Below are 115,343 nucleotides of genomic sequence, written 5' to 3' on the forward strand. Positions count from 1 at the left end.
TTTGCTGATAAATCTTACGACATCCCCTATAGAATACGCCCATAAACCGGAATTGGTGGTAAGAATCAATGCGTAATCTTTATGAAGTTCAATTTCTTTTAACGTTAATCTTCTCGCTCCAGGTTTGCCATACTCTTCCAAAGGAATAAATTCATAGAAAATTCCATGATTGGTCAATAGCAGTAATCCTTCTCTGGTATAATCATCCTGGAAGGCAAAAAAACCTTCAGAAGCAGGAAAAGTCTGAACAATATCTACCTTTCCACCCAATAACTCTTCCATTTTGTCACGATAAGGCTCATAGTTGACGCCTCCGGTAACAATAAGCTGAAGATTCGGGAAAAGCTGTTTGATCTTTTTACCATGTTTTTCTGTCAGCTTCTCAAAATACATAATAAGCCATGGTGGGATTCCAGAGATGAGCGTCATATTCTCATGTTCAGTTTCCTCAATAATTTTATCTACTTTGGCTTCCCAGTCTTCCATAATATTGGTTTCCCAACTTGGAAGGCGATTTTTCTGAAGATAATTTGGAATATGGTGTGCCACAATGCCGGAAAGTCTTCCTGTTTTTATTCCAAATACCTCTTCCAGTTCCGGGCTGCCCTGAAGGAAAATCATTTTTCCATTCACGAAATCAGCGTTATTCTTTTTGCTGATATAATGAAACAGTGCACTTTGAGCTCCCGCAATCTGAAATGGCATTCCTTCTTTGGAAATCGGAATGTATTTAGATCCGGAAGTGGTTCCCGATGTTTTGGCAAAATATTCGGGAGTATCCGTCCATAGAATATTGGCCTGTCCTTTTTTTACCCTTTCAATATAAGGTTTCAGATCTTCATAATCGGCCACAGGAACTCTGTCCTGAAATTCCTTTACAGTATGAATGTTTTCAAAATCATGTTCCCGCCCAAAAAGTGTTTTTTGAGCTGTGTTTACAAGAGAAAGAAGTAAGTCCTCTTGGTTCTTTTCAGCATTTTTTTTGAAATCCTCCGCTTTTTGAACATGTTTCTTTGCCCAGATCAGCGCTGCATTTTTCTTGAAGAAGTTTAACATGGGTCAAATTTATAAATAAGTAAAGAATCTGGAATCATTTTTTACAAAGCTTCACATAAAAAAAACCAATGGAACACGTTCCACCGGCTTTTCGAAATTTGATTATGAAAATAACAACTATATGTTGATGTTATGCTTATTTATTTGCTTTGTACCTTTTGTCTGGAGTACCGTCTTTTTTCAGGTGTTTGTTTTCTTTATATCTCTTATCCGGAGTGCCGTCTTTTTTCATTTTGGCAGCCGGTTGTGCAGGCTTCGCTGCTTTTGCATCCACTGCCGGTTTTGCAGCTTTCACTTCAGCTGGTTTCACAGCTTTTGCTGTAGTTGCTTTTACAGGTGGATGTGCAGGAGCACCTGTAGCGGGAGCAGTCTGCTGAGCAGTAGCAAGTCCTAATCCCAGGATCAAAGACATTGCAGATAAGAATTTTTTCATAAGAATTATTGTTTGTTTTTTGTTGAATAAAGATATACAAGAAGCAGGCTAAAAAATTGAGATTTTGAAACTTAACTAAAGTTTATTAGAGCTTAAAAAAAAATTAAAACCTCTTCTATGATCATGAAAAAGCCTGTCTCCGGATAGGGAAACAGGCTTGAATAATATATAAATAGACATGGCTAGCGCGTACAGTTCGCTGTCCACGTTTTGCCATCTTTAACATACAGGATTTTTAGAACATTGTTATCAATTCTGATATAAGAGGTTGCTGTAGAACCAATCATAACCAGCGTATGATCTCCTTCCTGATTAAATTCTATCCCGTTAAGATCCGGAATGCTGTTGGAGAACGCAAAATTATATTTGGTGCCGCTGGCAATCTTCGTTACAAATACACTTCCGTTGTCCGTGCTGATATTGGTAGAGCCTCCATCATTATAAGAAACCTTTCCTTTGTAGGTTCCCGCAAAAAATTCATTGTTTACAGGGTCGTCATCTTTGCTGCACGACGAAAAAGATAATGCTGTGAATAATAACAGCATCATAACTCCTAAGATTTTAATTGCTTTTTTCATAATATAATTCTTAAATGTTTGGTTACAGATAAAAGGCCAAACACTATGCCATGAGGGAAAAGTTGAAATTTTTTTAACAAGTTATTAGATAAAATTGTAAAAAATTAAGATTTATAATGCTAAGTGCTTCATTTTAAACCCTCAGTCTTTCCGTTTTTCTGAGGAAGAGAAAAAATATCCGTACCTTTGTATATCATAAACGATTTCGGAAATGTCCCGAAATCGCTTTTGTCGTTTATACCATTACTATTTATGCAGTTAAAATCCATTAATGAAAAGTTCCTTCCAGACCTTATGCAGAAAGAGTTTGGGAAAGAAATTTTTACCCAGTTAGAAAACAGTCAGCATCTTGCTGTAAAAGGAAGTGCCGGATCCTCAGTTTCTATTTTTGTGGCTGAGCTTTTTTTGGCTCAGAAGAAGAATATTCTTTATCTGGTAGATGATAAGGAAGACGCATTGTATGCCAATACTGAGATGGAAGATCTATTGGGTAAGGATAAGGTGCTGTATTTCCCGGCCACCCATCTTGAACCTTATCAGGTAGAAAAGACTCAGAATGCCAATCTGGTTTTAAGGACTGAAGTTCTTAATAAAATCAATTCCGGAAGATCACCGAAAGTTATTGTGGCTTATGCGGGAGCTTTATCGGAAAAGGTTTTGAAGAAAGAAGATTTTAAAGCCATTTCCCATCATATTAAAGTGGGAGATCAGCTGGATTTTGATTTTGTAGATGAACTGCTTAATCATTATCATTTCCAGCAGGCTGATTTCGTTTCCGAACCGGGAGAGTTTTCTGTGAGAGGAGGAATTGTAGATGTATTTTCCTATTCACATGAAAAACCGTACAGGATTACATTTTTTGGTAATGAAGTGGAACGTATTAAAACCTTTGATATCGAAACACAGCTTTCGGTAGATAAAGTAAAGGATTTTCAGCTGGTTTCCAATATGAACTTTTCAGTAACGGGAACAAGGGTTTCTTTGTTGCAGCTCTTGCCTGTAGAAAGTTTTGTGGTTTCTAAAAACGGAATGGTCGGGATGCAGAAGATCAGAACGTTCTACGAAAAATCTTTAGAAAAATATGATACATTAAGTAAAGACATTGCCCACAGGACTCCGCAGGAACTTTTTATTTCTGATCAGGAGTTTCTGTTCGATTATAAAAAATTCAAAACAGTTGATTTTGGAGGAATAATTATTGAAGGACTGAAAGAAGTAACTGAAGTAAAAATGGAGCAGCTTCCACAGCCTTCTTTTCATAAAAACTTCGAATTGCTGATTGAAGATATCGAAGAAAAACAAAATAACGGATTCGATACCTGGATTTCCTTTTCGACAGAAAAACAGAAAGAACGACTGGAGTCTATCTTTGAAGAACTTGAACACGAGCTTCCGTTTAAAAGTTTCAAGTCTGAACTTCATGAAGGATTTGTAGATAATGGACACAAACTGCTGGTGTATACGGATCATCAGATTTTTGACCGTTACCAGAGATACAAAGCCAAAAATACCTTTGCAAAATCTGAACAGCTTACCCTGAAAGACCTGATGTCTCTGAAAATAGGGGACTATATTGCCCATATCGACCATGGAATCGGGAAGTTTATGGGATTGGTAAAAGTAAATAACGACGGGAAGATTCAGGAATGTTTCAAACTGACCTACAAAAATGGAGACTTATTATATGTAAGTATTCACTCTTTGCACAAAATATCGAAATACAACGGACCGGATGGAAGGGAGGTCGTTCTGAGTAAACTGGGATCTCCAACATGGAAATCTTTAAAACAGAAAACAAAAGCGAAGGTTAAGCAGATTGCTTTTGACCTTATTCAATTATATGCCCAGAGAAAAACGGCCAAGGGTTTTGCTTATACTCCGGATTCTTATCTGCAGAACGAACTGGAAGCCAGCTTTATTTATGAAGATACTCCGGATCAGGAGAAGGCTACCGTAGATGTAAAGAGAGATATGGAAGCTGATACGGTGATGGACAGGCTTGTGTGTGGTGACGTAGGTTTCGGTAAAACGGAAGTGGCAATCAGGGCTGCATTTAAAGCAGCTACAGACGGTAAACAGGTTGCTGTATTGGTTCCTACAACCATTCTTGCCTTTCAGCATTACAGAAGTTTTAAAGAAAGACTTAAAGATTTTCCGGTAAATGTTGCCTATGTAAACCGATTCAGGACAGCTAAGCAGAAATCAGAGACTTTGGAAGCTCTCAAGAACGGAAAAGTAGATATCATTATTGGGACACATCAATTGGTAAGCAGTTCTGTGAAATTTAAAGATCTTGGTTTATTGATTATTGATGAAGAACATAAATTCGGGGTTTCAGTGAAAGATAAATTGAAGACACTGAAGAATAACGTTGACACCCTTACCCTTACAGCAACTCCTATTCCTAGGACTTTACAGTTCTCGTTAATGGCTGCCAGGGATTTATCCGTTATCAAAACACCACCGCCAAACAGACAGCCAGTAGATACCCAGTTAATCGGATTTAATGAAGAAACGCTTCGTGATGCCGTTTCTTATGAGCTTCAGAGAGATGGACAGGTATACTTTATTAATAACAGAATCGAAAACCTGAAAGATATTGCAGGACTTATTCAGAGGTTGGTTCCGGATGCAAGAGTGATTACGGGACATGGGCAAATGGAAGGAAAGCAGCTTGAAAAAAATGTGCTGGATTTTATGGAAGGGAAATATGATGTTCTCGTGTCCACTACCATTGTAGAAAGTGGAGTAGATGTTCCGAATGCCAATACTATTTTTATCAATGATGCACAAAGATTTGGAATGGCAGATCTGCATCAGATGAGAGGAAGGGTAGGGCGTAGTAACCGAAAGGCATTCTGTTATCTGATTACTCCTCCATATGATATGATGACTTCGGATGCCAGAAAACGTTTGGAAGCAATTGAGCAGTTTTCTGATCTGGGAAGTGGTTTCCAGATTGCGATGAAAGATCTGGAGATCCGTGGTGCCGGAGATCTTTTGGGTGCTGAACAGAGTGGTTTCATAAATGAAATGGGGTTTGAAACTTATCAGAAGTTAATGCAGGAAGCTTTAGAAGAGCTGAAAGATGATGCGGATTTTGAAAGCCTTTTTGAAAATGAAGAAGACAGACAGAAGCTTTTCAAATCTGTGAAGGATGTCAATATTGATACTGATTTAGAGCTGATGTTGCCGGATTCATATATTTCCAACACAGAAGAAAGATTGCTGCTGTATCAGAAAATTGCTGAAATTACTAACGAAGCGGATCTTCACCAGTTTGAACTGGAGCTGATTGACCGCTTTGGGGCATTGCCGAAAGAAGCTGTCAACCTTTTAAAGAGTGTTTCCCTGAAATGGCTTGCAGCCGACATCGGTTTTGAAAAAATTGTGATGAAGAATGGAGTGTTTTTAGGATACTTTCCGGGGAATCCTCAGGATAAGTTTTATCAGACAGACAGATTCCGACATATTATTAATTATCTGACCCGCAATCCGGCTGAAGCCCAGCTAAAAGAAAAGTCAGGAAAAGAAGGTAATCAGTTGATGATGAGGAAGGAAAGAGTGAAAAATGTAGATGAGGTTAATCTGTTGCTGAAAGCCATTATTGAACATGATTAAATTTTAATTCCTGTTTACTGGAAATAATATCATAAAAAATATCAGAAACATGTAAAAAACTTAATTTTTTGCACGTTTTTTTGTGATTATTATCATGTTTTTATTTTTAAATATTCCTGTTAAAGAGAATTAAGGCTGTTTTTGAGGGGTTAAAATCACTTTCTAATGATAAAAATAATCCTGTAAACCCGCGTACAGTAAGGGTTTGAGACGCTATCTATTTTTTTTGATATATGGAAAGTGGAGTTATGTAGAAATAATTCTACTTTTGTGTGTTATTAATTCTATGCTGTAATGTGTTTATTTCTATAGGTTTATAGATGTATAACTGGAATTTTTTGGACTTCGTTGCGTAACTTTGCAGTCCTTAATTATGAAAACAATAATACATTGCTGCGTGGCTGGATTTCTTTCAATTTATGTCAACGCACAGGTGGGAATCGGTACTGCAAAGCCAAAGTCTGTTCTTGATGTGAACGGAAAAACCACCTTAAGAAAAGAACTTAGAGTAGGCGGCAGTTCAACTCAGGCTGGAGATGCCGGGTTAAATGGCCAGGTTTTGGTTTCTCAGGGCGAGGGTTTGCCTCCTGTGTGGAAATCTTTGAATGTTTCCTTTATGGAAGAGGGACAGTATAAGCTGATTAATTCTTATCTGTCATCGGATCAAACGGGTATTATTTCACTTACAGATGGTGTTGCCGGTGATGGTATCTACACCAGCAAAGTGGGAGATAACATTACGGATATTACAAAAGGAAACTGGAAAAAGATAGATGGGCTCGACAATACTTTTACCATTAAAAATGGAAAGAACAGACTTACCTACCAGTTCCAGACAGGAATTGAAATGAAGGCATCCACATCTACCACCATACAGAATGTCAGATTTGCTTGCGGTGTATTCAGAAACGGAGCATTGGTAGCTGTACGCCCGGATAGAATTGCTTCTAATAATAATAGTGGAAAAGCAGGTCTTCAGGATTATATATTTACTCTTAATTATACGGAACAGAACGTTCCTGTTGGGGTTCACAATATTGAAATTGCATGCAGAAAGATTGATACATCAAGCTCAACTTCACAATTTGCCATCGGACGTAATGTAGCAGCAGCCAATGGCGCTTCCAGTGCATTTACCCTGGAATCTACCGTGAAAGTGGATGTTATTGAATACGTGAGCTATAAAAACAACTAATGATGAAAAAACTATTATCAACACTGCTTTTTAGCATAAGTCTTTTGGTAGCGGCTCAGGTAGGAATAAAAACAGAAGCTCCAAAAGCAACACTTGATGTAAACGGAGATGTAAGTTTCAGAAATAAAATTGCCGTTCTTAATGCCGCTGATAACACAATATTTCAGGGAAATAATGATCAGCTTCTGGTCTCTCAGGGAGTAGGTTTTCCTCCGATCTGGAAATCACTTCGTATTCCTGAATATGAGCCTAATAAATTTTACCTGATCTATAACAACTCTTTTTCAGATAAAGTAGGTGTCTCATTTTCTTCTTCAGAAAACTCTTCAGTAAGCATGGCTTCAAGAGGAGGAACCTTTACGAAGGGAAAGGAGTATAGTACACTTACCAATTTTAAGAAAATAGACGGACTTTCACAAACCATCACCGTTTTCAGTACTCAAAGTAAGGCTTATTTTCAATTTGAAACTGTTGTACAGGCCGATTTTATGGGGGCAGGAAGTACGGACAACTCCATAGATTATGCATGTGGTATCTTTGTAGATAATAAACTGGTGAACCTTAGACAGAGAAATCTAAAGGCAATTACCACTTCATATCCTTTCCTTACCCATACCCAGATCGGAATTGTAGATAATCTTTCCCAGGGAAATCATACGGTTAGCGTTGCCTGTACAAGATTGGGTTCTTATGGTGCCTCAGGTGCAGGGAATACTCTTTCTATCGGAACTAATGTATATACTAATATCAATAGTTTTATTTCACAGTCTTCTCTTAAAGTAGATGTATATGAAGTTCCTGAAGTATTTAACACGATTATAAACTAAGACGGATTATGAAAAAAATATTATTTGTAACATCACTTGTATTAGCTGCTGCAACAAATGCTCAAGTGGGTATTAATACTCCTAATCCGACTAATATGCTGGATGTAAACGGAGATCTCAATATCAGGAAAGAATTAAGAACAGGAGGTACTGATGTACTCAAAGGATCTGCCGGAACAGCGGGTGATATATTTCACAATAACACTGATTTAGGTGCAAATGACTGGAAAGTCATTAAAATTGCAGATGGACAGGGAAGTATGTCTGTGTTTTCCATAAACACTGTTTCAGACAAAACCGGAGTAAGCTTTTCCGGTAACAGTGGTGCTACCAATCCTTATAATGATGGAGAGGCCCTGACAGGAGGCTGGACAGTCATTCCCGGAACTGTTGATACATTCTCTGTAACCAACGGTACAAATAAAGCGACATTCTCATTCCAGACAACTGTTCAGAAAACGGGAACGAATTCTGCAAGTTTTGCCTGTGGTGTTTTTGTGGATAATGCCCTTAGAGCAGTAAGAACCGATGTGTTATTGGGAGATAGTGGTGGTTATAAGATTTTCAATCTTAATGCTACCCTTACCAATCTTACTCCTAAAAATCAATATTCCGTTAAGGTAGCCTGTATAAAAAGAGCTATTGCAGGAACAACCCTGGGAATTGGAAGAGCGGTTGATACTGCTTTCTTAAACAGTGATATGTCACAGTCTGTTTTGACAACATCTATATTGCAACCTTATTAATTTTCATCGCAATACAATAATAGGAAATCTAAAAACGTTATGTTTTTAGATTTTTTTTGTTTATTAACTCTATTTCTTGTGAATTTGTTCAGATAAAGTAAAGTGTATTATTAAAAATTGAATTATATTTGGACAAGCTAAAAAAATTCTATATGGTAAAAAACTATTTTTTAAAAATGTTTGCCGGTATTGCTTTTCTTGGGCTGCTGACAGCATGTAATACTACCTCAGATCCCACAGAATCCATCCCGAATCCGGATGATGGCCCTCCTCCTAAAAAGATTTTAGCGAAGGTTAGCTCCAATAATGTTTCTCAGGAAGATTATGTTACAACTGCTGTAACCGGAGAACTGCAGACTGCAGTATCTAAAGATGAATCTTTTGCAGGAAGTGCTTATTATACGGGAACAGTAACCTATACCGAAAAAAATATCACCAAAATTAAATATGTAAGTTCAGCGTCATCAAGTCTTGCTTATGAATTTAATATTGTTCCTGATGCTACAGGTAAAAAGATTTATAATGCTACTTCTGCAGCTACGGGGGCAACGCCATCCGCTTCTGTGGTAAGTGACTATGCATTTACTTATGATCCGGTTACCAACAAACTTACCAAAATACTTGAGAAAAGAAAAGAAGGAGGAATCAGTGCTTATAACAGATTTATTAATTATTCTTTTGTGTATAACGGAGAAAATGTGATTCAGGTCGTTCGTTCCAAAGGACTGTTGGATATCAACGGGAACCCGAATATGAGTACAGCAGTAATCAGCAAGTTTAGTTTTCAAAACTATGACGCTCAGAAAAGCCCGTATTATACACTGCCATCAGTGTATTTCATCACAAGAAGTCTGATCGATCCTGCTCAATTCTACAAAATATCTCCGAACAATCCTACTTCTACGTTTATAGAATTGCCGTCACCCGCTACTCCTGTTAATACTTCTCAAAGTTATTCTTATGATAATCAAGGATATGTAGTTGTGGAGAAAAATCAGAATTTAACTTTTACCTATAAAAATTTATAGAGGAAATATAGTTACTAATCTTACCGGAATATAAATAATAATATAATTTTTAGGCAAAAAAAAATTATATTTGTCAAAAAAATAATCAATTACAAGGAAATGAAACAAATTTTCTATTTTATTTTACTCATCGCAGGTTTTTCCTCAGTACATTCCTGCAAAGACATGCTGGATGAGGATGGAAATCCATTATTGGATCTTAACAATACAGGGGGATTAAGCGGTCCCAGAGCATTATACAGAGAAATTACAGATAAAGATACTATCGCAGAATATCAGTACAGTGGACTTCTTGTGACTAAAGTAATCACAGACAGTGCTTCCATTACAGATATTATGTACAGTGGTGATAAAATCAGCCAGATTAATTTCAACGGTTTTCTTGATCTTGACGGAAACGGAAAACTGGATAAAGACAGTGTATCCTACACTCAATTGTTCACTTATGCAAATAACAACAAACTGCAGCTGATTTCTGAGAGCCGTTCAACATTCAGAAGGCCTCCGCCAGTACCACCGGCAACGACTCCGGGGCCACAGACATTACTGAAAAAAGAGAAAACAGCTTATCAGATTAAATACAGTACTGCTACAGGAAAACTGGATTCAATAATTATGAGAAACGGACCGGATGTTCCAGGAGTTCCACTTAATTTCACAGATTATTCTAAAACAGGTTATACTTACGTAGGAGACAATGTATCTAAAGTGGTAAGACACTACGGAACAATGACAGGAGGAACATTTGGTGCTGTTACCGGAAAATATAGCTACGAATACTATGCCTATGATGAGCAGGTAAGCCCATTCACATTGTTACCACACGTATATAAAATTTCAAGATTATTATCTACGGTAATCAATGATAAAGAAAGTCTTATCTTATCTCCAAACAACCCTAAGAGATGGTCGGTAACAGATCTTACACCGCCAATTCCAACACCAATTGTTAAGAGTACCAATTACGTCTATGATCCTCAGACTTACATGACAAAAGGATATGGCGTTAATTACATCTATAAACCACAATAGAAGAGTTTTTTTAAACAATATTCAAACTCAATCTTTCCTAAGATTGAGTTTTTTATTTTTTATACCTTAATTTTGCAAAAAATTTCTGATGAAATATTTAATTGTCGGGCTTGGTAACAAAGGCCCTGAATATGAAAATACAAGACATAATATAGGCTTTAAAGTTGCTGAAAAAATAGCAGAAACTCTTGAAGTATCATTCAATACCTCCAATTTTGGCTGGCTGGCAGAAGGAAAGCACAAAGGCAGAAAAGTTTTTGTTCTTAAACCGGATACTTATATGAACCTTTCCGGTAATGCAGTGAAATACTGGATGCAGAAAGAAAATATTCCTTTGGAAAATGTATTAATCGTTACTGATGATCTTGCTTTACCTTTCGGAACTTTAAGATTGAAGGGAAAAGGCTCTGATGCAGGACATAACGGTCTTAAAAATATTAATGAAGTATTGCAGACTCAAAACTATGCAAGACTTCGTTTTGGAATTTCTGCAGATTTTACAGCAGGAAGACAGGTAGATTATGTATTAGGAACATGGAATGAAGAGGAATCTGAAAAGCTTAAAGAAAGAATCGAAACCTTTGCTAAGGCCAGTCTTTCTTTTGTGTTCGCAGGATTAAACAATACAATGTCTGCTTTTAATGGGAAATAATTCATAAAGAAAACAGAATTGCAATTACCATACAGTTTATAAAATTGAATGACTGCCTTACAACAAGGCAGTCATTTATTTTGTGTACTCATGAATATTTTTCTTGTCTGCTTTTTAATATATTTGAGCTTATTGTTTAAATGAATGTAAACATTAACATAACTATAAAACAATAAAATTTAATGAGCTTTCCTTTTTAGTAATAGTGGCTTCGACAGGCTCAGCCTGATAGCGTTTAAAGATTTCGTCTGGTATTCGGGTCGTCATCCTGAGCTAGTCGAAGGGCTAATAAAACAAAAATGCCATCGGATCCCGATGGCATTTTCTGTAAATTATAATTGAAATGTAAGAGTTTAACTTTTTTATAACCAGGTTACTGCACCTGTTTCAACGTCATAGTTTGCTCCAACGATTTTAATTTTACCTTCCGCTTCAAGCTTTTTAAGTGTTGAACTCTGCTTACGGATATCTTCAATCGCACTTTTTACGTTCTGATGATTAAGTCTTTCAAGAAGTGAGCTGTTTTTTGATGAACGTTCTTCATTCTCTTCAATGATCTCATTGATGATTGGGTTGAAATGATTGATAAGGTGGTTCAGGTTATCCATTCCCAGACCTTCAATTTGTGCAGCGTCAAGACCTCCTTTTAAAGCCCCGCACTTGGTGTGTCCTAAAACTACAATAAGCTTAGAACCTGCAACATTACAACCAAATTCCATGGATCCCAGAATATCCTGATTGACGAAGTTACCTGCAATTCTTATACTGAAAACGTCTCCTAATCCCTGATCAAAGATAAGTTCTGCAGAAGTACGGCTGTCTATACAGCTTAAAACTACAGCAAAAGGCCATTGTCCTTCACGTGTTGCATTCACCTGCTCAAGAAGGTCTCTGTTTGCCTTAAGGTTGTTGACAAATCTCTGGTTTCCTTCTTTTAAGAATTCCAATGCTTTTTCAGGAGTAATAGTTGACTGTGTTTCGTATGTATGTGCTTTCATATTTTTATTATTTTCGAATTTAAAGTTAAAAAAATTAATTAATTGTTGAGGTTACATGGCTCTTTTGTGAGTAACCAGAATATGGGAATCTTCACTTCTTTCGTAATCTCTGTATGAAGTTTTAAAGCCTATCAGTTCTACATTGATGTCCTGTTCCTTTGCACGGATATTCGCAAAGTCCTGGATCATTTCCAGTACATCGGTTGCAATATAGGACGTACTTCTTGCATCAATGATCACTGTAGAATTTGGTTTTATATTTTTAAGTGTTTTTTTGATGGCTGCCTTATTTAAAAATGATACTTCTTCTGCAAGCTTGATATTGATTCCATCAGCATCATCCAGTCTTTCTCTGCTTAAATAGTAAGCCCGTTTCATATTTCCCTGCAGAATATAAAAAACGGAGATCGTAAGCCCGATTCCTACTCCTTTTAACAGGTCTGTTGCCACGACAGCTACCACAGTTGCTACGAACGGAATAAACTGGAATTTTCCTAAGTGCCAGAAATGTTTGAATGTTGCCGGCTTTGCCAATTTATATCCTACTAAAATTAATACCGCAGCCAATGTAGCTAAAGGAATTAAATTTAAAACAACAGGAATAGAAAGAACACAGATCAATAAGAATACGCCATGAATGATAGCCGAAATTTTTGAAGTTGCCCCAGCATTGGCATTTGCAGAACTTCTTACCACAACAGAAGTCATTGGAAGTCCGCCAATAAAAGAACTTATAAGATTCCCGATTCCCTGGGCTTTAAGCTCAAGATTGGTATCTGTAATTCTTCTCTGTCTGTCTAGGCGGTCTGAAGCTTCAATACAAAGTAACGTTTCAATAGATGCTACAATGGCAATGGTTGCTCCTACGATCCATACCTTTGGATTGGTAAAACCGTTAAAGTCCGGAGTCGTGATCAGATTTTTAAAATCATCAAAAGACTGTGGAACCGGAAGAGAAACCAAATGCTGGGTCTGGATAGCCAGAGAACTTCCGGACATCTTAAAAAGTTGGTTCAAAAGAATGCTTACAATAACGGCAACTAACGCTCCCGGAAGCATTTTCATCCTTTTCAGTACGTGGATTTTGTCCCATGCGATAAGGATTGCTACAGAAACCAGAGTAATCACAATGGCCCCCGGATGGATCGCTCCAAATAATTCAGTAAAATATCCGAAGTTCAGGCCATTATCAAAAATAGATTCATGACCTTCATAATCTTTGTCGAAGCCCAGAGCATGCGGAATCTGTTTTAAAATAATAATGATTCCTATGGCCGCCAGCATTCCTTCAATAACGTTATTGGGGAAATAGTTGGAAATACTTCCGGCTCTTACAAACCCTAAAACCAATTGAATAAGTCCCGCAATAATCCCTGCGCAAAGGAAAAGTTCAAATGCGCCAAGATCTGTAATTGCTGTTAAAACGATAGCTGTCAGACCTGCTGCAGGTCCGGAAACTGAAATATTTGAATTACTGATTGTTCCTACTACCAGGCCGCCTACGATACCGGCAATAATACCGGATAAGGGTGGAGCACCTGATGCTAAAGCAATTCCTAAACACAACGGAAGTGCTACTAAAAATACCACGAGTCCTGAAGGAAAATTTTCCTTGATTCCTCCTATTAATGATGTCTTTTTCATAATGTGAAGCTGTAAGGTATAGCCGGCTTATTTGTTTTAAATAAGTCAGTTATAAAAAGTTGAGAAAAAATAATTTTTAAAGTACATGAGTATCCGATATCAAAAAATGATATGGAAATGGTATCAAAAAAATCTAACTATAGGAGTTACGCTTCCGGAGGAGGAGAAAATATAGTAAGTAAGGGTGAAAGATGAAAAGAATCATCAATCAGAACAAAAGACACACCCTGAACATCTGGTTCTGAAAACTTCAGATAATCGAATACATCTAAAGGTTTCGGAATGGTCTTTTCGTAAACAATAAATGAGGATGGGTGAGAATGAGGCTCTTCTTCATTGATTATTATATTCGTTCTCGCAATATCCCAGCCCGCAACCGCAGCAATGCCTGGCAGCGCTGTAAAATTCAGAAAGAACGTTAATACAATAATACTCCAGAATTTCATTTTACCTTCTTTTTTAGAAAAACTACTTAGTCTTTCTGCTCATTACCCAATCCGAACCTGTAAGATTATAGATCTTTTGGATGTCTTTTAAGATTTTCTCAAAATCAATCTCCAGATCAATGATTTTACCTGTTCTAAGGTCAAATACCCAGCCGTGAACAATAGGATACTCTTCTAAAATGTATCTTTCCTGCACACAGGCCATTTTGATTACGTTGATGCACTGCTCCTGAACATTAAGTTCTACAAGTCTGTCATAACGCTTGTTTTCGTCCTCAATAGAATCCAGCTCTGCCTGATGTAATCTGTAAACATCACGAATGGTTCTCAGCCATGGATTCAATAATCCCAGATCCTGAGGAGTCATCGCTGCTTTTACACCACCGCAGTTATAATGTCCGCAGACAATAATATGTTTTACTTTCAGATGTTCTACAGCGTATTGAATAACAGCGGTGGAACTCATGTCTAAAGTATTCACAACATTGGCAATGTTTCTGTAAACAAACACTTCTCCAGGTTTTGCTCCCATCAACTCTTCTGCAGTAGCTCTGCTGTCTGAACATCCTATATACAGATAATCCGGATGCTGAGTTTTAGCAAGTTCATGGAAGAAATTTGGATCTTCAGCTACTTTGGACTCTACCCATTTTTTATTGTTTTCGAAAATAACTTCGTACGATTGTGACATAATTTTAAAGTATTATAATTATTTATTTCGTTTAAATTATTTCCAAAATCAATAGACTAAATCAATAATTGTACAAAAATATACTTTTTGTTAAAAAATAAATCACTTTTAACAAAGTTTAATATTAAAATATGCTTAAAATCATATTCATCATTCCAATATTCTTTGTAAGACAGCTACTGACATCTATAAGGAAATCCAAACGTTTAAAAAACCAGGATAAAATTACGAAGTATAAATTAAAATTCAAGATTTGTGAATTAAAATATTCTTAATTCTCAAGACAATCAGAATTGTTTTTGCTGAAATAGTTCATAAAAATACTTTGTATATGTCAAAAAATAGATAATTTAAAGCTCTGATTAATCTCTCAATCTGATGCCTGATTTTGGTCTGCAGTCTTTACCGTGGGTATTTTACCTGGCAGGAGTTTTTATTTCCTGTTTCTCTTCATTTCTGCTTGCGGGGAAACGTAAGAAAGTAATGGCTGATTATATTCTGGCAGCATGGTTTATGATTATAGGAATACATCTTATCTTATTTATTCTATTTTTTTCCGGCAGCTACATAAAGTTTCCTTATTTTCTGGGTTATGAGGTTATCTTTCCCTTTATTCATGGCCCCATGTTGTACCTGTATGTTTTAAGTGTTACAGGAAAAGCGCCGGGCAGAAAAATCTGGCTTCTGCATTTTGTCCCTGTTTTGATTGTCTTTGTGATGCTGTTTAAACTATTGATTTTATCTCCATGGGATAGACTTGCCATTTATCAAAGCGGAGGCAGCGAATACCAACTGATAAGCAGTATTCTCAAATATATGATGATACTATCAGGAATAGTATATATTGTAGTAAGCTTTTTTGCTGTCAGAAAGTATACGAGAGAGATTGCTGAGCAATATTCAAATACAGAGAGAATTAATCTTCGCTGGCTGTATTATCTTATTGCCGGATTAGCTTTGATATGGGTTGCCGTGATGATCAGAAATGATATTCTTATTTTTTTTATCGTTGTTCTGTTTATCATTGTGGCTGCTTATTTTGGGATCAGCCGTGTTGGAATTCTGGACTTACCTGTAATCACAGTAAATATAAATGAAGAAAAGGTGGATGATGAAGTGATAAAATACCAGAAGAATTTTCCCGGAGAGGATGCGATCATAGCTGTTTATGAAAAACTTATTTATCAAATGGAGAAGGACAGTCTTTATAAAGATCCTGAGTTGAGTCTGAATCATACTGCTGCATTACTGGAAGTTCATCCTAATATACTGTCTCAGGCAATTAATTCGATTGAGAATAAAAATTTTTATGATTATATCAACCGTCAGAGGATTGAAGAGTTTAAAAGGCTGGCGGTACTTCCTGAAAATAGAAAATATACCATTCTTTCATTAGCATTTGAAAGTGGGTTTAATTCAAAAACGTCATTCAACCGGAATTTTAAAAAGTACATGAACTGTTCACCCAGGGATTTTTTAAAAAGCCAAAGCATAGAGAATGAAATGTGATTATTTGTAGTGAGTTAAATAGGTTCCACCTTTCATTTTGGAACAATTAAAGCCTTTCTATTCCTCATTTTTACAGAAAAAATAATGGTTACCTATGAGAAAATTACTATTTGTAATAATGGCTGTACTGGCACTATTGATCGGAGCTTATCCTCTTATTTATGCCTTCGTAGAATCTAAATATACTTTTCTGGGCTCAAAATCTCCCGAATTACTCCACAGCTTGATCTGGAGAATGGCATTTTTTGGGCACATTATTTTCGGAGGACTTGCTCTTTTTATAGGCTGGCGTCAGTTTGGAGCTTCATTCCGGAATAGATACATGAAGATTCACAGGAGCATTGGAACTTTGTATGTAATTGCTGTGATGATAAGTTCTGTTACAGCTGTCTATATGGGATTTTATGCCAATGGAGGCCTGGTTTCAGCGATGGGATTTATTTGTTTAGGATTACTCTGGTTTATAACAACTCTTGGAGCCCTGGTAAAAATCAGAAAAGGTAATATAATCAGACATCAGCAGCTGATGATTTATAGCTATGCCTGTACCTTTGCTGCTGTAACATTGAGATTATGGTTCCCTTTGCTGAAAAATATGACGGGAAATCCTATAGATTCCTATATTGGCGTAGCATGGCTGTGCTGGATTCCTAATGTACTGATTGCTTATCTTATTAACAGAAAATTAGCAGCTGTATAGAATAGGCGTAGATACAAATGGATGTTACTCCGGAAGGTCTTTATATTCCATGCTTCTCATATTTAAGTTCAGATATTTATTCCCTTCATTTTTATAATGCTGAGGAGTTTCAAGCCCCATATATTTCATGATCAGAGGATAGATATAAGTGGTTTGGGTTTGTCTTGTTTCGTGCCCTGTAATTCTATAGTTGGCAGGTACTTTATCTCCAAACCAAACAAAAAATGGTACCTGGGTAGATTCTTTAGAGTCTATATGCAATAGTTTGTCACCCTGTATTTTAAGACCATGATCTGAAGCATAAATAACTACGGAATTGGTGTTCTTCAGTGTACTGAAAATATTTTTGAAAACGTAATCTGTGTATTTGATAGAGCTGTCATAGCAATTCAGATCACCAGAATTCCAGTTAGGCGGAAGCCTGTTACACGGATTTGGATGGCTTCCCATTATATGAAGAACTATAAATTTATCTTCCTTCTTCTGAATTACGTTGTTAAGCTCAGGAACAATTACTTCATCATAGCCATTGACCCATTTTTTATTTTTAGACATGGAAGCGATGGCTGTAATTCCTCTGGCACTTGCCTGTGTACTCAGCCAGAAAGAATTGTATCCGCTTTGATTGGCCATGTTGATGATATTATAGGATAGTTTATCATAACGGTAGCGGAATTCATCAGGATGAATGCTGGATAGCATTAGTGGGACACTCAGGTTGGTAATGCCTGCAGGAGAAATGGCATGATCAAAAATCATCATATTTCCCGCCTGTTCATCCGTATAAGGAGTTGTCTTCTTGTTATAACCGTATAATGACATGTTTTGTTTTCTTTCGGATTCTCCAATAATGAGAATTACGTTTTCTATTCCAGGCTGTATTTTTCTGATATTGAAAACCGGAACATTCTTTTTGATTTCATTAATGTCTCTCTGTATATTCAAAGCGGTATTGAAATCGGATAAATGATAATAAACATTCTTAATCATCCTACCTCCTCCTTTATTGCTGACATAGGTATGTTTAAGATGGTATCCGAATGGTAGAATAAGCCACAGTAATGCAATAATGATAAATTTAGCATCAGCTTTTACTATATCTTTTTTTAAATAATTCACAGAGTACAGCAGCATTCCCAGAAAAACAAAAAATAAAATGCCTGGAAGAATAAACATATAAGACATGCTCATCGCCTCATCAGGATTAGACTCTAGAATGCTGATGGCCATTCCCACGTTAAATCCTGAATGATAAATAAGAAAACAGGATACCGAAATCAGAAAGTTAATGCTTAATACTAAACAAAGAATAACAGCAATTACAGAGGTATATTTATTCTTAAAAAGAAGGGCATTAAATACAAGGAATGAACAAAACATAATTCCATACTCAAAAATATTCCGGATACTGTCCAGTTTTTCGGCTCCGAACAGATTATCAAATATATAAGGGAATGATACCAAAAAACCTGTAAGGTATATTATAATGAGAAGAATGGGAACTATTTTTTTTAACATGTTTGTATGTGTGCTTTTGAGATCAATTTTATATCATCTTTAGTGTTTTTGAATAAGTGAGTGTTGAATATCAGAATTGTGTATAGCATGAAAAAGAATTAATACCACATAATAATTCTAAATCTTGCAGATATTGTATCAACTCAAAAAGACACTTTTGAAGATAAGTTGTTACGGTTTATAGCGGTATGTTGTTATTCCGCTTTATAGAGTTGGTTGGGTAGGTAGGAATAGAGACCTGGGGATTTTTGTTTTTTTCATCAAAAATTATTTTTTATTAATAATAGGTTGGAGTTGTGTTTTTAATATTAAGCGATTTTTTCAGAACAAGTTGCATGATTTGATGTCATCAGAACCATACAATTTCCAAATGTACATGAAATTACTGATAAATACAAGTAGAATTATTACGATAACTGTTGGAGTTACTACACTTTACGGTTGATGTAATCCTTTGTTGCATCTGCTGTTGGGATAATTTTTGCGGGATTTCCTATGACGACAGAATGTGAGGGAACATCGAAGTTAACATAAGAATTGGGAACAATCAATACATTATTTCCAATGGTGATCCCTCCTACAATAACTGCATTGGTCCCTATCCAGACTTCGTCACCAATAACAGGATACCCTTCATTTTTTCCACGGTTTTGCTGCCCTATAGTAACTCCATGGGCAATATTGCAATTTTTCCCGATAACTGTTTTTGGATTGATAACAAGGCTTCCAAAATGTCCCAAATAAAAACCTTCACCAATCTGAGTCTCAGGATAAATCTGAAATCCATATTTGATCTGGTAATGTCTTAGCACAATCCTCCAGAAAGTGTTCAGGAAAGGATTTTTCTGATGCTTCTGCGCCATTCTCAGAATGTAAACAAAATGTAGATTAGGATTAATACATTTTTTCCAGATCTGAAATGTTGAAAGCCACTTTCCGCTTTCCCGGTAAAAGTCTTTTTGAATGATTGAATGCTCAGCCATCGTCAATATTTTTATACTTCGTCAATTATTTTCTGAAGATGTTCTACAGATTTTTCCAAAACAAAAGGTAGCTCAGTTTCCGAGATCTGTTTTTTGTATTCCTCAGTGATATTTTTATCCGTAAGAAATTTTTTCATTCCTTCATAAATTCCTTCTTCTGAGTTGGCTGTGATATTTCCCAGTTTTCCATCCTGCAGAAGATCCCTGATCCCAGAAATATCTGTTGCAGAAATAGGTTTATTCAGAATAAGCGCTTCGGCAATAATGGTAGGAAATCCTTCATGTCGTGAAGACATAATATAGAAATCCGCCTTTTTCATATAAGGGTAGGGATTACTGCTGAAACCAAGCATTTTTGCAGTATCCTGAAGACCAAGCTGGTTGAGCTGATCCTGAATAGCATTAAAATCATACCCATCGCCAATAATCAACAGCTGATGTTTCAACCCTTCATCAATAAGCTTTTTGTGGACATTAAGCAATCGGTCGTATCCTTTCTGGGGATATACCGTTCCTACTGTTACAAAAGTAGGAAGATCGCTGTTGAAAGGATAGTCATTCACTTCAATATCAGCCTTTCTTAACGTGTCATTTCTATCAATCGGATTGAAGATCTTAATCACAGATGCTTTTTCAGCTTCATTTTTAGCCAGATTATGCATTCCTTCCTGCAGTTTGTTGGAAATCACAAGAATTCTGTCGAATCTGAAAAACTGTCTGATGACTTCAGGTGTATATTCTTTTAAATTAAAAATATCATTCTGTACCCAAATGATTTTTTTCGAATCTTTTTGAGGGCTGGAGAGAATTTCCTGATGCATCGCATGGATAGCAGCAATCTCTACATCGTATTTTTTATTTTTTAAAATAAATTTATAAAGAAGAGAGGGGAACCAAAGAAACATTTTCTGATAAAGAACCCTGTAGGCTTTCACAGGAATATCCTGCGGCCTGTTGGTTGTTATCATTTCTCCTTTTGTCAAATAGTACAGTGTTACCCATGACGGCACCTCTTTAATGTATAATCCTGAATAAAGATTTACCAGAAGGTCAACTTCATATTTATCGGCAGGGAGATTCTTCAAAAAATTAATTAATACTTTCTCGGCACCACCATGACGTAATGAACCTATACGAATGAGGAGTTTTTTCTTTTTCAATTTGTTTTTTCTATTTTATGATTTTACAAGATAAATTTATTTAATTTTTCTTGCTTTTTTATACTTGTGAGGAAGATTTTCTTTGATATAGGCATCCAGTTTTTTTCGGTCTTTTTCCAGTTCGCGGGGATATTCCGGATTGTTTTTAAGAACAATATCACCATAATCTTCAATGGTGCATAAAAACTGAGCAGGGTTTCCAATAAAGACCGTGTTGTCCGGCATAGACTGGGATAATACAGAGTTAGCCCCTAAAATACAGTTGTTCCCAATCTGAACATCCTGCATAATCACACAATTGAGCCCGATGGTGCAGTTGTTTCCGATTTTTATTCTTCCCAGGATTCTTGCATCTTCATAACCGGGAAGCTTTCTAAGCAACGTGGTTGTTCCACCGTGGTTAACAAACCTTACATCTCCTGCAATGTTCACATTATCGCCAATTTCGATAAGGTAAGGTTCAGTTCCGAAATACACTTTATCAGGCATATTAAAGTTTTTTCCTACTTTCATACCTCTGTATTTAGCCACTTCAAGGCTGCCTCTGTTCAAAAAATTTTGATAAAGAGAGTCTATTTTCAATAGGATTCTGAATATAAAAATCATCACAAGTGTAAATTTGTTTTCGTTACTTTTGCAAAGAAAGAGAATTTATTAATATGATGAAAATTTCAAAAATAGAATATTATCTGCCTCAGCAGGTGTTAACTAACGAGGATCTTGAAAAGCAGTTCCCTGAATGGAGCTCCGAACGTATCCAGGAGAAAGTAGGTATTTCCCAGCGCCATATTTCTTCTGACAGCGAAACCGTACTGGATATGGCTGTGCAATCTTCAGAAAAAATTTTCGAAAATTATGACAGAAACAAAGTAGATTTTATTTTGTTCTGTACCCAAAGTCCGGAGTATTTTCTCCCTACAACGGCCTGTATTTTGCAGGACAGATTGGGGCTTAGAAAAAATATCGGAGCTATAGATTTTAACCTTGGCTGTTCAGGATTTGTGTATGGATTGGCCTTTGCAAAAGGACTGATTGCCGGAGGAATTGCAAAGAGTATTCTGCTGGTAACTTCAGAAACGTACACCAAGCATATTCATCCAGATGATAAAGGCAACCGAAGTATATTTGGAGATGCCTCTGCCTCTGCAATTATTGAAAAAGCTGAAGGTAATGATTATCAGTTCTGTCTGGGAACAGACGGAAGCGGTGCTGAAAACCTTATCGTGAAAAAAGGAGCTTTTAAAAAAGACTTTGAGCTGAATCCTGAACACGAATTCAGCCCTGAAAATATTTATATGAACGGCCCGGAAATTTTTAATTTTACGATTGAAAATATTCCAGGACTGGTAAAAGAAACATTGGAAGTGAATGGTATGACCATAGATGATATCGACCATTTTGTTTTTCACCAGGCCAATTCTTTTATGCTGAATTATTTAAGGAAGAAAACAAAAATACCGGCAGAAAAGTTCTATATTGACATGGAAAAAACCGGGAATACGGTTTCTGCAACTATTCCTATTGCTCTTAAAAATATGATGGATAAGGGGATGCTGAAAGAAGGCGATAAGGTTTTAATGGCAGGATTTGGAGTTGGATATTCGTGGGGCGCCACCATTATGGAAATTTAATACAAAACATTTAAAATTATAAAATATGAAAACATCCGTTTTTTTAGAAAAACTACAGGAAGAATTGGAAGAAGATGAAACATTGACTACTGAAACGAACCTGAAATCTTTAGAAAGCTATGATTCTATCAGCTTACTTTCTGTTATTGCGTTTGTAGACGAAAATTTCAGCAAAAAAATTGATACCAAGCATTTTAAAGATATTGAAACCGTTTCAGATCTGATGAATGTTATAGGAAAAGAAAATTTTGAAGATTAATGGATGCTTTCTCATTAAAAAATAAAATTATTCTCATTACAGGCGCTTCTTCCGGGATCGGGAGAAGCTGTTCTGTAGAATGCAGTAATAGCGGTGCTGATCTGATTCTTGTAGGAAGAAATCAGGAAGAACTTGCGAAAACTGTTTCTATGCTCAATCCTGAAACAAAAGTTGAAACAATTACTGAAGATATTACCCAATCTGAAAACCTGGAAGCAATTATTGCTGAAAAAGTTTCAATAATGGGTAAAATATCAGGATTTATTCACTGTGCAGGTATTGAGAAAACATTACCCTTAAAAAAGCACAACCCTCAGCTGTACCAAGATATATTTGCTGTCAATGTTATTGCAGGACTTGAAATAGCTAAAATTTTATCTTTAAAAAAATACAAAGATGAAAACTCCAGTTTTGTATTTATTTCTTCTGTGGCAGGGATGATAGGAGAAGCCGGGAAAGCAGCTTATTCTGCCAGTAAAGGAGCTGTTATATCCGGAGCCCGTTCTTTGGCTATGGAGCTTTCAAGAAGTAATATCCGGGTCAACAGCATAAGTCCGGCGATGGTAAACACTCCGATTTTAGAGAAAATGTTTAAAAATATCGGAGAAGAAGCGTCATCAGAAATTATAAAAAAGCATCCGCTGGGAATAGGCGAGCCTAAAGATGTAGCGAATGCCTGTATTTTTTTACTGTCTGATGCCTCAAGATGGGTCACAGGCAGCAATCTTGTGATTGACGGAGGATATTCTGCACAGTAACTTATTTTTTGTGCAGGGTTTCTATAATGGTTTCTACGCTGTCAAATATTTTCTTGTTGTCAAACTGACTTTCAATGGTTTTAAGGTTCTCTCTGATGTGCAGAACAAGGTTAGGATCAGTAAGGAATGTTTTCATTGCTGAATACATTTCATCTACCTCATAATTGATGAGGTATCCTGTTTCACGGTCTTTGATCATAAGACCTACATCTCCTACCTCTGTTGCAATAATGGGTTTCTGAAGGATTAAAGCTTCAGCAATTACCAATGGCCATGCTTCAGATTCTGAAGGAAGAACAAAATAATCCGCTTTTTTGATGTAAGGATAAGGATTCATCTGATTTCCAGCCAGAATAAATGTTTTTTCAACATTATTTTTAGCTGCCTGTGCCTTGAGGTTGTTCATTTCATCACCGTCACCGATAACAATAATGCTGTGATGAAATCCTTCATCTATAAGCTTTTTATGAGCGTCAATAAGTTTGTGATATCCTTTTCTTGAATGAAGTCTTCCAATAGATGCGAAAACAGGTCCTTCAGGGAAATTGTCAAGCTTTTCTTCAGCCTTCCGTTTAATTTCTTCGATAGGAATTGGATTAATGATAACGCTTTCAGCCGGATAATTGAGATTCGGATAATGCTGGTGCATCATATCTTTTATCTTGTGGGAGCAGTATACCATATGATCAAATTGCGGAAAGCTCTTTAAAATATTCGGCACTAAAGGCTGAAATTTTGGCACATTAATTTCAGAATGAAACCATCCGATTTTTTTTGAATTCTTATTGGTTGAGTTCAGAATAGCATCATAGTCTCTGTAATCCATCCCGATCTCAATATCAAAAGTATCATTGATAAGACGGTCTGCAATGGCAGGAGAATTTTTCAGTTTTCTCAGCTTTAGTCTTCTTTTAACGAGCTGAAGTTTCTGTAAAAGAGAATTATGGGAAAAATCTTCTTTTCCATCCGTAAGGTATATTTTTCTGATATGTTTCGGAAGTTCATCACGCAGTTTACCCTGATTGAGGGTAAGGCATACCGTCATTTCAAATTTGTCAGGATCAAGGTTGTTGAGAAGTCCCAGTAATACTTTTTCCACGCCTCCCATTTCCATGGAACGGTGCCTGAACAAAATTTTTATTTTTTTTTCTAACATTATCCGAAGATTGATTGTAACGTAATTTTTATTTTTTTCTTAATACGGAATGGCAGCTGGTGCTGGTACTGCAGCAGCCCGAATATTTCATCAGCTCCCGTATACTGTTCCGGAACTTTTTTTCCGTTGATGGTAGTAAGTCCTCTGCGTTTCATGGTATTAAAAATCACCTGAGCAAAATATTCATGGGATTTCTTTTTATTGTCATTCTGGGAAATCCCGCCCTGATGTGTTCGGTAAAGATAGTTCGTTTCATTAATAAACTGAACTTTCCCTTTTTCATATATTTTAAGATATAAATCCTGATCTTCCCCAATTTTTAGATTAGGGTTCATTTTTTCTGTCTGCTCATAAACTGCTTTTCTGAAAGTTACAAAATGAGCAATCTGAATCGGGAAATTAAAAAAACAGGGATCTCCATTCGGTACCTGCATCGCAGATCTGAACGGGGCTATTGGCTTCAGGTTCTGGTCACATGTCATAAACCTTGAATAGGTAAGGACTGTATTCTTTTTAGTCTGGAAAATCTCCATACATTTTTGGATAGCAGTAGGAGAGATGGCATCATCAGGATCCAGAAAACCACAGATTTCTCCTTCAGCCAGCTCAATCAGCTTACTTTTTGTAACACCTACACCGGAATTTTTTTCATTTTCAAAAAATCTGAATCTTTTGTCCTTTGAAATCATTTCCTGTATTATTTTCTTCTCATTTTCAGAAGAACCATCGTCTAGAATTACAGCTTCCCAGTTTGTATAGGTCTGTTGAAGAATACTTTCAAAACAATCCTTAAAAAAAATAGCGTTGTTGTAATGGGCAATAAGGATAGAAAACTTCATGACCGTGCCTTGAATATTAAATCCTGATGATTGATAACAGTTGTATTAGACGGAATATCTTTGTGAATGACACATCCTGCTCCGATGATACAGTTGTCACCAATAGTAACCCCTTTTAAGACGGTCACATTACTTCCAAGCCAGCAGTTACTTCCTATTTTGATGGGAGCGGTGGTGAACTCAGAAGAGAACAGCTTAAATTCCGGCTCAGTCTGGTAAGCGTGGTTGTGGTCATACAGTTTTACCCCTTCTCCGAATAATGTGTTGTCTCCTATAGAAATACTCTCGAGACAGTTGATAGAGCAGAAATTATTCATGAAAAAATGATCTCCGATTTCTAAAGTGGCATTCTGCTGCACAAGGATATGTACATAATTCCTGAAACTCATGGAATTCCCGAGCGTAACATTTTTTAAATTTTCGTGCAGAACAAAATGATTACTGATCCCAAGCTTTATCCCTTTAAAAGAAACATTAGGGTGTTTTTTGAGACGAGAAATCTGGCTTTTCCGTTGAATTTTTGCTAAAATTTCATCAAGCATACCTGAATTTATTTTCACATTTGTAGTGTACAAATATAATTTGTTTTAAATAATTATAATAATAAATCTTATTTTTGTGCCTTAAAAATTAATACTTTATACCAAATAAATGCCACCTTCGGAGTTGAGGTTGCTGAGTTTTGATAAAGTAAAGCATTTTGTGTTCTGTGAAGATAAGTCAGATTACATTTACCAGGTTTGTTGCTGCAATGGCAATTGTTATTTCTCATTTCAATAAGGATCTGTTTTTATACAAGATAGATTATATTTCCAATCTTTTTTTGAGAGCTAATGTCGGCGTAAGCTATTTTTTTATTCTTTCGGGATTTATCATGATCATTGCTTATCACAAGAAAGATAAAATTGATTACCTGGAATTTTATAAAAACAGGTTTGCCAGGATTTATCCACTTTATATGCTCGGACTTTTGCTTTATTTTATGACAAGATATGAGATGTTCGATTGGTATAAACTGCTTTTATATGGATTGGGCATTCAGAGCTGGATTCCGGGCGAAGCTATGATCCTGAATTTTCCGGGATGGTCAATTTCCGTAGAGTTCTTTTTCTATCTGCTTTTTCCGCTTTTGTATAATTATTTTTATGTCAGGAAAAACAAAATGATATGGGTGTTTGCCATTGGTCTCTGGTTGATCACTCAGGTATTTTCTAATCTTTATCCGGTGTATGGAGCTTATGAAGGACCTCATACAAAAAGCCATGAGTTTCTTTACTATTTCCCATTCTGGCATCTTAATGAATTCCTGATCGGAAATCTGGCAGGGATATTTTTTGTAAAAAACTACAGGCAGAAAAATTATGATCTTCAGGTAATTGCAGTCTTTTTTCTGATTCTTCTGTCTCTGATGTTTGTCCCGTTATTCTATCACAATGGTTTGATGGCACTACTTTTTGTCCCCGCTATCCTTTTGATCTCTGCTAATAATGGATGGGTTACCAGGTTCTTTTCACTGAAGCCACTGGAATATCTTGGAGAAATAAGTTATGGTATATACATCACCCATATCCCTGTGCTATATCTTGTAAGAGAGCTTTTAAAATGGCAGGAATACACATTCAGCATTGATATCGTATTTGTGATTTACATAATCGTTATGCTTTTTAGTTCTGCAGCTTTTTACCAGTTTATTGAAAAGCCGATGCGGAATCTTTTAAGAAAGATCCATTTTGCAAAGGGTTAATTTTCAAGTCAATATCTTGTAAACTAAATATTTAGTTTACTTGTTTTATTAGAATAAATCATTTCTGAAATTGATATTATAAAGCCCTGAACGTATGCTTTTATAATCTGTCAGCAAATATTTGGTGATCATTCCCCACTTTTTTAGAAGGGGAGCATTTGCAATCTGAAAACTTCTGTATACCCGTTTGATATGAAGTTTAATATCCTCAGGAATGGTGTTTTCATTTTCTGCCCAGTGGTTCACTTCCTTCCACAATACAACCCGCGTGGAAGCCGGTTTCACTTCTCCGGAATCTACTTTGGTAATTCTGTTGTTCTCATGAACCCCTCTCACCGCTACTGCCTTATCAAGAATCCCCGGATATAAATTCAGATAGTAGGAGAGTCTGAAGAGAAATTCTGTGTCCTGATGAAGCTTTAAATGGGTTTTGAAAAAATATTCCATATGCTGTAGAGAACTTTTACGGATGGTCAGAGCATCAATACTGAAAAGCCCGAAAGTACCTCTCATATTCAGTTGTCCCGGGAATACATCTTTAGGAGGATGCTCTTTATACACTGTGGTCAGGCGATCTCCAAAAACCTTATAATACTGTTCTTTTGCCTTTTCAGAATAATAATGAACCCCTATAGCGCCATACACTCCATCTACCTCATCATTGGTGAAAAGCTTTTTTTCTGCATCAAAACGGTTAGGGAGATAGTAGTCATCAGCATCAAGGAAAGCAATAAAATCTCCTTCAGCCTTTTCCATTCCTAAATTTCTGCTGGCACCCGCCCCATGATTCCCCTTGTCTGGATGCTGAAAGAGCTTTACCCTGGCATATTTTTCAGCGAGTTCCCGGCATACCTGCAAGGCATTGTCAGGTGATTTGTCTTCTACCAATACCACTTCATATACTTCTTCAAACCGGAGTGCAGATTCTACAGCCTGAGCAACATATTTTTCGGCATTGTAGACGGGAATGATTACTGAAATTTTCATTTTTTCGATTATGCGTTTAATTTAATTTTTAAATAATGGGTAACTCTTTTTTCTACAAAATAATACAGAACTGAGGCCAGAATAATAACCAGGGCAATTTTAAGAAGAAAAAAAGGAATGTTGAGATAACCTTCAACTTTAAATCTTTTTAAAACAATTTCTATAAAAGGATGTGACAGGTACAGTGAATACGAAATATCTCCCAGAAATATTAAGAATTTGTTTCCTTCAAAATGGAATATATAATCAAAAGTCAGAAAAGAAAAAACAAACATGGAGATGATGGCCAGTTTTAGCCAGTCATTGCTGATAGGAATGATACTAAGTAAAACGAGTATAAATGATGTTATCCCTGTTACAGATACTATTGCAGCCCACTTCTTTGGAACTGTATATTTGTTCAGTAAGAGCGCGAAGAGAATTCCTACAACAAAATAAAGATTGAGAGAATGGGTTACCATTTTCAGATAAGGACTGTCAAAATGTATACAATATCCCAAAATGGTGGTAAGAATGAAAAATCCCACGATGAAATAATACCTTTTTTCTTTAAAAAATAATGAGAGCCCGAATATGAGATAAAAAAACATCTCAAAATTTAAGGACCAGCCCAGGAAAAGCACGGGAAATTCCTTTTGAGTAGGAAGAAATAACAGGGAATGAATAAGTTCATAAAGACCAGCTCCATGAAAGTAGATCAACAAACCACCTCCCGGTATTATTACAGCAAATGTCAAAAGATAATACAGCGGAACAATTCTGATCAGTCTTCTTTTGTAAAATAAAGTGATCTGCTGAAAAGAATCTTTACTGAAATTTATTTTTTGAGTGGTGAAAGCCATGATAAATCCACTGATAATAAAAAATACGGGAACACCGATACTTCCTTTATTAAAAAGAATATTGCCAAGATTCAGCCCGGGTAAGTTTATCGTTTCACGGAAATGAAAACAACATACCAATAATGCTGCAATCCCTCTTAAAATCTGGATATTATTAAGCTTCATTACGGATGCCGGATCTTATCTTTTAAAAATTTTTTTCAAAATAAGTCCCATCACAAATGGTACTCTTGCAATATTATGCTGAAGGGTCTTGAACCTGTCAATTGTAAATTTTGTATCTTCAGTCATTCCATATTCTGAAAAATCAACCTCAGGAACCGCTTTATGTTTAAAAGTAACATTCATCAGATTGTACTGATGGATGATCTGAATATACATTTCCTTACTGTCTTCCACGGAGAAATCCGGATAATGACGATAGCTGTTATGCGCTCTCTCCTTTAACATGGTTTTGAAGTTGTCTACACTTTCTGCAAGGCTTACAAAAGGATTTACGACAGCATTATATACATTTACAACGGCTTTACGGCCCGGAAGCATTGTCAGCTGATATCCTCTTCTTAAGTCAATCACAAGATCATGAATCGGCTTGAAGTGCTCCTGTACGGTTTTTATATAGTCCTGATGAAGCATATCATCATTATCAAGCTCACTGGTGATGACAAATTTTGTCTCAGAAGTGAAGAACTGAGGAATTACTTCTACTGCTTTGGTTTTCATTGCATCAAAATCCTCTACAAAAACAGCTCTGAAAACAGGATATTCTGCTTCGATTTCTTTGATGATTTTTCTAAACTTATCAGACGTATTGGTGTCAAAGAAAGTGAGCCATATATAGTTTTGGTTAGTCTGATTTTTATAGGAAGGAAGTACATAAGTTCTGAATAACTTGAAGCGGTCATCCAGCCATTCTTCCGTTAGAGGTTTATATCCTGAACGTGTTTCGTTCCAACCTTTTGTAGGAACATTGAATCTTGTCATAATCACGTGTACAAACTGACTCATCTCAATAAATTTTTTAAAAAGTTAAATATTCTGTAAGGTTTACTGTTGTAGATATTCTCCAGTTTTTTTTCATAAAATGTTTTTCTGTTTAAAAGGGCAATATAACTGGGGAAAAACTCATGAAACAGTGCTTTGTGTTTTTCATATACGGCATGGTAGATAAACTCTTTTTTATCATTACTGCCGGTAATATCTTTTATCATGGAAGTGTCCGGATGGGATCTGTAGTTGAAAACAACATAATCAATTTTTGTTATAGGCTGGTTCCTGTGCGAAGATATAAGTTGTATCCAAAACTCCCAGTCTTCAAATCCATGTCTTAATTTTTCGTCATACGTAATTCCTTCATCAAAATACTTTTTGGCAAACATAGAAGTACAGTATAATTTATTTCCCAAAAGCAATTCCCGAAGGGTAAACGTTTCCTGTAAATTTGACTTTTTGCTGGTATGGCCAAAGGTAATGGTATCAGAAAAAACGATTAAGGTATCAGGATTCTGATCAAATACGGCCACCATCTTTTCTAAAGCCAGCGGGTTAAGTGTATCATCTGCATCCAGAGGCAGAATATAGTCTCCTGAAGCATTTCTGATTCCTGTATTCCGGGCACCTGAAAGGCCTTTATTTTCCTGATAAACATAGCGTATTTTATCATTTTCAAGTTTTCCGGATACTACTGCAGTATCATCAGTAGAGCCGTCATCTACAATAATGCATTCCCAGTTTGTATAGGATTGGTTCATTACAGACTGGATGCATTCTTCCAGATATTTTGCATGATTAAAACAGGGAACAATAATGGAAACTTTATTTTTCATTCGATATGTTTTATTTTATAAATAGGCTGAAAATAATTTTCTTAAGTAGTCCTCGGAAGAGATTCCCGTGAAAAAAGATTCTGTGCGGGGATTAAACTCTATATTATAATAAGACCCTTCATCAATATTTTTAAACACTGCTTTTTTTCCTAAATACTGTTCCAGCTGAAACAAAATTTCAGGCAGAGAATACTGGTAAGGATAGGTGAGATTAATAATTTCATTGTTCAGTACATCAATATATTGTTTTGTAAATAAAGCAATATCATCAGTACCAATGAGAATTCTCTTTGCATTGTTGTGTATTGTGAATTGGGTTCCGGACACAATTGAGTTCTTAAGAAAGTTGATTAATGTGTTTGGATTTCCTCCACGGCCTACTGCATTTCCAATTCTGAAAATGACAAAGTTTTTACAGTGTTCTGTAATGAATTTTTCAGCATTAAGCTTATGGTTTACGTATGGACTTTCTTTTTTTGTAGGATCATAAATACTGCAGGTTGAAAAATAAACCAGTTTTTTATCCGGAAATTCTTCTGTCGCTTTTGTTAACAGAGAGATTTCTCTTTCAAATTCTGCAGGATTCTTTTCCAGAGAATTGGAAACCCCAGATGCAAAAAAAAGTATATCTTCTCTGTCATAAGGTCTTACGGCTGCTGCCAAAATTCCATTGCCAATAATCATATATTTTTATCTAAACGGTTTAAAAATCTTACAGGTACCTGAAGATTTTGAATAGTCCAAGTTTATTTCCCAGTTTTGCCCATCGTGAATTCTTCACACGATCCAGCTTATCAAGAGTATATTTGTATTTGTTTTTCGGAATATAGTTCTCAAGGAAAAGATCTTCAATATTTATGTTTCTTCTTTCAGCCATTTTTATAAGAGCTACCCAATGCCAGAACAGTGCTTTTTCCGTGTTCTTTGTAGTAGATATTCCATTTTGGTGAATTCTGTACAGATACAGATCTTCATCTATATATTGTACAGGAGCTACTTCACACATTTTCATGTACCAGTCTTTATCTTCCGCAATTTTTAAAAACGGATCAATACCGGAAGTTTTTTCGTAGATCTTTTTCTTAAAAGTAGCAAAATGAGAAATTTCACCATTAAAATTATAGTAAGAGTGATCCAGCTCAGTAATCTGCTTCGCTTTGTGTACTGATTTGGGATTCAGATGTTCATCACAAAATACCAGATTGGAATAGACCATTCCTGCTTCAGGATATTCAGAATGCGTTTTTAAAACAGATTCCAGGGCGTGGCTAGCCAACGCATCATCCGGATCTAAAAAACCGCATATTTCAGATTCAGCAAGCTGTATTAGTCTCTTTTTGGTATATCCGATTCCTCTGTTTTGATCATTTTGATTGATTTTAACCCGCGGGTCATTACCTATAAGTTTTCTTATAACTTCAAGAGAATCATCAGTAGAGCCGTCGTCTAAAATTACTGCTTCCCAGTCTGTTTCAGTCTGAGCCGTTAAACTTTGGTAACATTTTTCAAAAAAGTGACCATTATTATAATTGGCAATAAGTACACTGAATTTACTCATTTCTACTGTGTTTATTCAAGATTTTTTTTAATGCATTCAAGTACCCGAAGCCATTTTTTCTATCCGGTTCCAAAATGTTTCCTTCTGCCCACTCGTTCCAGGATTTAACAATTAAAAACTGTTCCGGATAGTCTTTTTTATCTTCAAGATATTTTGCCGCTTTTTCTACCTGCTTTTCAAACAGTTCCGGTGAATTGTTGGCCAGTATAATTCCTCTATAACCGCTTCTTGGAGTATTGTCCCAATTAGGCATGATACATGGATAGGTAGGAACATTGCTTTCTTCAAACTTCAGGTCATTGACGACTTGTTGCGCATCCTGAATTCTGACTTTTGGCTGTTCTTTTTTCTTAATTCCAATTAATCCTTTTATCCTGTTTTTATAGTATTGAGAGTGGGAAATGTACTCCTTTTTATTAATATGAGGAACCCAGGCTTTGTGAAAGGCATTGGAAATCTTGCTGTCATATCCCATAGATTGAAAATCAAGGTCATCAGAAAGTTTATTGGAAGCCATTACATACAATCCGTCAAATCCGTTTTCTATGGCAAGAGCTCTGAATTTTGAGATATAGTGCGGATCACCTTCATTGAGATGATTAGGATCGTAGATAATGAAAAGAGGTTTATTATCCACTTTGATATATCTTTCGTCCTTGAAGAAAGGAAGCAGGTATTCGAAATGGGCAATTAAATCCTGCTCATCAGGATAAGTCTGTTCTGCCAGTATTTTTTCTGATAATCCATGCCATATTCCTGACCATGTTTCGTTGGCCCAGCAGAAGCAGAAGGGAAAATCCGGTCTTCCTGATTTCAGTACATCATTAGCCACGCGCTCCAACAATTGTTTGCCGCTGCCAAACCAGTAATGATAAAAGATAAACCCATGTACTCCATAATCTTTTGCCATCTGGGCCTGCTGTTCTCTTACTTCGGGAACGCGCAGGTCATAATATCCCAGATCTGCAGGGAATATAGGCTGCTCGTGTCCTTCGAATAAAGGTTGGGCTTTACTTACATTAGTCCATTCTGTAAATCCTTTTCCCCACCATTCGTCATTTTCCGGAACGGGGTGATATTGAGGGAGGTAAAATGCAAGCGGTTTTATTTTTTTCATAATCAGTTTTCTAATGTTTTTATTAATCTGGCGGGAATTCCAGCTATCACTGAATTTTTTGGGAAACTCTTATTCACCACAGAGTTGGCGCCTATAATAGAATTTTCACCAATAGTAACCCCAGGAAGGACACATACTCCTTCACCAATCCATACATTATCTTCAATAATGATGGGACCTTTGGAATGTAAAGGCCTTGCAGCAGGAATATTTTTCAGATCATTAGCCGTTATATTGCCATGGGAATGATCAGAAATATATATTCTGCTGGCCATAAGGACATTATTTCCTATGACAATTTTATTGATTGCTCCGATATGAACATCGGAATTGCAGACCACATTATCACCAATAATTATTTCAGGGTGAAATACTTCTCCCTGAAAACGATCCCAGGCTTCCAGCCTTAAATGGTATAAAGAACTGAAATTTTCACCTATCGAGATATATTTAGGGTTTTTTATCCAGTGTTCTTCAGGTAATGCAGAATTCGTTCCGAATTTTTTGAAGCTCTTCTGAGCCCAGGCATTCAGTTTGTTTTGCTGATGGGTTTTATAAGCATTCGAATTCAGTATATCAAATAAAAAACCGACAATATATTTTTTTAGAAAATTCATGTTTTGTGATTGAGAAGTGATGGGCAGTTATATTATTTTGTAAAAAAACTGTTGATCAGTTCTATGATTTTATGCTGTTCAGTTTCAGATAATTCATAATAAAATGGCAGTCGCAGCAGGCAATCTGTGAAATGATCAGAGTTTGGAATATCTATTTCAGGATTGTTTGCAAGGAAGAAATCACTTTTATTCAAGCTTAAATAATGGAAAACCGGGTGTATATCCTGCGCCTTTAAATATTGAATAAGATTTGTTCTTTCTTCATAGCTTCTGCAGACAATATAATACATGTGAGCATTGTTTGTTGCATAGGAAGGCATGTCCGGCAAAGTAATGAAGCCTTTTTCCTGCAGTGCAGAAAGTCCGTTCTGATAATTGTTCCAGATCTCTAATCTTTTTTTCTGAATAATTTCCAGATTCTCTAATTGTGCATACAAAAAAGCCGATATAATCTCTGAAGGTAGGAATGATGAACCGAGATCTACCCAGCCATATTTGTTTACTTCACCTCTGAAGAAGGCACTTCTGTTTGTTCCTTTTTCGCGGATTACTTCAGCGCGGTCAAAATATTGTGGATCATTAATGGCTAACATTCCACCTTCTCCGGCAATGATATTTTTGGTTTCATGAAACGAAAAGGCCGCAAAATGGCCTATAGAACCCAGCGCCTTTCTTGTTCCGTCTGAGAAAGTATAATAGCTGTCAATTGCCTGTGCTGCATCTTCCACCACAAACAAATTGTGTTTGTGAGCCAGCTCCATAATTTTTTCCATATCACATGCCACACCAGCGTAATGTACAGGGACAATTACTTTGGTTTTTTCGGTGATATGTTTTTCTATTTCTACCGGATCAATATTGGGATTGTCATGGCAGGAGTCTACAAAAACTATTTTTGCTCCCCTCAGTGCAAAGGCATTAGCAGAGGAAACAAAAGTATAACTGGGAACAATTACTTCGTCTCCTGGCTCCACATTGCACAAAATAGCAGCCATCTCCAGTGCATCCGTGCATGATGTAGTCATCAGTACTTTAGGAAAATGATATTTCTGTTCAAAAAACTGCTGGCACTTTTTCGTAAACATTCCGTCACCGGAAATTTTACCGCTCTTTACAGCTTCTTCTATATATGTGAGTTCTTTGCCAATAATAAATGGCTTGTTAAATGGGATCATAGTGTTTTAAATTTTGAATCTTTGATGTCTATAAATTTTTTTTCAATGTATCTATACGAGCCATAACTGACTAAAATAGTTATACCTGGTATGAACATAAATACACCAATATTAAATACAAATATATTATTATAAAATATTAATAGCTTATAAAATACGGGGAATATTAAAAACATAATCAGGGGATGGTACATGTAAATCCCATAAGAGATCGTTCCTAAGGATGAAAAATATCTGCTCCTTAACACCGCTTTATTGGATGAGTTTATGCTTATTATAATCAATAATAGAAAAACAAACCCTAATATAATATTTTGAATATACAGCTTAAAAACAGGAATAGAAATTAAAATGGCTATTAACAATAGTACACCAGCATATAGGATATTACTCTTTGTATACTGAGTTATTTCTTCAGTGTTTTTATAATAAAAATATCCTCCCAATGCCCCAATGGCCATAAATTCAAACGGAATGATGGTAACAATTATGCCTATCAATGAGTTTGGAAACTGGAGATTAATAACAGCAAAAACAGCCAAAATGGATAAAAAAACCAAAAGCATTGTTTTTCTGTTACAAAAGGAGATAATGATGGGCCAGATGATATAAAACTGTTCTTCTACCCCTACAGACCACGATTGAGAAGCTCCTGCAAGAATTTTTCCTGCCTTCACTGCAAAATTGGGAAGAAACGTAAAGTAGAGAAGGAAAGATTTCAAATCATAGTTTGAAGAATCTTTTATTAAATGGTAGTAAGATGGAGTGATAGAGAATAAAGGAAAAATAAAGGTTAACAGTGGAACGATAATAAAGGATATAAAAAGGATAATATAGTACAAAGGCCAGATTCTGAAAATTCTTCTTAAATAGAACTTTTTAAGATTGATAGTGCTGTTTTTTTCTTTTTCAGACAGCAGAAGGTAAGTGATCAGAAATCCACTCAATACAAAAAACAGATACACCCCATTTTTTCCCAAATGCTCAATCCAATACAGCGTATATTCAGAATCAAATAAACTTTCTATTTTATCACGGTGTTTAAATAATTCAATATGATGCAGGATGACAGATAAAGCAGCTATTGCTCTCAGTTCATTTAATCCTCCAAAAAAAATATTTTTTTTTATTCCCATGGATTATCGTATAAATCTTACCGGATTTCCTACATAGAGACCAGGTTGGGAGATATTTTTAATTACTACTGCACCGCCTCCCAGCTGTACTTTTTCTACAATATTGATGTTGTCAATAATGGTACTGTGTATGCCGAGAATACATTGTTCCGAAATAGAAACAAAACCGGCTACAGCTACAGATGGAGATACAAAACAGTGATTTCCTACCAATGAATCATGTGCGATTGAACACGAAATATTGATCAACACATTATCTCCGATTTTCACATTCTGATCTATCATGCTATACGGATAAATTACTGTGCCTTCTCCTATTGTTGCGGAAGGATCAATATAGCTTGTAGAATGAATAAAGGTATAAAAAGGAATTTTATTTTTAAAAGTTTCAAATATCTGTTTTTTAAATTCTAAGTGTTTATAACCGATAGCAATAATTATTTCATCAAAGATACCTTGCTGAAAAATACTGATCACATCTCCTTTTCCTCCTAATATGGGAAGATCTTTAACGCTGTTTCCTTTTTCCATAAAGTCATCAAAAAAACCAATGACTTTATCATCGGTATCCGTTTGAATATGATGCAGAATCTGCTGTCCAAGGTGGCCTGATCCGATTATAGCAATACGTTTCATAACAAATCAATTTTTTTGTCCGACTGATAAATTAAATACCCGGATCGGTCATTACTGGAATGTGCATTTTGTAACGAAGGATTGGTTATTTCCTTTTTTACAATATAGTCCTCCAATAGGTTTTCTGTAAAATATGGCAACAGTTGTTTGGTGTTTTCGGATAGAAAATATACTCCGGAATATTTCTTTTGTGTTATCTCAAGGGGGAACATGAATTGGTCTAATGCAATATCTAAAACAGCCTGTACATAGTCAAACCCTGTAGAGAGCTGAACCAGATCAGAACCAATAAAATCTCCACCCATACGGCTTCCTATTTCAATCGGATAAACATGACCGTTTTCGGTTATCATAAGCTCAACATGTGCGGCTCCGTTTTCAACCTTTGTTGCATTCAGGATTGCATAAGTGATATCCAGTATTTTATTTTGAATATGCTTAGGGAATGAAGTAGGCTGATGATGTGCCAATTCCACAAAATAAGGTTCCGTGGTGATGACTTTATCTGTAATTGTTATAATTCGATGCTCACCTCCGAAACTGATGGTCTCAACACTTACTTCCTTTCCTTTGATGTATTCTTCCACCACACAGGTTTTAGAGAAAGAATAGTTTATTGCATTTTCAATGGCGTCTTTAGCTTCATCAAAAGATGTTGCTTTTATCACCCCTAAGCTTCCTGATCTGTCAGAAGGCTTGATGATTAAAGGATAATTAAATGTTTTAAAATCATTGGCATTAATTTCAGAAATCGTAATGGATCTGGGTGATCTGATATTATGTTCTTCAAAACATTTTCTCATCAATGACTTGTTGGTTGTCAGTAATGAACATTCAATGCTGTTTCCCGGAAGATTGAGCTCATAGGCTACGTAGGCTATTGTTGGAATACAGATGTCAGTGGCAATGGTAAGAATGCCATCAATACCTATTTCTTTACATTTTTCGAGAATTAAATCCTTTTCCAGAACAGAGATATCATAAAAATAATCTGCATATTCTTTGCATACTGCTCTTCCATCATCCCAGGCGAAACAATGTACTTCATGCCCGTTTTCTTTTGCCTTCTGAACAAGTGGCATCTGTAAATAACTGGCTCCTAATATTGCAATCTTTTTCATCAGGTAATATTTAAGTTTGGTAAGGTGATAATCTGTTTAAAAAATTTATAAAGTTTCAATTTCAGGAATCTGGATTGAACATTTTTTATTACTCCATGCCGCTACTCCTACGTCAGTCCATTGTTTTTCCATCTGTTTTTTCAGGAACCCTTTTTCCCAATGATAAGGAGTTGTATCTATTTTTTTTAGCTTAATAATAAATTTAGCATCATCTAAATTAACATTATTCTGATAGGCCCAGAAAGCTGTGAAATCCTGTATTCCTTTCTTCAGGTTAGATTGATCAATTTCATTATTGTTTACTCTGAAAGTCCATTTTACCCATACAGGACCATAATAGAGAGAGGTTCCGGGAGTTCCGTCTTTGTTTATGATGGGCAGCCATTTTTCATTGCCATTATTGTCAAGGTAAGCAACGGCAACAATATGATTATAGTTACTGAAATGGTAGTCCATAAAAACAGCATGATGGGTAATTCCCAGAAAAGTTTTGGCAGGTCTTTCTACAGCATCTGAAAACTTGTTTATTGCGCGGCTTATAGAAGTTTTTTCAAACCCTCCTTTATAACCTATAGAATTGTATGAGATGATAACCTGTATCAGGATAATAAACCCAAGTCCCCATTTGATCCCGGATATTTTCAGATCTTTTAACGTGTAATTCTGGAGAATTTTAAAGCTGTCCTCATCCTGAGGCAATGTTGGAGGAGTATAGCCGCAGTTTTCTTCGGTACAACGTTCTGTATTTCTGTTTTTTGCAACAAATTGATATACTGATTTTCCTAGATGATAAATTCCGGGTACTCTTAAAAACCAGCTCAGCGGTTTCAGATAGGTAATAGCGTTAAAAACCTGGATATAGGTATCTAATCCTTTATATATTTTCCCATTTTTTATGGAATGGATGTCATTCAACAGATCATCGGTGGGAATATCTTTTAAGAGTTCTTCCTGTTCAGCATAATACTGAACTGTTTTAAAATCTATCCTTCCTGTGATATCAAAATGCTGAATGATAATCTTTGTACGGTTGCACAAAGGACATTCACCATCATAATAAAATACCATTTGAGGTTTTTTCCTGTTTACTGTAAATAGTTTTTCCCAGCATGCAACAGGAACCATTAATAAATAGATGGAGCACATTCCTAATCCAAACCATGGAATAGGATAGCAGATGGAGATCCCGAGATGTAATCCTAAACCAATAATAAGCAAAGGAACACGCCACTTTTTACGGAAAAAGGTAAAGATAAATAGCAATTCGAAGATTAAGGTGAGGTATCCTAAAAATAACATCAGATATTCCTGGTCTAAAACCTCCGGAATAGAAAAGAAGTTAGTGAACGGAAAACTGGTTGGATACCATACCCCTAAGCCTTTAGTCCAGTAAGAAGATGTGGATTTGTAAAATATAGAATCGAAATATACAAATGCAACTCCAATAAAAATAGGAATAAGATAGCTTAGAGCATTCACCTTTTTAGGAGGATCATAGTTGAAGCGGGTATTGGAATATTTTAGTTTATTAATAAGGCGGTCTAATGACAGATTTCTTGATATGGGCAAAAATATCATCAGGAAATTGATTCCCAGATAAGCATAAAACATATGATATTCATAAGTGTTGATGCTGCCAATAAGAATGATGGTCATCAAATAATTAATGATGGTTGCTAATCTTGTAAAAAGACCAAATATAATGAAGATGATGGCAATCATCCAGATTTTAATGGGAATTCCAAAATCAATTTCCGCAGGATGTATAAAGGGAATTTCGTCAAAAATAAGGTGTCTGAAATAGTTAAACTGTGTAACTCCGCATAGCAATACCAATGAATAGAAAATTCTGAATATAGCGAGTCCCAGTCCGGAAATTTTTTTATTATATAGTTTCTTAATCATTCTGTTCCAATATTTTTGAAAAAATTTCGGATGCATACTCATACGAAGAAAATTCTTCTACCTGCTTTACAGCATTTTTAGAAAATATACTGTAAGAATCATGGTCTAATTTAAAAATCTTTTTTATTCCATCGGCTAATTTCCTGCTGTCTTTCATGGGAGCTTTATACCCGTTATAGTCATCGATGACCATATTCATGATTACTCCTGTATCAAATCCTACAACAGGTGTTCCGCAGGCCAAAGCTTCTGAAACCATCATAGGCCCGGAATCTTCAACAGATGAATTGATAAATAGGTCAGCGGCCTGATATAATAATGATAGCAATCTATAATCTTTTATATAATCTATTTTCTGCTTTTTAAAAGTTACCTTGTCAAATTCTTCATTCACCGTATTGGAAACAACAAGAAGTACAATTTTTTCTTTTAATTCCTGAGATAACTCCTGATCTAACAGCTTAAGCGCTTCAATGAGGTAGGCAAAACCTTTTCTGGGATCTTCCATGTTCTGGGCTCCAGTTAAAATATAAAAGCAGTCGTCAGATAATGAAAAAACCTGTTTTGCTATTGATTTGTTCTTATCATTAAGCAGAGTGGTATCAATTAAGCTATTGATATTATGAATTGTCTTTTGATCTTTATAAATCTTTGAGTTTTGAGCTTGTATCAGTGTCAGTCCGGAGCCTGCAATAATTTTAAAATGAGCTTTTTTAGCATTTTCATATTTTCTTTCAAAATTATTTTTAGCAGTTACTTTTTCATCTTCTTTTATAATTGCAGGGCAATTTTCATCGCATCCTCTGATATAACCATCGCATCCCCAGGAAAAATGACATCCTCCTGTGAAATGATTCATATCTACTGTGATGTTATATATTTTTGCCTTTGTTGTATTGTAAATGTTCAGAAGGTCTGTACTATTGAGAAAATCAATAGTCATTCCTGTAAAAATAAAATCCGGTGTGAAGCCTGCCGTTTTTAATAAGCTGTCCACATTAATATTTGCCGTTATTTCATCTTTACTGAAGAAAGAATATTTTCTGTCTGTACTGATTGTTTTTTTTACCTCTTTAGGTTTTACAATATTAAGCCTGGTTTTGACTTTATGAATAACTGAGGTGAGCAAGCTTTGCTTTACTGGAGTAGAAGTAGGATGATTATAGGCTTTAATGAATTCTTCATTCTTTGTTTTATGTTTCACACACATAACAACTTCATGACCCATATTTTTCATAATATGAGCTACTTTGTACATGGCTTCATAAGCACCATTTACATCACCTGTCGAAAGAATTAATATTTTTTTACCCATTGTTTACATCCATATTACAGGTGGAGTGATGATTCCGTTATCCGTATCTCCGGCAAGGAAATTCTCATGTCCTGTTTCAATGATATTAAGTTGGATTCCACCTTTTATAATATCATACAATTCTACTGACGGAGTATCTATAGCAACCGAAAGTACATAAGTATTAGGTATTAATTTACCTCCTTCAATCTTTATTGTAAAGTTATTTTCATTTTTCTCATCAAATACTTTTCTGGTGATGAAGATTACATTTTCGAACTTATCCAAAACGGCAATATTGACTCTAATGCCTGCACTTACACTTCTGTTGATGAAAGTCAGGTCTATGTTGATATCTTCATTATGTCCGAATTCTGTAGTCTCTACAGACTTATCATTATATACTCTTACCTTTTGAATCTGAGCTTTTTTGCTTATATCTTCTATATATTCAAATTCAATATTAGGCGATAATTCATTGATAATGTAGTTTTCCAATACACTGTTGATATCCCCGCGATGAGCTACCTGTCCGTTTTTCATCAATATACCTGATGTACAAAGCTGCTTAACAGCTGCCATATTATGACTTACAAAAAGAATTGTTCTTCCTTCTCCTTTGGTAACATCATTCATTTTTCCCAGACATTTTTTCTGAAATTCTGCATCCCCTACCGCTAAAACTTCATCTACAATAAGAATTTCAGATTCCAGATGAGCTGCAACAGCAAATGCCAGACGAACATACATCCCGGAAGAATATCTTTTAACAGGAGTGTCAATATACCTTTCAACGCCTGAAAAAGCTACAATTTCATCAAATTTGCTTTTGATTTCTTTTCGGGTCATTCCTAAAATGGCACCATTTAAAAACACATTTTCCCTCCCGGTCATTTCCGGATGAAAACCTGTACCAACTTCTAATAAAGAGGCAATTCTACCATTTGTATATATTTTCCCTGTCGTGGGTTTTGTTACTTTACTCAGTAATTTAAGTAACGTAGATTTCCCCGCTCCATTTCTTCCTATGATTCCTACAGCATCTCCTTTTTCTATTTCAAAATTAATATCACGAAGAGACCATACGTATTCGGAATCTCCTTTTGTAGTTCTGTCATTGGTTTCTCCAATTTTCAGATAAGGATCTTCTTTTCCTCTTACTTTATGCCAGAATCTATTTAAATCATGAGAAAGAGTTCCTGTTCCGACTTGTCCCAGACGGTATTGTTTAGATATGTTTTCTGCTTTTAAAGCCAGCATGTTTTTTAATTTAAATTTTTAAACAGGGAATAATTACACCGTATCCATAAAAGTTTTTTCAACTTTATTGAAAATTACAATTCCTATTGCCATGATGACAAGGATGATAACAGAACTTATGCCTAACATGAGAGGGGAAAAGTCACCAACACCTAACCAGGCATACTTGAAACATTCAAAAATACCTGTTAAAGGATTATACAAAGCAAGCTTCTTGAAAAATCCTGGTAATGATGAAACCGGATATATCACTGGTGTGGCATACATATATAAACTCACTCCAAAGCCAAGCAGCATGGCAAGATCTTTATACTTAGTGGTAAGAGCAGAAAAAATCATACCCAGTCCCAATGAGAAAAGAGCCATCAATAAAATAAGCAGAGGAGTTGCCAATACCCAAATATTAGGGTGAACCTTTCCTTCACTCAGGTAATATACCCACACAAGAATAAATAAAAGAAACTGTACCCCAAACCGCATCAGGTTGGAGATAACAATGGATAACGGAGTCACCAGTCTTGGGAAATATACTTTTCCGAAGATTCCTGCATTTCCTGTAAAAGTGGAGGAGGTAGCCAGTAGTGAAGAAGAAAAATAATTCCAGAGAGTAACACCAGCCAGATAAAAGATGAGTGGCGGAGCTCCATCTGTAGGTAATTTGGCAATTCTTCCAAAAATAACCAAATAGACAATGGTTGTTAAAATGGGATTGATAAAAAACCAGATTGGGCCTAAAATAGTCTGCTTAAAGCTGGATACAAAATCTCTTTTTACAAACATATAAACAAGATCTTTGTATCTCCAGACTTCTTTTAGCTTCAAGTCAAATAACGAATGATCTGCATCAATCGTTTCTGTCCACTTCTGTTGTGGTTCATTCATCTGTGTAAGTTTTTGCAAATTTATAATAATTAATTCTTACCGTATCTCTTAGTTTATGAATTTTCATTGTCAATAAAACTAAAAATCAACAACTAATATATTGATATTTGACGGTATGAACAAAAACTATTGGCCATAAAGCCAATAGTCTATGAATTTTATAAATTATATTTGTTATTTTCCGATAAGTTGTTTCAGGTATTCGCCGTATCCGCTTTTACCATATTTGGTGGCCGTTTCAAGCAGTTTTTCTTCATCAATGAACTTATTTCTGAAGGCAATTTCTTCAATACAGCCAATTTTAAACCCTTGTCTTTTTTCGATAACACTTACAAATTCTGAAGCATCATGAAGAGAGTCAAATGTTCCGGTATCCAGCCATGCAGTTCCTCTGTTAAGAACCGCTACTTCAAGTTTTCCATTGTTTAAATAAACATTGTTGATATCTGTGATTTCCAGCTCACCTCTTGCGGAAGGTTTGATATTTTTCGCAATTTCCACGACATTATTATCATAAAAATAAAGGCCGGGGACAGCATAGTTTGATTTAGGATTTAAAGGCTTTTCTTCAATAGAAACCGCTTTCAGGTTTTTGTCAAATTCCACCACTCCATATCTTTCAGGATCTGCTACGTGGTAAGCAAAAACAACTCCTCCTTCAGGATTGGTTTTGTTTTTCAATAAAGTACCCATTTCGGAACCGTAGAAAATATTATCTCCCAATACCAATGCTGCGGGATCATTGCCTATAAAGTCTTCACCCAGGATAAAAGCTTGCGCTAAACCATCCGGGCTTGGCTGTACAACATATTCTATATTACAGCCAATTTGTGAGCCATCGCCCAAAAGTTTGATGAAACCTTCCTGGTCGTGTGGGGTAGTGATGATCAAAATATCTTTTATTCCTGCTAAAAGTAGTGTGGAAAGCGGATAATAGATCATGGGTTTATCGTAAACAGGCATAAGCTGCTTGCTTACGGCAATAGTTAGAGGGTAAAGTCTTGTTCCGGAACCTCCGGCTAATATTATTCCTTTCATGTTTTGATGCGTAATACGCGTATTTCTTTTGTGTTATAAATCGATTTTGTTTTGCTATTCAGGTTACGATAAAAAAGTGAAATAATTATTTCAGATTCTCTATTTGTTCCTTTAATAGCTGAGATTTAGCTGTATTGCTTGCTGTAGTAATCCTGATAATTTCCCGAAGTCACATTTTCAAGCCATTCTTTATTTTCAAGATACCAGTCGATGGTTTTTGCCAGCCCTTCTTCAAAAGTTACTGAAGGTTTCCAGCCTAAATCTTTATTCAGTTTTGTTGCATCAATAGCGTAACGTTTGTCGTGGCCCGGTCTGTCTTTAACAAAAGTAATCAGTTTTTCAGAATAGCCTTCCGGTCTTTCCAGTTTAGCATCCATTTGTTTGATCAGTTCTTTTACAAGATCAATATTCTGCCACTCATTGAATCCTCCGATATTATACGTTTCACCGGTTTTAGCTTCCTTAAAAATCTGATGAATCGCTTTGGCGTGGTCAATTACAAATAACCAGTCTCTGGTGTACTTTCCGTCACCATAAATAGGAAGTGGTTTCTCATTGATAATATTAGAAATACAAAGAGGAATAAGCTTTTCAGGGAAATGGTTCGGACCGTAGTTGTTGGAACAGTTAGATACGATGAAAGGCATTCCGTAAGTATTTCCGTAAGCTCTTACCAAATGGTCGGAAGCAGCTTTTGAAGCTGAATACGGAGATTGTGGGTCGTACGATGTTGTTTCTAAAAAGAATCCTGTTTCGCCTAAACTTCCGTATACTTCGTCCGTGGAAATATGATAGAAAAGATTGTTTCTTTTTTCATCCGGGAATCTGCCATGCGTGTGATCAGGATTTAATGTCCAGAATTCCTTACAAAGGTTCAGAAGGTTAGCGGTACCGTTTACATTCGTATTGATAAACGCCATTGGATCTGTAATACTTCTGTCTACGTGGCTTTCTGCTGCTAAATGTACAACAGCATCAGGACTGTATTTTTCGAAAACCTTTCTAAGTTCTTCAGGTTTTGTGATATCTGCTTTTTCGAAAACGTAATTCGGTTCATTTTCAATGTCCTTTAAGTTTTCCAGATTTCCGGCGTAGGTAAGAGCATCAAGATTGATGATTGTAATATCCGGATTGTTTTTTACAAATTCTCTTACAACGTGGGAGCCAATAAATCCGGCACCTCCTGTAATGATAATATTTTTCATTTGTTTATTTTGTGATGGTCTTTCTTCCTATACTTTTATAATGAAATCCGTTTTGTTCAGGGATTTCCAGTGGGTACATATTTCTGCCGTCAAAAATGACTTTGTTTTTCATTTTTTTAGCCATCAGTTCAAAATTAGGGTTTTTGAATTCCGGCCATTCTGTAGCAATAAATAGCGCGTCTACATCTTCCAGTGCATCATACATTCCTTTGGCGTACTGTATTTTATCACCTAAAAGTTTCTGAACATTATTTTCTGCAACTGAATCATAGGCTATTACCTCTGCTCCTTTCTCCAGCAGTAGGGCAATGTTGTCTAATGATGAAGCTTCCCTGATATCATCTGTATTGGCTTTAAAGGCAAGCCCCCACATAGCAATTTTCTTTCCTTCAATACTTCCCCCGAAATATTTTTCAATTTCAGACACTAAAATGACTTTCTGGGTGGTATTTACATTTTCTGTAGCTTCGAGAATCTGGAAATTAAATTCCTCCTGTTTTCCCGATTTTATAAGCGCTTTTACGTCTTTGGGGAAGCAGCTTCCTCCATATCCGATCCCCGGGAATAAGAATCTGTGCCCGATTCTGTCATCACTACCCATTCCCAGTCTTACCTTATCTACATCTGCACCTACCTTTTCACAATAGTTGGCAATTTCATTCATGAAGGTAATTTTTACTGCCAAAAATGAATTCGCAGCATATTTTGTGAGTTCCGAAGACTTCTCATCCATAAAGATAATGGGAATTCCGATATTGGTGAAGGGCTGGTATATTTTAGACATGATGTCTTTGGCTCTTTGTGAACTTGCGCCCACTACTACTCTTGAGGGATTCATTGAATCTTCAACCGCAAATCCTTCTCTTAAAAATTCCGGATTTGAAACAACATCAAAAGGTATATTTGTTTTCGCTGAGATGGTTTCTCTTACTTTGTCCGCCGTTCCTACAGGAACCGTGCTTTTATTAACAATGACTTTGTACTCAGTCATTAGTTCACCAATATTGTTAGCTACCTGAAGTACATAAGAGAGATCCGCAGATCCATCTTCTCCCGGAGGGGTTGGTAGTGCCAGGTATATAACTTCGCTCTTGTCTAAAGCTTCTTTAAGATTGGTAGTGAAAAATAATCTTTCAGACTGTATGTTTCTCAAAAACATTTCTTCAAGGTTCGGCTCATAGATGGGAACAATGCCGTTTTTCAAACCTTCTACTTTTTTTTCATCAATATCAACACAGTATACTGAATTGCCAAGTTCTGCCAGCGTAGTTCCTGTAACTAAACCTACATAACCTGTTCCTACAATCGTTATATTCAAAATGTCTGTTTTAAAATTCTAGAGACAAAAGTAATAAAAATCCTGTGACATATTCTTTTAATTTATTGTAAATGAATCTGGCGCTATTTACTTGATACTTAAGATAATTTTGCATTTTTAGAAAAAAAGCTTATATTTGCAATGGATTTACGGAAAAAATGGGAAGGCTTCGGAAGAAAGCCTTTTTTCGTACTGTAAATCAAGATAAAAATATATGGAGTTTAGAAAAAGAATTGAAGAATTATTAAATGAATTCCTTGAGACCAGAAAAGATCTGTTTCTTATTGATCTTAAAATTTCTGCAGGGGATGATATTACAGTGATTTTGGATGGTGATAACGGAGTTTCTTTGCAGGATTGTCTTGATGCAAGCCGTGCAATTGAATTTAATATGGATCGTGAAGAGCATGACTTCAGCCTTCAGGTGATGTCCGCAGGATTAAGCGAACCATTGTCCACACCAAGACAGTTCAGTAAAAACATTGGAAGAGAGATTGAAGTGATGCTGGAGGATTCTTCTAAAATTGAAGGAGAATTGTCAAAAGTAGACGATGAGAAGATCACACTTGTTCTACGTTACCGAAAGCCGAAAGATATCGGAAAAGGAAAAGTAGATGTGGAGGAGGAGAAAGAAATTTCTTATCCTGAGATCAAAAAAGCATTAGTAGTAATTAAATTTTAAAAAGAAAAAAGAATAGATGGATAATATAGCGTTGATTGAATCCTTTGGTGATTTTAAAGACGAAAAAGGGATCAGTAAGATTGATCTTATGGCAATTATTGAAGATTCACTGAAGACTCTTTTAAGAAAGAGATTTGATTCAGATGATCATTTTGATGTGATTGTAAACCCGGATAAAGGAGATTTTCAGATATTTTTAAATAAAACAATTGTAGAGGACGAAATGTCTGAAGATGATGATTTGGAAATTGAAATTTCTGAAGCTAAGAAGATTGACCCTACTTTTGAAGTAGGTGAAGACTTTACAATGGAAATTCCTGTTGCACAATTGGGAAGAAGAAATATTCTTACCCTTAAGCAGATTTTGGCTACAAAACTTCAGGAGCACAATAATGCAATGCTGTACGAGCAGTTTAGAGATAAAATTGGGGAAATTGTTGTTGGAGAAATCCACCACATCCGTCATAAGCATGTGATTCTGCTGGATGATGAAGGAAACGAATTTATTTTACCAAAAGAAAACCAGATCCCATCCGATTTCTTTAAAAAGGGTGAGAATATCAGAGCTATTGTTGAGACAGTAGACTTTAAAGGTTCTAAACCACAGATTATTATTTCCAGAACTGCACCTAAATTCCTTGAGAAATTATTAGAGCTGGAAATTCCTGAAATCCAGGACGGAACAATTATCCTGAAAAAGGTAGTGAGAATTCCTGGTGAAAAGGCGAAGATTGCAGTAGATGCTTATGATGACAGAATTGATCCGGTAGGTGCTTGTGTTGGAGTAAAAGGATCCAGAATTCATGGCGTTGTAAGAGAGTTGAGAAATGAAAACATCGATGTTATTCAGTGGTCTAAAAACCCTGAGATTTTGGTGAAGAGAGCTTTAGGAAACGTTACTGTCAATAAAATTGACATCAATGAGGATCAAAACTATGCATTAGTATATACTCCTGTTGAAGAGATTTCTAAAGTAATTGGAAAACAAGGACAGAATATTAGACTGGCTTCTTGGTTGTCAGGATATGAAATTGATGTATACAGAGAGTCCAGCGAGGATGACGATGTTGAATTGAGAGAATTTAATGACGATATCGAGCAGTGGATTTTGGATGAGTTTAAGAAAGTAGGACTTACAACTGCAAAATCAGTATTGGATAAAGAAACTGAAAGTCTTTTAAATATGGTAGACCTTGAAGAAGAAACAATCGAAGAGGTGAAACGTATTCTGAGAGAAGAATTTGAAGATTAAGATTTTAAATAAATTTTAATAAACAGTAAAAAAGAAATACTTTAATTTTAAAAATTAAAAAACAGTAAATAATATAAATGCCAAAAATTAGATTAAATAAAGCGGTTAAGGAATTCAACATTTCGATGTCCAGATTAGTAGAGTTTTTACAATCAAAGGGTTTCGAAGTTGAAAGCAATCCTAACGCTCAATTGGAAGAAGCGGCATATTCTGCATTGGAGGCTGAGTTTGCTAAAGACGGCGAACAAAGAAAGGCTTCCCATGAGGTGGTGATCACTAAAGTTCCGGAAGAAAAACTGGAAATTGAAGAAAAGAAAACCCCTGAAGTGATAAGAGCTAAAGCAAATAAACCAGAAACTAGAATTTTAGGTAAAATAGACTTAGAACCTAAGAAGCCTGAAGTTGAAGAAGCTCCTGCAGCTCCTGTGGCTCCTGTTGCGACACCGGTTGAAGAAAAGAAAGAAGAAATCGTGAAAGAAGAACAACAGCCGGAAGTTAAAGCAGCCCCAGAAAAGCAGGAATTTAAAGTTTTGGATAAAATTGATTTGTCTCAAATAGAATCTAGAAACAGACCTGTGAAAAAAGACAAGCCAAAAATGGAGGAGAAAAAAGAAGAAGTTAAACCTGTAGAACCAGTAAAAGAAACTCCAAAACCAGTTGTTGCAGAGGAGAAAAAAGTGGAAACTCCAAAAGCCGAGGCTGAACCTGAATCTCAGGAACCACAGAAAATTGAGACAGTGTATCAAAAACTTGACGGTCCTAAGATCGTTGGTGAAAAAATAGACTTAACTCAGTTTGCACCAAAGCCAGGAGCCGGAGCAAAAAAGAAAAGAAAGAGAATTGAAAAACCTGGTGGCCAGAATAACCAACAAGGTCAGGGGAATAATCAAAACTCAGGAAATAATAACAACAACCAGGGTGGTCAGGGCCAAGGAAACCGTCAGCACAATAATAACGGTGGACAAGGTGGAAACCGCCAGGGTGGTCCAGGTGGACAAGGAAATCGTCCTCAAGGTCAAGGTGGCCAGGGTGGAAACCGTTTTGGAAACAACCAGGGAGGTGGAAACCGTCAGGGTCAAGGTGGTGGCTTCAAAAAAGGAGGCCAGAACAACAGACCTGGACAGAGAGTTATGCCAGTTGAGCTAACTGATGAGCAGGTTAAAAACCAGATCAAAGAAACATTAGAAAAACTTACTAATAAAGGAGGAAAGTCTAAATCTGCAAAACACAGAAAAGACAAGAGAACTTTCCGTAGAGAACAGGATGAGCGTCAGCAGGAGCTTGAAGCACAGGACAGAACTCTTAAAGTAACAGAATTCATCACAGTAGGTGAATTGGCAAGTTTAATGAATGTTTCTCCAACTGAAGTAATTTCTGCTTGTTTCTCATTAGGTGTAATGGTTACCATGAACCAAAGACTTGAAGCTGATACCTTATTATTAGTAGCAGATGAATTCGGTTATAAAATTGAATTCTCAGATGCTGATCTTGAAGATACAGATTCAGAAGATGAAGTAGATACTGAAGAGAGTCTATTACAAAGAGCTCCTGTAGTTACTGTAATGGGACACGTTGACCACGGTAAGACTTCATTGTTGGACTACATTAGAAAAACAAACGTAATTGCCGGTGAATCCGGAGGAATTACTCAGCACATTGGTGCTTATAACGTGAAACTGGAAAACGGTCAGAGAATTACTTTCTTAGATACACCAGGTCACGAAGCCTTTACTGCGATGAGAGCAAGAGGTGCACAGATTACGGATATTGCAATTATTGTAATTGCTGCCGATGATGATGTGATGCCGCAAACGAAAGAAGCTATTGCCCACGCTCAGGCTGCACAGGTTCCAATGATTATTGCAATCAATAAAGTGGATAAACCTAATGCAAATCCTGATAATATCCGTCAGCAACTTTCAGGCTTGAATCCTCCTGTTTTAGTAGAAGAATGGGGTGGAAATGTTCAGGCACAAGAGATCTCTGCTAAATTCGGTAACAACGTTGATGTATTATTGGAGAAAGTTTTACTACAGGCTGAAATGCTTGAGTTAAAAGCGAATCCTGAACGTGCAGCAAACGGAGTTGTTATTGAAGCATCTTTAGATAAAGGTAGAGGATATGTAGCAACAATGCTGGTGCAAACCGGAACTTTAAGAGTTGGAGATTATGTGGTGGCAGGTAAAAATCATGGTAAAGTAAAAGCTTTGCTTGATGAAAGAGGTAAAAATCTTAATGAAGCTGGTCCATCAATCCCTGCAACAATCTTAGGATTAGACGGAGCGCCTACAGCAGGTGATAAATTCCGAGTATATGCTGATGAAAGTGAAGGTAAGGCAATTGCTAATAAGAGAGAACAGTTACAGAGAGAATTATCAATCAGAACTAAAAAACATACAACGCTTGAAGAATTGGGTAGACGTATTGCTTTAGGAGAATTCAAAGAATTGAATATTATCCTTAAAGGTGACGTGGATGGTTCTGTAGAGGCTCTTTCTGATCAGTTACAGAGATTATCAACAGAAGAAATCAGCGTTAAAATTCTTCACTCAGGTGTTGGACAGATTACAGAATCTGATATCAACTTAGCGGCAGCATCAGATGCAATTATTATTGGATTTAATGTAAGAGCTGGGGCTAATGCAAAAGAACTTGCAGATCGTGAAGAAATTGAGATCAGAACGTATTCTGTAATCTATAAAGCAATTGATGAGGTAAAAGAAGCGATGGAAGGAATGCTTTCGCCTGAGATTCAGGAGCAGGTAATTGGTAATGTTGAAATCCGTGAAGTATTCAAGATTTCTAAAGTGGGAACAATTGCAGGTTGTATGGTTCTTACCGGAAAAGTAACAAGACAGTCTAAAGTGCGTTTGCTAAGAGATGGTATTGTTAAATTTGACGGAGAACTTGAAAGCTTGAAACGTTTCAAAGATGATGTGAAGGAAGTTACGAAAGGTTACGAATGTGGTCTAAACCTTAAAGGTTATAATGACATCGAAATCGGAGATATCCTTGAAGTATACGAAGAAGTAGCAGTCAAGAAGAAACTGAAATAAATATATCCTAAATATGTGAAAACCACTTTTTTATAAAGTGGTTTTTTTATTTTTTAAACTCGTTTAATTTATAATCGTTCTAAATAATTTTTTTTGAATTATTAATAATTTGTTAAAACGAATGGGGTCGGCAAAAAAATTCTTTTTTATTGAATAAAAACTGTCTATTATTATTGAATCTTATTTGTTTTATGTAAATTTTAAATGAAACGGTAAAAAAAATAGTCGTTTAAACGTTAGTTTAATTTGTGGATGTTAATATTTATTAACATATTTGCCCATTAAATATATTAAAATTTGTTAATATGAATGTTAAACTACGTGTATTAAGCGCCGGAGCTCTGTTTTTCCTAGGACAAGTAGCTTATGCGCAAAAAGCAAAGAAGGATACAGCTAGAGCTACTGAGATTGATGAAGTAGTAATGGTCGGGTTCGGACAGAAAAAATCTGTTAAAGAAGTTACAGGTTCTGTAAGTACAGTTAAAGGTGACAAGCTTAATGATCTGCCTGTTGCATCTCCTGATAAAGCCCTGATGGGTAGAGTTACCGGGGTACAGACTGGAGCAGCTTCAGGACAGCCAGGGGGTATTGTAAACATCCGTGTTAGAGGTAATACTTCTGTTAATGGAAATAATAGCCCAATCTTTATTGTTGATGGAGTAAGAATTGCTTCAGGAGATCTTACAAGCTTAAACACAACGTCAAATATCTTGGCGAATTTAAGTTCTGATGATATTGAATCAATGACTGTACTTAAAGATGCAGTTTCAACATCACTATATGGAGCAGATGCTGGTGCTGGGGTAATCATTATTACTACAAAATCTGGTAAATCTGGTAAACCAAGATTCCAGTTCTCAAGTAACTTTGGGGTAAATAAAACTGCTTTTAAATTGCCAAATTCATTGACAAAAGATCAGTGGCATGGCTTAGCAGCTCAGACAATGGCCAATACACCTGCTGCATTTGGTTATGGATCTTATCAGGAGGCTTATGATGCTTTATTTGATCCAGACCAGGATCCACTAGGATATGCTGCGTATGGTAATGTAAATACCAACTGGCAAAAAGAGCTTACTAGAAATAGTGCTAATCAAAGTGAAACAAACTTCTCAGTTAGCGGAGGAAGTGATAAATTCAAATATTACTCTTCTATCGGTATGTTCAATCAGGAGAGTGTCTATAAAGGGAGTGATTTCAAAAGAGTGAATGCTTCCACTAAAATTGAATATAAAGCAACTGATAGATTAACGATTAATACAGATTTTCAGTTTTCAAACAGTAAAATGCGTACTTTGAATGATGGTGGTGATTTTGCTAACCCATTGATCGCTCAGTACTTTAACCTTCCTGTTGATCCGGTAAGAAACCCTGATGGCAGCTGGTATTATGGTGCTAATAACTCATTGCCTTCCGGAAACTTTAACGTAGCAGCATTACAGGATATTAACTCTAGAAAAGCAAACACAAGTAGAGTATTTGCAAACTTGGGAGTAACTTATAAAATTCTTGATGGGCTTGTTTATAGAATGAATTTCGCCCCTGAGTATATCAACGTAGAAGAAGATGTTTACTTATCCCCTCTTCATGGTGATGGATACTCAGCGAAAGGTGATTTAACATCTAATGCAAGAAGATTTTTTAATTTCAACATACAAAATATCTTAGAATATTCTTTCAGAATTGGAGATAAAAATAAATTTGTTGCCAGAGCTATTCAGGAAGCTTACAAATCTGACATGAGAGCTATCAATGCGGAAGGACAGGTTGTTGCCCTTTCATCTCTTCAGACTTTAGATAGTTTTGTTAAACCTGTTGCAGCTGGTGGAACAAAAGCTATTACTTCAAGATCTGGTTATGCAGGACAGGTAAACTATAATTACGACAATATTGTTAACTTAGACTTATCATATAGAAGAGATGCAATGTCAAACTTCTTCCCAGGTCAGAAAGGAGGCAACTTCTATTCTGCAGGAGCAAGTGTTGACTTAGCAAGAATCTTTATCCCTGATAATGATTATTTAACATTATTGAAACTTAGATCTTCTTACGGTAAACTAGGAAATCAGATTTCAGCGTCTCCTTACGCTACATACAGCTACGGTATCAATTATAATAACAATGCTGGAGCAAGCTTCGGAGGTTTTTATAACCCAGGACTTAAATGGGAAACTGTTAAGCCTTTCAACGTAGGAGTTGATATAGGTTTATTAAAAGATCGTATTTCATTAACAGCTGAATACTATAACAAGCAAACTGAAGATCTGATCTTTACTGTTCCATTGTCTCTTGCTCAAGGTATTTCAGGATACACAGACAATATCGGTACATTGGTTAACAAAGGATTTGAATTCAGTATCAATGCGGATATCTTAAAGCCTGAGAATCCAAAAGGTTTTGCTCTTAGCATGGATGCTAACTTATCAACGCTTAATAATGAGTTGACTAAAATCTATGGTGGAAAAGACATTATTTCCGGAGCTACGATCCTAAAGGAAGGAGAATCTATCAACAGCTGGTACATGAGAAAATGGGCAGGTGTTGACCCTAACAATGGAGATCCGTTATGGTATGTGAATGGAGTTGATGGTGAAACAACCAACAATTATAATAAAGCTCAAAGAGCTATTCAAGGTAATCGTTTAGCGAAATATTTTGGAGGTGTTGGTATTAAAATGTCTTATCAGAATTTTACAGTTTCTGCACAAGGAACATATAGCTTTGGAGGTAAAGTATATGATGACTGGGCAATCTATACGATGAGTGATGGTCAATATAGCTTATTCTATCCTGGATATGAGGATCAATTAGATTATTGGACTCCAAACAATACTAATGCATTGAACCCTAAGCCTATTTATGGTGGTAATAAGCTTGCAAACAGAACATCTACAAGATTCTTATATAAAGCGGATTATTTGAGATTAGCTAACTTAAAAATAGCTTATACTTTTGACTCTAGCTTCTTAAAAGGTTCAAACCTTAATAAAGTAACAGTTTACGTTATGGGTAACAACCTTTGGACACATGCATATGATAAAAACTTAAGATATGATCCGGATATTGCACTTGCAGGAACTACTAACCTGAACTTGCCTCCTTTGAAATCTTATTTAGTTGGATTTAATGTTGAATTTTAAAAATTGAAAAAAATGAAAAAATACTTAATAGCATTCTCAGTTATTGCCCTTACTTCTACAGCGTTTACTTCGTGTAGTGAGGACTTTATTGATACACAATTTTTCCAAAGTAAACCCCAGGAAGATATTAAAACAATAGAAGAGCTTCAGTCTTTTGTATTCGGAGCTTATGGTACTATGAGAGGTGCTTCTTATTACGGATGTGATTTTGTAACAATTCCTGAATTGAGAAGTGATGCAATGTATTCTAATAACCGTTCCGGATATTATAGTACAGTTTCAAACTATACAATGCTTTCTGGTGATGCTTACGCATCAGGACCATATACTGCAATGTATACAACAATTGCTAAAGCTAACATCATTCTTGGAACTTCAAATAACTTAACTTGGGGGGAAACGGTTGATCCAGCTAAGATTGCTTCGAAGGTAAAGCAACTTAAAGGGCAGGCTTATGCGGTAAGAGCACAGGCTTTGTTTGATGCTTTAAGATTATTCGGACAGCAGTATTCTGGTGGAACTACGGGAGTGGTTGTTCCTCTTCAGTATAATCCTTCTGCGAATATGGCCCGTTCTACAGTTCAACAGACGCAGGCTCAGATTGAAGCAGACTTTAATAGTGCATTAACTAACCTAGTTGGAAATGCTAATCAGGTTTATAGTGATAAAACGGTATTGAATGAATTCTCAGTTAAGGCCTTAATGTCCAGATATTATTTATATAAAGGAGATTATGCTAAAGTGCGTTCATTGGTAAAAGATGTTGTAGCATCTGGAAAATATAGTGTAATTCCTCGTGATTCATATTTGACAAGCTGGACACTTAATAATGCAGCTTCTAACTCAGTATTTGAACTTGCTGTTGGTCCTATTGCTGCTTTAGGTTCAACTAGTATTCACTACAAAATTGCTCCAGCTGACTCATATGTAAATATGCCGGTTAAAGCTAATGTAGTAGCTTCAATTCCTGAGCATGATATTAGAAGTGCTATATTTTCAGCGAGTGGGAATGCTGCTGGAACTTATATTGCAGCTAAGTATCCTAATCCAAATGGTGAAGATAATATTAGAGTTTCCAGATATGAAGAAGTTCTTCTTAATGGTGTCGAGGCAGAGCTTAACGGAGGAGATCCTGCCGTAGCAAAAGAATATTGGGAACAAATTTTGAGAAATAGATTAACAAGTTATAAAGATGTTGATGGGACTATATTAACTGTTGATCAACAGCTAATTCTAGCGGGACCAGTTACGCTTGACAGGCTGAAGTTAGAAAGAAGAAAAGAACTTCTTGGTGAAGGTTTCAGAATGTGGGATTTACTAAGATGGGGAACAGCTATTCCTAAAAATGCTACTAACGGTAGTGTAACAGCTAATATTCCAGTTGGAGATAACAGATTGGCATTCCCAATTCCTTTGGCAGAAACTAACGTTGCTGGAACTTTGGTAAAATCAAACCCAGGTTACGATAACTAATTATCAAATCAGATAAAATAAAAAAATAAGCCGCCTTGTAAAGGTGGCTTATTTTATTTGTTCAAAATCTTTAAAAAAGTCTGTACCATTTATAAAGGATAAGTGTAGCAATTGTTGGTATTTAAAAGACTGTTTTATTCAGGCTGCTATCATGATAGTAACAGGTATGGATATAGTGCTAATTTAGGAATGTCATCATAGCCTGGGAATAGTTAGTACGCCCCGGATACCAATCAAACAGTTTTTATGTCCTTTTATTTCTTATTTTTGCTGTACAATAATGAATAATGAAGTACATCCTTTTCATACTCTTCTCTTTAGGTTTTGTAGCCAAGGCTCAGGTCGTTAATAAAGCAGAAACAAAGCCTCAGCCTAAAAAAGAAGACACTCTTGTAATAGATTCCGGGAAAAAAGATTCCCTGAAAATTTTCAAACCTACTATAAATGATTATCAGTATCAGACCCAGTTTTCTGAAAAGAAAGTTTTTGATACAGTAATGACTTTTGATAAAACCTATATCTTTTCACAGCAAAATAATAAAGATAACTTCGGAAAAGTACAGCCCGCCAACATTGGTTCAGGATTTAATCCTCTTGTATTTGAAGTTAATGATGAGCAAAATCTCTCTTTATTGCCATCCAACAAATCTTACATGATTATTGGAGCCAATGATGTAAAGTATTATGATGTTAAAACACCTACAGCTACATTTATATATCATAATGCAATGAGAAACGGAGCTGCTCTAAAATCTACCTATACTCAGAATATCGGAAAAAGGTTCAATTTTGCTCTTGAATATATGGGACTCCGTTCGCAGGGACTTTACAGAAATTCCTTATCAGCTAACAACAATACCTTATTTTCCGGACACTATGTTTCAAAAAATGGGAACTATGAGCTTTTTGCGCATTATCTTCACCAGAATGTAAATAATCAGGAAAATGGAGGGATTACTGAAGATAATCTGTTTCAGAGTGGAGACAGTAATTATAGTAACAGACAAAATGCACAGGTAAATCTGGCTTCTTCCAGTTCACAGTTTTCTTACAGAAGATATTATCTGAGTCATCAGTTTACGCCATTCAATTCTGAGAAATTTCCTTTCAGCATAAGACACATTCTTTCTCATCAGGGAAATAAATACTATTATAACCAAACCGCATTAGAGCCGTATTGGTATGATGCTCCTACAGATTTAGTGAATGGCTTTCCATTGACAACCAAAAAATATTCTGAGAATTTCAGCAATACGGTAAGCCTGATTTTTAATAATGAAAAATTTAAGCTGGATGCAGGGGTACGTTATCAGATCATTAAATTTGGGATAAGAGATGTCGTTGCACTGAACAACGTACCTTTTCCTGGTGAACTTAAAGAAAACAGAATCGGAGCTGTAGGAAACCTGCAGGTAAAACTTTGGGACAAAATTCAGTTGAACTCATTCCTTGAATTTTCAAACGGAAGCCAGTTTAAAAGTTATCTGAAGACAACCAATAATCTGAAATTTGAACCTATAAAAGATTATTTTGTTAATGCTAAGGTAAATTTCCAAAGTGCATATCCTTCATTCAACTACTTATTGAATACTTCTGTATATAATAATTTCAATTATTATCTTGAAAATGCAAAGAACCAGTCTGTAATGGAAGTGGGAGGAAGCATCAATCTTAAATGGTTTAAAACAGAAATTTTCGCCAATTACTTCAGAATCGATAACTACACTTATTTTGACAGCAACGGAAGTCCGAAACAAAGTGACAATTCAGTAAATATCTCTCAGATCGGAGGAGACGCTACATTCAGCTTCAACAAATTCCATCTGAATACCAGAGTACATTTCCAGAATACCTTAACGAATAAAGAACTGCTTCCCATGCCAGGCTTCATCGGTAGAGCCAATTTCTTCTACCAGACCCAGGCATTCAAAAAAGCAGCAGAAATTCAGGCAGGTGTTAAAGTATACTACTTCTCTAAATTCGCTTCAAGAGACTATTTTCCTGTTCTTAATGAATATATCCTTCCGAGAGCAGATTCATTTTCAATTGGAGGACAGCCTATCGCCGATGTTTATATTAATATGAAAGTCAAAAAAATGTTCTTTTTCATAGAAGGACAGCAGATAGGAACTGTTATTTCGAATAACAAAGCATATGCATTTCCACATTATCCGGTGTATGATTTCAGATTGAATATCGGAATCGTGTGGTATTTGTTCAACTAAAAACTGTACAGGTTGAAAACAATTAATAAAATATCATTTAACGATATAGAAAGCATTCCTCAGCTGGTAAAAGATTTTTTAAACCAGAATATTGAGGGTTTTGAAAATAATACATTTTCCTTAGATCATTTCAGACAGCAGATTCATCTGAAAAAAGATTCTTTTACCTCTGAAAAAAGAAACATTTTAGCTGACGTATTTGAAGGACAGTTTGGAAATCTTTCTCTTTCTTCAAAGCAGAAAGAAAATATGGAGAATCTTAAACTGCCCAATACGTTTACGATTACAACAGGACATCAGTTGAACCTGTTTTCAGGGCCTGTTTTCTTTGTGTATAAAATTCTTCAGACCATAAAGACATGTACCTATCTGAAAGAAAATTTCCCGGATTTTAATTTCGTTCCGGTCTATTGGATGGCTTCAGAGGATCATGATTTTGCCGAAATTAACCATTTTAAAACCGAGAATAATTACTACGAGACCAATGAGAAATCAGGCGGTCCGGTAGGGAGAATTGAAATCAGTGATACCTATTTTATATCGGAATTTGAAAAAGAGTTCAAAGATTCTATTTTCGGTACAGAGCTGATCTTAATGATGAAGGAGGCTTATAAAGTTGGAAACACTTTAACGGAAGCTATTAAAATTCTTGTGAATCGTCTTTTTTCAGAATTTGGACTTTTAATTTTGGATGGAGATTCTCAGAAACTTAAAAATCAAATGAAAACGATTTTTAAAGATGAACTTCTGAACTTCAGCTTACAAAAAACATCAAAGGAGAAAGTAGATTTTCTAACAGAAAAATACGGAAAGGTTCAGGTAAACCCTCGAGAGATTAACCTTTTCTACCTTTCTGAAACGAGAGACAGAATAGAATTTAACGGACAGAAGTATATTGTTGTAGATAAGCCTATCCAGTTTACAGAACAAGAAATTCTTGCCGAATTGGAAAATTACCCTGAAAAATTCAGTCCAAATGCACTGATGCGTCCGGTATATCAGGAAAATGTACTTCCTAATTTAGCCTATATCGGAGGTAATGCCGAGATCATGTACTGGCTGGAATTGAAAGATTATTTCTCAAAAATTAATATTCCTTTCCCAATTCTGATTCCAAGAAACTCTATGCTTTTCCTGAAAGAAAAAACATTAGGAAAAATTGAAAAACTCGATCTTAAAATTAAAGATTTTTTCCAGAATTTTTCGGTACTTACCAATCGGAAGATTTTAAAAGATAATCCTATTTTACAATTACTTGATGAGAAGGAAGAGTTATTAATCAATAGTTTTTCTGCATTGAAAGCTTCAGCGGAAACAACGGAGAAATCTTTCGGGAATATGGTGAAGGCAGAAGAAGTACGACAATTAAAATCATTTAAAAGAATGAAAAAACGTTTGCTTCATGCTGAAAAAATAAAACAGAATGAATTGCTGGAAAGACTTGAAAATCTGTTTTTAGATGTTCATCCCGCAAAAACATGGCAGGAGAGAGTATATAACTTTAGTGTATTCTTTTCAGATTACGGCTATTCGTGGCTTGAAAATTGTTTGGAAGAAATGGTGGTTCAAGATTCAAAATTAATAATTGTTGCCATTTAATTTTAAAGAAGTATTTTTGTAAATTATAATTATCGACTATGATAAAGAGGTTTTTTATTCTATCCAGTTTATGTATGGTTTTGGGAGTTTCAGCCCAGAAATCACATACGGTTGTGCAAGGTGACAATCCTTACAACATTGCAAAAAAGTATGGAATGACTGTAGATGAATTGCTGAAGCTAAATCCAAAACATAAAGATGGCAAACTGGCGATCGGAGATGTTTTAACTATAAAATCAGACAAAGCAGCCACTCCGGTTGTGACAAAAACGGCCCCAGTAGAAAAGGTAACTTCAACAACAAGTGCTTCTTCTCTAGGTAAAATTGTTTTACTGCCAAAACAAACGATTTACGGCATTACAAAGCAATACAGAATTTCTGAAACTGATCTGAGAAAACTGAATCCAGAATTAGATTCTCACATGAAGATCGGAGACGAGATCACCTTACCTCTTGCCAGTATTAAAAAATATGGAGGAGAGCAACAGGCAATAACCACAGAAAAACACACTGAAACTCCAGTAGAAAAAACAACGACTACACCTATAGCAGTTACCACACCTGCAGAAGGAGAACCGTATGTCATTCAGGCCAAAGATAATTATTACAGAATTACAAAACAGTTTGGCATCAGCCAGCAGGACCTTTATGCTCTAAATCCAGGATTGGAAGAAAAAGGACTTAAGCCTGGGGATACCATTAAAATAAAAAGAACAAATACTACTGCCAATACAGATACCGTTGCTGAAACTTCAAATCCAAAAGCAAAAATGGATTCAGGGAACGAAAAATCTACAGCTGCTTCCAATGTTGCAGCTGGTGACGATTATGTGACCTATACAGTTCAGCAAGGCGATACAGTGTTCTCTATTGTTAATAAATTCGGTGTTTCTATCGATGAGCTTATCGCTCTAAACCCGGATCTTTCACACGGTTTGAAAACCGGAATGGTTCTAAAGATCAAAAAGCAGGATGCCGCTTATATAAAGAAAAATGGCGATGCTTTGAGTGTTATATTAATGCTTCCTTTCGGGTACAGTACCAACGAAACTCAGTATAGAGCAATGGCACTTGACTTTTTGACAGGAGCTAAGCTTGCTATTGAAAGAAATGCAAGAGGAGGGCAAAAACTGGATATCAAAGTTGTAGATTCAGGAAATGAAGCTTCATTCAAAAACTCTTTGACGCAGATTAATCCTGATAATACGGATCTTATCATTGGCCCTTTCTTTAAATCCAATGTAATTGATGTTCTTGATTTTACCAAAAATCAGAAAATCCCGGTTGTAGCACCATTTGCCAACTCTCCGGAACTCTATAACTACAGCAATTTGATTATTGTTGAGACGAATAATCAAACCTATGCTGATAAGATTGTAGAAGAAGTAAAAGGCGTGTACTCAGATCAGAAAATATATATAGTGGCGGATGCAAAAAAAGAAGATGCCAACTATATTAAAGCCGGACTTGAAAAAGCGGTGAAAAATCCTAATATCATTATTGTTAATTCCCCGGCAGATATTCAGCCGGATCAGAATATGATGACATGGCAGTCTGCACCGGTTATTGCCATTTTAGCGAATGATGATAATGCTGCAGGAGATGCTTTTGCCAACAGAATGATTGCTATTTCTAAAGAAGTTCAGGGAATAAAAGCCTTCAGTATGTTTTATTCTCCTGTTTTTGAAAAGAAAGTGGATGAGCTGAGCCAGGCAAGTCTTGTATATCTGATGGATAGAAAGATTAATACAGACGGTAGTTTTGAGAAAGAAATTCTGGCAGCTTATAAAACTAAATACTGCAAAACTCCACCAAAATATGCTATTGTAGGTTTTGATGTCGTAAATGACATGTTAACCAGAGAGAATAAAAAAGGAGAAATCTTTAAGCAGATGAATAAAGTTCAGACTCAGCTTGCTACCAAATTTGAGTTTGTAAAATCTAAAGCTAACGGTGCATATGTAAATACAGGTTACAGAGTAATCAGGTTAGTACCATAAATGATTTATAGCACTTAGAACGAATATTGTTAACATTATAGTTATATTTGCATAATATTTAATTCAATACATGAAAGCACTTGTATTTCCAGGGCAGGGTTCTCAGTTCGTAGGAATGGGAAAAGAATTGTATGATTCTAGAAAAGATATTAAAGATCTGATGGAATCTGCCAATGAAATTTTAGGTTTCGACATTCTTTCCATTATGTTTAACGGTACGGATGCGGATCTTAAGAAAACAGAGGTTACCCAGCCTTCAATATTTATACATTCAGTAGCAGCATTAAAAGCAGTAAATGGTCTCGGTGCCGAAATGGTAGCAGGACACTCTTTAGGAGAGTTTTCAGCTTTGGTTGCCAACGGAGTTTTATCCTTCGATGACGGTTTGAAATTAGTTTCTGAAAGAGCGAAAGCAATGCAGGAAGCTTGTGATGCCAATCCAAGTTCTATGGCGGCTATCCTAGGTTTAGAAGATGCTAAGGTTGAAGAAATCTGTGCACAGATCAGCGGGATTGTTGTTCCTGCCAACTATAACTGTCCGGGGCAATTGGTTATTTCTGGTGAAACACCAGCTGTAGAAGAAGCTTGCATCAAGCTGAAAGAAGCGGGCGCTAAAAGAGCATTGCTGTTACCGGTAAACGGAGCTTTCCATTCACCATTGATGCAGCCTGCGCAGGAAAGACTGGCAGCAGCTATCGAAAAGACAAAATTCAGAAAAGCAACGATTCCTGTATACCAGAATATCACTACAACAGCGGTAACAAACCCTGATGAGATCAAGCAAAATCTAATCGCTCAGCTTACCGGCCCAGTAAAATGGACTCAGTCTGTTCAGAATATGATTAAAGATGGTGCTTCTAACTTTGTAGAAGTAGGACCAGGAAAAACCCTTCAGGGACTGATCAAAAAAATTGACGGATCTGTAGAAGCTACTTCTGCAATCTAAATAAAAAAATATGAGCGCGATATTTTCACCGGGCAAGCTTATGCTTACTTCAGAATATTTCGCAATAGATGGAGCTCTTGTCTTAGCGGTACCTACCAGGCTGGGACAAGAGTTTTTTTTTGAAGAAAAAGAAGATGGAAAATCTCTTATTCTTTGGGAAGCCTGTCATCAGAATACATTATGGTTAAAAGCTGTCATTGATTATAAAAACTGGCAGATCCTGGAAACCAATATTCCATCAAGCGCTGAATTTATTACCAAAACATTACGAAATGTTCAGCAGCTTTCTACAAGTAAATTCAAAACCGACCTTAGTTATCATTTAAAAACCAATCTTCAGTTTCCTGCAGATTATGGGCTTGGAAGCAGTTCCACCCTGATGAACAATCTTGCAGAGTGGGCTGAAATAGATCCCTTTTATCTTAATATGATCAGTTTGGGAGGCAGTGGATATGATATCGCCGTAGCGAAAGAAAAATCTGCAGTGCTCTTCCAAAGCAAACCTGAGATAAAATATGAGAAAGTAGATTTCAATCCATCCTTTAAAAATGAACTGATATTTATTCACTTAAATCAGAAGCAGGATAGCAGAGAAGGAATCAACTTTTACAAGTCCAAAAAGAAGTCTCCGGAATTGGTTAATGAATTTTCAGATCTCACAAAAAAAATATTATTATGCAGTGAATTGGAAAATTTTTCCGAATTAATGATGATTCATGAGCATAAAATTGCCGATTTTCTTGAAATTCTCACAGTTAAAGAAAAATTATTCTCAGATTGCCCTTCATTTGTCAAAAGTTTAGGCGCATGGGGTGGAGATTTTGTAATGAGTGCCAAATTTGGGGACTATAAGAACTATTTTTGGGAGAAAGGTTTTACAACTATTTTTGAATGGGAAAATATAATTGATTTATAATCAATTAGTTGTGATCCTGTTTTTTTATTTGCCATTCTGACTTATATCAGTATATTTAAACCACCTTTAACAAATAATTAATATTATTTTTGTTGAAAGCAATAAAGAAATAGAAAATATAAGTAAAATGAAAAACACTAAAATCATCCAGGATTTAGAGAAATTAGGGATTAAAGGAAACTATGAAGTAGTGTATAATCCTTCTTATGAAGAATTATATCAGGCTGAAGTTTCTCCTGAAAATCAGGGGTTTGAGAAAGCTGAGCTTACAGAATCAGGCGCAGTATCAGTAAAAACAGGAATTTTCACAGGTCGTTCACCTAAAGACAGATATATTGTTCAGGATGATGTTACAAGAGATACAATTTTCTGGGATGGTAAAGTAAACTTACCTACAACAGCAGAAATTTTCGGGTCTTGTAAAGAACTAGTGCTGAACCAGCTTGCTGAATCTAAAAAGATTTATGTAGTAGATACATTCTGCGGAACGAATGCGGATACGAGACTTAAAGTAAGATTTATCGTTGAAGTGGCATGGCAGGCGCATTTTGTTACTAATATGTTTATTCGTCCTTCTCACTATGAGCTTGAAAACTTCGGTGAGCCGGATTTCACAGTAATCAACGGATCAAAGACTACCAACCCGAACTGGGAAGCTCAGGGATTAAACTCTGAAAACTTCATCATGTTCAACCTTACTGAAAAACTACAGATCATCGGAGGTACATGGTACGGAGGTGAGATGAAAAAAGGGATGTTCGCGATGATGAACTATTACCTTCCATTAAAAGGGATGGCTTCAATGCACTGCTCTGCTAACGTAGGAGAAAAAGGTGATGTAGCTTTATTCTTTGGTCTTTCAGGAACGGGTAAAACTACTTTATCAGCAGATCCTAAAAGATACCTTATCGGTGACGATGAGCACGGATGGGATAACAACGGAGTATTCAACTATGAAGGTGGATGCTACGCTAAGGTTATCGACTTATCAGCAGAAAAAGAACCGGATATCTTCGCTGCCATCAAGAGAGATGCACTTCTTGAAAACGTTGTTGTGAACAATGGAGTAGCAGATTATACTGACGGATCTATTACAGAAAATACAAGAGTTTCTTATCCGATCTATCATATTAACAAAATTGTATTGCCGTCTAAAGCAGGTCATGCGAAAAAGATCGTTTATCTTTCAGCAGATGCATTCGGAGTACTTCCTCCGGTTTCTATCCTGAATGAAGATCAGGCTCAGTACCACTTCCTTTGCGGTTATACATCAAAATTAGCCGGAACTGAAAGAGGAATTACTGAACCACAACCTTCTTTCTCTCCGGCATTTGGAGAAGCATTCCTTACATTACACCCGACAATGTATTCTAAAACATTAATCGGTAAAATGAAAGAGCACGGAGCTAAGGCTTATCTGGTAAACACAGGTTGGAATGGTACAGGAAAGAGAATTTCTCTGAAAGATACCAGAGCAATTATTGATGCCATCATTGACGGTTCTATTGATAATACTCCTAAAACTCAGGTTCCGATTATGAACCTTGAAATTCCTACTGAATTGCCAAACGTTTCTACAGGTATTTTAGATCCTAGAGATACCTATGAGAATGCTTCAGAATGGGAAGAAAAAGCAAAAGATCTTGCTTCAAGATATATCAAGAATTTTGAGCAGTACTGTGATACTGAAGAAGGTAAGAAATTAATTGCTTCAGGACCTCAATTGCAGGAACAGACTATTTAATAGTTATCCATCAACATATAAAAAGCCTCATCATTGATGAGGCTTTCTTATTTATACTTTTTACAACTTTCAATCAATTTATTCTGTTCATCCAGTTTTAGAATTGTTGATTGGATAGATTCTTTAGTCAAATGTTTTATGATCAAAAAATGTTTTGAAGAAAAATAAGACTGTTCATTCAACATCCTATCTAAATACTTTGGAGTTGTGAAGGTCGTCCAATATTTTGCTTTGTCAGAAAATGTAATGGTTACTTCTATGGCATCAGATTCAATATTTTCTATTGTATCATCTATGTTAATTGAAGTTATTTCCGGTTCATTATTTAAACTAAAATAAAATTTCGAATACCATCTCAGCCTTCCTTCATTATTTTGAATCCTTACATTTTCATCGTTTATTTCTTTAATGCTATAGGATTTTCTTTCGTTAATTGGCCGGGATATGCCCCAATATTCTTACAGTAAATCTTATCATTTATCTCCATAAATTACTCTCTCTATATCCACAAACATCTGTGAAAATCTGTGCAATCTGTGGTTAAGAAATTACTTCAAGTTTAATAAAGCCAAACGATACCCATCCATTCCAAAACCAGATAAAACCGCATCCGTATTAGCAGCTGTCACAGATTTTTGCCTGAATTCCTCTCTTTTATAGATATTGCTGATGTGAACTTCAATCTTGGGTTTTCTGATGTTTTTTAAACAATCGGCGATAGCATAAGAATAGTGGGTAAAAGCTCCAGGATTAATTATCACGGCATCAAAATCATCCTCCTGAAGTCTGTTAATAAGCTCTCCTTCGATATTCGACTGATAATATTTTATTTCGTGAAAATGAAACTCGGATTTTAAATCTTCCAAATAACTTTCCATAGAGACATTTCCATAGATTTCCGGTTCTCTTGTGCCTAAAAGATTGAGATTAGGTCCGTTGATAATTAAAACTTTCATACTATAAAATTAAAAACTTTTTTGAATTAACTGTATACACCTGGCCGCAATTATTTTTTTTGTGCTATTGAATTATTTATAATGATATTTATCATATTTGAATTAATGGTAAAGTCTGCAACTCCTTATTGGTATGGCTTTTATTAAAATTTTATGTTAATTATTAAAAAATTATCACGAAAAATTAATAAGTCTACTTGTTTTGTAGACTAAAAGTTTCTAGCTTTGCAAACATATTTCGATCGGCTTATAAAGAAAGATGGAGGGAACTGACCCTGTGAAATCTTAACAACCTACCCGTGGGGCAAGGTGTTACGTTCAGCCTTTTAAGGAAAAATAAGCATTTGGTTTATCGTATTTATCGATGCCCTTTGCTGACTATTCTGCAAAGGGCTAAATTTTAATATATGATAAATAAAATTGATTATGATTAGTAAAAATTTATTCAATTCTAAAGCCTGGATACCTCCGGTTGCTGCTTTTTTTCTGGGAGTAACCAGTGTAAGTGCACAGAATTCCAGGCCGAAAAAAGATAGCCTTCATGAAAAGGAGATTGATGAAGTAGTAGTGGTAGCTTACGGAAAAGCTAAGAGAAACAGCTATACCGGTTCTGTAGCCACCATTTCAAGCGATAAAATTAACAACAGACCTGTAACCAATATTACCAAAGCACTGGAAGGACAGGTTGCTGGGATTCAGACAACCAGCGCCTCAGGACAGCCAGGTGCGGTTTCTACCATCAGAATCAGAGGTATTGGTTCCATCAGTGCTTCCAGTGATCCGTTATATGTGGTAGACGGAATTCCTTTTGACGGAAATATTAACTCTATAAGTCCAAGCGATATTGAATCCATCAGTGTTTTGAAAGATGCTACAGCAAGTGCTTTGTACGGTTCAAGAGGAGCAAACGGAATTATTATCATTACTACAAAATCGGGTAAAAAAGGAGAAGCCAGAGTTAATTTTAATATCAGTCAGGGATTCTCAGGAAGAGCTGTTAAAGATTATGAGCAGGTAAACACAGATCAGTACTTTCAATTATATTGGGAAGCATTAAGAAACGGATATCAATCTGGTAAAGTTTCTTCCCAGCAGGCTGCACAAATGGCAACAGACAATCTTGTTTCTACCCTTGGGATCAATCCATATGGAACTGCTTATCCAAAACCTGTAGGAAAAGATGGGAAATTATTACCAGGTGCATCGCCACTTTGGAATGATGACTGGAGAGATATTCTGCAGAGAGTAGCTTCAAGAAATCAGGTAGATCTTGATATCAGCGGAGGAAGTGAAAAAAGTAATTATTTCTTTTCATTGGGGTATCTGGATGATAAAGGGATGGCGATTGAATCAGGATATAAAAGATATAATACAAGGCTGAAGATCAACTCAGAAGTGAAGAAATGGTTGAATGTCGGAGTAAACTTAAGCTATACCAACAGTATTCAGCAGGCGCCAACTTCTTCAGATTCCAAGGCCAGTAATATCATCAATGCTGCAAGATTTATTCCTTCATTCTATCCTTATTATGAAAGAAATGAAGACGGAAGCTATATTCTAGGGGCAGATGGAAACCCAATTTATGATTTTGGAAAGTACAGACCTACCAATGCACTTCAGAATCAGAATGCAGCTGCAACATTGCCATTAGATAAAAACGAAAATAAAGAAGATAACTTCTCAGGAAAAGGATTCATGGAATTCACTTTCTTACCGGAGTTAAAATTCAAAACAAGTTTTTCTGTTGATTTGGTGAATTATAACGGACATTATTATTCAAATCCATTGCTGGGACAAGGTGCTGAAATCGGAGGTTCGGTAACAAAAACCAATACCAGAACGCTTTCTTATACAACCAGCAATATCCTTACCTATGATAAGAAGTTTGAAAAGCACCATGTGAATGCTTTAGCAGGACATGAGTTCTATAAGTACGATTATCAAACTATTTCAGGAACAAGAAGTCAGTTCTCACTGCCTTATTACTATGAGCCGGATGCGGCTTCCCTGCTGGGGAGTTTCAGTGGAAACAGTAATAAATTAAGCTTATTAAGTTTCCTGGGAAAAGTAGAGTATGACTATAACAATACTTACTTCTTATCTGCATCAGGAAGGGCAGACAGTTCTTCGAGATTTGCAAAAGATAACAGATGGGGGAGATTCTGGTCAGTGGGAGGTTCATGGAAAATATCAAATGAAGAATTTGTAAAGAGTCTGAATGTCTTTAATCAATTGACATTGCGTGCCAGCTACGGAGGACAAGGAAATGATAAACTGCTTAGACCTAACGGGCAGCCGCTTTATTATGCTTATCAGGAGTTGTACAGATTTATCAGCCTTGGTGGAGAACCGGGAACAACCCTTGAAAAAACATCTACCAATAATGTAAAGTGGGAAACGAACCTTAATTTGAATGTAGGATTGGAGTTCGCGATTCTGAATAACAGGGTTAAAGGAAATATCGAATACTTCAAAAGAAAAAGCCAGGATCTTCTGTTTAATATGCCGGTTGCGCCATCGTTGGGAATCAGTGATTATCCGGCGAATATCGGAACGATTCAGAATACAGGATTTGAATTTTCATTATTTACAACACCTTTTAAAACTGAGGATTTCCAATGGAATGTTGATGTTAATCTAAGTACTTTAAACAACAAAGTAACCAAATTGCCAGGAGGTTCTCTTGTGGTGGGTAGCAAGTTATTAACGGTAGGAGGCTCTGTATATGATTTCTTTATTCCGGAATGGGTAGGTGTAGATCCAAGCAATGGAAAGCCATTGTGGAAAACGGTCTCTACAGATGCCAGCGGAAATTCAGTTGAAGGAACTACTTCGGAATATTCAAAAGCTACAAAACTTTTACAAGGTTCCGCATTACCTAAACTGACCGGAGGTATCAGTACAAGTATTACCTATAAGAATTTTGATTTTTCAGGATTACTGACATTCAAAATCGGAGGGAAGATTCTGGATACCGACTATACTTCTATCATGCACAACGGAAGTGCAGGAGGACGTGCCTGGAGTGCAGAAATGTTGAACAGATGGACTCCTGAAAATCCTAATACAGATGTCCCGGGATTGAGTACAACAACGAATAACTGGACCTCAACATCATCAAGGTTTTTATATTCAGGAACGTATGCAAGGCTTAAAAATGTAAGCTTAGGGTATACACTTCCTGAAGATTATTTTGAGAAAATAGGATTGAAAAAGTTCAGAATTTATATTCAAGCCGAAAACCTTCTTACCTTCTATAAACATAAAGGAATGGATCCTGAGCAGGCGTTGGACGGAACAACGTATTACAGATATCCTGCAATGAGAACGATCACTTTTGGTCTTCAGGCAACACTTTAACCTTTAAAATTGAAACAATGAAAAAATTAAAATATTTATCGTTTGCACTTATCGGATTTTTATCGTTGACAAGCTGTGAAAGTGAGCTGGACACGGCTCCGACTGATCAGGCCAACAGCGTTGAAGTTTTCAAAACAGCCGAAAGTGCCGAAACGGTGGTGAACGGTACCTGGGCAAAGTTTAATAATGACGGAACAACATACGCTAATATCGGTTATTCCACTGTTTTAAGAGCCAGCGATGCTATGGGAAGCGATGTGGCGGTATTGACGAATAAATATGGCTTTGCTTCTACCTATGCTTTCACAGAAATGGTGAACAGTACAGCAAGCAGACCATTGTTCATCTGGACGATGTTATATTCCACCATCAATAATATGAATAATGTGATTACAAGAATTGATGGAACAGAAGGAAGTCAGGAGAAAAAAGATCAGGTGAAAGGACAGGCTAAAGCATTGCGTGCTTTCTGTTATCTGAATCTGGCGAGCTTTTACCAATTCAGCTATCTGAAAGATAAGTCAGCATTGACAGCTCCCATTTATACTGAACCTTCTACCACAAGCACGGTAGGGAAGAAAAGAGCAAGTCTTGAAGAAATCTATACATTGATTAAAAGTGATCTTACTGATGCCGATAACCTGTTGAAAAATTATACGAGGAACAATAAGGATAAGATCAACCGTTCCGTTGTGAACGGACTTTTAGCAAGAACTTACCTGAATACCGGTGAATGGAGCAAAGCTTCAGCATCTGCAAAAATTGCAAGAGAAGGATTTTCGCTTATGGCTCCTGAAAAATACAAAGATGGCTTCAATGACATCAACAATGCAGAATGGATCTGGGGGCACGGGCAGACGCAGGAACAGTCTGATGCGAGCTATGCTTTTCATTATCTGGATGTTTCTTCATCAGGAAGTTATTATTACAGCTTTATGGCAGATCCTTATTTTAAAGACCTTTTTGATACCAATGACATCAGATACCAGTTGTTTTCATGGGACGGGCAGAAAGGAAGAGAAGGATTGCTGAGATATGCTAAGTTTAAATTTAAGCCAACTCTTATTGCAGACATTGTTTACATGAGAGCTGCAGAAATGTATCTGATCGAAGCTGAAGCCGAAGCAAGAAACGGAAATGTTTCTCAGGCAGTAACAGTCCTGAACCAGTTGAAAACAGCGAGAAATGCCAATGTTTACAATGGTTCCTTATCACAAAATGATGTTGTAGCAGCAGTTTTAATTGAAAGAAGAAAAGAATTATTCGGAGAAGGATTCTCCCTTTCAGATATTATCAGAACGCAGGGAACAGTAGTAAGAAAACCGTTTGTAGATGCTGATGGTAAGCCGATAAAAGTTCAGATCACTACACCGGACGGAACCGTGAAAACCGTAGACGGTAAAGGGCATTCTGTTCTTGATTTCCCGGATAAATCAGCTTTCACACCCAACAGTGCTTATTATTTATTCAGTATTCCTCAGAGAGAGTTTGAGAATAACCCGAATTTATAAGATATAGTCCATAATTAGATTGATTTTTTTAAGCCACTGCGATTTCGGTGGTTTTTATTAAAAACCCGTTGCTTTTTTAGCAACGGGTTTGTTTGTAAATAGAACAAAGATGTTCGTTCTGAATGTGTTAGTATTTGTTAGAAATACCAAGGTCTCTAAGAGCTACTATACATCCAATATCTTTCAGTTTAGCCCCTTTTTTCAAATAAAATAAGACATATTCCTTTTCGCCCTTATTCAACTTATTAAAAATTGATAGATCATAATGTTGAGTCCCTGGAACTTGTTTCAGTCCAGTTATTTGTACAAAGATCTCATGACAAGCATCTCCGTTATTATATTTATCTGCCATTACAATTGAGTAGGGTAAAGTTTCATTACGAAATGGTGAGTTAAGATAATATAGCGTTAGTTGTCTGTAAGCATCAATATTGCCATTCATGAGAATCTCTTTTTTATATTTTTCTATCGGGGCATTGTTAGGTTTATTTTGGTCTTTTGCCTTTGAGCAACAGATAAAGAATAAAAATAAGATTAGTGCGGTTTTGTTTAAATGTTTGATTTTCATTGTTTTTGATTAAATGAAAATAATTATTATTTCGTAATGTTTATATCTTCTAAGGATTTTTCTTTTATAATTTTTAAAAGACCTGTAAAAGATATTTCTTTTAGAATAGTATCTTTTTTGATATCTTGTATAAAATATTTCAGATTTTTCTTATTTATTTTTTGTGGATTCATAGAATAAGTTGTATCCATAGAAATTAATAAATAATCATTTTTAAATTTACAATCGACTAATCCGCTATCAATAATTAGCTCATTATTTTTCAGTAATCTATTCTGACTTCCTCCTTCATATAATACTTCATAACCTAAAGGTAATTTTTCAACTTTATCAGAATTGTTACAAGAAAATATCGTAAAAAATGTAATTGTTATAAAAATTGGATATTTCATATAGTTAATATTTAGGTCCTCTTTCAAAATTATATACTCTTGGTCTTATAGTATTTATACCTTTAAAATTTATTTGAAAATCGGTTCCTCCTTGGCCTGCGTACCATTTACCTACAACTGTAGCAGCGTTTCTAAAAGGACTATCCATAAATTTTCCATGTTGTTCAAAATTATAAGTGTCAGATAATATAGTTACCTTATTATTTCCCAGATATTTAACTGTAATATTTCCTAATACTCTACCATCACTTGATTTTATTAAAGTTTGAACATTATACGTTTTTCCTTTAATCCAGCCTTTTGTATCAACAAAATCTAAATCTATTTTTTTTGCATCTAATGTTACAGCTTGTCCCTTTCCTTTTCTATACCAATTGTTTGCTTCACCTAAGTCCATTTTTCCATCGCCATCTAAATCCCAAGATTCTTTCTTCTGCTGTGGTTCTTTTTGAGTGAATTCATTCCCAATTTTATGCATCCCATGATTAAACCCAGCAACAAACCCTCCAATAGCAACTCCTTGCCAAAAGTTTCCTCCAGTAAGTTCAGAACCTACACCTCCTAAAATAGCACCAGAAGCAATCGTTCCTACTGCACTACTAGCAAATTTACCAGCAACAGCACTAAATGCCGATGCACCGTAGCTTCCCAAAAGCCCTGAAACAAAAGCGCTTTCAAAACCTTGTCCCTGTACTAAGGATATGATTCCCTGTGCTAAAGCATGTGCCGTTCCCTGTACCAAAATAGTTTCCAATTTCCCAAGCTCTGTTGCAATTTGGGTAGCAGTACCTGCCGAGGTGACAAACACACTTCCTATACCATAGGTAACAGCCGCAGAGGCTGCACCAAATAATGTAGATTTAAAGAAGCCGCCCAGATCCCAGTCTTGTCCACTAATCGAAGTCATAATCGTATAGCTGAATGATGCTACCATAGCTCCGATAATCACTGCTGATAAAAATGCAGATTCAACGATCCATTCTCCACTTGGGTCGTTAAACATCAATGGATTATTGAACACATACCCATACTTATTGTAATTTTGGGTATTATAAGGATCCTGTATATTTTCATCAGCATTTAAGAACCTTCTTAATAACGGATCATACAATCTCCCGTTCATGTGGATAATGCCTATTTCTGCAAAATGTTCATGTGAAGTGTAACCTCTTTCTACTAATAACGAAGTGCTATCAATTATATTTTTATCGGTAATAATTGCTCCGCTTCCAATTTGTAGATGAGTGAAGTTTCCCCATGCATCAAAATGTCTCTGCTCTAGCTTGTTTCCAGCTTCATCACTGATCGCTAAGATACTGCCAATATAATCTTTGTGCAAGAATTTATAAGAACCTCCCGTTTCATTATAATTTTTAAGATAGATGATATTGCTTTCATAAGGATTTCCTCCGATATATAGGATATGCTTTTCTTTTCCGGTTGTATTATCTCTTACAATTTCATAGCTTCCATCTTCACTATGGAACTTGGTGAATTTCCCATCTCCGTCAATGCTGAAGTTACCTCCATAAGTCACTCTTTGTCTCATGCTGGTCAAGCCATACTGGAAGGCAACATCTCCTTTCATTCCATCAATGAAAACAGGGTCATTATTTTCATTATAAACAATGCTTTGAATTAGGTCATTGTTATAATTCTGAGTTCCTGCTGCATTTAATGTCATTCCTGTTGGCTGATAAATTTTAGCCGAATTTTCATACTTCATCGTTCCTACCTGATCGTTTTCCATGATCCTTCCTTTCACATCATAAATATTTCTGTTTGAAGAAGGTTTAATACCTGTTACAGGATTCGTCCAGTTGATCAATCTGTTGTTTGTATCATAATCAAACGATTCAATAATATTAAAATCTCCTAAAGTTTGCCTAAGCTTAAGCTCGTTTTTAATAGCATCGAAAGTATATCGAATATTTAAAATCCCTTGTACAGGAGAAACATGCTTGATTTCCGTTAAGAAACCAGTTGCAGTATTATATGTGTTATTAATATCCGATGCTCCTAATTTAGCTCTCACAACCTGACCTTTGGCATTGGTTTCCTTAAGTTCCCACAGGCTCTTACCCGTTATTTTGTCTTTTATTTGTGTAAGCTCTCCATTCCATGCGCTGTACACATTTTCAATCTGAACTTTTGTAAGAACACCGGAAGAATACAATTGTTTTTCATAGGAAATTACCCTTGCTTTATCGTCATAAGTAATTCCTTTCTGGATAAAGTATTTACCATTGCTGCTTTCCGAGCTGGATAATACTCTTCCCTGCGGGTCATAGCTGATATTGGAGCTGTAGGATTTTCCTGTTGAGGTTCCTCCTTTTGATACAAGTCTTCCTTTATCATCGTAAGTGAAAGTAATTAATTTATTGGTTGCCTGCCCTCCATCTGTCGTAGAAATTTCTTTTTGAGAAATTAATTGCCCTAAAGTATTATAAGTATATTCTTTCGTTCCTTTTGGACTTATTGTTTTCTTTGGCTGTCCGAAACCATCATATTCATATTTATAGATTCCATTGGAAGGATCATTGAGCTCTGATTTTCTTCCCCAAGAATCATATTTGGTGGTGACAATATTTTCTGCATATTGAGCTTTAATCTGTTCTCCGGCTGCATTGTAAGAAAATTGTATCGTTCCGCCTTTATCTGTTGAAGAAATTACATTTCCTAAGGCATCGGTTGTTTTGGTTGTTATTCTTCCATAATCAACAAGGTTTGATTCTTTTACTGTTGTTGTCAAACCTGATACCGAAGTCTCCATTTGCTTTCCAGTATATGCCGTAGTTGTTATTTTTGCTGGGAATACGGAATCATCGTAAGCCAAAATATTCCACCCCGAAGCACTTTGCCCTTCAAAATAAGGTTCTGATTCTTTAATTTTTCTTCCTAAAACATCATACTGAGTCTCTTGGGAAACATATTGTCCTTGTCCGAATGCTTTGGTAGAAGACTTGTATTCCTGTCCTAGTTTATTGGTATATTTCTTTGAAATATCTCCATCAGAGTCGTATTGAATAACAGTAATATTTGCATTATCGTCTCTTTTATATTCATAAGTGGTTGTTCCTCCTAAGTTGGTTTTAGAAGTCAATAGTTTTCCCCAAGTATCATAAGTATTGATAAGGGTATTTCCTAAAGGATCGGTTTGTTTTTTTATTTGTCCCCAATCATTGTATTCAATATTAGTTTCTAATCCTAAATTATCTGTTTTTTGTATTACAAATCTACCTTTGGGATCATACAAAGTGCTATTGGTTTGGGTTTGGGAATCTACACTATTGCTGGTCGTTTTTCCGGTGATATTTCCAAAACCATCATAATTATAAGTTTCCAGCAAATATCCTGTATTATCCCTATTCCACGTTTTCTGTGTTTTTAAAAGATTATGTTCATACGTGTATTCTTCTTTTACCGATTTTGTATCACCATAAGCCTGAGTAGCATCCGTTTTAGTTTTCAGACGACCTATGTAATAATCTGCTCCTATTCCTGAAGGATTATGACTATAATCAAAAGTAGAAGTCGTTATAGTATAACCATTACTAACATTCGTTATACTTTGCTTCGGAAGATAATAATCCCCATAGGTAATACTTCCAGTTGTGATAATCCCTGTTAAAAAATCTTTACTTTTTGTACTTTTTGGAACAAGAGCTGTTATCACCTTTGATTTATCGGTATCAGCGATTACCCCTGTTACGATTTGTCCGTTTAATAATTTATCGGTCTGATAAATTGTAGATTTAAAGCTTAAAAGCTGCGTATTATTCTCTGAAATATCAGCCGGGAAGATATTGTTTTCATTATTGGTTCTGATGCTCCATTCTTTTATTGTTGTGGCATCATTTAATGGATCCATTTCAATTCCTGACCATATCTTAGTATTTTCAAAACCATCGCCATACCATGAAGAACGGGAAGACTGACGGAAGCCGATCATTCCTTTGCCTTGCAAATGGCTTAAGAATCCTCTGTATCTGAAGTCCTGCTTCCTGCCTTCTTGTTTAAGCTGGGATACAACAAAAGATAAGGGAATCTGTTCTAATTCAAAATAAGGGAACAACTCTTTTTTTACAGGCTTGTAGAAGTTTGTATCAGCATTAGAATTAAGTTCTTGATAAGCAACCTCAGTTGTAATATCACTCTGTTTAATAAATTTGATTCTTGCTAATGAAGGGGTGTATGAATATCCATATTGAGTAACATAATTGTAAGGACAGCCAATTACGCCTGAGCAGTCATCAGGCTTTCCTATTGATATAATTTGCTGATTCGTTTTGTTTAAACTTAATGTTCCGAAAGGAATAACTTTTTGGGCATATTCTCTACTCCAATCCCTAACTCTATAAAAATTTAAATCTCCATTGGTTTGAATAGGTGAACTTTGTAAAAAAGCACTGTCTCCTCCTGCGCTTGAGTAGAATGCTTTGGCAAAATTTGCAGTGTTATCCGTTGTTGTCTTATTAACCGAATAAACAAAAGTACGTAAAACCGTTTTTTCTTCATCATGGTGTTGATTCCATTCATGGTTTGTCAAAAATATGTAACTAACAATAATATCTGATTTGCCATCTGCATCTAAGTCTGCAACATTATATTGAAAATATCTGCTATCTGAATATGAACAACCTCCTCCTGATTCCCATACATTATGACTTGTTTCTTTCAGTACTTCTGTCCCGGAACTATAGTAAATAAAATTATTGATATAAGATTGATTAAACTTCTTTCCATCCGAAAGAAATAGATTCCAGTTATAAGACTTATTAGCTTGAGGGACTAAGGCATCCACTTTATTGTCTCCATTGAAGTCCCCATATAGAGTGCCGGAAGATATGCCTTCAAGTTTCTGTCCGGAAAATTCTCCAATATTTACTTTCGCATACGTTCCAGCAGATTGTTTACGGAAATTATAGACACTGGTAATAGTGCCGTCAAATTTTATTTGTACAATATCTTGTATACCATCTCCATTTAAATCAATATAGTGGTTGTCTTTGTTGGTGTCTCCTGAAGTATTAATACTAACTCCTTGATCATATTTGTAAATACTATTATTAACATCTGTATTTTCATCAATATCCATGATAAATGATGAGTAGTATGTGAAATTATCTACAGTGCCACCATCGGGAGGGATAATATAATTGGGAGAATTTTCTGATTCCATTTCAGCAAGAATATCGCTTCCATATTCTACATTTGAAGAATTAATGGAAGGATGCAGAAGAGATGGTGTTTCACTGATGGGATTTATACTGCTGCTAGAAATGGAATTTGGTTCTAGTGGTGCGCTTGTGCAGCGATTTCGTTTGCCGAATCCTATCATTAGTTCGGAAATACCATCTCCATCATAATCATAGCTGTCTAAATAGTTTACACTTAGTTGTGATATTTCTATACATTCAGTGCCTCCACTTAATTCTCCTCCAGGATTGTATATATTATATGGTATTAATTTTGAAAATTCTAGTTTAAAATTTAGACCAGAAACGTCTATTGAATATACCAGAAGCTCGTAGTTGGGTTTCAAAGGATCTGAAGTTGCTACTTTATGTGGTATTACAATACCTAATTTATTTTTCACATAGCCATCTTTCTTAAAAGTTATAGATGCTGCTTTTGCAAATTCACTTGATGTAAACCGATTAAGCTCATATTTTAACGGCATAATTGGCACATCTTTATAGACTGAATTCCTGAAGTTAATAACCCCTACCTGCACAGAGCCGGCAGTTCCAGGGGTAGGAATATATTCAAGATAGTCAGTAATACCATCCATGTCAAAATCACCATATTTTTTTGTATTTGTATTTGCAATATTGTTTTCTTTAGTTGTTTCCTCATTGCTTGCTTGATAAGGTTCGTATTCTATGGTGATTGGATTGGCAAATTGGTCATTGGAATTGTATTCTGTTATTTTGCTTACAAACTGATAACTTGTTCCGTTATCTGCATAGGTAATTGCATATCTTTTAAATTGGTTTCCATTAGTTTTTACAATAATTTCTTTTAATAGTTTATTTTGTATAAACTTAACGCCATTTAAATAATTTATTTCTTTTAAAAATCTTTCATTAAAATAATTAAATTCAATTTTATTGAAATGTGTCTTGACGGCTGTTTCATTTCCTCCCCATTCTATAGAAGAGATTAAACTAACATTGGTTGATACTGCTTGAGAATAGTTATAAGTGATATAATTTCCATTTATATCTTTCCATTTTACAATATTATAATCAACAGGAGTGATTGATGTGCTGTTCCCTGATGTTATAGCTCCATACCATGACTGAGAACCATCCTCAAAAGTTACCTCCCAATATTCAGGCCCTTTCCATGCTTGTCCTGATATGGAACTAAAAGATTTTATCTTAATATTGGAATACTTCTCCGTTATATATTCAGCTCCATCTTTTCCATATTCGCCTGACTTAAGAATCAATCGCTGTCCATTAAAACTATAATAATCAGAGTAGTCTAACTGAATGCCTTTAACCTCTCCATCTTTTTCAATGTTCTTGCCAACTCTTGAGATTGTCGTAACCCCGGAAAGATTCCAAGAATATCCTGCAATCCCATTAGAAGAACCGCTGGTATACACTAAATTAACCTGAGGTGCTACACTTTTAACTCCCGGGGGTAAAGCAACGGGTAAAGTAAACTGTAATTGCCCAGCTCCATTGACTTCAATATTTCCTTTGGTATCATGAAAACTCTTTCCATCCGGGGTTGTCGTTCCATAGGGATTATTAGCTCCTGCATTTGAATCAGTTGGTCCGCCGCCAGGATTCTCTGTACCTGGACCAATCTTTGCCACAAAAGGATTCGATGAACTGGAAGACGCACGAAATCCTGGTGCCAACACAACTGTTTGTGGGTCTTGCACCGTTCTTGAGGTACTCTCTGCCTGATACAGTATGGTCTGTGAAAAGCCCATTACTGACCATAATGACAGTATGAATGATGAAAATACTTGTATTTTCTTATCGTAAAGTTTCATGGTTATTTATCGTTTGGTGATGTTTTTACTGAAAATTCTGCCATCTTTTAGCGTAAAGCGCAAAACATACACTCCCCAGTCATAACCAGTCATATTGATTTTAACCTGACGGTTTAAGTCCGGGATATTCTGTTGCTGGAATTTCCAGTGAATTGTACTGTGCTGATACAATGAAACGGATTCTATTAGGCCATCCACTTCTTCTGTCCAGTCTATCGTAAGATAGTCATTAACAGGAACGGGGTACAGACGTATTTGTTTCAGGAATGTTTTTTCATCAATAACAGGAGCTTGTCTGGTAACAGCTGCTACCTTTGATTCTTTTGAAACCATTCCTTCGGCTTGTTTACCAGCAGCGTCGATTCCTCTGTATCGCTGGTTTCCGGCCTCATCATATTTGAAATAGACTTCGGTTTGGGAAAAGCCGAAGAATCCTATCATCAGGGATGATAGTGAGAGTAATTTTCTTTTCATTTGTGGTTATTTTTGTGTTGATAAAAGTTGCTGAACCTGAATTTTTAGTTCTTGAAGCTCTTCGGACTGTTTTTTTAGCATGTTAATTTCCTCTGCTTGAAACTTTAATTGCTTATTTTGTTCAATAGAGTATAATGTTAATTCTTCAATCTTCTCAAGCAGCTTAGAATTCATCTCAGCAACGTTAATTCCGTTTTCCAGTACTTCCTGAGCAGTGGGAATATTTGGCAAATGTCCTTTTTCAATAATATGTTTTTCAACATCCTCTAAAGATTTCAGCTGATATTCTTTTTTAAAGACATAATCTGCCCATACATTAGTTTTTACCTCAACTTCTTTAGCCTTAATTTTACCGTCGAATCTGGCAATAGCATTGTTGAAAAACTTGACCCATGTTCCGTTATAAGCATCCTGAATACCAAAATAGGTGGAACCGTCATTACCATCATTAGGTTGAGCGATAATGATATTGTGGCTTGTTCCTTTATTTCTAAGAACTGTATCTCCGATTTGTCCACCCCAGCAGCCATTACATCCTGATTTTCCGATCTGGAATGATCCCAAAGAATTAGCGATCTCAAAAGCAGGATTGTCTTCCTTGTAGATTCTGAAATACGCTTCATCACTTCCTCCCGGATCATTAATTCCTACTTTTACTACACCATTGGGAAGAATGTTCATCACTTTTGTATTGTTCGTTTTAAAAACCAGAGGTTGATTATCCGTAGTTCCAATAAAATTATTGGATGGATTAGTCCCTGAATTTCCTGTTGTACTCCAACTTTGTGCAAATGCAAATGATGACACTAGGAATGCCATTGAAAATAATTGAGTTTTCATATCGTGTTTTTTTATTATGTGTTTATGTTTTAAATAAATATTTTTTCTATTGAATATCTAAAAATCAAAAAACAGAACCCCTGCCATTACTATTATTTATAATGCTATGAAGGATCGATCTTTCTTATAGGTTCTCATTCCAAATCAGACATGTATTTCTATTTGTATCTCCATGTGAACCATTGAACAGTAAATACAAATCATATTGTAGATCATTTTTTTATTACCCACACATCTTGAGATATATTACTATTAGCTAGATCATCAGAATAAACAATATGGTCCAGTATAGTAAAATCTTTAAATAAGTATTTTACAAATGTTTCCGGATGGAAAGCAGAATACATCCTATGTCCTTCTTTCGTATTGCCCCGTACAACAAGTTTTCCATTACTAAATTCTTTTAACTCAGAAGGAGTAAGTTTTAACTTAAAATTGTTTCCCTGCATACTTACAATTAAGATCCCGTCTTTTTTTAATACTCTTCTAAGTTCATTAATCCACTCAGTATGCATTTTTTCAGATAAATGAGTAAAAATTGAAATCCCATAAATTATATCAAAAAAATCATTTTCATACTGTAATGGTGGAGATAGGTGATTTGTTTTAAAATCAATGTGATCTATATTTTTTGAGCACCAATCGATTGACTCTTCATTATAATCTGTTGCAAAAAATTGGTTAGTCTCTTCCAAAAGAGTGGGCATATGTCTGATTACTCTTCCCGGGCCACATCCCCAATCTAAAATTTTTTTATGTTTAATCTCTTTGTGATTTCTAATTAAACCTACAATCCATTCTGCTGTTACTTTCCCTCCATTATAATAGCTGTCATAATCTAATAAGAAAGATTCATACATTAGATAATCTTTAGGCAGTTTAGTGTGTGGATGAATTGACCTGAATTTCCTGTTTTTTTTATACATTTTTAACCAGGTATAATAAAACCTAAGTTGGTCAGCGAAACGGAGTAATTTTAGTTTTCTTAAATACTTGGATAGCTTACTTTTTATTTTCATTTTGCGTTTTCTATCCCAAAACTATTTATATTTCATATGGATTCAAAGTAGCTTTTCGTAATTACGAATCCCTTTCTAAAAGTTTCTGAAACAGACTAATAATGTGCAAAAATATAAGCGTTTTATAGTTTTTTATAAAAAAACTCTACCTTTGTACCATGAACCTCTTAAGATGGATACTGGCAGTTTACTTCATAGCATTATCACTGATGCCATGTGAAGACACATCCCATCCTCTGAATTCTGGAGGTAATAAAATTGCATTAAGTATTCACGGAGTTCATTCTACAGAAAAAGGAGATATATGTTCTCCGCTTTGTGCATGTAGCTGTTGTCAGATGACAGTTTCAGCATTTAAGATGGATCCTTTATTAGAAATTCCTGAGCAGATTCCTGCTTACTTTTCAAAGAAGATACTATTCCACAAAAACGATTTTGCTTACCAGATTTACGATCCTATCTGGCAGCCTCCTAAAATTTAATTTTTATTGACTTTTAGAAAGTTATGCTTTCTGATACTTAACCGTGCTTGAAACTTTGCAATACCATTGCAGAGGTTTTCAGGATATTTTTGCTGCAGTATTTTATACTGTGTGCATTCACTTTTCAATAAAAATTAAATACAAATCGTGTTAGATAAAATAATAAAATTCAGTATTAAAAATAAGGTGATCATTGGTTTGATGACTTTGGTGCTGATCATCTGGGGAACATGGAGTGCCACCAGATTGCCGATAGATGCTGTGCCGGATATTACCAATAATCAGGTACAGATCATTACCGTATGTCCTACATTGGCAGGACAGGAAGTGGAACAGCTGGTTACCTTTCCCATTGAACAGAGTATTGCCAATGTTCCCGATATTCAGGAGACAAGAAGTATTTCAAGATTCGGACTTTCTGTAATTACAGTAGTGTTCAAAGAAAATGTAGATGTTTACTTTGCGAGACAGCTCATTAATGAACAGTTGAAAAACGCAGTGGAAGAAATTCCGAAAGGAGTAGGAACTCCGGAGCTGGCTCCTGTAAGTACAGGTCTTGGAGAAGTGTATCAGTATATTCTTCACCCTAAAAAAGGAAGTGAGAAGAAATACAATGCCAAAGAACTCCGTACTATGCAGGACTGGATCGTTCGCAGACAGCTGAACGGAACTCCGGGAGTGGCGGAGATCAACAGTTTCGGAGGAGAATTAAAACAGTACGAAGTAGCCATTGATCCCAACCGTTTAAAAGCAATGGGAACAAGTATTACTGAAATATTTACAGCTCTTGAAAAAAACAACCAAAATACAGGAGGTGCTTATATTGATAAAAAGCCCAACGCTTATTTCATTCGTGGAATTGGATTGGTAACCTCTCTTGAAGACATTAAAAATATTGCTGTTAAAAACGAAACCGGAAGCGTTCCGATTTTTATAAAAGATGTTGCTGATGTCCGTTTAGGAAGTGCTGTTCGTTACGGAGCTTTAACGTATGACGGGAAAGTAGATGCAGTAGGGGGAGTAGTAATGATGTTAAAAGGAGCCAACAGTAATGAAGTGGTCAGCAATATCAAAGCAAAAATTCCTACTATTCAGAAGTCTCTTCCCGATGATGTCATTATAGAACCATTTCTGGACAGAACAGATCTTGTAGACAGAGCGATCAATACCGTACAGAAAAATCTCATCGAAGGAGCTTTGATTGTAATTTTCGTTCTTGTTGTTTTCCTTGGAAATCTGAGAGCCGGACTTATCGTAGCTTCGGCCATCCCGCTTTCTTTGTTATTTGCATTAGGAATGATGAATGTTTTCGGGGTAAGTGCCAATCTGATGAGTCTTGGTGCTATAGATTTCGGATTGATTGTCGATGGAGCCGTTATTATTGTAGAAGCCACATTGCACCATTTGGGAGTAAGGAAATCTGTCCGTGCCTTGACGCAGTCTGAAATGGATGAAGAAGTATTCCTTTCTGCATCCAAAATAAGAAGCAGTGCAGCTTTCGGGGAAATTATTATTCTTATCGTATATATCCCGATTCTTACACTAGCTGGTGTAGAAGGAAAAATGTTTACCCCAATGGCGAAAACAGTAGGATTTGCTATTCTTGGAGCTTTAATTTTATCCCTGACCTACATTCCTATGATGAGCGCACTGTTTTTATCTAAGAAAATATCCCACAAAGAAACCTTCTCCGATAAAATGATGAATCGCCTGCAAAAGGTTTATCACCCATTATTACAGAAAGCGATCAAAGTAAAATATATCATTGTTTCGGCAACCGCTGTAGTGTTCCTTATCTCTGCTTTTATCTTTAAAAATATGGGAGGGGAATTTATCCCGCAGCTGCAGGAAGGAGATTTTGCATTTCACTGTATTTTACCACAGGGAAGCTCATTGAGCCAGAGTATAGAAACTTCCATGCAGGCGTCAAGAATTATCAAACAGTTTGATGAGGTGAAAATGGTGGTCGGAAAAACAGGTTCCGCTGAGGTTCCTACAGACCCGATGCCTCCTGAAGCAACTGATATGATTGTTGTATTAAAACCTCAAAGCGAATGGAAAACTAAGAAGTCCTATAACGAGCTTGCAGATGAGATCAGCGAGAAATTGGAAACAATTCCCGGGGTATTTTTTGAAAAAAACCAGCCTATTCAGATGCGTTTCAATGAACTGATGACCGGTATCAGACAGGATGTTGCTGTGAAAATTTTTGGAGAAAACCTTGATTCCTTAGCTGTGTATGCAGATAAAGTTGGGAAAATCATTCAGACAGTGGACGGAGCTACAGCCCCTCAGATTGAAAGAGTTAGTGGTCTTCCACAAATCAATGTTCAGTATGACAGAACAAGAATTGCCAATTATGGATTGAATATCGAAGATGTCAACAATGCAGTAAGTACAGCCTTTGCAGGAAAAGCAGCCGGGCAGGTTTTTGAAAATGAAAGACGTTTTGATCTGGTAGTCCGTCTGGATAGTCTTCACAGAACGGATATCTCAGATGTGAACAACCTGATGATTACTTCTGGTACAGGAGCACAGATTCCATTATCGCAGGTGGCGAATATCAGTTATAAACTTGGACCTGCACAGATCAGCCGTGAGCAGGGAAAACGTAGAATTGTCATCGGATTCAATGTAAAAGACCGTGATGTGGAAAGTGTGGTGAAAGATATTCAGGCAAAACTCAATAAAGTGAAACTTCCTTCCGGATATTACTTTACCTACGGAGGACAGTTTGAAAACCTTCAGGAAGCCAGCAAACGTCTGATGATCGCTGTTCCGGTATCATTGCTTCTTATTTTTATGCTGTTATATTTTACTTTCCGCTCATTCAAACAGGCTGCATTGATCTTTACAGCCATTCCTATGAGTGCAATCGGTGGTGTATTTGCGCTTTTAGTGAGAGATATGCCGTTCAGTATCAGTGCCGGGATCGGATTTATTGCTCTTTTTGGAGTAGCAGTACTGAACGGAATTGTTTTAATCGGGACATTCAACCAATTAGAAAAAGAAGGGGAAACCGATATTCTGAAAAGAGTATTTGAAGGAACAAAAACCAGATTGAGACCGGTATTAATGACCGCAACAGTGGCTTCATTAGGATTTTTACCAATGGCTATTTCTACAGGTGCGGGTGCCGAAGTACAAAAACCTTTGGCAACAGTGGTGATTGGTGGTCTGGTGACAGCTACTTTCCTTACGTTATTCGTTTTACCGATGCTGTATATCATTTTTAACATAAAGATTTTGAAGAGAAGAAATAACAATACAGGAATGTTTACAGCGGTTCTTGTTGTAGGATTCATGATGCTGGGACAGACTTTTAATGCACAGTCCAGACCTATCTCTGTGGAACAGGCGGTAGAGCAGGCGGTGAGTAATAACTTAACCCTACAGTCAAAAGATTTAAGCATTAAATCCGCTGAAGCATTAAGACCCACAGCAAAAGAACTTCCCAAGCTAAGTTTTGAAGCCCAGCTTGGACAATACAACAGTCCGAAGTTTGACCAGTCGTTTGCTATTTCGCAGAGTATTCCTTTTCCTACGTTGTTTAAAGCAAGAAAAGAACTCATCAATGAAAATATAAAAAGCAAACAGATTGATAAAGAGATTACAGCCAATGAGCTGATAAAGCAGGTACGAACCTATTATTATCAGATTGAATATCTCCAGTATAATAAAGCTCAGCTAACCAGTCTGGATCAATATTATGAGGAATTTATCAGAATCGCGACCGTAAGATTTAAAGCAGGTGATATCAAAAAAATTGAAATCAGTACTGCAGAAACCCAGAAAGGAGAAATTGATCTGCTTCTCAGACAGAACGAAGTTTATCTGAATAACGCTTATAAGAATTTAAAAACTCTGATGAACACTTCAGAAGATATTGAAGTTCCTTTTAATAAAGATTATGCTCCTTTAAAAGCAGAAAATGTACTCGACAGTGCTGTAGTTGCCAACAATCCTACAGTAAAAGCTTTTTATCAGGAAATGGAAATTGCTGAGAAAAATAAGAAAGTTGAAAAATCACTTGGGCTTCCTGATTTCAGCTTAGGATATACCAATCAGTCTTTGATAGGTTTCCATACTGTTAACGGACAGGAAAATTTTTATAATTCAGGAAAACGTTTTCAGTCGGCAACAGTAGGAGTAGCAATTCCTTTGACATTTGGGGCAACAAAAGCAAGAATTCAGGCTCTGGAATATGACAGACAGGTTGCAGAAACCAATGCGAAAATGCAGCAGAAACAACTTTCAGCACAGTTGGACAATGCTTTTAGCCAGTACCAGCAGGATATTCAGCAGTATGATTATTATACAAGTCAGGCTTTGCCTAATGCTGATAAAATTGTAAAAGCAGCCCAGTTAGGATATAAAACAGGAGAAATTTCCTATGTGGAATATCTTTTTGCCCTCCAGACTGCTACCAATATTCAGTTGAAATACCTGGAATCTATCCAGCAGGTGAACCAATCTGTAGTGACCATTAATTCAATCATTAATAAATAATATGAAAGCGCTGAAATATAATATCAGACAAAATACATTCTTAGATATGAAACTCAAATATAATATCATACCCCTTATCCTGATTTCACTATTACTGACAAGTTGTGGAAAAAAAGAAACCGCAGAAGAAAAGGCTCCTGAAAAAACAGAGCAGAAAGAATCTGCACACGAAGAAGCTCCACAAACTATAGCCTCGCTTACAGAAGATCAGATGAAGTCTGTAGGAGTAGCTTTGGGAACTGTCGAAATGAAAGAGTTGACATCCACCATAAAAGCAAATGGTTTGCTGAGCGTACCAAACAGTAATAAAGCAACCATTACTTCGCTGTACGGAGGAATTATCAAAACCATCAATATTCAGGTTGGAAGTATCGTGAAAAAAGGACAGGTTATCGCAACCATTGCCAATCCGGAATACATCCAGCTTCAGGAAGATTATCTGACCACAAACAGTAGAATCACCTATGCAGAACAGGAATACAGAAGGCAGAGAGAACTTTTTGATAATGATGCAGGAGCGAAGAAAAACCTTCAGAGTGCCGATGCTGAGCTTAAAACATTAAGAACAAAAAGAGCTTCCCTGCTGAAACAGCTGCAGATGATGGGAATAAGTCCAGGGAAAGTAAACAATGGAAATATGAAATCCGGTTTGGTGATTACTGCCCCTATCAGCGGAACGATCAGCAGTATTACAGCACAGATTGGAAGTTATGTAGATATCTCTTCTCCCGTTGCTACAGTAATTGATAACGGTTCTATCCATCTCGATCTTCAGGTGTTTGAAAAAGATCTTCCTAAAATGAGAGTAGGGCAGATTGTTCATTTTAAACTGACCAACAATCCGGAAACCGAATACGACGCGAGAATTTACAGCATAGGTTCCTCTTTTGAGAACGAAAGTAAAACTATTTCTATGCATTGTGAAGTGATCGGAAACAAATCCGGATTGATTGACGGGATGAATATCACCGGAATCGTAAGCCTTGATAAAAGTACAACTCCTGCAGTTCCTACAGAAGCCATTGTAGAAGCAGACGGGAAATACTACGTGTTTATTCAGACTGATAAAAAAGCGGAAGAAGAACACGAAGAAAAAGGGAAACCCCATCCGAAAACCTTAAACTTTGAAAAAATAGAAGTGGTAAAAGGAACTTCCGATATGGGATATACCGCGATAACTCCGGTAGGAAGTATTCCGGACAATTCAAAAATAGTAGTGAAAGGAGCATTCTTTGTCAATGCTAAACTGGTGAATTCAGGAGAGCACGAGCATTAATGAAAGCAGCCGGAACCAGTAAAATGTCGATTTTTATCATTAAATTAGAGCTGTTTACGGAATTTTTTATTGAATAAAAGCGGCAGGAAAAAGTAAAGATTATCTCACCGAATTTTAATAAATGACCTGATTATGTTACTGAACAAAAAAATATCAGTCTGGTATTTCATCCGTGAAATAAAAACCCAAATTCTGTTCATCGGAATATTTGCCATTGCCATTGGTCTTCTGGACGAATTGCCGTGGTTTCGCAAAATATCACTGCCGTTGAATATTCCTGCATTGCTGGGAACAGCGGTATCATTGCTGTTGGCATTCCGGACTTCCCAATCCTACGAAAGATGGTGGGAAGCCAGAACAGTCTGGGGAGCCATTGTCAACGATTCCAGAACTTTTGTGAGACTGGTCATTCAGTTTATGCCAGCCGGAGATGATAAAACCATAAAAGATTTTGCTGAAAGACAGATCATCTGGACCTATGCCCTTGGAGAATCGCTGAGAAAACTTCCATTTTCTGAAAAAGTCCAGCAATATCTGGATCAACATCAGATCAAAGGAACCAATATTCCCAATGCTATTCTGGATGAACACTCAAAACAGTTGAAAGAAATTGCAGCTTCCAAAGGACTCACGGATTTCCAGCAGATGCAGCTGAACGATATTATCACAAGGCTATGCGACAGTATGGGAAAATGTGAAAGACTGAAGAATACGGTTTTCCCGCGTTCTTACAGTGTTTTAGTTCATATTCTGATCTACGTTTTTGCCGCTATACTTCCGTTTGGGCTTGATGATTCGCAGCTGCTGGTAGAAATTGCAATTACTTTCCTGGTTCCGGTGACATTCATTGCTATTGAAAAAACATCTATCATTATGCAGGATCCTTTTGAAAATGGCCCTGTAGATACTCCGATGACTTCTCTGGCACAAACCATAGAGATCAATATCAGACAAATGATCGGTGAACAGAATGTTCCGCCTAAAAAAGAAAATACATCCTATTACGAAATGTAATTAAACCATACATACAATATGGAAAACACACCAACACAAACCGTTTCTGCAGGAAGCAGACATAAAAAAAGCTTATTGATTGTTCTGTGCCTCAGTGGAACTTATCTTATCGCTGAGGTTGTTGGCGGAATCATGACCAATAGTCTTGCATTATTAGCCGATGCCGCTCATATGCTCACCGATGTGGTAGGATTATTGTTGGCATTTATAGCCATTAAAATAGGAGAGAGAAAAGCTGATCCTTCCAGAACATACGGATATTACCGTACTGAAATATTGGCAGCAGTAGTGAATGCTGTTGTTTTACTTGGAATTTCAATCTATGTTTTGTTTGAAGCATACCAGAGATTTCAGAATCCGCCTGAAGTACAAAGCAAATCAATGCTGATTGTAGCCGGAATCGGGTTGATCGTTAATATTGTCGGAATGATGATCCTGAGAAAAGACTCAGAAGGCAGCCTGAATATGAAAGGTGCTTATTTTGAAGTACTTTCAGATATGCTTACTTCGGTAGGCGTAATGATTGCCGGAGTGATTATGCTGACAACCGGGTGGTACTATGCCGACCCGTTGATTTCGGCAGCCATCGGACTGCTGATCTTTCCAAGAACATGGAGGCTGTTGAAAGAAGCAATCAATGTTTTACTAGAAGGAACTCCAAAAGATGTTGATATCCATGAACTTCGTACATCTCTGGAAAAAACTCCCGGGGTAAAAAGTGTTCATGATCTGCATGTATGGTCGCTGACATCCAGTGTCAATGCAATGAGTGCCCATGTTGTAAAGGAAACGGGATATTCTCAGAATCAATTATTAAAAACATTAACGGATACCACTGTTAATAACTTTAAGATCAGTCATACCACTTTTCAGATAGAGGAGGAAGGCTACGAAGAAAATGAAGTACATCTGTAAAAATTTAAAAGCGTACAATGAAAAAAGATATAGAAAACAAACTCATTGATAAAAATACCAAACCTACCAGTATGAGGATTCTGGTATATGATTTCTTAAGCTCTCAGGAAGCGGCTTTATCTCTTTCTGAAATAGAAAATCATTTTGATAATGCTGACAGAATTACCATCTACAGAACATTGAAAACCTTTGAAGAAAAAGGAATTGTTCATAGCATTCAGGAGAACACCACCACAAAATACAAACTTTGTGAAGACGATTGTGATGAAAAAACACATAAAGACTGGCACCTGCATTTCTACTGTAAAATATGCAAGCAAACTACCTGTAAAGAAGATATTTCCTTCCCTGAAAATATACAGACCAATTTCAGGATTGATGAAATAAGATTGTTTGCCAAAGGAATCTGTGAAAATTGTCTCGAAAGTTTGCAATAGCATTGCATCAGTCTCATCTTTACATTTGTATAAAAATATTCAGTTATGGAAAAATGCTGTAGTACAACCCCGGAAAAATCCGATACAAAAGGACACAAACATAATCACACGGAGGGAGACGGACATGACCACGATGGCCATGATCACTCTCACGACTCCGGAGATCAAACGGTCTTTCAGATGTTTCTTCCTGCCATTATATCTTTCGTCATTTTATTATTGGGAATCACCTTTGATAATTATATAAAACCCGCATGGTTTACAGGCTGGGTACGTCTGGTGTGGTTCCTGGCGGCTTACATTCCTGTAGGATTTCCGGTTTTGAAGGATGCTTATAAAAGTATCATCAAGGGAGATGTATTCTCAGAATTCTTTCTGATGAGCATCGCAACCATCGGAGCTTTTGCTATCGGAGAATATCCGGAAGGCGTAGCAGTAATGCTTTTTTATGCCGTTGGAGAAGTGTTCCAGTCCATGGCGGTCACCAGAGCCAAAGGAAACATAAAAGCCTTATTAGATCAGCGTCCGGATGAGGTAACGATTATGGAAAATAATCAGCCTAAAACAATAAAAGCGAAAGAAGCTAAAATTGGAGATATTATTCAGTTGAAACCCGGTGAAAAACTGGCGCTGGATGGAGAATTGCTTTCAGATTCAGCATCATTTAATACCGCCGCTTTAACAGGAGAAAGTAAACCAGACACCAAAAATAAAGGCGAAGCCGTTCTTGCCGGAATGATCAATATGAACAGTATTGCTTTGGTTAAAGTAAATACAGCCTATGAAGACAGTAAACTAAGTAAAATATTAGAACTTGTTCAGAATGCCACGGCTCAGAAAGCCCCTACAGAATTGTTCATCAGAAAATTTGCGAAAGTATATACCCCTATCGTAGTATTTCTTGCCATTGGAATCTGTTTACTGCCTTATTTCTTTGTGAATGACTATCAGTTCAGAGACTGGCTGTACAGAGCATTGATATTCCTGGTAATTTCATGTCCTTGTGCCTTGGTAATCTCTATTCCGTTAGGATATTTCGGAGGAATTGGTGCCGCAAGCCGAAACGGGATCTTATTCAAAGGAAGTAATTTCCTGGACAGTATTGCAGAAATCCAGAATGTGGTGATGGATAAAACGGGAACGATGACTGAAGGTGTATTCAAAGTTCAGGAAGTAAGTATAAGCCCTGAATTTAATAAAGAGGAAATTCTGCAGATGGTGAATGTTATCGAAAGTAAAAGTACCCACCCTGTCGCAACAGCTATTCACAATTATGTAGGAGATATTAATCACGCCATTCCTTTAGAAAATGTAGAAGAAATTGCCGGCCACGGATTGAAAGCAACAATTAATGGTAAAGAACTTCTGGTAGGAAACTTTAAGCTGATGGATAAATTCAACATCAGTTATAATATCAACCACGCCAACATTGTATATACGGTGATCGCAGTAGCTTACGACAATAAGTTTGCAGGATATATCACGATTGCAGACAGCATAAAAGAAGATGCCAAAGAAACCGTAGACAATCTGCATAAAATGAATGTGAAAGCCACCATGTTGAGCGGTGATAAAGGAACTGTAGTGAAATACGTAGCAGACCAGCTGGGAATTGACAATGCATTCGGAGACCTGCTGCCTGAAGATAAAGTAAACAAGGTTAAAGGAATCAAAGCTAAAAACCAAACTGTAGCTTTCGTAGGAGACGGAGTGAATGATGCACCTGTAGTTGCTTTAAGTGATGTAGGAATTGCAATGGGAGGTTTAGGAAGTGATGCTACCATTGAAACAGCTGATGTCGTAATTCAGGATGATAAACCGAGTAAAATCCCAATGGCAATCAATATTGGGAAGCAAACGAAAAAGATAGTTTGGCAGAATATCATCCTTGCATTCGCGGTAAAAGCTGTCGTTCTGGTCTTGGGAGCAGGAGGTTTGGCCACCATGTGGGAAGCTGTTTTTGCAGATGTGGGAGTAGCATTGCTGGCTATCTTAAATGCGGTGAGAATCCAAAGAATGAAATTTTAAGAAGCAAATAATAAACACAACTCAATTATATTCAATAAAAGCTCTGCTGAATTTCAGTGGAGCTTTTGTTTTAAATTTTATCGCATATAAAATCCTTGCGCCTTAAAATAGTAAGCATTTAAAAAAACTTGCGTCTTTGCGTTTCCAAAATTACACCACGCCAGAACTTAATTTAGAAGAGGTAATAGGTTTTTGTTAGATAAACGCCATGGCGCAAAGAAGATAAAAATTGTGTTTGTTTTTAAGGACGCAAGAAAATCAAAGATTTTCAGCAAAATGACGTCTTAATGATTAGTCTCATTAAAAAAAGCTCTGCCAAAAACATCAGCAAAGCTTTTATCAACAAGATTAAATTGTATATAAAGAACTAAATTTTTATTTAGGTCTAAAGTCTTATTCAAATTTCGGGATAAAATTATTCTAGTGACAGGCACAGTTTTGTGATTTTTATAGGTAACAGTAGATATGCATAATGACATTCATCATAAATCTGTTATAAAACAGTTTTGAAGTAGTATATTTGTAACAGAGAACAAATCGTTGAGGTTATTCATTTCCATATTCATCATTTTTACCATTGCAATACGTCCCGTTTTGCCATTGGTAAACTATGCTGTGAACTACGATTATATTGTAAAAAACCTTTGTGAGAACAGAAATGTACCACAATCAACATGTAAAGGAAAATGCTATGTGGAAAAAGAACTGGCAAAAACAGAAAAACAGTCCAATAGTTCTCAAACGATAAAGATTGCAGGATTAGATGTTTTTATTTCTCATGATATTCTTTCCTTCTCTTCTCAACTGAACTCGGAGCTGCTTACTGAAGTTCCGGATTCAAGCTATTTTAATTCTCACTCTTCAGAATACTTTTCCAGGATATTTCATCCTCCTTTAGCTTAATTATTCCTGTAAACTATGTTTTAAGTTTATAGTAACGGAAGTTTTAAAACTATTACAATTAAGTTGTTATAGACATCCCAAACAATTAAATGAATAATAAACATCTGAATTCTTATCAAAAATTCTGTATGTTAGAATGGTGGTTCATTAATTGGGAAATCTGGGCTTGTTTCTAACTTTATTTAACATTATTAATTTCAATTTAACATCAAAATGAAATCTCCTCTTATTTTGACTGCTTTGCTGTCAATCTCATTGTTGTCGTGTGCCAAAGAAGCGCCTAAGGTAAAGCATGCAAGCCATATGGACTCTTCCGGAAAAAATTTGGAAAACATACAGGTTGTGAATGAAGAAGATCCCATCTGCCATATGAAAACCGCCGGATCTATAAAAGATACTGCTGTATATAAAAATAAAACGTACGGTTTTTGCAGTGTCTCCTGCAAAGGTGAATTCAAAAAAAGCCCTGAAAGATATGCCCAAAAATAAGAAGACCACAAATAAAAGTAAAGTGATCATACCCATTGCGGTATTTGCATTGCTTTTCCTGGGAATAGGGGTCGGAATGGGGTATTTTAAAAAGAACCTTTATACCGTGATGAAAGTTCCTGATTTTGAACTGACGGATCAGAACAGTAAAAAGATTACCAATAAAGATATGCTGGGAAAAGTATATCTCGTAGAGTTTTTCTTCAGCAAATGTCCTACAATATGCCCTGTAATGAATACCAATATGAAGGCGATTCAGAATCAGATCAATGATCCCGATTTCGGTATTATCTCCATCAGTATTGATCCGGAAAATGATACCCCTGAAGCATTGAAAGAACATGCGAAAAGAATAGGGGCAAAATCTCCCAACTGGCATTTCCTGACAGGAGATCGTACGTACATTGGTAACCTTGCTGATCAATTTAATATCTATGTAGGTGACAAGGAAGATGAAGGAGAAAGTCTGAACCATAGTGGTCTGATTGCACTGGTAGATCAGGACGGAAATATCCGATGCAGATACAACAAAGAAAATATGCCGATTCTGTATTATTCAGGATTGAATTATGAAGATCCGGAAGGTAAAACACCAATGCTGACAGGGAAATATCACCCTGACAGAGAAATCCTGATTGAGGATATTAGGAAATTATTGAAATAGAGAAGAGGGAAGCTGGATGTTTGAAGCTGGAAGTTATTCCAGACGATGCAGCTCCAGCGATTTTTGAGATGGCTGTAAAGGTAAATACAAGTTGAAGGAGTTATGCTACACATTCATTACTTCCAGCCTCCATCTCCCATCTTCCAGCTAATAGAAAATATTGTTCAACCATAAACAAAAAAGTTATGAAGATTATGAAAATAGCTGCCTTAAGCGCAGTTTTCGCGGCTCAGTTTGCACTGGCTCAGTTTAAGCAGACTCCTCTGCCGTATGCTTATAATGCTCTGGAAGGGAATATTGATGCCCAGACTATGGAAATTCATTATTCAAAGCATGGTGCAGCTTATGCAGCCAATTTGAATAAAGCAATTGCAGGAACTCCACAGGAAAAAGAAACATTGTTTCAGATTCTTTCCAATGCTTCAAAACTGCCTGCTGCAGTAAGAAATAATGCAGGAGGACATTATAACCACGAATTATTCTGGACGGTTCTTACCCCTCAGAAAAATACACAGCCTTCTGCAAAATTGGCAAAAGCCATCACTGAAACTTTCGGAAGTATGGCTGCTTTTAAAGAAAAAATGTCTAAAGCAGGAGCAGACCGTTTCGGTTCAGGATGGGCATGGCTTTCTGTAGGAAAAGACGGGAAACTGTTTGTTTCTTCTACTCCCAACCAGGATAACCCTTTGATGGATGTCGTAGAGGAAAAAGGAACTCCTATTTTCGGAATTGATGTCTGGGAACATGCTTATTATTTAAAATATCAGAACAAAAGAGCAGATTATCTTACCGCGATCTGGAACGTTACGAACTGGAAGGAGATCAGCAGAAGATACGACGAAGCGATAAGCAAGAAATAATCTGATGAAATTATTTTACAGCATACTTTTTACTTTTTATATGGTGCTAAGACCTTTGGTGCCATTGGTAGAGTATGCTGTAAATTATGATTATATCGTTAAAGTGCTCTGTATTAATAAATCCAGGCCGGAGATTCACTGTAACGGAAAATGTTATCTGAGTAAAGAATTGGCTAAAACCAATGATTCAGAATCTTCACCTTTCCAGAAACTCAAAAACTCAGGACAGAAAATTCTTGATATCTATATCCTGCCTGAAACTACAAAGATCAATACCACTGAAAAACGACCGTTTTTCAATTTCAACTTCACTTACGAAACAGCCTATTCTTTTCTGTTTCTGACCCATATTTTCAAACCACCGGTTTTTTAAGTTATACCATCACTATTCAATCATAAAAGTCACAAAAAGCTTACATCAATTAAGAATCAAAGATTTTTAAAAAGCTTAAGTGTTCTTATTGTGCATAAAATTGATCACTTAATAAACTTAAGTGTAAAACTTTTGTGCCTTTTGTGGTAAAAAAGAATGTTTTCACATTCAAAATAACACATTCAAAATTGTATTCAACTTAAAAAATCAACAATGAAAATTTCTCAATTTTTATCACTATTCTTTATTGCCTTTACTTTGTTCTCTTTTGTTGCTTGTGAAAGCAGCAGAGATGACGAAAATCCACAGGATACAACACCAGGAAGCCTTCAGATCAAATTTGAAAACGGATTTAATAATGTAGGAGATATTGTGTTAAATCAGACGGTTCAGACTTCTTCCAATGGTCAGAAACATAATTTTTCCGCTTTGAAATACGTCATCAGTAATATTACACTGACAGACGAAAACGGAAATGAATTTAAATACAATGAAAATAACCCTGATAAAGGTGCTTTTATCATAGATCAGGCAGATGCTGTAGCAGGAATTATCTACCTTAATCTGGATGGTGTTCCGAAAAATAATTATAAAAAAATAAGATTCGGATTAGGGGTCAGCCAGAAAGCGTATTTGCTGGGACAGGACGGACAAGCTGAATTCTGGACAAAAGCCAAGCAGAAAGGAATGTCTTGGTCATGGGCTGCCGGTTATGTTTTTGTAAAGCTGGAGGGGAAATATGGAAATGATGCACCTTCAAAAGAATTTATGAACCATACCGGAAACATGGGAAATACTGCAGCCAACAATACCCCAGATCTTTATCGCGAAATCACATTGAATCTTCCGACAACAGCAAGGGTAACGGCAAAAATCCGTCCTTCTGTTCATATTCTGGCTGATCTGAACCAGTTTCTGAGCGGAGATAAAGCACTCACTCTTAACACAGCCAATGATATGCTGATGGGTTCAAACCAGCACCTGGTAGACATTACCAATAATCTTACAAAAATGTTTAAAGTAGACCACGTTCACAATGATTAATTTTTTTGTTAAAACAATACTGGTTCTGCTTGTAATTGTATTGAGTTGCATTTCGTGTTCTGATGAGGTAATCCAGCCGTTGGAAAAAGATGAAGCCTACAATCTGCAGTTTCCTTCGTATTTCCCGGAAATGACTTTTGATCAATCGGTCAATCCGGTAACTAAAAATGGAGTAGAGCTGGGAAGAAAATTATTCTATGAAGGCAGGCTTTCCCGAAATAATACCATTTCATGTGGTTTCTGTCATATTCAGGAAAACGCATTCACCCATCACGGGCATACCGTAAGTCATGGGGTAGATGATAGAATAGGGATCCGAAATGCACCGCCCATTCAGAACATGGCTTTTCTGAAAAGATATATGTGGGACGGAGTGATTCATAACCTTAATGAGCAGCCGATCAGTCCTATTACAGATGTCAATGAAATGGATAGTTCCATACCGGAAGCCATTTCAAAGATTAAAGATGATCAGAAATACAAAAAGCTGTTCAGAGAAGCATATGGAGACGAAACCATTACTGGCGAAAGAATTTTAAAAGCATTATCACAGTTTATGGCTTCTTTAATTTCTGCAGATTCAAAATACGACAGATTCAGGCAGGGAAAGGAACAATTGACTTCGGCGGAATCTCAGGGAATGGCATTATTTAATCAGAAATGTGCATCCTGCCATAGCGGAGAATTATTTACCGATGAAAGCTTTAGAAATACAGGAATGTATTACAATACGGAGTTCAAAGATGCCGGACGGTACAGAGTTTCTCTCAATCAGATTGACTGGATGAAATTCCGTGTTCCAAGCTTGCGAAATGTAGAATATACAGCACCTTATATGCATGACGGAAGGTTTTACACCTTAGAGGCTGTGCTCAATTTCTATTCAGATCAGGTAGAAGATAATCCCAATCTCGATCCTCAGTTGAAACAGAATGGGCATACGGGAATTGCTATGAACAGCCAGGAAAAACAATCAATTATAGCCTTCCTGAAAACATTATCAGATAAAAGTTTTATCTCCAATCCAAAATTTGCAGAATAAATTATAGAAAACATGAAGAAGATTATAGCAATACTAAGTTTAATGGTATTTAGCCTGAACCAGGCCAATGTGGTTAGAGACAGCATGTATATTGCACCGGAAACCTTTAGCAGATTTGATTTTGATGATGATTGTGATGCTTGCGGCTGTGCAGCCGGTAACGGATCTTCCGGTTTTGAATCTTTACTGAATCCACAGTTTATCGGAATCAAATACTTTGCACAACATTACAAAGCAAAGGAAAACTTATTTGTTAAAGACCTTACACAGGATCAGTATTTCAATACTTTGCAGCTTTGGGGGAAAATTCCATTGACTAAAAAGCTGAGTGTTTATGCAAGTCTGCCCTTCCATTTCCATGAAAAGCAGACCATGCAGGGAGATATCAAGATCAATGGAATCGGAGATCTGAACCTGATGGGAATTTACCAGCTGATGAATTCTAAAGATAATTTCCATCACATAAGTGGAGGCCTGGGAGTGAAAATTCCTTTGGGGAAATTTGATGAAAAAGGTGCATCCGGAGTCAATCCAAGTTTTCAATTGGGAACCGGAAGCTGGGATTATCAGGCGGTATTGAATTATAAGTTTCAGAAGAATAAAGTAGCTGTATTGGTCAATACAGATTATACAATCAAAACGGAAAATAAGAAAAATTACCGTTTCGGAAACCAGTGGAACTACGCTGCGACAGGATTTTATCAGGTTGCCGGAAACGAAAAGTCGATCTTTTCTGTAAAAACCGGAGTGCAGGGAGAAGTGTATGCACAGAATAAACAGTTTGATGAAGCCCTGCCTAATACTGCAGGAAGTGCTTTGTACGGGAAACTGGGATTTGAAGCTTCTTATAAAAAGCTGAGCCTGGGAAGTGAAGTAATGCTTCCGATGTACACTCAATTGGCAGGTGGAGATATTGAAGCAAAATCCAGATTCAGTATTTTCCTGAATATCGGAATTTAAAATAAAACCCTTTTTTAATAATGTTAAAGCTCCTTCGGGAGCTTTAATTGTTTATGAATCATGAATTTAATTGGGGGTTAGGAATAATTTTTTATCTTTGCCGGAATTTGGTGAGCCATAAAAAGCTCTTAAAAGGGAATCCGGTGAAAATCCGGGACAGACCCGCTGCTGTAAGCTCCGCACCAAAGTTTTTGAAGAATATATCCACTGTTTTCAGGAATGGGAAGGATTTCAAAAATGGAGTAAGTCAGAAGACCTGCCAGAAAATAATCGTTTGACGCTTTCGTGGAATAAAGCTTAGGACATCAATGATTCTGTGCAGTGACAGCTGTGCTTTGTCGTTGTATTCTTATACCCATTAGCGTCATCATTATCCTAAATGAGCTAATGACGGCAAAACTAATTACTTCTGCAATTCATAAAGCTGTTTTCACGATCTTAGTGTTAACATCTCAACTTTTGTTTTCCCAAACCAATAAAAAAGACAGTCTTCAGGAGGAGACCATTAAAGGAATTAACCTTTACAAAAAGAATTTTAAAGAGATCATTCCGGCACAAACCATCCAAGGGGAAGCACTTGAAAGACTGAACAGTCATTCCGTTGCTGATGCGCTGCGGTATTTCTCCGGAGTTCAGATTAAAGACTATGGTGGTATCGGAGGGCTGAAAACCATCAACGTCCGAAGTTTAGGAAGCCAGCATGTAGGGGTTTTCTATGACGGAATTCAACTGGGAAATGCACAAAACGGCCTTGTCGATCTCGGAAGATATTCTTTGGATGATCTTGAAGAAATATCATTATACAACGGACAGAAAAGTGAGATTTTCCAGCCGGCAAAAGATTTCGGTTCTTCCGGATCTATCTATTTACAGCCTAAAATCCCTGTGTTTAAAGGAACAAGGAAAACCAATCTTGTGATAAGAGCCAAAAGTGCTTCCATTGATCTCTTCAATCCTTCATTCCGATTGGAGCAGAAAATTTCAGACAGGGTTTCTGCCAGTTTCAGTGCAGAATTTATGCAAAGTGACGGAATTTACAGATTTCGATATGCCAAGAAATATCCTGACGGACAGCAGGCTTATGATACCATTGCAAAAAGACAGGATTCAGATATCAAAGCAAAGCGTTTTGAAACTTCTTTAAATGGAACTTTGAATAACGGAAGCTGGAATATCCGTGGCTATGGCTATATTTCAGACCGCGGAATGCCGGCACCTATTGTGAACGGCCGTTTTGAAGGAAGAGGAGCTAGACTTTCCGATGAAAATTATTTCGTACAGGCCAATCTGCGGAAAAAACTGTTCCCAAAATTTGAAACACAGCTGAAAGCAAAATTTGCCTACGATTATACCCATTTTATGGATACCGTTCGTTCGCAATCTATTATGTATACGGATAATGTATATATTCAAAGAGAAGTTTATCTTTCCTCATCCAATATATATTCAATTACTCCCAACTGGGATGTGAGTCTGAGTGGAGATTTTCAGTACAATAATCTGGATGCCAATCTTGATAACTTTTCCTATCCTACACGTTATACAACATTAGTCGCTTTGGCAACAACCTACCAGTGGAGCAGGTTTAAAATTCTGGGAAGCCTTTTGGGAACATTTACCTTTGAAGAAGTAAGAAAAAACAAAAGACCCGGAGACAGCAGAGAATGGACACCCGCTGTATTTATGAGCTACCAGCCTGAAATAATTCCTGAGCTTACCCTCAGAGCTTTCTATAAAAGAATTTTCCGACTGCCTACTTTCAATGACCTTTATTATACCAATATCGGAAACACTTACCTGAAACCGGAATTTACCAATCAGTATGATGTAGGATTCACGTACCAGAAAAACTATAACAATCATTTCTTTAAATCTTTTTATGCTAAAGTAGACGGTTATTACAACAAAGTACAGGATAAAATTGTCGCAGCTCCTAACGGAAGTATGTTCCGCTGGCTGATGATGAACCTTGGTCTGGTTGAGATTATTGGTGCTGACGTGAATGTTCAGGCAGAAATGCAGTTAGGAAAAGTAAAACTTAGGCCATTACTTTCTTACACCTATCAAAGTGCAAGAGATATGACCGATCCGGAAGATACATTCTACAAAAATCAGATTCCTTACACACCATGGCATAGCGGATCATTTGCACTGATGGCCGATTATAAAGACTGGAGCTTCAATTACAGTGCAATGTATGTAGGAAAGCGCTATGATGTGAACCAGGATAATATTCAATACAATTATGTACAGCCTTGGTATACTCATGATCTCTCTGTTCAGAAAAAATTCAGCTGGGCGGATCATCAGTTTAAAGTAAGCCTTGAGATGAATAATATCTTCAACCAATATTATGACGTGGTGATCAACTATCCAATGCCGGGAAGAAATTTTAAACTTATTCTAAACTTCACCTTATGAGAAAACTGAACTTTTATTTTCTGTTTCTTGCTTTAGTTTTTCTTACCTCATGCCGTACAGATGATATCATCGTCCGTCAGGAAGTAGTGGAAGGACTTCCTTCAGAAAATACAGCAATAAAAGGATTCTATATGCTGAACGAAGGGAATATGGGAAGCAATAAATGTACGCTGGATTTTTTTGATTATACCAAAGGAACTTATTACAGGAACATCTATGCAGAAATTAATCCCAATGTGGTAAAAGAGCTTGGAGATGTAGGAAATGATATCAAAGTGTACGGAAGCAAATTGTATATCGTAGTCAATGTTTCCAATAAAATTGAAGTATTGGATGCCAAAACAGCTAAACGTATTACTTCTATTCCGTTACAGAACTGCCGTTATTTAACCTTCAAAGACGGGAAAGCATATGCCAGCAGTTATGCAGGTCCGGTTGCAATTAATCCAAAAGCACCCAAGGGAAAAGTGGTGGAAATTGACACTACATCTCTTTCCATCCAGCGTGAAGTGGTAGTGGGATATCAGCCGGAAGAAATGGAAATTGTAGGGAATAAATTGTTTGTTGCCAATTCCGGAGGATACAAAGCTCCCGATTATGACAATACCGTTTCCGTAATAGACCTGAACACTTTTACTGAAATCCAGAAATTAAATGTTGCCATCAATCTTCACCACATTAAAAAAGACAATTACGGTGATCTTTATGTAAGCTCAAGAGGAGATTATTATAACATTTCTTCCAGCTTATACCTTATAGATGCGGCAACCGGGATTGTCAAGAAAGATTTCCATCTCGCTGTGAGTGAAATGACAATCGTGAATGATAAACTTTATTTCTACGGAAACGAATTCAATTACAACACCCACAGCTATAAAAAGAGCTTTGGAATCATTGATGTAAAAACAGAACAGATCATTGCCAACAGAATTTTTGATAAAGAATACGAAACTGCAATTAAAACACCTTACGGAATTGCGGTAAATCCAATCACAGAAGATATCTACATCACAGATGCCAGGAATTATGTTTCCTTGGGATTTGTGTATTGCTTTGATAAAAACGGACACTTTAAATGGAAAACAGAAGGCGGGAATATTCCGGCTCACTTCGCTTTTTTATACAAATAACCAAACTTTAAGAAATGAACAGAAATACCTTTACTTATTTAAAAACCGGGGTTTTATCATTTTTCCTTGTAGGAGTGATAGCCTGTAAACATGATGATCAGGATGAATTTACCTTTAATGGTCTTGATGATTCCTATACCATTGAGCGTTTGAGAGTGTTGAGTATTCCTACCAATGCTTCAGGATCTGTCACATGGAGTATCAATGATTCCATTATCTCTCAGAATTCAGAACTTGAATTTATCAGTCCAACGGCAGATGCTTATCCTTTGACTTTAAAAATTAATAATAAAGGGAATGAACAGGTTTATCATTCTAAAATCATCGTTACCAAAGAAAAAACACCTTACAGTAAATATATCGCTAAAGTATTGGAGTTCCGTCCTGCTGTAGGACAATTCATGAACGAGATTCCGGAATATTTACCTGGAAATACGGCTGCAAATATGCTTCAGAAAGCCAATGAATCTTTAGTAGGAGGTAATTCTACCATGATCAGCCTTGGTGGATATGGCGGATATGTTGTTTTCGGTTTTGATCATACGATTCCCAATCTGAATGGAAGAGATTTTAAAGTGCTGGGAAATGCATTCTTTGGAAATGATGCTGCCGATCAGCGTTCCGGCTCCTGTGAGCCGGGAATTATTATGGTAGCCTACGACAGAAACAAAAACGGAAAACCGGATAATGATGAATGGTACGAAATTGCAGGCAGCGAATATTTTAAAAATGCAACCGTAAGAGATTACAGTATCACATACCATAAGCCTGATGAAAATAAAACTCCTGTACCCGGAACCGAATTCTGGCAGACCGATGTAGAATATATAAAATGGAGTGACAATCTGGGGAATCAGGGTTTTAAAACAAAAAATACGTTTCACGCGCAAAGTTATTATCCTTTATGGTTTACTGATAGTTCTTACGGATTTTCCGGAACAAGACTGGCAAATAATTTTTACGATCAGAACGGGGACGGATCTTATTGGGTAGGGAAGTCATATGATTTCGGATATGCTGATAATGCCCCGAATAATGATGAAGCTTCCAATATTGATATTTCCTGGGCCGTAGACAGAAGCGGTAAGTATGTAAAACTTCCCGGAGTCGATTTTATGAAAATATATACAGGAGTCAATCAGGAAGCCGGCTGGCTGGGAGAAGTTTCTACAGAAGTGGCAGGAGCTTACGATTTACATTTCAAATAATAATTCAATCTATTTAAATTAATAAAAAATGAAAAAGTTTTATCTTTTTATGATGCTTTTTCTGTTTGCATGCGTATCAAATGCACAGATAAAAGTTCAGGGTGTTCCCCGAAATGATATTTCAGGGATCAGTAAGCTTAATACCACTACCATCAGTTTTTCTGATATTCAGTACTGGGTAGGATCCGGAACCAACCAGGCCGCTTTTGTAGTACAGTGGAACGACGGTAAAAATCCTGATGCGATGGTTTGGGGATTCAAATGGAACGGCAATGCTACCGGAGAAGACATGCTTAAAGCGATTGCTAAAGCAGATCACAGATTATATACCCTGCTTTATCAGGGAACACAGTTTGGATCGGCAGTAGGAGGAATTGGATTTGACCTGAACGGTCAGGGTACCAATGCCCTGATCAAAAGTGGAAATGCCACTTATCCTTTATATCCGGTCAATGGTTTTGTCAATACTACCGCTTATGATTTTGACAGCTATACTATTGTAGATGCTGCCAACGATCATTGGCAGTCTGGATGGACGGTTAACGGATATTGGTCTTATTGGGTAAAGAACCCTGCAGATGCTGATTTCGGATATTCTAGCGTAGGAGCTTCTTCACGTGTATTGGAAAACGGTTCATGGGATGTATGGAACTTTAATGTAGGCTTTACTCAAACACCTGTATCCTCTACCATCACTCCTGTTTCTCCATACGTAGCTTCGAACAACTTTACCAACGGATATTTCATGGTGAACGAAGAATGGTTTGGTCATACCAACGGTTCTGTAAATTTCATTGACAATAACGGTCAGATCAACTACCGTGTATACAGTAATGCAAACAATAACCAGGCTTTCGGTGCCACTACACAATATGGAACAATCTACGGAGATAAGTTCTATTTTGTATCTAAGCAAGCAGCAGATGGAGGAGATACGCAATATACTCCGGGAGGAAGATTGGTTGTAGCCAATGCCCAGACCATGCAGAAACTTGCAGGCTTTAATAATATTGGAGGTGGTGATGGGAGATCATTTGTAGGAGTGAATGAACATAAAGGATATATTGGTACTTCCACCGGTATTGTTACTTTCAATATTGATAATTTGCAGGTAGGCTCTTTAATTACCGGAACAGGTGGAAACGGGCAGATCGGAAACATGATCCGTACTTCACAATATGTTTTTGCAGTAAAGCAAGGGGTAGGAATTTTAGTAATTAATCCTAACACCGATACGATTGTGAGCACTATTGCGGGAGGTTTCTACTCAGTTGCTCAGGCTAAAGATGGAAGTGTATGGGGAATTCAGGATCAAAAAGTGATCAGCATCAATCCTACTACTTTTGTTACTCAGGCTTATAATATGCCTACTACAAAATATATCGGAGACTGGGGAGCGTGGCATGCAGGGAGATTTACAGCAAGTAATAAAGAAAATGCTTTATACTGGATCAATTCAATAAGCAGCTGGAGCTCGGGAACACAGATTGTAAGATTTGATGTTACAACGAAAACATTTAACGAAAACTTTGCTGCCATCCCGGGACAGACAGGACAGTTTAAGCAGATCCCTTATGGTGCGGCACTTCGTGTAAACCCTGTTACCGGAGAACTTGTTCTGAATACAACAGAAAGCGGATACGGTGCACACTATCAGAAAAACTGGATTCATACGTATGATATGACCGGAGCTCTTATCAATACAAAAACGTTGAATGATTACTACTGGTTCCCTTCACTGACGGTATTTACCAATAATTCGGTTCCTGTGGTAAGCAATACTTTACCTTCACAGCTTACAGCAGCAAGTACAACTGCAATTGATCTGAAAACAATAATTTCCGATGCTGATAATATGGCGGTATCTGTAGTGAAATCTATCAAATCAAACAGTAATCCTACAGCAGTTTCCGCAGCGATTAATGAAAATGATGAATTGGTTTTGACACCTCTTGTTTCAGGAACTTCTGATATTGTGATCAGCTTTAACTCAAACGGTAAGCTGGTTGAAAAAACGGTGAGTGTAAACAGTTTAGGAACTACTTTGGCAACTGCTGAAGTGAAAAAACTTGAATTCGGTATTTATCCGAATCCGGTTACCGATATCCTTACTCTTAAAACTCAGGAGAAAATTCAGAATGTTTCTATGTATGATGCTTCTGGAAGAATGGTTAATGTACAGCTGAACAACGGACAAATCAATGTAAGTGCACTTCCAAAAGGTATTTATATTTTGAAAGCAGTTACAGATAAAGCAGTATATCAGCAAAAAGTAATCAAAAACTAACACTAGTTTTAGATCGTAATCTTGTTAATAAAACCTCTGGTCAATTTTGATCAGAGGTTTTTATTTATCATTTAATCAATATGATTTTAAACCGGGTATGTTAATAAATGGGATGTAAAAACCCGGCAAGCTTGAAAAGCTTGCCGGGTTTGATCTGTTATGTTTTTTTCTTATTTAATAATCACCTTTTTAGAGTATGTTTTTCCTTCTTTTGTCTGAAGTTTCATAATATATACTCCCTGTGGCTGTTTGGTTTCAAAAGAATTTGATGTCAGCTTGGAACGGAATACCTCTTTTCCTGAAGTATTAGTAAGGGTAACCTCTGAACCTTCAGCAGAAACATTTTTATCAAGAGTAAACTGTCCATCCTTGCTGTGAGCCATAAAATTGATGAAAGGATCTTTGTATTGATAAGCATAATATACTCTGAGCTCACCACCAATATTCAATAATCCTGAGTTAACATTAATTTTTATACGGTCAAAAGGAATGTTCATAGTCATTTCAATTTCACCCTTACTTGGATCTCCGGCACCAAGGTTAATCAGTTTTGTGGCAAGACTTGTGTAATCGTTATTGGAAACATCTCCATTAAATGTTTCAATAGATGCACCACCCAATACCTGAGCAGATAGTGGAGTTCCGTTGGAACCAATAGCAAGAACAAGTTTGTTGGTATTGTTTGCAATATTGGTCGTAGGGAAGATTAATGTCTGTTCCGTTCTTGCAAGAAGACCCACTGAAACCTGTAAAGTAGAGTAGTCATTCTCGTTGCTCCCTACAGCATTCTGAGGATTTAATACCCCACAACCCAGACATACCCCAAGAACCTGACTGGTCTGGCTGCTTGCATAGGTTTTTACAATCTGAGCAAAAGACATGGTGCTTGTTAAAAATAGGAATGATGCCAAAGCTGCAGTCTTCATTGTGCGCTGGCCAAGTAATAAATAAGTTTTCATATATAGAAAAATTTTGGATTTTAGTTTTTTGTAAATTTATAAATAAAATAATTATGTTGCTTATTTTATTTCATAATTATGTGATTTGTTAATAATTTATTGATATTTGTGTTTGTTGGTTTGTTATTATTTAATAATCTGTTGATTTGTATTCGGCTGAAAGTGAATGTTAAAAATACAGTAAGCTTAAAAAAGCTACCGTATTTATTGATCGCTTTATTGGATTATTTCATTAAAATTTTTCTGGAATATGTTTTACCTTCTTTGGTTTGTATATTCATGATATAAACACCTTCCGGTTGTTTTGATTCAAATATATTTGATCTCAATGTGGAACGGAATACCTCTTTTCCTGAAGTGTTGAATAAGGTGACTTCCGAACCTTCTACAGGAACATTTCCGCCAAGAGTAATCTGTCCGTTTTGACTGTGAGCCATAATATTCATCAATGGATCCTGGTAAGCATAATAAATTCTGAAACCGCCGCCAAGGCTTAGAACACCACCTGTTAATCCGATTCTTATTCCATCATAAGGCTTTGAAGGCTTGAATTCTACTGTACCTCTATTAGGAGTTGCACCCAGCTTAAGAAGACTTACATCAATAGTTCTTCGGTCATCGTTAGAAGTGCCGCCATTCATAGTCTCAAGCGTTACTCCGCTTAATAGCTGTACAGATAATGGGATGTTGTCTGTTCCGATTCCTACTACCAGCCTTGTATCTGATCTTAAGTCTGGGAAAATCAGTGTTTGCTGAATTCCTCCCAACAGCACTGTTCCCAATACCATTGTTGAATAGTCATCTTCGTTATCTCCTACGGCATTAAGCGGATTGTCTATGCGACATCCAAGGCAGGCTACCCCGAATACCCCTGAACTTTGTGCATGTGCATAAATCCTGTTTTGTGCCAATGACATGGTGCTGGCAGAGAATAAAAATAAAGCCATCAACCCGGCTTTTAAAGAAGATGGGCTTCCCGAAAATAAATTGAATTTCATGTTATATATTTTAGAATGAATAGTTTTATTCAAATTTAAGGATTAATGGAAGAAGTATAAAATAATATTTCCATTATTGGTGATATTTTTAATGAAATTTAATATGACTTTTCAGTTGAAGGTGAAAATTGTACGAGAAGTCTGGTTGGTGAGATATTTGTCTGAAGAAATTATCGTTCTTAGTTCAATAAAGTAGGTGTAATTAAACTATTGAAAGCTTAGATTCTTTGGATGCTTTCAGGAAGAATTCCCCGAAATTGGTATATGGAAACGAAAAAAGGACTTTCGAAAAAGTCCTTTTGTAGCCCGTAGGGGAATCGAACCCCTCTTACCAGAATGAAAATCTGAGGTCCTAACCGATAGACGAACGGGCCCTCTATCTTCCATTACCGAAGCAATGTGTTAGTATTTGTTTTTATAAGTGTCAACTCTTATTGTAGCCCGTAGGGGAATCGAACCCCTCTTACCAGAATGAAAATCTGAGGTCCTAACCGATAGACGAACGGGCCGGTTAGATTTATTTTTACTATAGCTTTTTCTACTCTGATCTTTATAAAACCACCGTTATTACAGTGGTCTTATAAGATGTAAGTAGCCCGTAGGGGAATCGAACCCCTCTTACCAGAATGAAAATCTGAGGTCCTAACCGATAGACGAACGGGCCAGCTATATTATTACGCTAATTTATTAACGTGCTTTGTTAATTTGCTTTTCAAGTTAGCCGCTTTGTTCTTGTGGATAATATTTTTCTTAGCTAATTTATCCAATAAAGCGATAACTTTTGGCAATTGTTCTGTAGCAGCAGCTTTGTTCTCTTCATTTCTTAAAGCTTTTAAAGCTGTTCTAGCAGTCTTGTGGTAATATCTGTTACGAAGTCTTCTAGTTTCGTTTTGTCTGATTCTCTTTAGTGCTGATTTATGATTTGCCATATCGTTTAAATGTGAGTGCAAAACTATAAACTTTTTTTTAAACTACCAAATTTATTTTTAAAAAATTTAATTTTCTTCTGATAGGTACTTTCTAAGTTTATTTATTGCTTGTTCTATTTTTAAATTTTCTTGTTCTTTCTCTATTTTTTTGATCGTATTTCCCAGCATGATCAGTGCATTATTCCATTCTCCAGTGGTATTGGTGAAAGTAAGTTCATCAATTGTTACTTCAAAAGCAACCCTTTCTCCAGTCCTGTAAAGTCTGAAACTGATTTTATCATCTCTGCCTGTAATCCCGCCTTCATTGATTTGTAAATCGTAACTTTTTGGGTTAGAGTGGATTTTCTTAAAAAGCAATTTCGCTTCTTGTATTTTTAAATCCGGCATGATATAAAATTTGATAGTCTGCAGAAAACTACAAACAATGTTTTATCAATAATATTTTTCATCAGTGTTACCATATTGGTGTGACCAACTATGGATAAAATTTTTGCAAATATAATGCTTTTGTGACATATAATATCAATGGAACGCTTTTTTCAAATAAAAGTCATTTCCTTTTCAGTATAATGACAGTAAACTACAGGTTCTCAATGGACTAATCCTTCAATGATAATATAAGTCAAAAAATTTGAAAAGTTCTTTACAGCTGTTTAATGCATTAAAATAATTTTAAAAAGCAAAAAACAAAACTAAATAACTCATAAAAAAACCTTTAACCGATCGGCTAAAGGTTTGTGATTTGTAGCCTATAGGGGAATCGAACCCCTGTTGCAAGAATGAAAATCTTGAGTCCTGACCACTAGACGAATAGGCCAAATTTTGAGGTCGCAAAAGTAGGAATTAACTTTGAGACTTCAAAATTATTTTTTTGATTTATTTGTACACTTTTTGTATCACCGTATTTTTGACTCCTTTAGCTTCAAGTTCCTTTTGAAGTTTTACAGCATCTTCCAATGTGTATACTTTTCCATAGGTGTAGTAAAATACACCATTGTCCTTATTTCGTTCCACATCTTTTAAATTCTGAAGGATATAAGAGTTACCATTCAGTTTATCACCAGCATATACTTCAATAGTATAATATCCCATGCTGATTCTCTGATTAGGCATAAATCCTACTGCAAAAGCATTTCTGAAACCTGCATCTTTGGCAGTTTTAAGATTAATATCTTTTACAGAAGCCATATTGGTTACAGCATAGTAATACTTGTACTGTCCGTTTTCTTTAAGCGTAAGGATGTAGTTCAGACCTTTGAGGGCTGGATCATTTTCATTGTATTTCGTAGGAGAACTCATGAGTAGAATTCTGAAATCATTTTTCAAAGGAACTTCTGCAGGCTTTTCAGGCTCAGGTTTTTTAACAGCAATAGAACCTCCGGATTTTCTGTCAACTGCTTTTTTGTAATCAATGATAGCATTATAGATACTTTCTGCAATTTCAGTCTGTCCTTTGTCTGAAGCAATGTAGTGGCTTTCCTCAGGGTGATTGATAAAACCGGTTTCTATCAGTACGGATGGCATGGCATTCATACGGAGAACGTGAAGGTTTTTCTGAAATACACCTCTTGAGGACCTTTTATCTTTATTCACAAAGTTGTCTTCTACCAATCCTCCCAAAAGAAGACTGGATTCCAGATATTTACTCTGTTGAAGTTTTAAGGCAATTAAGGATTCCGGAGAATCAGGATTGTAAGAACCAAAGATCTGCTTATCCTTTTCATCCAGAAAGATCACGTCATTTTCCCTTTTGGCTACTTCCAGGTTTTCATTATTCTGGTTAGGTCCCTGCACATACGTTTCAGTACCATAAGCTGTAGGTCTTTGGGAAGAATTACAGTGAATAGATACAAAAAGGTCTGCCTTACTTCTGTTGGCAAGATTGGTTCTGTCAGACAGAGAAGGATACTCGTCTATTTTACGGGTATATATTACTTTAAAATCTCTGTTTTTCTCTAACATGGCACCTACTTTTAACGTAATGGCAAGTGTAATGTCTTTTTCTGCGACTCTTCCAATGTCAGAATAAGTCCTGTTGGCTCCATGGTCACTTCCTCCGTGTCCCGCATCCAGAACGATAGTAAACTTCTTTTGAGAGAAAATAAAGTTACTGGTAAGGAGAAGGAGAAATGATAAAATTATTTTAAAATTTTGTTTGTGCATCTTACAGTTATAAAAATTATATTAATTTTGGGCCTTAATTATATAGTATAAAATTGGCCAAAACCGTCTTCAAAAATATATTACAAATTTTAATTATCCTAATTTTTAACAATTTTTTAGCACAGAAAACTCCTGAAAAATTGCCTAAAAATGCGGTTAATGATACTATTTCCAAAAAGGATACCATAGTTGTAAAAAAAGAACCCTTAAATGATGTTCTTCGTACAAAAGCGGATGATCAGAGAAGAGATGTTCCAAAAAAAATGACATTTCTGAACAAAAATGCTCAGGTAAAATATCAGGATATGCAGATTGATGCAGATTATATCTCAATAGATGATAACAAAAATCTGATCTATGCAAGAGGGAAACAAGACTCTTTAGGAAAGATTGTAGAACCTGTAATTACTACACAGGCCGGGAAAAAATACGAAACCAACGAATTCAGCTATAATACAAAAACGAAACAGGCTATTGCTTTCAATGCGAGAACAGAAGAAAGCGAAGGGGTAATTATAGCTCAGAAAACTAAAAAATATAATGATTCCGTATTTGCAATGAGAAAAGCAGATTATACAACGGATGATTATTTCATTAAGAAAAAAGATACGGCAGCGGATTATTTTATGAGAGCTTATAATATTAAGCTGATTAAAACCAAAACAAAATCCCAGATCGTTACAGGTCCTATTCAGATGTTTATTGAGCAGGTGCCCACACCACTGTACCTTCCGTTTGCTATTTTACCGTTTTCAGATAAAAGGGCAGCCGGTATTCTGATCCCAAGTTTCGGGGAAAGAGAAGATGTAGGGTTCTTCCTGAACGGAATCGGATATTACCAACCGATTGGAGAACACTTTGACCTTAAGGTTTTAGCAGATATTTATACGAAAGGAAGCTGGAACTTACGCCCTCAGGTGAATTACCAGAAGAAATACCGCTATTCAGGAAACTTTACAGCAGATATTGGTACTATGGTAAGAGGGATTAAAGGCCTGGATGATTATACTAAAAACAGTACCTATAGAATCAACTGGACACACTCACAGGATTCTAAGGCCAATCCTTTCCTGACATTCAGTGCTTCTGTGGATATTGTAAGTACCAAGTTCTATAACAACCCGCTTAACAACAACTACATTTTCAACCAGAATGTATTGAATACTCAGCAGAACTCTACGGTAACCCTTACCAAAAGATTCCTGAAACTGCCGATGACTATTACAGGAACTGCTTCATATTCCCAGAACTTCGCAACAGGATTGGCAGACCTTCGTCTTCCACAGATGAACGTAGCCATCAACCAGTTCTATCTGTTTAAATCAAGAACAGGGATCAGACAGGGACTTCTTGAAAATATTACGGTAAATACCGGGTTCAACCTTACCAATTTCGTAAATACTCAGGAAAACGAGTTATTTAAAAAAGAAATGTGGGATAAAATGCAGACAGGACTTAAAAATAATATTGCCTTAGCAACCAATACAACAGTAGCAAAATATTTCACCTTTAGTTTAAGTGCCAATATTGATAACGCTCTGACTACAAAAACGCTGAACAGATATTATGATCCGGTAAAAAACGTAACGGTTGACGAGATCAATAAAAACTTTACAGGATACTCTACTTTTTCCACTTCTGCAAGTCTTCAGACAACACTTTTTGGAATGATGAAATTCAAAAAAGGATCTACAGTAGAAGCGGTAAGACATATGATGACGCCAAGTTTAAGTTTTACCTATTCACCGGATTTTTCAAGTCCTAACTTCGGATATTACAGAAACTATTATAATGCAACCGGAGCACTGACTCCATATTCTATTTTTGAAAAAGGAATTATCGGAAGCCCGTCAAGTGGTATGCAGGGAGCTTTAGGTTTCAATATCGGTAACAATATCGAGATGAAAGTAAAGTCTAAGAGTGACTCTACGGGAGTGAAGAAAATCAAAATTTTTGAATCTTTAAACCTTGCAGGAAGCTACAACTTTGCGGCTAAAGATCATCCGTGGTCTGTATTCTCCATCAACGGACAATCTTCATTTTTTAATAACAAACTTACTGTAAATACCAGCCTTGCATTGGAACCTTATAAAATTGAGTTCTTACCGGGACAGGATACAGGAATAAGAACAGAACAGTTCGGTCACTTCAGTGTACAGGGATTCAACGTTCAGTTATCATATCCTTTAAGCAGCGAGATTTTTGGACAGAAAACAGATTATGCCAAGAAATATTCTTCGAAAGGAGAAATCCGAAATGAAAATTATTATTTTGATGATGATCATTACGCACACTTTGATCAGGCCTGGACTTTAAATATCAGTGCCAATTATGCTTACTCTAAAGGATTGAGCAGATTGGGCAATAAAATTGCATCGTTAGGTTTAGATGGTAGCATCAAGCTGACTCCTTACTGGAATATCAACGGAAGTACGCATTATGACATGGTAACTAAAGAATTGGCATATACAAGGATTGGTTTTTCAAGAGATCAGCGAAGTTTTACGATCAATTTCAACTGGGTTCCTTTCGGACAGTATAAAGTGTATGACTTCTTTATCGGTATCAAAGCCAATATCTTAAGTGATGCATTGAAGTACAAAGACAGAAGCTTTACCCAGCCTAATGCACCTTTCTAATATCAGATTGGCATTTGAGAATATAAATTTTATATTTGCAAGAAGAATAAATTCTAAATGAAATCACTGGTGACAGAATTCGCAGACCAACGAATAGAACAGATAGTGATGGTTTAGATCTTATAAAAAATTAAATCCACATATGAAACAAGTAATCAACACAGTTAATGCACCTGCAGCTATCGGGCCTTATTCGCAAGCTAATATGGCCAATGGAGTTTTGTATATCTCCGGACAGATTCCTGTAGATCCTGCAACTGGTAAATTGGTAGAAGGCATTGAAAAGGAAACGCACCAGGTAATGAAAAACCTTGAAGCAGTCCTTACGGAAGCTGGCATGACTTTCAAAAATGTTGTAAAAGCTACCATCTTCCTTAAAAGTATGGATGATTTTGCTGTAATGAATGATATTTATGCATCTTACTTGGATTCAGAAAGCTATCCGGCTCGTGAAACAGTACAGGTTTCATGTTTGCCTAAAAACGTGGATATCGAAATTTCTATGATTGCACATCAGGATTAATGAATTTTATAAGAAATACAATTGCGGTTCTGATAGGTCTTGGTATTGCAGGACTTATTATTACTCTTGGTATAAGAGCTTTTCCGCAATGGGTAACTTTTGAGGCTTTCGCTCCGTTTGAGCACTGGCAAAGGTTTCTTTTCAGCATGAAAGATGATAAGGCATTTTTCGGCTTCCTTTTGTTTATTTCCGGGTTAGGGACTACTGTTGGTGGAGTGGCGACTGCTATTATCGTTAAATATGCTAAAGTAGCCTATGCTATTCTGATCGGATTTATTATGCTTTTTATTGCCATGTTGGATGTTATTATTTTTCCTTACCATCCTACATTTTATAAGATCTCTATTTTCCTTACATTCTTCCCGTTTTCCTGGATTGGAGGTAAGATTGTAGAAGTGATCTACGAGCGGAATAAGAAGAAAAGTATCGCTGATAAAATGAACAAGTCTAAATAAATAATAAAAAACGCTGCAGATCTCTGCAGCGTTTTTTGTTGATATGAAAATCTATTCATTTCTGATTAAGGCATTTTGAAACCTTTCGTATAAATTCTTCCGTAATCATCCACAAATTTCACCTGTACATTCCCCTGATATTTCTCAAGGATCTTTTCTACATCTTTCTGTGAATTGACCGGCTTGCCATTGACTTCGATGATGATATAGTTATCTACAATTCCGATTTTAGCCATTTCGCTGCCCTCAGAAACGTTTTTGGCCACTACGCCACTGTTCAGTCCGTATTCTGTTTTAAAACGCTCGGTAAGAGGGTCAAATTCAGCTCCTATTTTTTCCGTTACGC

The 115,343-nt window shown here is 36.3% G+C and carries 94 protein-coding genes, 4 tRNA genes and 2 riboswitches (2 of these 100 running past the window's edge); of the genes, 48 read left to right on the plus strand and 50 right to left on the minus strand.

Translation table 11 applies throughout. The features are described 5' to 3' along the window. The 3 genes from FB551_RS17510 to FB551_RS17520 form a co-directional block, all read right to left on the minus strand. Window positions 1-1,056: the 5' portion of a GH3 auxin-responsive promoter family protein gene (locus FB551_RS17510; protein ID WP_142018407.1), read on the minus strand. The gene continues 444 nt to the left of window position 1, outside the view; the window shows 1,056 of its 1,500 coding nt (coding positions 1-1,056); its start codon is at window positions 1,054-1,056; its stop codon lies off the left edge, out of view. Between the two features lie 136 nt (window positions 1,057-1,192). Continuing rightward, on the minus strand, window positions 1,193-1,489 hold the full coding sequence (locus tag FB551_RS17515) for a hypothetical protein (protein ID WP_142018408.1): 297 nt from the start codon (window positions 1,487-1,489) through the stop codon (window positions 1,193-1,195). 182 nt (window positions 1,490-1,671) lie between these two features. Continuing rightward, window positions 1,672-2,067: a hypothetical protein gene (locus FB551_RS17520; RefSeq protein ID WP_047427317.1), complete on the minus strand. Its 396-nt coding sequence runs from the start codon at window positions 2,065-2,067 to the stop codon at window positions 1,672-1,674. 252 nt (window positions 2,068-2,319) lie between these two features. On the opposite strand from FB551_RS17520, the gene mfd reads away from it, so the two are divergent. The 7 genes from mfd (at window position 2,320) to pth (ending at window position 11,168) form a co-directional block, all read left to right on the plus strand. Next, complete coding sequence (mfd, locus tag FB551_RS17525; RefSeq protein WP_142018409.1) at window positions 2,320-5,688, plus strand: transcription-repair coupling factor; 3,369 nt, start codon at window positions 2,320-2,322, stop codon at window positions 5,686-5,688. A gap of 373 nt (window positions 5,689-6,061) precedes the next feature. Continuing rightward, window positions 6,062-6,883, plus strand: a complete 822-nt coding sequence (locus FB551_RS17530) for a hypothetical protein (protein WP_047427324.1) — start codon at window positions 6,062-6,064, stop codon at window positions 6,881-6,883. Between the two features lie 2 nt (window positions 6,884-6,885). After that, window positions 6,886-7,710, plus strand: coding sequence for a hypothetical protein (locus tag FB551_RS17535; RefSeq protein WP_226798728.1), 825 nt, complete (start codon window positions 6,886-6,888; stop codon window positions 7,708-7,710). An 8-nt stretch (window positions 7,711-7,718) separates the two neighbouring features. Further along, complete coding sequence (locus FB551_RS17540; protein WP_142018411.1) at window positions 7,719-8,456, plus strand: hypothetical protein; 738 nt, start codon at window positions 7,719-7,721, stop codon at window positions 8,454-8,456. Window positions 8,457-8,608: 152 nt separating this feature from the next. Further along, complete coding sequence (locus FB551_RS17545) at window positions 8,609-9,484, plus strand: hypothetical protein (protein ID WP_142018412.1); 876 nt, start codon at window positions 8,609-8,611, stop codon at window positions 9,482-9,484. Window positions 9,485-9,583: 99 nt separating this feature from the next. Continuing rightward, on the plus strand, window positions 9,584-10,516 hold the full coding sequence (locus tag FB551_RS17550) for a hypothetical protein (protein ID WP_047427335.1): 933 nt from the start codon (window positions 9,584-9,586) through the stop codon (window positions 10,514-10,516). Window positions 10,517-10,604: 88 nt separating this feature from the next. Next, window positions 10,605-11,168 (plus strand): aminoacyl-tRNA hydrolase, encoded by a 564-nt coding sequence (gene pth, locus FB551_RS17555; protein WP_142018413.1) that lies wholly within the window; start codon window positions 10,605-10,607, stop codon window positions 11,166-11,168. A 362-nt stretch (window positions 11,169-11,530) separates the two neighbouring features. Here the strand turns inward: pth and FB551_RS17560 are convergent, their stop codons facing one another. The 4 genes from FB551_RS17560 to FB551_RS17575 form a co-directional block, all read right to left on the minus strand. Continuing rightward, complete coding sequence (locus FB551_RS17560) at window positions 11,531-12,166, minus strand: carbonic anhydrase (protein WP_047427340.1); 636 nt, start codon at window positions 12,164-12,166, stop codon at window positions 11,531-11,533. Window positions 12,167-12,217: 51 nt separating this feature from the next. Beyond that, on the minus strand, window positions 12,218-13,810 hold the full coding sequence (locus FB551_RS17565) for a SulP family inorganic anion transporter (RefSeq protein WP_047427343.1): 1,593 nt from the start codon (window positions 13,808-13,810) through the stop codon (window positions 12,218-12,220). A gap of 146 nt (window positions 13,811-13,956) precedes the next feature. Continuing rightward, a complete protein-coding gene (locus tag FB551_RS17570) occupies window positions 13,957-14,256 on the minus strand; it encodes a hypothetical protein (protein WP_047427346.1) in 300 nt (99 codons plus the stop codon). 22 nt (window positions 14,257-14,278) lie between these two features. Beyond that, a complete protein-coding gene (locus FB551_RS17575) occupies window positions 14,279-14,947 on the minus strand; it encodes a carbonic anhydrase (protein ID WP_047427348.1) in 669 nt (222 codons plus the stop codon). Window positions 14,948-15,325: 378 nt separating this feature from the next. On the opposite strand from FB551_RS17575, the gene FB551_RS17580 reads away from it, so the two are divergent. Both FB551_RS17580 and FB551_RS17585 read left to right on the plus strand, forming a co-directional pair. Further along, entirely contained in the window at window positions 15,326-16,456 is a 1,131-nt protein-coding gene (locus FB551_RS17580; protein WP_142018414.1) for an AraC family transcriptional regulator, read from the plus strand. A gap of 94 nt (window positions 16,457-16,550) precedes the next feature. After that, window positions 16,551-17,156 carry a DUF2306 domain-containing protein gene (locus FB551_RS17585; RefSeq protein ID WP_142018415.1) on the plus strand — a complete coding sequence of 202 codons (606 nt, stop codon included), beginning with the start codon at window positions 16,551-16,553 and terminating at the stop codon, window positions 17,154-17,156. A 24-nt stretch (window positions 17,157-17,180) separates the two neighbouring features. On the opposite strand, the gene FB551_RS17590 is transcribed toward FB551_RS17585, so the two are convergent. The 4 genes from FB551_RS17590 to FB551_RS17605 all read right to left on the minus strand — a co-directional run bounded on the left by FB551_RS17590 (window position 17,181) and on the right by FB551_RS17605 (window position 21,423). Next, window positions 17,181-18,674: a phosphoethanolamine transferase gene (locus FB551_RS17590; protein WP_047427354.1), complete on the minus strand. Its 1,494-nt coding sequence runs from the start codon at window positions 18,672-18,674 to the stop codon at window positions 17,181-17,183. A gap of 428 nt (window positions 18,675-19,102) precedes the next feature. Further along, window positions 19,103-19,657 carry a serine O-acetyltransferase gene (locus tag FB551_RS17595; RefSeq protein WP_047427356.1) on the minus strand — a complete coding sequence of 185 codons (555 nt, stop codon included), beginning with the start codon at window positions 19,655-19,657 and terminating at the stop codon, window positions 19,103-19,105. 11 nt (window positions 19,658-19,668) lie between these two features. Then, entirely contained in the window at window positions 19,669-20,817 is a 1,149-nt protein-coding gene (locus FB551_RS17600) for a glycosyltransferase (protein ID WP_047427358.1), read from the minus strand. 36 nt (window positions 20,818-20,853) lie between these two features. Continuing rightward, window positions 20,854-21,423, minus strand: coding sequence for an acyltransferase (locus FB551_RS17605; protein ID WP_142018416.1), 570 nt, complete (start codon window positions 21,421-21,423; stop codon window positions 20,854-20,856). Between the two features lie 53 nt (window positions 21,424-21,476). Between FB551_RS17605 and FB551_RS17610 the strand changes: the two genes are divergently transcribed. From FB551_RS17610 to FB551_RS17620, 3 genes are read left to right on the plus strand one after another with little or no spacing between them, the layout of a single operon-like run. Continuing rightward, window positions 21,477-22,448 carry a 3-oxoacyl-ACP synthase III family protein gene (locus FB551_RS17610; RefSeq protein ID WP_142018417.1) on the plus strand — a complete coding sequence of 324 codons (972 nt, stop codon included), beginning with the start codon at window positions 21,477-21,479 and terminating at the stop codon, window positions 22,446-22,448. 25 nt (window positions 22,449-22,473) lie between these two features. Next, window positions 22,474-22,707, plus strand: coding sequence for a phosphopantetheine-binding protein (locus FB551_RS17615; RefSeq protein WP_047380387.1), 234 nt, complete (start codon window positions 22,474-22,476; stop codon window positions 22,705-22,707). Further along, a complete protein-coding gene (locus FB551_RS17620) occupies window positions 22,707-23,465 on the plus strand; it encodes an SDR family NAD(P)-dependent oxidoreductase (protein WP_142018418.1) in 759 nt (252 codons plus the stop codon). Before FB551_RS17615 ends, FB551_RS17620 begins: the two co-directional genes overlap by 1 nt. 1 nt (window position 23,466) lies before the next feature. Here the strand turns inward: FB551_RS17620 and FB551_RS17625 are convergent, their stop codons facing one another. From FB551_RS17625 to FB551_RS17635, 3 genes are read right to left on the minus strand one after another with little or no spacing between them, the layout of a single operon-like run. Then, the gene (locus FB551_RS17625) at window positions 23,467-24,621 is read right to left on the minus strand and encodes a glycosyltransferase (protein ID WP_142018419.1); all 1,155 of its coding nucleotides are present in this window, start codon (window positions 24,619-24,621) and stop codon (window positions 23,467-23,469) included. Then, window positions 24,621-25,460 (minus strand): glycosyltransferase family 2 protein, encoded by an 840-nt coding sequence (locus tag FB551_RS17630; RefSeq protein WP_142018420.1) that lies wholly within the window; start codon window positions 25,458-25,460, stop codon window positions 24,621-24,623. Before FB551_RS17630 ends, FB551_RS17625 begins: the two co-directional genes overlap by 1 nt. Then, window positions 25,457-26,002, minus strand: a complete 546-nt coding sequence (locus FB551_RS17635; RefSeq protein ID WP_142018421.1) for an acyltransferase — start codon at window positions 26,000-26,002, stop codon at window positions 25,457-25,459. Before FB551_RS17635 ends, FB551_RS17630 begins: the two co-directional genes overlap by 4 nt. Before the next feature lie 167 nt (window positions 26,003-26,169). Here FB551_RS17635 and FB551_RS17640 point away from each other — a divergent pair, with 167 nt between their 5' ends. Continuing rightward, window positions 26,170-27,204, plus strand: a complete 1,035-nt coding sequence (locus FB551_RS17640) for an acyltransferase family protein (protein WP_142018422.1) — start codon at window positions 26,170-26,172, stop codon at window positions 27,202-27,204. A 48-nt stretch (window positions 27,205-27,252) separates the two neighbouring features. Here the strand turns inward: FB551_RS17640 and FB551_RS17645 are convergent, their stop codons facing one another. The 19 genes from FB551_RS17645 to FB551_RS17735 all read right to left on the minus strand — a co-directional run bounded on the left by FB551_RS17645 (window position 27,253) and on the right by FB551_RS17735 (window position 47,121). Further along, entirely contained in the window at window positions 27,253-28,191 is a 939-nt protein-coding gene (locus FB551_RS17645) for a glycosyltransferase family 2 protein (RefSeq protein WP_142018423.1), read from the minus strand. 8 nt (window positions 28,192-28,199) lie between these two features. Next, window positions 28,200-29,198, minus strand: a complete 999-nt coding sequence (locus tag FB551_RS17650) for an acyltransferase family protein (RefSeq protein ID WP_142018424.1) — start codon at window positions 29,196-29,198, stop codon at window positions 28,200-28,202. A 15-nt stretch (window positions 29,199-29,213) separates the two neighbouring features. Further along, window positions 29,214-30,041: a glycosyltransferase gene (locus FB551_RS17655; RefSeq protein ID WP_052186775.1), complete on the minus strand. Its 828-nt coding sequence runs from the start codon at window positions 30,039-30,041 to the stop codon at window positions 29,214-29,216. Then, complete coding sequence (locus tag FB551_RS17660) at window positions 30,038-30,859, minus strand: glycosyltransferase family 2 protein (RefSeq protein WP_142018425.1); 822 nt, start codon at window positions 30,857-30,859, stop codon at window positions 30,038-30,040. The genes FB551_RS17655 and FB551_RS17660 overlap by 4 nt, the downstream gene beginning before the upstream one ends. A 15-nt stretch (window positions 30,860-30,874) precedes the next feature. Beyond that, complete coding sequence (locus FB551_RS17665; RefSeq protein ID WP_047427378.1) at window positions 30,875-31,543, minus strand: Rossmann-fold NAD(P)-binding domain-containing protein; 669 nt, start codon at window positions 31,541-31,543, stop codon at window positions 30,875-30,877. Window positions 31,544-31,571: 28 nt separating this feature from the next. Then, on the minus strand, window positions 31,572-32,417 hold the full coding sequence (locus FB551_RS17670) for a glycosyltransferase family 2 protein (RefSeq protein ID WP_052186777.1): 846 nt from the start codon (window positions 32,415-32,417) through the stop codon (window positions 31,572-31,574). Further along, on the minus strand, window positions 32,410-33,534 hold the full coding sequence (locus FB551_RS17675) for a glycosyltransferase WbsX family protein (RefSeq protein WP_142018426.1): 1,125 nt from the start codon (window positions 33,532-33,534) through the stop codon (window positions 32,410-32,412). Before FB551_RS17675 ends, FB551_RS17670 begins: the two co-directional genes overlap by 8 nt. Window positions 33,535-33,536: 2 nt before the next feature. Continuing rightward, window positions 33,537-34,151, minus strand: coding sequence for a DapH/DapD/GlmU-related protein (locus FB551_RS17680; RefSeq protein ID WP_142018427.1), 615 nt, complete (start codon window positions 34,149-34,151; stop codon window positions 33,537-33,539). Window positions 34,152-34,183: 32 nt separating this feature from the next. Further along, window positions 34,184-35,326: a dTDP-4-amino-4,6-dideoxygalactose transaminase gene (rffA, locus tag FB551_RS17685; RefSeq protein ID WP_142018428.1), complete on the minus strand. Its 1,143-nt coding sequence runs from the start codon at window positions 35,324-35,326 to the stop codon at window positions 34,184-34,186. Continuing rightward, window positions 35,323-36,462: an acyltransferase family protein gene (locus tag FB551_RS17690; RefSeq protein WP_142018429.1), complete on the minus strand. Its 1,140-nt coding sequence runs from the start codon at window positions 36,460-36,462 to the stop codon at window positions 35,323-35,325. Before FB551_RS17690 ends, rffA begins: the two co-directional genes overlap by 4 nt. Window positions 36,463-36,465: 3 nt before the next feature. Beyond that, window positions 36,466-37,098, minus strand: coding sequence for an acetyltransferase (locus FB551_RS17695; protein ID WP_142018430.1), 633 nt, complete (start codon window positions 37,096-37,098; stop codon window positions 36,466-36,468). Further along, window positions 37,095-38,219, minus strand: coding sequence for an ATP-grasp domain-containing protein (locus FB551_RS17700; protein WP_142018431.1), 1,125 nt, complete (start codon window positions 38,217-38,219; stop codon window positions 37,095-37,097). Before FB551_RS17700 ends, FB551_RS17695 begins: the two co-directional genes overlap by 4 nt. 45 nt (window positions 38,220-38,264) lie before the next feature. Beyond that, on the minus strand, window positions 38,265-40,124 hold the full coding sequence (locus FB551_RS17705; RefSeq protein ID WP_167497890.1) for a DCC1-like thiol-disulfide oxidoreductase family protein: 1,860 nt from the start codon (window positions 40,122-40,124) through the stop codon (window positions 38,265-38,267). After that, entirely contained in the window at window positions 40,117-41,439 is a 1,323-nt protein-coding gene (locus FB551_RS17710; RefSeq protein WP_047427396.1) for a glycosyltransferase, read from the minus strand. The genes FB551_RS17705 and FB551_RS17710 overlap by 8 nt, the downstream gene beginning before the upstream one ends. Before the next feature lie 3 nt (window positions 41,440-41,442). Further along, window positions 41,443-42,678, minus strand: coding sequence for an ABC transporter ATP-binding protein (locus FB551_RS17715; RefSeq protein ID WP_142018433.1), 1,236 nt, complete (start codon window positions 42,676-42,678; stop codon window positions 41,443-41,445). Window positions 42,679-42,711: 33 nt separating this feature from the next. Continuing rightward, on the minus strand, window positions 42,712-43,560 hold the full coding sequence (locus FB551_RS17720) for an ABC transporter permease (protein ID WP_047427400.1): 849 nt from the start codon (window positions 43,558-43,560) through the stop codon (window positions 42,712-42,714). Between the two features lie 174 nt (window positions 43,561-43,734). Then, window positions 43,735-44,598 (minus strand): glucose-1-phosphate thymidylyltransferase RfbA, encoded by an 864-nt coding sequence (rfbA, locus tag FB551_RS17725; RefSeq protein WP_047427403.1) that lies wholly within the window; start codon window positions 44,596-44,598, stop codon window positions 43,735-43,737. A gap of 125 nt (window positions 44,599-44,723) precedes the next feature. Further along, on the minus strand, window positions 44,724-45,803 hold the full coding sequence (gene rfbB, locus FB551_RS17730) for a dTDP-glucose 4,6-dehydratase (protein ID WP_047427405.1): 1,080 nt from the start codon (window positions 45,801-45,803) through the stop codon (window positions 44,724-44,726). A gap of 4 nt (window positions 45,804-45,807) precedes the next feature. Next, window positions 45,808-47,121, minus strand: a complete 1,314-nt coding sequence (locus FB551_RS17735) for a UDP-glucose dehydrogenase family protein (RefSeq protein WP_142018434.1) — start codon at window positions 47,119-47,121, stop codon at window positions 45,808-45,810. A gap of 214 nt (window positions 47,122-47,335) precedes the next feature. Between FB551_RS17735 and rimP the strand changes: the two genes are divergently transcribed. From rimP to pckA, 11 genes are all read left to right on the plus strand, one after another. Then, the gene (gene rimP / locus FB551_RS17740; protein WP_034691441.1) at window positions 47,336-47,803 is read left to right on the plus strand and encodes a ribosome assembly cofactor RimP; all 468 of its coding nucleotides are present in this window, start codon (window positions 47,336-47,338) and stop codon (window positions 47,801-47,803) included. Window positions 47,804-47,819: 16 nt separating this feature from the next. Further along, entirely contained in the window at window positions 47,820-49,055 is a 1,236-nt protein-coding gene (nusA, locus tag FB551_RS17745; protein WP_034691439.1) for a transcription termination factor NusA, read from the plus strand. Window positions 49,056-49,132: 77 nt separating this feature from the next. After that, window positions 49,133-52,111: a translation initiation factor IF-2 gene (gene infB / locus FB551_RS17750; protein ID WP_142018435.1), complete on the plus strand. Its 2,979-nt coding sequence runs from the start codon at window positions 49,133-49,135 to the stop codon at window positions 52,109-52,111. A 305-nt stretch (window positions 52,112-52,416) separates the two neighbouring features. Then, entirely contained in the window at window positions 52,417-55,251 is a 2,835-nt protein-coding gene (locus FB551_RS17755) for a SusC/RagA family TonB-linked outer membrane protein (protein WP_142018436.1), read from the plus strand. A gap of 12 nt (window positions 55,252-55,263) precedes the next feature. Beyond that, window positions 55,264-56,724: a RagB/SusD family nutrient uptake outer membrane protein gene (locus FB551_RS17760; protein ID WP_142018437.1), complete on the plus strand. Its 1,461-nt coding sequence runs from the start codon at window positions 55,264-55,266 to the stop codon at window positions 56,722-56,724. Window positions 56,725-57,011: 287 nt separating this feature from the next. Then, window positions 57,012-58,949 (plus strand): putative porin, encoded by a 1,938-nt coding sequence (locus FB551_RS17765; RefSeq protein ID WP_142018438.1) that lies wholly within the window; start codon window positions 57,012-57,014, stop codon window positions 58,947-58,949. Between the two features lie 12 nt (window positions 58,950-58,961). Next, complete coding sequence (bshC, locus tag FB551_RS17770) at window positions 58,962-60,548, plus strand: bacillithiol biosynthesis cysteine-adding enzyme BshC (RefSeq protein WP_142018439.1); 1,587 nt, start codon at window positions 58,962-58,964, stop codon at window positions 60,546-60,548. Between the two features lie 38 nt (window positions 60,549-60,586). Then, window positions 60,587-62,548 carry a LysM peptidoglycan-binding domain-containing protein gene (locus FB551_RS17775; RefSeq protein WP_226798729.1) on the plus strand — a complete coding sequence of 654 codons (1,962 nt, stop codon included), beginning with the start codon at window positions 60,587-60,589 and terminating at the stop codon, window positions 62,546-62,548. 70 nt (window positions 62,549-62,618) lie between these two features. Next, on the plus strand, window positions 62,619-63,494 hold the full coding sequence (gene fabD / locus FB551_RS17780; protein ID WP_047427426.1) for an ACP S-malonyltransferase: 876 nt from the start codon (window positions 62,619-62,621) through the stop codon (window positions 63,492-63,494). Window positions 63,495-63,504: 10 nt separating this feature from the next. Next, on the plus strand, window positions 63,505-64,410 hold the full coding sequence (locus tag FB551_RS17785) for a GYDIA family GHMP kinase (RefSeq protein WP_142018440.1): 906 nt from the start codon (window positions 63,505-63,507) through the stop codon (window positions 64,408-64,410). Between the two features lie 127 nt (window positions 64,411-64,537). Further along, entirely contained in the window at window positions 64,538-66,154 is a 1,617-nt protein-coding gene (gene pckA, locus FB551_RS17790) for a phosphoenolpyruvate carboxykinase (ATP) (protein WP_142018441.1), read from the plus strand. A gap of 548 nt (window positions 66,155-66,702) precedes the next feature. Here pckA and FB551_RS17795 read toward each other — a convergent pair. Continuing rightward, window positions 66,703-67,110: a type II 3-dehydroquinate dehydratase gene (locus tag FB551_RS17795; RefSeq protein ID WP_142018442.1), complete on the minus strand. Its 408-nt coding sequence runs from the start codon at window positions 67,108-67,110 to the stop codon at window positions 66,703-66,705. Window positions 67,111-67,354: 244 nt separating this feature from the next. Further along, window positions 67,355-67,453, plus strand: a riboswitch (SAM riboswitch). A gap of 83 nt (window positions 67,454-67,536) precedes the next feature. Here FB551_RS17795 and FB551_RS17800 point away from each other — a divergent pair. Next, window positions 67,537-70,470 (plus strand): SusC/RagA family TonB-linked outer membrane protein, encoded by a 2,934-nt coding sequence (locus FB551_RS17800; protein WP_142018443.1) that lies wholly within the window; start codon window positions 67,537-67,539, stop codon window positions 70,468-70,470. Between the two features lie 17 nt (window positions 70,471-70,487). Beyond that, window positions 70,488-71,981, plus strand: coding sequence for a RagB/SusD family nutrient uptake outer membrane protein (locus FB551_RS17805; protein WP_142018444.1), 1,494 nt, complete (start codon window positions 70,488-70,490; stop codon window positions 71,979-71,981). 127 nt (window positions 71,982-72,108) lie between these two features. Here the strand turns inward: FB551_RS17805 and FB551_RS17810 are convergent, their stop codons facing one another. The 6 genes from FB551_RS17810 to FB551_RS17840 all read right to left on the minus strand — a co-directional run bounded on the left by FB551_RS17810 (window position 72,109) and on the right by FB551_RS17840 (window position 82,196). Next, complete coding sequence (locus tag FB551_RS17810; protein ID WP_142018445.1) at window positions 72,109-72,549, minus strand: hypothetical protein; 441 nt, start codon at window positions 72,547-72,549, stop codon at window positions 72,109-72,111. Window positions 72,550-72,575: 26 nt separating this feature from the next. Further along, on the minus strand, window positions 72,576-72,941 hold the full coding sequence (locus FB551_RS17815) for a hypothetical protein (protein WP_142018446.1): 366 nt from the start codon (window positions 72,939-72,941) through the stop codon (window positions 72,576-72,578). Window positions 72,942-72,945: 4 nt separating this feature from the next. Next, complete coding sequence (locus FB551_RS17820; protein ID WP_226798730.1) at window positions 72,946-79,956, minus strand: RHS repeat-associated core domain-containing protein; 7,011 nt, start codon at window positions 79,954-79,956, stop codon at window positions 72,946-72,948. A 6-nt stretch (window positions 79,957-79,962) separates the two neighbouring features. Beyond that, window positions 79,963-80,430, minus strand: coding sequence for a hypothetical protein (locus FB551_RS17830; protein ID WP_167497891.1), 468 nt, complete (start codon window positions 80,428-80,430; stop codon window positions 79,963-79,965). Window positions 80,431-80,436: 6 nt separating this feature from the next. Next, complete coding sequence (locus FB551_RS17835; protein ID WP_142018447.1) at window positions 80,437-81,270, minus strand: cell wall anchor protein; 834 nt, start codon at window positions 81,268-81,270, stop codon at window positions 80,437-80,439. Window positions 81,271-81,482: 212 nt separating this feature from the next. Continuing rightward, window positions 81,483-82,196: a class I SAM-dependent methyltransferase gene (locus FB551_RS17840; protein WP_226798731.1), complete on the minus strand. Its 714-nt coding sequence runs from the start codon at window positions 82,194-82,196 to the stop codon at window positions 81,483-81,485. 251 nt (window positions 82,197-82,447) lie between these two features. Here FB551_RS17840 and FB551_RS17845 point away from each other — a divergent pair, with 251 nt between their 5' ends. The 19 genes from FB551_RS17845 (at window position 82,448) to FB551_RS17935 (ending at window position 106,331) form a co-directional block, all read left to right on the plus strand. Then, window positions 82,448-82,771 carry a DUF6660 family protein gene (locus FB551_RS17845; RefSeq protein WP_047427447.1) on the plus strand — a complete coding sequence of 108 codons (324 nt, stop codon included), beginning with the start codon at window positions 82,448-82,450 and terminating at the stop codon, window positions 82,769-82,771. Window positions 82,772-82,918: 147 nt separating this feature from the next. Beyond that, the gene (locus tag FB551_RS17850) at window positions 82,919-87,280 is read left to right on the plus strand and encodes a CusA/CzcA family heavy metal efflux RND transporter (protein WP_142018449.1); all 4,362 of its coding nucleotides are present in this window, start codon (window positions 82,919-82,921) and stop codon (window positions 87,278-87,280) included. 46 nt (window positions 87,281-87,326) lie between these two features. Next, window positions 87,327-88,556, plus strand: a complete 1,230-nt coding sequence (locus tag FB551_RS17855) for an efflux RND transporter periplasmic adaptor subunit (protein ID WP_142018450.1) — start codon at window positions 87,327-87,329, stop codon at window positions 88,554-88,556. 132 nt (window positions 88,557-88,688) lie between these two features. Beyond that, window positions 88,689-89,570 (plus strand): bestrophin family protein, encoded by an 882-nt coding sequence (locus FB551_RS17860; RefSeq protein WP_142018451.1) that lies wholly within the window; start codon window positions 88,689-88,691, stop codon window positions 89,568-89,570. Window positions 89,571-89,588: 18 nt separating this feature from the next. Next, a complete protein-coding gene (locus FB551_RS17865) occupies window positions 89,589-90,485 on the plus strand; it encodes a cation diffusion facilitator family transporter (protein ID WP_142018452.1) in 897 nt (298 codons plus the stop codon). A 17-nt stretch (window positions 90,486-90,502) separates the two neighbouring features. Continuing rightward, window positions 90,503-90,922 carry a Fur family transcriptional regulator gene (locus FB551_RS17870; protein WP_050020659.1) on the plus strand — a complete coding sequence of 140 codons (420 nt, stop codon included), beginning with the start codon at window positions 90,503-90,505 and terminating at the stop codon, window positions 90,920-90,922. Between the two features lie 378 nt (window positions 90,923-91,300). After that, window positions 91,301-92,950, plus strand: coding sequence for a heavy metal translocating P-type ATPase (locus FB551_RS17875; RefSeq protein WP_394345132.1), 1,650 nt, complete (start codon window positions 91,301-91,303; stop codon window positions 92,948-92,950). 540 nt (window positions 92,951-93,490) lie between these two features. Continuing rightward, window positions 93,491-93,853 (plus strand): hypothetical protein, encoded by a 363-nt coding sequence (locus FB551_RS17880; RefSeq protein WP_047427460.1) that lies wholly within the window; start codon window positions 93,491-93,493, stop codon window positions 93,851-93,853. Between the two features lie 213 nt (window positions 93,854-94,066). After that, window positions 94,067-94,342, plus strand: coding sequence for a YHS domain-containing protein (locus FB551_RS23445; protein ID WP_185150220.1), 276 nt, complete (start codon window positions 94,067-94,069; stop codon window positions 94,340-94,342). Further along, entirely contained in the window at window positions 94,329-95,006 is a 678-nt protein-coding gene (locus tag FB551_RS17890; protein ID WP_142018454.1) for an SCO family protein, read from the plus strand. Before FB551_RS23445 ends, FB551_RS17890 begins: the two co-directional genes overlap by 14 nt. Window positions 95,007-95,191: 185 nt before the next feature. Next, on the plus strand, window positions 95,192-95,866 hold the full coding sequence (locus FB551_RS17895; RefSeq protein WP_142018455.1) for a superoxide dismutase: 675 nt from the start codon (window positions 95,192-95,194) through the stop codon (window positions 95,864-95,866). 4 nt (window positions 95,867-95,870) lie between these two features. Then, window positions 95,871-96,239 carry a hypothetical protein gene (locus FB551_RS17900; protein ID WP_047427470.1) on the plus strand — a complete coding sequence of 123 codons (369 nt, stop codon included), beginning with the start codon at window positions 95,871-95,873 and terminating at the stop codon, window positions 96,237-96,239. 213 nt (window positions 96,240-96,452) lie between these two features. Next, complete coding sequence (locus FB551_RS17905; RefSeq protein ID WP_142018456.1) at window positions 96,453-97,283, plus strand: MbnP family protein; 831 nt, start codon at window positions 96,453-96,455, stop codon at window positions 97,281-97,283. Further along, entirely contained in the window at window positions 97,276-98,325 is a 1,050-nt protein-coding gene (locus tag FB551_RS17910; protein ID WP_142018457.1) for a cytochrome-c peroxidase, read from the plus strand. Before FB551_RS17905 ends, FB551_RS17910 begins: the two co-directional genes overlap by 8 nt. 12 nt (window positions 98,326-98,337) lie before the next feature. Then, a complete protein-coding gene (locus FB551_RS17915; protein WP_142018458.1) occupies window positions 98,338-99,285 on the plus strand; it encodes a transporter in 948 nt (315 codons plus the stop codon). 91 nt (window positions 99,286-99,376) lie between these two features. Further along, window positions 99,377-99,563: riboswitch (cobalamin riboswitch) on the plus strand. Window positions 99,564-99,672: 109 nt separating this feature from the next. Continuing rightward, window positions 99,673-101,706 (plus strand): TonB-dependent receptor plug domain-containing protein, encoded by a 2,034-nt coding sequence (locus tag FB551_RS17920; protein ID WP_142018459.1) that lies wholly within the window; start codon window positions 99,673-99,675, stop codon window positions 101,704-101,706. Then, a complete protein-coding gene (locus FB551_RS17925; RefSeq protein ID WP_142018460.1) occupies window positions 101,703-102,836 on the plus strand; it encodes a YncE family protein in 1,134 nt (377 codons plus the stop codon). Before FB551_RS17920 ends, FB551_RS17925 begins: the two co-directional genes overlap by 4 nt. Window positions 102,837-102,850: 14 nt before the next feature. Next, the gene (locus FB551_RS17930; RefSeq protein ID WP_142018461.1) at window positions 102,851-104,044 is read left to right on the plus strand and encodes a cell surface protein; all 1,194 of its coding nucleotides are present in this window, start codon (window positions 102,851-102,853) and stop codon (window positions 104,042-104,044) included. Window positions 104,045-104,072: 28 nt separating this feature from the next. Next, window positions 104,073-106,331, plus strand: a complete 2,259-nt coding sequence (locus FB551_RS17935) for a T9SS type A sorting domain-containing protein (RefSeq protein ID WP_142018462.1) — start codon at window positions 104,073-104,075, stop codon at window positions 106,329-106,331. A 170-nt stretch (window positions 106,332-106,501) separates the two neighbouring features. Here the strand turns inward: FB551_RS17935 and FB551_RS17940 are convergent, their stop codons facing one another. The 9 genes from FB551_RS17940 to FB551_RS17980 form a co-directional block, all read right to left on the minus strand. Further along, window positions 106,502-107,290: a T9SS type A sorting domain-containing protein gene (locus tag FB551_RS17940; RefSeq protein WP_142018463.1), complete on the minus strand. Its 789-nt coding sequence runs from the start codon at window positions 107,288-107,290 to the stop codon at window positions 106,502-106,504. Window positions 107,291-107,514: 224 nt separating this feature from the next. Then, window positions 107,515-108,288: a T9SS type A sorting domain-containing protein gene (locus tag FB551_RS17945; RefSeq protein WP_142018464.1), complete on the minus strand. Its 774-nt coding sequence runs from the start codon at window positions 108,286-108,288 to the stop codon at window positions 107,515-107,517. A gap of 302 nt (window positions 108,289-108,590) precedes the next feature. Continuing rightward, window positions 108,591-108,662: transfer RNA gene (locus FB551_RS17950), tRNA-Glu, on the minus strand. Window positions 108,663-108,725: 63 nt separating this feature from the next. Then, a tRNA-Glu gene (locus FB551_RS17955) sits at window positions 108,726-108,797 on the minus strand. Between the two features lie 83 nt (window positions 108,798-108,880). Continuing rightward, window positions 108,881-108,952, minus strand: a tRNA-Glu gene (locus FB551_RS17960). A 10-nt stretch (window positions 108,953-108,962) separates the two neighbouring features. Next, a complete protein-coding gene (gene rpsT / locus FB551_RS17965; protein WP_002983073.1) occupies window positions 108,963-109,217 on the minus strand; it encodes a 30S ribosomal protein S20 in 255 nt (84 codons plus the stop codon). Window positions 109,218-109,283: 66 nt separating this feature from the next. Next, window positions 109,284-109,604, minus strand: a complete 321-nt coding sequence (locus tag FB551_RS17970) for a hypothetical protein (protein WP_034694584.1) — start codon at window positions 109,602-109,604, stop codon at window positions 109,284-109,286. Window positions 109,605-109,962: 358 nt separating this feature from the next. Continuing rightward, a tRNA-Glu gene (locus FB551_RS17975) sits at window positions 109,963-110,034 on the minus strand. A gap of 59 nt (window positions 110,035-110,093) precedes the next feature. Further along, window positions 110,094-111,380, minus strand: coding sequence for an N-acetylmuramoyl-L-alanine amidase family protein (locus tag FB551_RS17980; protein ID WP_052186795.1), 1,287 nt, complete (start codon window positions 111,378-111,380; stop codon window positions 110,094-110,096). A 53-nt stretch (window positions 111,381-111,433) separates the two neighbouring features. On the opposite strand from FB551_RS17980, the gene FB551_RS17985 reads away from it, so the two are divergent. From FB551_RS17985 to FB551_RS17995, 3 genes are all read left to right on the plus strand, one after another. Continuing rightward, complete coding sequence (locus FB551_RS17985; RefSeq protein ID WP_047427503.1) at window positions 111,434-114,019, plus strand: putative LPS assembly protein LptD; 2,586 nt, start codon at window positions 111,434-111,436, stop codon at window positions 114,017-114,019. A 142-nt stretch (window positions 114,020-114,161) separates the two neighbouring features. After that, the gene (locus tag FB551_RS17990; RefSeq protein WP_047427505.1) at window positions 114,162-114,542 is read left to right on the plus strand and encodes a RidA family protein; all 381 of its coding nucleotides are present in this window, start codon (window positions 114,162-114,164) and stop codon (window positions 114,540-114,542) included. Then, on the plus strand, window positions 114,542-114,997 hold the full coding sequence (locus FB551_RS17995; RefSeq protein ID WP_047427508.1) for a hypothetical protein: 456 nt from the start codon (window positions 114,542-114,544) through the stop codon (window positions 114,995-114,997). Before FB551_RS17990 ends, FB551_RS17995 begins: the two co-directional genes overlap by 1 nt. 65 nt (window positions 114,998-115,062) lie before the next feature. Here the strand turns inward: FB551_RS17995 and FB551_RS18000 are convergent, their stop codons facing one another. After that, on the minus strand, window positions 115,063-115,343 hold the 3' portion of the coding sequence (locus tag FB551_RS18000; protein WP_047427511.1) for a trypsin-like peptidase domain-containing protein. 1,249 nt of this gene lie beyond the right edge of the window; only the last 281 of its 1,530 coding nucleotides appear in the window; the start codon falls outside the window, past its right edge — the gene reads right to left on this strand; its stop codon occupies window positions 115,063-115,065.

Source organism: Chryseobacterium aquifrigidense (assembly GCF_006716485.1).
Lineage (GTDB): Bacteria > Bacteroidota > Bacteroidia > Flavobacteriales > Weeksellaceae > Chryseobacterium > Chryseobacterium vietnamense.

Excerpts from the sequence above, each read along its gene's own strand:
- FB551_RS17605 (WP_142018416.1), bottom strand. The coding sequence starts at position 21,423 with ATGATTTTTATATTCAGAATCCTATTGAAAATAGACTCTCTTTATCAA.
- FB551_RS17590 (WP_047427354.1), bottom strand. The coding sequence starts at position 18,674 with ATGTTAAAAAAAATAGTTCCCATTCTTCTCATTATAATATACCTTACA.
- FB551_RS17870 (WP_050020659.1), top strand. The coding sequence starts at position 90,503 with ATGAAAAAAGATATAGAAAACAAACTCATTGATAAAAATACCAAACCT.
- FB551_RS17795 (WP_142018442.1), bottom strand. The coding sequence starts at position 67,110 with ATGAAAGTTTTAATTATCAACGGACCTAATCTCAATCTTTTAGGCACA.
- FB551_RS17920 (WP_142018459.1), top strand. The coding sequence starts at position 99,673 with ATGACGGCAAAACTAATTACTTCTGCAATTCATAAAGCTGTTTTCACG.
- FB551_RS17815 (WP_142018446.1), bottom strand. The coding sequence starts at position 72,941 with ATGAAATATCCAATTTTTATAACAATTACATTTTTTACGATATTTTCT.
- FB551_RS17990 (WP_047427505.1), top strand. The coding sequence starts at position 114,162 with ATGAAACAAGTAATCAACACAGTTAATGCACCTGCAGCTATCGGGCCT.
- FB551_RS17635 (WP_142018421.1), bottom strand. The coding sequence starts at position 26,002 with ATGCTTGATGAAATTTTAGCAAAAATTCAACGGAAAAGCCAGATTTCT.
- FB551_RS17615 (WP_047380387.1), top strand. The coding sequence starts at position 22,474 with ATGAAAACATCCGTTTTTTTAGAAAAACTACAGGAAGAATTGGAAGAA.
- FB551_RS17875 (WP_394345132.1), top strand. The coding sequence starts at position 91,301 with ATGAGCATCGCAACCATCGGAGCTTTTGCTATCGGAGAATATCCGGAA.
- FB551_RS17650 (WP_142018424.1), bottom strand. The coding sequence starts at position 29,198 with ATGAAGCTTAATAATATCCAGATTTTAAGAGGGATTGCAGCATTATTG.
- FB551_RS17775 (WP_226798729.1), top strand. The coding sequence starts at position 60,587 with ATGATAAAGAGGTTTTTTATTCTATCCAGTTTATGTATGGTTTTGGGA.
- FB551_RS17765 (WP_142018438.1), top strand. The coding sequence starts at position 57,012 with ATGAAGTACATCCTTTTCATACTCTTCTCTTTAGGTTTTGTAGCCAAG.
- FB551_RS17655 (WP_052186775.1), bottom strand. The coding sequence starts at position 30,041 with ATGAGTCAGTTTGTACACGTGATTATGACAAGATTCAATGTTCCTACA.
- FB551_RS17670 (WP_052186777.1), bottom strand. The coding sequence starts at position 32,417 with ATGAGTAAATTCAGTGTACTTATTGCCAATTATAATAATGGTCACTTT.
- rfbB (WP_047427405.1), bottom strand. The coding sequence starts at position 45,803 with ATGAAAAATATTATCATTACAGGAGGTGCCGGATTTATTGGCTCCCAC.
- FB551_RS17820 (WP_226798730.1), bottom strand. The coding sequence starts at position 79,956 with ATGAAACTTTACGATAAGAAAATACAAGTATTTTCATCATTCATACTG.
- FB551_RS17560 (WP_047427340.1), bottom strand. The coding sequence starts at position 12,166 with ATGAAAGCACATACATACGAAACACAGTCAACTATTACTCCTGAAAAA.
- FB551_RS23445 (WP_185150220.1), top strand. The coding sequence starts at position 94,067 with ATGAAATCTCCTCTTATTTTGACTGCTTTGCTGTCAATCTCATTGTTG.
- FB551_RS17515 (WP_142018408.1), bottom strand. The coding sequence starts at position 1,489 with ATGAAAAAATTCTTATCTGCAATGTCTTTGATCCTGGGATTAGGACTT.
- FB551_RS17540 (WP_142018411.1), top strand. The coding sequence starts at position 7,719 with ATGAAAAAAATATTATTTGTAACATCACTTGTATTAGCTGCTGCAACA.
- FB551_RS17645 (WP_142018423.1), bottom strand. The coding sequence starts at position 28,191 with ATGAAAATTTCAGTAATCATTCCCGTCTACAATGCCGAAAAATATGTT.
- rpsT (WP_002983073.1), bottom strand. The coding sequence starts at position 109,217 with ATGGCAAATCATAAATCAGCACTAAAGAGAATCAGACAAAACGAAACT.
- FB551_RS17995 (WP_047427508.1), top strand. The coding sequence starts at position 114,542 with ATGAATTTTATAAGAAATACAATTGCGGTTCTGATAGGTCTTGGTATT.
- FB551_RS17700 (WP_142018431.1), bottom strand. The coding sequence starts at position 38,219 with ATGAAAAAGATTGCAATATTAGGAGCCAGTTATTTACAGATGCCACTT.
- FB551_RS17895 (WP_142018455.1), top strand. The coding sequence starts at position 95,192 with ATGAAGATTATGAAAATAGCTGCCTTAAGCGCAGTTTTCGCGGCTCAG.
- FB551_RS17705 (WP_167497890.1), bottom strand. The coding sequence starts at position 40,124 with ATGATTAAGAAACTATATAATAAAAAAATTTCCGGACTGGGACTCGCT.
- FB551_RS17900 (WP_047427470.1), top strand. The coding sequence starts at position 95,871 with ATGAAATTATTTTACAGCATACTTTTTACTTTTTATATGGTGCTAAGA.
- FB551_RS17715 (WP_142018433.1), bottom strand. The coding sequence starts at position 42,678 with ATGCTGGCTTTAAAAGCAGAAAACATATCTAAACAATACCGTCTGGGA.
- mfd (WP_142018409.1), top strand. The coding sequence starts at position 2,320 with ATGCAGTTAAAATCCATTAATGAAAAGTTCCTTCCAGACCTTATGCAG.
- FB551_RS17785 (WP_142018440.1), top strand. The coding sequence starts at position 63,505 with ATGAGCGCGATATTTTCACCGGGCAAGCTTATGCTTACTTCAGAATAT.
- FB551_RS17690 (WP_142018429.1), bottom strand. The coding sequence starts at position 36,462 with ATGGGAATAAAAAAAAATATTTTTTTTGGAGGATTAAATGAACTGAGA.
- rimP (WP_034691441.1), top strand. The coding sequence starts at position 47,336 with ATGGAGTTTAGAAAAAGAATTGAAGAATTATTAAATGAATTCCTTGAG.
- FB551_RS17610 (WP_142018417.1), top strand. The coding sequence starts at position 21,477 with ATGATGAAAATTTCAAAAATAGAATATTATCTGCCTCAGCAGGTGTTA.
- FB551_RS17710 (WP_047427396.1), bottom strand. The coding sequence starts at position 41,439 with ATGGGTAAAAAAATATTAATTCTTTCGACAGGTGATGTAAATGGTGCT.
- pth (WP_142018413.1), top strand. The coding sequence starts at position 10,605 with ATGAAATATTTAATTGTCGGGCTTGGTAACAAAGGCCCTGAATATGAA.
- FB551_RS17535 (WP_226798728.1), top strand. The coding sequence starts at position 6,886 with ATGAAAAAACTATTATCAACACTGCTTTTTAGCATAAGTCTTTTGGTA.
- FB551_RS17810 (WP_142018445.1), bottom strand. The coding sequence starts at position 72,549 with ATGAAAATCAAACATTTAAACAAAACCGCACTAATCTTATTTTTATTC.
- FB551_RS17595 (WP_047427356.1), bottom strand. The coding sequence starts at position 19,657 with ATGGCTGAGCATTCAATCATTCAAAAAGACTTTTACCGGGAAAGCGGA.
- FB551_RS17755 (WP_142018436.1), top strand. The coding sequence starts at position 52,417 with ATGAATGTTAAACTACGTGTATTAAGCGCCGGAGCTCTGTTTTTCCTA.
- FB551_RS17760 (WP_142018437.1), top strand. The coding sequence starts at position 55,264 with ATGAAAAAATACTTAATAGCATTCTCAGTTATTGCCCTTACTTCTACA.
- FB551_RS17665 (WP_047427378.1), bottom strand. The coding sequence starts at position 31,543 with ATGATTATTGGCAATGGAATTTTGGCAGCAGCCGTAAGACCTTATGAC.
- FB551_RS17840 (WP_226798731.1), bottom strand. The coding sequence starts at position 82,196 with ATGTATAAAAAAAACAGGAAATTCAGGTCAATTCATCCACACACTAAA.
- FB551_RS17945 (WP_142018464.1), bottom strand. The coding sequence starts at position 108,288 with ATGAAATTCAATTTATTTTCGGGAAGCCCATCTTCTTTAAAAGCCGGG.
- FB551_RS17845 (WP_047427447.1), top strand. The coding sequence starts at position 82,448 with ATGAACCTCTTAAGATGGATACTGGCAGTTTACTTCATAGCATTATCA.
- FB551_RS17630 (WP_142018420.1), bottom strand. The coding sequence starts at position 25,460 with ATGAAGTTTTCTATCCTTATTGCCCATTACAACAACGCTATTTTTTTT.
- FB551_RS17925 (WP_142018460.1), top strand. The coding sequence starts at position 101,703 with ATGAGAAAACTGAACTTTTATTTTCTGTTTCTTGCTTTAGTTTTTCTT.
- FB551_RS17695 (WP_142018430.1), bottom strand. The coding sequence starts at position 37,098 with ATGAAACGTATTGCTATAATCGGATCAGGCCACCTTGGACAGCAGATT.
- FB551_RS17575 (WP_047427348.1), bottom strand. The coding sequence starts at position 14,947 with ATGTCACAATCGTACGAAGTTATTTTCGAAAACAATAAAAAATGGGTA.
- FB551_RS17530 (WP_047427324.1), top strand. The coding sequence starts at position 6,062 with ATGAAAACAATAATACATTGCTGCGTGGCTGGATTTCTTTCAATTTAT.
- infB (WP_142018435.1), top strand. The coding sequence starts at position 49,133 with ATGCCAAAAATTAGATTAAATAAAGCGGTTAAGGAATTCAACATTTCG.
- pckA (WP_142018441.1), top strand. The coding sequence starts at position 64,538 with ATGAAAAACACTAAAATCATCCAGGATTTAGAGAAATTAGGGATTAAA.
- FB551_RS17620 (WP_142018418.1), top strand. The coding sequence starts at position 22,707 with ATGGATGCTTTCTCATTAAAAAATAAAATTATTCTCATTACAGGCGCT.
- FB551_RS17935 (WP_142018462.1), top strand. The coding sequence starts at position 104,073 with ATGAAAAAGTTTTATCTTTTTATGATGCTTTTTCTGTTTGCATGCGTA.
- FB551_RS17565 (WP_047427343.1), bottom strand. The coding sequence starts at position 13,810 with ATGAAAAAGACATCATTAATAGGAGGAATCAAGGAAAATTTTCCTTCA.
- FB551_RS17855 (WP_142018450.1), top strand. The coding sequence starts at position 87,327 with ATGAAACTCAAATATAATATCATACCCCTTATCCTGATTTCACTATTA.
- FB551_RS17720 (WP_047427400.1), bottom strand. The coding sequence starts at position 43,560 with ATGAATGAACCACAACAGAAGTGGACAGAAACGATTGATGCAGATCAT.
- FB551_RS17910 (WP_142018457.1), top strand. The coding sequence starts at position 97,276 with ATGATTAATTTTTTTGTTAAAACAATACTGGTTCTGCTTGTAATTGTA.
- FB551_RS17890 (WP_142018454.1), top strand. The coding sequence starts at position 94,329 with ATGCCCAAAAATAAGAAGACCACAAATAAAAGTAAAGTGATCATACCC.
- FB551_RS17550 (WP_047427335.1), top strand. The coding sequence starts at position 9,584 with ATGAAACAAATTTTCTATTTTATTTTACTCATCGCAGGTTTTTCCTCA.
- FB551_RS17830 (WP_167497891.1), bottom strand. The coding sequence starts at position 80,430 with ATGAAAAGAAAATTACTCTCACTATCATCCCTGATGATAGGATTCTTC.
- FB551_RS17805 (WP_142018444.1), top strand. The coding sequence starts at position 70,488 with ATGAAAAAATTAAAATATTTATCGTTTGCACTTATCGGATTTTTATCG.
- FB551_RS17940 (WP_142018463.1), bottom strand. The coding sequence starts at position 107,290 with ATGAAAACTTATTTATTACTTGGCCAGCGCACAATGAAGACTGCAGCT.
- FB551_RS17625 (WP_142018419.1), bottom strand. The coding sequence starts at position 24,621 with ATGTTAGAAAAAAAAATAAAAATTTTGTTCAGGCACCGTTCCATGGAA.
- FB551_RS17980 (WP_052186795.1), bottom strand. The coding sequence starts at position 111,380 with ATGCACAAACAAAATTTTAAAATAATTTTATCATTTCTCCTTCTCCTT.
- FB551_RS17675 (WP_142018426.1), bottom strand. The coding sequence starts at position 33,534 with ATGAAAAAAATAAAACCGCTTGCATTTTACCTCCCTCAATATCACCCC.
- FB551_RS17800 (WP_142018443.1), top strand. The coding sequence starts at position 67,537 with ATGATTAGTAAAAATTTATTCAATTCTAAAGCCTGGATACCTCCGGTT.
- rffA (WP_142018428.1), bottom strand. The coding sequence starts at position 35,326 with ATGATCCCATTTAACAAGCCATTTATTATTGGCAAAGAACTCACATAT.
- FB551_RS17865 (WP_142018452.1), top strand. The coding sequence starts at position 89,589 with ATGGAAAACACACCAACACAAACCGTTTCTGCAGGAAGCAGACATAAA.
- FB551_RS17860 (WP_142018451.1), top strand. The coding sequence starts at position 88,689 with ATGTTACTGAACAAAAAAATATCAGTCTGGTATTTCATCCGTGAAATA.
- FB551_RS17570 (WP_047427346.1), bottom strand. The coding sequence starts at position 14,256 with ATGAAATTCTGGAGTATTATTGTATTAACGTTCTTTCTGAATTTTACA.
- nusA (WP_034691439.1), top strand. The coding sequence starts at position 47,820 with ATGGATAATATAGCGTTGATTGAATCCTTTGGTGATTTTAAAGACGAA.
- FB551_RS17545 (WP_142018412.1), top strand. The coding sequence starts at position 8,609 with ATGGTAAAAAACTATTTTTTAAAAATGTTTGCCGGTATTGCTTTTCTT.
- rfbA (WP_047427403.1), bottom strand. The coding sequence starts at position 44,598 with ATGAAAGGAATAATATTAGCCGGAGGTTCCGGAACAAGACTTTACCCT.
- FB551_RS17520 (WP_047427317.1), bottom strand. The coding sequence starts at position 2,067 with ATGAAAAAAGCAATTAAAATCTTAGGAGTTATGATGCTGTTATTATTC.
- FB551_RS17580 (WP_142018414.1), top strand. The coding sequence starts at position 15,326 with ATGCCTGATTTTGGTCTGCAGTCTTTACCGTGGGTATTTTACCTGGCA.
- FB551_RS17835 (WP_142018447.1), bottom strand. The coding sequence starts at position 81,270 with ATGAAAACTCAATTATTTTCAATGGCATTCCTAGTGTCATCATTTGCA.
- FB551_RS17680 (WP_142018427.1), bottom strand. The coding sequence starts at position 34,151 with ATGAATTTTCTAAAAAAATATATTGTCGGTTTTTTATTTGATATACTG.
- FB551_RS17905 (WP_142018456.1), top strand. The coding sequence starts at position 96,453 with ATGAAAATTTCTCAATTTTTATCACTATTCTTTATTGCCTTTACTTTG.
- FB551_RS17915 (WP_142018458.1), top strand. The coding sequence starts at position 98,338 with ATGAAGAAGATTATAGCAATACTAAGTTTAATGGTATTTAGCCTGAAC.
- fabD (WP_047427426.1), top strand. The coding sequence starts at position 62,619 with ATGAAAGCACTTGTATTTCCAGGGCAGGGTTCTCAGTTCGTAGGAATG.
- FB551_RS17585 (WP_142018415.1), top strand. The coding sequence starts at position 16,551 with ATGAGAAAATTACTATTTGTAATAATGGCTGTACTGGCACTATTGATC.
- FB551_RS17970 (WP_034694584.1), bottom strand. The coding sequence starts at position 109,604 with ATGCCGGATTTAAAAATACAAGAAGCGAAATTGCTTTTTAAGAAAATC.
- FB551_RS17660 (WP_142018425.1), bottom strand. The coding sequence starts at position 30,859 with ATGAAAAATAAAGTTTCCATTATTGTTCCCTGTTTTAATCATGCAAAA.
- FB551_RS17930 (WP_142018461.1), top strand. The coding sequence starts at position 102,851 with ATGAACAGAAATACCTTTACTTATTTAAAAACCGGGGTTTTATCATTT.